Origin of the sequence: Trinickia sp. Y13, from assembly GCF_029522115.1 — a bacterium.
Lineage (GTDB): Bacteria > Pseudomonadota > Gammaproteobacteria > Burkholderiales > Burkholderiaceae > Trinickia.
The window spans coordinates 515,731-631,073 of sequence record NZ_JAKWFK010000001.1 but is presented as its reverse complement, the minus strand read 5'-3'; the positions used below and the strand labels follow the sequence as shown (position 1 = coordinate 631,073).

General features: G+C 63.8%; 100 protein-coding genes, 1 other RNA gene and 1 pseudogene (2 of these 102 only partly in view). 33 read left to right on the top strand and 69 right to left on the bottom strand.

The genetic code is table 11. The features are described from left to right. On the top strand, nucleotides 1-1,420 hold the 3' portion of the coding sequence (locus tag MMB74_RS02745; protein WP_277427045.1) for an efflux transporter outer membrane subunit. 53 nt of this gene lie to the left of the window's left edge; only the last 1,420 of its 1,473 coding nucleotides appear in the window; its start codon lies beyond the left edge, outside the window; it ends in the stop codon at nucleotides 1,418-1,420. Nucleotides 1,421-1,651: 231 nt separating this feature from the next. Then, nucleotides 1,652-3,277 carry a hypothetical protein gene (locus MMB74_RS02740; protein WP_277427044.1) on the top strand — a complete coding sequence of 542 codons (1,626 nt, stop codon included), beginning with the start codon at nucleotides 1,652-1,654 and terminating at the stop codon, nucleotides 3,275-3,277. Nucleotides 3,278-3,314: 37 nt separating this feature from the next. On the opposite strand, the gene MMB74_RS02735 is transcribed toward MMB74_RS02740, so the two are convergent. The 4 genes from MMB74_RS02735 to MMB74_RS02720 form a co-directional block, all read right to left on the bottom strand. Next, nucleotides 3,315-4,133 (bottom strand): ABC transporter permease subunit, encoded by an 819-nt coding sequence (locus tag MMB74_RS02735; protein WP_277427130.1) that lies wholly within the window; start codon nucleotides 4,131-4,133, stop codon nucleotides 3,315-3,317. Continuing rightward, nucleotides 4,133-5,062 carry an ABC transporter permease subunit gene (locus MMB74_RS02730; RefSeq protein ID WP_277427043.1) on the bottom strand — a complete coding sequence of 310 codons (930 nt, stop codon included), beginning with the start codon at nucleotides 5,060-5,062 and terminating at the stop codon, nucleotides 4,133-4,135. Before MMB74_RS02730 ends, MMB74_RS02735 begins: the two co-directional genes overlap by 1 nt. Continuing rightward, nucleotides 5,059-6,222, bottom strand: a complete 1,164-nt coding sequence (gene potA, locus MMB74_RS02725) for a polyamine ABC transporter ATP-binding protein (RefSeq protein WP_277427042.1) — start codon at nucleotides 6,220-6,222, stop codon at nucleotides 5,059-5,061. The genes MMB74_RS02730 and potA overlap by 4 nt, the downstream gene beginning before the upstream one ends. Nucleotides 6,223-6,314: 92 nt before the next feature. After that, entirely contained in the window at nucleotides 6,315-7,412 is a 1,098-nt protein-coding gene (locus MMB74_RS02720; protein ID WP_277427041.1) for a polyamine ABC transporter substrate-binding protein, read from the bottom strand. A 379-nt stretch (nucleotides 7,413-7,791) separates the two neighbouring features. Here MMB74_RS02720 and MMB74_RS02715 point away from each other — a divergent pair, with 379 nt between their 5' ends. Beyond that, nucleotides 7,792-7,995: a DUF1289 domain-containing protein gene (locus tag MMB74_RS02715; RefSeq protein ID WP_277427040.1), complete on the top strand. Its 204-nt coding sequence runs from the start codon at nucleotides 7,792-7,794 to the stop codon at nucleotides 7,993-7,995. Nucleotides 7,996-8,064: 69 nt separating this feature from the next. On the opposite strand, the gene MMB74_RS02710 is transcribed toward MMB74_RS02715, so the two are convergent. Together MMB74_RS02710 and MMB74_RS02705 are read right to left on the bottom strand one after the other, a co-directional pair. Then, complete coding sequence (locus MMB74_RS02710; protein WP_277427039.1) at nucleotides 8,065-8,760, bottom strand: OmpW family outer membrane protein; 696 nt, start codon at nucleotides 8,758-8,760, stop codon at nucleotides 8,065-8,067. Nucleotides 8,761-8,992: 232 nt separating this feature from the next. Continuing rightward, nucleotides 8,993-10,432 (bottom strand): aldehyde dehydrogenase family protein, encoded by a 1,440-nt coding sequence (locus MMB74_RS02705; RefSeq protein ID WP_277427038.1) that lies wholly within the window; start codon nucleotides 10,430-10,432, stop codon nucleotides 8,993-8,995. Between the two features lie 236 nt (nucleotides 10,433-10,668). On the opposite strand from MMB74_RS02705, the gene MMB74_RS02700 reads away from it, so the two are divergent. Continuing rightward, entirely contained in the window at nucleotides 10,669-11,235 is a 567-nt protein-coding gene (locus tag MMB74_RS02700) for a hypothetical protein (RefSeq protein ID WP_277427037.1), read from the top strand. A gap of 49 nt (nucleotides 11,236-11,284) precedes the next feature. Here the strand turns inward: MMB74_RS02700 and MMB74_RS02695 are convergent, their stop codons facing one another. Together MMB74_RS02695 and MMB74_RS02690 are read right to left on the bottom strand one after the other, a co-directional pair. Next, nucleotides 11,285-12,877, bottom strand: coding sequence for an ABC-F family ATPase (locus MMB74_RS02695; RefSeq protein ID WP_277427036.1), 1,593 nt, complete (start codon nucleotides 12,875-12,877; stop codon nucleotides 11,285-11,287). A 123-nt stretch (nucleotides 12,878-13,000) separates the two neighbouring features. After that, nucleotides 13,001-15,286 (bottom strand): AsmA family protein, encoded by a 2,286-nt coding sequence (locus MMB74_RS02690; protein ID WP_277427035.1) that lies wholly within the window; start codon nucleotides 15,284-15,286, stop codon nucleotides 13,001-13,003. A gap of 225 nt (nucleotides 15,287-15,511) precedes the next feature. Here MMB74_RS02690 and MMB74_RS02685 point away from each other — a divergent pair, with 225 nt between their 5' ends. Together MMB74_RS02685 and fetB are read left to right on the top strand one after the other, a co-directional pair. Further along, complete coding sequence (locus MMB74_RS02685; RefSeq protein WP_277427034.1) at nucleotides 15,512-16,204, top strand: ATP-binding cassette domain-containing protein; 693 nt, start codon at nucleotides 15,512-15,514, stop codon at nucleotides 16,202-16,204. Continuing rightward, a complete protein-coding gene (gene fetB, locus MMB74_RS02680) occupies nucleotides 16,201-17,010 on the top strand; it encodes an iron export ABC transporter permease subunit FetB (RefSeq protein ID WP_277427033.1) in 810 nt (269 codons plus the stop codon). Before MMB74_RS02685 ends, fetB begins: the two co-directional genes overlap by 4 nt. 29 nt (nucleotides 17,011-17,039) lie before the next feature. On the opposite strand, the gene MMB74_RS02675 is transcribed toward fetB, so the two are convergent. Further along, nucleotides 17,040-17,600 carry a DUF6013 family protein gene (locus MMB74_RS02675; RefSeq protein ID WP_277427129.1) on the bottom strand — a complete coding sequence of 187 codons (561 nt, stop codon included), beginning with the start codon at nucleotides 17,598-17,600 and terminating at the stop codon, nucleotides 17,040-17,042. Nucleotides 17,601-17,830: 230 nt separating this feature from the next. On the opposite strand from MMB74_RS02675, the gene serB reads away from it, so the two are divergent. Beyond that, on the top strand, nucleotides 17,831-18,670 hold the full coding sequence (gene serB / locus MMB74_RS02670; protein WP_277427032.1) for a phosphoserine phosphatase SerB: 840 nt from the start codon (nucleotides 17,831-17,833) through the stop codon (nucleotides 18,668-18,670). An 88-nt stretch (nucleotides 18,671-18,758) separates the two neighbouring features. Here serB and MMB74_RS02665 read toward each other — a convergent pair whose 3' ends face one another. From MMB74_RS02665 to MMB74_RS02625, 9 genes are all read right to left on the bottom strand, one after another. Further along, nucleotides 18,759-19,946 carry a cystathionine beta-lyase gene (locus MMB74_RS02665; RefSeq protein WP_277427031.1) on the bottom strand — a complete coding sequence of 396 codons (1,188 nt, stop codon included), beginning with the start codon at nucleotides 19,944-19,946 and terminating at the stop codon, nucleotides 18,759-18,761. 2 nt (nucleotides 19,947-19,948) lie between these two features. Beyond that, nucleotides 19,949-20,632: a hypothetical protein gene (locus tag MMB74_RS02660; RefSeq protein WP_277427030.1), complete on the bottom strand. Its 684-nt coding sequence runs from the start codon at nucleotides 20,630-20,632 to the stop codon at nucleotides 19,949-19,951. A 58-nt stretch (nucleotides 20,633-20,690) separates the two neighbouring features. Then, nucleotides 20,691-22,094, bottom strand: a complete 1,404-nt coding sequence (gene rimO, locus MMB74_RS02655; protein ID WP_277427029.1) for a 30S ribosomal protein S12 methylthiotransferase RimO — start codon at nucleotides 22,092-22,094, stop codon at nucleotides 20,691-20,693. Nucleotides 22,095-22,385: 291 nt separating this feature from the next. Next, nucleotides 22,386-22,955: a polyhydroxyalkanoate synthesis repressor PhaR gene (gene phaR, locus MMB74_RS02650; protein ID WP_277427028.1), complete on the bottom strand. Its 570-nt coding sequence runs from the start codon at nucleotides 22,953-22,955 to the stop codon at nucleotides 22,386-22,388. A 147-nt stretch (nucleotides 22,956-23,102) separates the two neighbouring features. Beyond that, nucleotides 23,103-23,843, bottom strand: a complete 741-nt coding sequence (locus MMB74_RS02645) for a 3-ketoacyl-ACP reductase (protein WP_277427027.1) — start codon at nucleotides 23,841-23,843, stop codon at nucleotides 23,103-23,105. A 99-nt stretch (nucleotides 23,844-23,942) separates the two neighbouring features. Next, nucleotides 23,943-25,124, bottom strand: coding sequence for an acetyl-CoA C-acetyltransferase (locus tag MMB74_RS02640; RefSeq protein WP_277427026.1), 1,182 nt, complete (start codon nucleotides 25,122-25,124; stop codon nucleotides 23,943-23,945). Between the two features lie 87 nt (nucleotides 25,125-25,211). Then, nucleotides 25,212-27,068: a class I poly(R)-hydroxyalkanoic acid synthase gene (phaC, locus tag MMB74_RS02635; protein ID WP_277427128.1), complete on the bottom strand. Its 1,857-nt coding sequence runs from the start codon at nucleotides 27,066-27,068 to the stop codon at nucleotides 25,212-25,214. 413 nt (nucleotides 27,069-27,481) lie between these two features. Further along, a complete protein-coding gene (pgeF, locus tag MMB74_RS02630) occupies nucleotides 27,482-28,294 on the bottom strand; it encodes a peptidoglycan editing factor PgeF (RefSeq protein ID WP_277427127.1) in 813 nt (270 codons plus the stop codon). A 172-nt stretch (nucleotides 28,295-28,466) separates the two neighbouring features. Further along, a complete protein-coding gene (locus MMB74_RS02625) occupies nucleotides 28,467-29,666 on the bottom strand; it encodes an RluA family pseudouridine synthase (protein ID WP_277427025.1) in 1,200 nt (399 codons plus the stop codon). A 47-nt stretch (nucleotides 29,667-29,713) separates the two neighbouring features. Between MMB74_RS02625 and MMB74_RS02620 the strand changes: the two genes are divergently transcribed. Then, nucleotides 29,714-30,583, top strand: coding sequence for an outer membrane protein assembly factor BamD (locus MMB74_RS02620; RefSeq protein ID WP_277427024.1), 870 nt, complete (start codon nucleotides 29,714-29,716; stop codon nucleotides 30,581-30,583). Between the two features lie 194 nt (nucleotides 30,584-30,777). Here MMB74_RS02620 and MMB74_RS02615 read toward each other — a convergent pair whose 3' ends face one another. The 3 genes from MMB74_RS02615 to MMB74_RS02605 all read right to left on the bottom strand — a co-directional run bounded on the left by MMB74_RS02615 (nucleotide 30,778) and on the right by MMB74_RS02605 (nucleotide 34,270). After that, complete coding sequence (locus MMB74_RS02615; protein ID WP_277427126.1) at nucleotides 30,778-33,051, bottom strand: ATP-dependent DNA helicase; 2,274 nt, start codon at nucleotides 33,049-33,051, stop codon at nucleotides 30,778-30,780. A gap of 103 nt (nucleotides 33,052-33,154) precedes the next feature. Then, nucleotides 33,155-33,370, bottom strand: coding sequence for a DUF465 domain-containing protein (locus MMB74_RS02610; RefSeq protein ID WP_277427023.1), 216 nt, complete (start codon nucleotides 33,368-33,370; stop codon nucleotides 33,155-33,157). Between the two features lie 84 nt (nucleotides 33,371-33,454). Next, the gene (locus MMB74_RS02605; RefSeq protein ID WP_277427022.1) at nucleotides 33,455-34,270 is read right to left on the bottom strand and encodes a colicin transporter; all 816 of its coding nucleotides are present in this window, start codon (nucleotides 34,268-34,270) and stop codon (nucleotides 33,455-33,457) included. Nucleotides 34,271-34,408: 138 nt separating this feature from the next. Between MMB74_RS02605 and MMB74_RS02600 the strand changes: the two genes are divergently transcribed. Further along, complete coding sequence (locus tag MMB74_RS02600; protein ID WP_277427021.1) at nucleotides 34,409-36,739, top strand: Tex family protein; 2,331 nt, start codon at nucleotides 34,409-34,411, stop codon at nucleotides 36,737-36,739. Nucleotides 36,740-36,927: 188 nt separating this feature from the next. Here MMB74_RS02600 and MMB74_RS02595 read toward each other — a convergent pair whose 3' ends face one another. The 17 genes from MMB74_RS02595 to ndk form a co-directional block, all read right to left on the bottom strand. Next, nucleotides 36,928-38,820, bottom strand: coding sequence for a potassium transporter Kup (locus MMB74_RS02595; protein WP_277427020.1), 1,893 nt, complete (start codon nucleotides 38,818-38,820; stop codon nucleotides 36,928-36,930). A gap of 161 nt (nucleotides 38,821-38,981) precedes the next feature. Then, complete coding sequence (locus MMB74_RS02590) at nucleotides 38,982-39,554, bottom strand: phosphoribosyltransferase (RefSeq protein ID WP_277427019.1); 573 nt, start codon at nucleotides 39,552-39,554, stop codon at nucleotides 38,982-38,984. Nucleotides 39,555-39,557: 3 nt separating this feature from the next. Next, nucleotides 39,558-40,904, bottom strand: coding sequence for an adenylosuccinate synthase (locus tag MMB74_RS02585; RefSeq protein ID WP_277427018.1), 1,347 nt, complete (start codon nucleotides 40,902-40,904; stop codon nucleotides 39,558-39,560). Nucleotides 40,905-41,030: 126 nt separating this feature from the next. Further along, nucleotides 41,031-42,197, bottom strand: a complete 1,167-nt coding sequence (locus MMB74_RS02580; RefSeq protein ID WP_277427017.1) for an ATP phosphoribosyltransferase regulatory subunit — start codon at nucleotides 42,195-42,197, stop codon at nucleotides 41,031-41,033. 96 nt (nucleotides 42,198-42,293) lie between these two features. After that, entirely contained in the window at nucleotides 42,294-42,485 is a 192-nt protein-coding gene (locus tag MMB74_RS02575; RefSeq protein ID WP_277427016.1) for a DUF2065 domain-containing protein, read from the bottom strand. Nucleotides 42,486-42,526: 41 nt separating this feature from the next. Further along, on the bottom strand, nucleotides 42,527-43,435 hold the full coding sequence (locus tag MMB74_RS02570) for a protease modulator HflC (RefSeq protein ID WP_277427015.1): 909 nt from the start codon (nucleotides 43,433-43,435) through the stop codon (nucleotides 42,527-42,529). 12 nt (nucleotides 43,436-43,447) lie between these two features. Beyond that, nucleotides 43,448-44,794, bottom strand: a complete 1,347-nt coding sequence (gene hflK / locus MMB74_RS02565) for an FtsH protease activity modulator HflK (protein WP_277427014.1) — start codon at nucleotides 44,792-44,794, stop codon at nucleotides 43,448-43,450. A gap of 32 nt (nucleotides 44,795-44,826) precedes the next feature. Then, nucleotides 44,827-46,023 carry a GTPase HflX gene (gene hflX / locus MMB74_RS02560; RefSeq protein ID WP_277427013.1) on the bottom strand — a complete coding sequence of 399 codons (1,197 nt, stop codon included), beginning with the start codon at nucleotides 46,021-46,023 and terminating at the stop codon, nucleotides 44,827-44,829. Between the two features lie 77 nt (nucleotides 46,024-46,100). Beyond that, the gene (hfq, locus tag MMB74_RS02555; RefSeq protein WP_102608263.1) at nucleotides 46,101-46,337 is read right to left on the bottom strand and encodes an RNA chaperone Hfq; all 237 of its coding nucleotides are present in this window, start codon (nucleotides 46,335-46,337) and stop codon (nucleotides 46,101-46,103) included. Nucleotides 46,338-46,480: 143 nt separating this feature from the next. Continuing rightward, nucleotides 46,481-47,818, bottom strand: a complete 1,338-nt coding sequence (gene der / locus MMB74_RS02550; RefSeq protein WP_277427012.1) for a ribosome biogenesis GTPase Der — start codon at nucleotides 47,816-47,818, stop codon at nucleotides 46,481-46,483. A 308-nt stretch (nucleotides 47,819-48,126) separates the two neighbouring features. Next, nucleotides 48,127-49,272 (bottom strand): outer membrane protein assembly factor BamB, encoded by a 1,146-nt coding sequence (bamB, locus tag MMB74_RS02545; protein WP_277427011.1) that lies wholly within the window; start codon nucleotides 49,270-49,272, stop codon nucleotides 48,127-48,129. A 63-nt stretch (nucleotides 49,273-49,335) separates the two neighbouring features. After that, a complete protein-coding gene (locus MMB74_RS02540; protein WP_277427010.1) occupies nucleotides 49,336-49,965 on the bottom strand; it encodes a tetratricopeptide repeat protein in 630 nt (209 codons plus the stop codon). 57 nt (nucleotides 49,966-50,022) lie between these two features. Further along, entirely contained in the window at nucleotides 50,023-51,363 is a 1,341-nt protein-coding gene (hisS, locus tag MMB74_RS02535) for a histidine--tRNA ligase (protein WP_277427009.1), read from the bottom strand. A 17-nt stretch (nucleotides 51,364-51,380) separates the two neighbouring features. After that, complete coding sequence (ispG, locus tag MMB74_RS02530; RefSeq protein WP_277427008.1) at nucleotides 51,381-52,673, bottom strand: flavodoxin-dependent (E)-4-hydroxy-3-methylbut-2-enyl-diphosphate synthase; 1,293 nt, start codon at nucleotides 52,671-52,673, stop codon at nucleotides 51,381-51,383. A 120-nt stretch (nucleotides 52,674-52,793) separates the two neighbouring features. Further along, nucleotides 52,794-53,942 (bottom strand): RodZ domain-containing protein, encoded by a 1,149-nt coding sequence (locus MMB74_RS02525; RefSeq protein ID WP_277427007.1) that lies wholly within the window; start codon nucleotides 53,940-53,942, stop codon nucleotides 52,794-52,796. A 179-nt stretch (nucleotides 53,943-54,121) separates the two neighbouring features. After that, nucleotides 54,122-55,303 carry a 23S rRNA (adenine(2503)-C(2))-methyltransferase RlmN gene (gene rlmN, locus MMB74_RS02520; protein WP_277427006.1) on the bottom strand — a complete coding sequence of 394 codons (1,182 nt, stop codon included), beginning with the start codon at nucleotides 55,301-55,303 and terminating at the stop codon, nucleotides 54,122-54,124. Between the two features lie 117 nt (nucleotides 55,304-55,420). Continuing rightward, nucleotides 55,421-55,846 carry a nucleoside-diphosphate kinase gene (gene ndk, locus MMB74_RS02515; protein WP_277427005.1) on the bottom strand — a complete coding sequence of 142 codons (426 nt, stop codon included), beginning with the start codon at nucleotides 55,844-55,846 and terminating at the stop codon, nucleotides 55,421-55,423. A 234-nt stretch (nucleotides 55,847-56,080) separates the two neighbouring features. Here ndk and MMB74_RS02510 point away from each other — a divergent pair, with 234 nt between their 5' ends. After that, complete coding sequence (locus MMB74_RS02510; protein ID WP_277427004.1) at nucleotides 56,081-56,779, top strand: Bax inhibitor-1/YccA family protein; 699 nt, start codon at nucleotides 56,081-56,083, stop codon at nucleotides 56,777-56,779. Nucleotides 56,780-57,834: 1,055 nt separating this feature from the next. Here the strand turns inward: MMB74_RS02510 and rlmD are convergent. Continuing rightward, entirely contained in the window at nucleotides 57,835-59,238 is a 1,404-nt protein-coding gene (gene rlmD, locus MMB74_RS02505) for a 23S rRNA (uracil(1939)-C(5))-methyltransferase RlmD (RefSeq protein WP_277427003.1), read from the bottom strand. A 72-nt stretch (nucleotides 59,239-59,310) separates the two neighbouring features. Here rlmD and MMB74_RS02500 point away from each other — a divergent pair, with 72 nt between their 5' ends. Then, nucleotides 59,311-60,165 carry an endonuclease/exonuclease/phosphatase family protein gene (locus MMB74_RS02500; RefSeq protein ID WP_277427002.1) on the top strand — a complete coding sequence of 285 codons (855 nt, stop codon included), beginning with the start codon at nucleotides 59,311-59,313 and terminating at the stop codon, nucleotides 60,163-60,165. 77 nt (nucleotides 60,166-60,242) lie between these two features. Here the strand turns inward: MMB74_RS02500 and MMB74_RS02495 are convergent, their stop codons facing one another. Genes MMB74_RS02495 through surE form a run of 5 tightly spaced genes read right to left on the bottom strand, consistent with a single transcriptional unit; the run spans nucleotide 60,243 to nucleotide 64,749 of the window. Continuing rightward, nucleotides 60,243-61,046 (bottom strand): 3'-5' exonuclease, encoded by an 804-nt coding sequence (locus tag MMB74_RS02495; protein WP_277427001.1) that lies wholly within the window; start codon nucleotides 61,044-61,046, stop codon nucleotides 60,243-60,245. Between the two features lie 45 nt (nucleotides 61,047-61,091). Beyond that, nucleotides 61,092-62,180, bottom strand: coding sequence for an RNA polymerase sigma factor RpoS (gene rpoS / locus MMB74_RS02490; RefSeq protein WP_277427000.1), 1,089 nt, complete (start codon nucleotides 62,178-62,180; stop codon nucleotides 61,092-61,094). 12 nt (nucleotides 62,181-62,192) lie between these two features. Beyond that, nucleotides 62,193-63,155: a peptidoglycan DD-metalloendopeptidase family protein gene (locus tag MMB74_RS02485; protein WP_277426999.1), complete on the bottom strand. Its 963-nt coding sequence runs from the start codon at nucleotides 63,153-63,155 to the stop codon at nucleotides 62,193-62,195. Between the two features lie 5 nt (nucleotides 63,156-63,160). Beyond that, the gene (locus tag MMB74_RS02480; protein ID WP_277426998.1) at nucleotides 63,161-63,994 is read right to left on the bottom strand and encodes a protein-L-isoaspartate(D-aspartate) O-methyltransferase; all 834 of its coding nucleotides are present in this window, start codon (nucleotides 63,992-63,994) and stop codon (nucleotides 63,161-63,163) included. Beyond that, nucleotides 63,991-64,749 carry a 5'/3'-nucleotidase SurE gene (gene surE / locus MMB74_RS02475; protein WP_277426997.1) on the bottom strand — a complete coding sequence of 253 codons (759 nt, stop codon included), beginning with the start codon at nucleotides 64,747-64,749 and terminating at the stop codon, nucleotides 63,991-63,993. Before surE ends, MMB74_RS02480 begins: the two co-directional genes overlap by 4 nt. Nucleotides 64,750-64,889: 140 nt before the next feature. On the opposite strand from surE, the gene MMB74_RS02470 reads away from it, so the two are divergent. Then, nucleotides 64,890-65,864, top strand: a complete 975-nt coding sequence (locus tag MMB74_RS02470) for an NADPH:quinone oxidoreductase family protein (RefSeq protein WP_277426996.1) — start codon at nucleotides 64,890-64,892, stop codon at nucleotides 65,862-65,864. Between the two features lie 62 nt (nucleotides 65,865-65,926). Here MMB74_RS02470 and MMB74_RS02465 read toward each other — a convergent pair whose 3' ends face one another. From MMB74_RS02465 to ffs, 5 genes are all read right to left on the bottom strand, one after another. Continuing rightward, nucleotides 65,927-67,132, bottom strand: a complete 1,206-nt coding sequence (locus MMB74_RS02465) for a CaiB/BaiF CoA-transferase family protein (RefSeq protein ID WP_277426995.1) — start codon at nucleotides 67,130-67,132, stop codon at nucleotides 65,927-65,929. Nucleotides 67,133-67,223: 91 nt separating this feature from the next. Then, nucleotides 67,224-67,820, bottom strand: a complete 597-nt coding sequence (recR, locus tag MMB74_RS02460; protein ID WP_277426994.1) for a recombination mediator RecR — start codon at nucleotides 67,818-67,820, stop codon at nucleotides 67,224-67,226. Nucleotides 67,821-67,923: 103 nt separating this feature from the next. Continuing rightward, nucleotides 67,924-68,250 carry a YbaB/EbfC family nucleoid-associated protein gene (locus MMB74_RS02455; protein ID WP_277426993.1) on the bottom strand — a complete coding sequence of 109 codons (327 nt, stop codon included), beginning with the start codon at nucleotides 68,248-68,250 and terminating at the stop codon, nucleotides 67,924-67,926. A gap of 125 nt (nucleotides 68,251-68,375) precedes the next feature. Next, nucleotides 68,376-70,979: a DNA polymerase III subunit gamma/tau gene (locus MMB74_RS02450; protein ID WP_277426992.1), complete on the bottom strand. Its 2,604-nt coding sequence runs from the start codon at nucleotides 70,977-70,979 to the stop codon at nucleotides 68,376-68,378. Nucleotides 70,980-71,267: 288 nt separating this feature from the next. Then, nucleotides 71,268-71,366: signal recognition particle sRNA small type (gene ffs, locus MMB74_RS02445), an RNA gene on the bottom strand. Between the two features lie 328 nt (nucleotides 71,367-71,694). Between ffs and trxA the strand changes: the two genes are divergently transcribed. From trxA to MMB74_RS02415, 6 genes are all read left to right on the top strand, one after another. Continuing rightward, a complete protein-coding gene (gene trxA / locus MMB74_RS02440) occupies nucleotides 71,695-72,021 on the top strand; it encodes a thioredoxin TrxA (protein WP_102647006.1) in 327 nt (108 codons plus the stop codon). 190 nt (nucleotides 72,022-72,211) lie between these two features. Continuing rightward, complete coding sequence (rho, locus tag MMB74_RS02435; RefSeq protein WP_277426991.1) at nucleotides 72,212-73,474, top strand: transcription termination factor Rho; 1,263 nt, start codon at nucleotides 72,212-72,214, stop codon at nucleotides 73,472-73,474. 61 nt (nucleotides 73,475-73,535) lie between these two features. Then, complete coding sequence (locus tag MMB74_RS02430; protein ID WP_277426990.1) at nucleotides 73,536-74,366, top strand: M90 family metallopeptidase; 831 nt, start codon at nucleotides 73,536-73,538, stop codon at nucleotides 74,364-74,366. A gap of 165 nt (nucleotides 74,367-74,531) precedes the next feature. Further along, a complete protein-coding gene (locus MMB74_RS02425) occupies nucleotides 74,532-74,795 on the top strand; it encodes a type B 50S ribosomal protein L31 (RefSeq protein ID WP_277426989.1) in 264 nt (87 codons plus the stop codon). Between the two features lie 201 nt (nucleotides 74,796-74,996). Then, entirely contained in the window at nucleotides 74,997-76,751 is a 1,755-nt protein-coding gene (locus MMB74_RS02420) for a glycosyltransferase family 39 protein (protein ID WP_277426988.1), read from the top strand. An 18-nt stretch (nucleotides 76,752-76,769) separates the two neighbouring features. Next, entirely contained in the window at nucleotides 76,770-78,146 is a 1,377-nt protein-coding gene (locus MMB74_RS02415; protein ID WP_277426987.1) for an MATE family efflux transporter, read from the top strand. A gap of 25 nt (nucleotides 78,147-78,171) precedes the next feature. Here MMB74_RS02415 and MMB74_RS02410 read toward each other — a convergent pair whose 3' ends face one another. From MMB74_RS02410 to MMB74_RS02395, 4 genes and pseudogenes are all read right to left on the bottom strand, one after another. Then, nucleotides 78,172-78,531 (bottom strand): carboxymuconolactone decarboxylase family protein, encoded by a 360-nt coding sequence (locus tag MMB74_RS02410; RefSeq protein WP_277427125.1) that lies wholly within the window; start codon nucleotides 78,529-78,531, stop codon nucleotides 78,172-78,174. Beyond that, a pseudogene (locus tag MMB74_RS02405) lies at nucleotides 78,504-79,027 on the bottom strand (MerR family transcriptional regulator). The gene MMB74_RS02410 and the pseudogene MMB74_RS02405 overlap by 28 nt, the downstream one beginning before the upstream one ends. Before the next feature lie 132 nt (nucleotides 79,028-79,159). Next, the gene (gene clpB / locus MMB74_RS02400) at nucleotides 79,160-81,757 is read right to left on the bottom strand and encodes an ATP-dependent chaperone ClpB (protein WP_277426986.1); all 2,598 of its coding nucleotides are present in this window, start codon (nucleotides 81,755-81,757) and stop codon (nucleotides 79,160-79,162) included. Nucleotides 81,758-81,905: 148 nt separating this feature from the next. Continuing rightward, nucleotides 81,906-82,400: an Rrf2 family transcriptional regulator gene (locus MMB74_RS02395; protein ID WP_277426985.1), complete on the bottom strand. Its 495-nt coding sequence runs from the start codon at nucleotides 82,398-82,400 to the stop codon at nucleotides 81,906-81,908. A 233-nt stretch (nucleotides 82,401-82,633) separates the two neighbouring features. On the opposite strand from MMB74_RS02395, the gene MMB74_RS02390 reads away from it, so the two are divergent. After that, nucleotides 82,634-83,215, top strand: coding sequence for a group III truncated hemoglobin (locus tag MMB74_RS02390; RefSeq protein ID WP_277426984.1), 582 nt, complete (start codon nucleotides 82,634-82,636; stop codon nucleotides 83,213-83,215). Nucleotides 83,216-83,237: 22 nt separating this feature from the next. Here MMB74_RS02390 and moaE read toward each other — a convergent pair whose 3' ends face one another. From moaE to MMB74_RS02360, 6 genes are all read right to left on the bottom strand, one after another. After that, nucleotides 83,238-83,720, bottom strand: coding sequence for a molybdopterin synthase catalytic subunit MoaE (gene moaE / locus MMB74_RS02385; RefSeq protein WP_277426983.1), 483 nt, complete (start codon nucleotides 83,718-83,720; stop codon nucleotides 83,238-83,240). A gap of 39 nt (nucleotides 83,721-83,759) precedes the next feature. Then, nucleotides 83,760-84,017 (bottom strand): molybdopterin converting factor subunit 1, encoded by a 258-nt coding sequence (gene moaD / locus MMB74_RS02380; RefSeq protein WP_277426982.1) that lies wholly within the window; start codon nucleotides 84,015-84,017, stop codon nucleotides 83,760-83,762. Nucleotides 84,018-84,054: 37 nt separating this feature from the next. Beyond that, entirely contained in the window at nucleotides 84,055-85,320 is a 1,266-nt protein-coding gene (gene glp, locus MMB74_RS02375) for a gephyrin-like molybdotransferase Glp (protein WP_277426981.1), read from the bottom strand. Between the two features lie 115 nt (nucleotides 85,321-85,435). Then, nucleotides 85,436-86,887, bottom strand: a complete 1,452-nt coding sequence (thrC, locus tag MMB74_RS02370; RefSeq protein ID WP_277426980.1) for a threonine synthase — start codon at nucleotides 86,885-86,887, stop codon at nucleotides 85,436-85,438. Between the two features lie 34 nt (nucleotides 86,888-86,921). Next, on the bottom strand, nucleotides 86,922-88,247 hold the full coding sequence (locus MMB74_RS02365) for a homoserine dehydrogenase (RefSeq protein ID WP_277426979.1): 1,326 nt from the start codon (nucleotides 88,245-88,247) through the stop codon (nucleotides 86,922-86,924). 81 nt (nucleotides 88,248-88,328) lie between these two features. Beyond that, entirely contained in the window at nucleotides 88,329-89,576 is a 1,248-nt protein-coding gene (locus MMB74_RS02360) for a pyridoxal phosphate-dependent aminotransferase (RefSeq protein WP_277426978.1), read from the bottom strand. A 347-nt stretch (nucleotides 89,577-89,923) separates the two neighbouring features. On the opposite strand from MMB74_RS02360, the gene MMB74_RS02355 reads away from it, so the two are divergent. The 11 genes from MMB74_RS02355 to MMB74_RS02305 all read left to right on the top strand — a co-directional run bounded on the left by MMB74_RS02355 (nucleotide 89,924) and on the right by MMB74_RS02305 (nucleotide 101,912). Further along, entirely contained in the window at nucleotides 89,924-90,298 is a 375-nt protein-coding gene (locus MMB74_RS02355; protein ID WP_277426977.1) for an Mth938-like domain-containing protein, read from the top strand. Nucleotides 90,299-90,540: 242 nt separating this feature from the next. After that, nucleotides 90,541-92,169: a glycosyltransferase family 39 protein gene (locus MMB74_RS02350; RefSeq protein ID WP_277427124.1), complete on the top strand. Its 1,629-nt coding sequence runs from the start codon at nucleotides 90,541-90,543 to the stop codon at nucleotides 92,167-92,169. A 50-nt stretch (nucleotides 92,170-92,219) separates the two neighbouring features. Next, a complete protein-coding gene (locus MMB74_RS02345) occupies nucleotides 92,220-92,591 on the top strand; it encodes an SMR family transporter (RefSeq protein ID WP_277426976.1) in 372 nt (123 codons plus the stop codon). Between the two features lie 121 nt (nucleotides 92,592-92,712). Beyond that, nucleotides 92,713-93,867, top strand: coding sequence for a DegT/DnrJ/EryC1/StrS aminotransferase family protein (locus tag MMB74_RS02340; RefSeq protein WP_277426975.1), 1,155 nt, complete (start codon nucleotides 92,713-92,715; stop codon nucleotides 93,865-93,867). Nucleotides 93,868-93,873: 6 nt separating this feature from the next. Further along, on the top strand, nucleotides 93,874-94,923 hold the full coding sequence (locus MMB74_RS02335; RefSeq protein WP_277426974.1) for a glycosyltransferase: 1,050 nt from the start codon (nucleotides 93,874-93,876) through the stop codon (nucleotides 94,921-94,923). Further along, complete coding sequence (locus MMB74_RS02330) at nucleotides 94,920-95,867, top strand: formyltransferase (RefSeq protein WP_277426973.1); 948 nt, start codon at nucleotides 94,920-94,922, stop codon at nucleotides 95,865-95,867. The genes MMB74_RS02335 and MMB74_RS02330 overlap by 4 nt, the downstream gene beginning before the upstream one ends. Further along, the gene (locus MMB74_RS02325) at nucleotides 95,864-96,940 is read left to right on the top strand and encodes a bifunctional UDP-4-keto-pentose/UDP-xylose synthase (RefSeq protein ID WP_277426972.1); all 1,077 of its coding nucleotides are present in this window, start codon (nucleotides 95,864-95,866) and stop codon (nucleotides 96,938-96,940) included. Before MMB74_RS02330 ends, MMB74_RS02325 begins: the two co-directional genes overlap by 4 nt. Nucleotides 96,941-96,982: 42 nt before the next feature. Beyond that, the gene (locus MMB74_RS02320; protein WP_277426971.1) at nucleotides 96,983-97,879 is read left to right on the top strand and encodes a polysaccharide deacetylase family protein; all 897 of its coding nucleotides are present in this window, start codon (nucleotides 96,983-96,985) and stop codon (nucleotides 97,877-97,879) included. A gap of 95 nt (nucleotides 97,880-97,974) precedes the next feature. Further along, the gene (locus MMB74_RS02315; protein WP_277426970.1) at nucleotides 97,975-98,436 is read left to right on the top strand and encodes a peroxiredoxin; all 462 of its coding nucleotides are present in this window, start codon (nucleotides 97,975-97,977) and stop codon (nucleotides 98,434-98,436) included. 332 nt (nucleotides 98,437-98,768) lie between these two features. Further along, the gene (locus tag MMB74_RS02310; protein ID WP_277426969.1) at nucleotides 98,769-100,577 is read left to right on the top strand and encodes a PhoH family protein; all 1,809 of its coding nucleotides are present in this window, start codon (nucleotides 98,769-98,771) and stop codon (nucleotides 100,575-100,577) included. A 324-nt stretch (nucleotides 100,578-100,901) separates the two neighbouring features. Next, on the top strand, nucleotides 100,902-101,912 hold the full coding sequence (locus MMB74_RS02305) for a C40 family peptidase (protein WP_277426968.1): 1,011 nt from the start codon (nucleotides 100,902-100,904) through the stop codon (nucleotides 101,910-101,912). A 144-nt stretch (nucleotides 101,913-102,056) separates the two neighbouring features. Here MMB74_RS02305 and MMB74_RS02300 read toward each other — a convergent pair whose 3' ends face one another. The 8 genes from MMB74_RS02300 to MMB74_RS02265 all read right to left on the bottom strand — a co-directional run bounded on the left by MMB74_RS02300 (nucleotide 102,057) and on the right by MMB74_RS02265 (nucleotide 109,079). After that, nucleotides 102,057-103,067: an inorganic phosphate transporter gene (locus MMB74_RS02300; protein ID WP_277426967.1), complete on the bottom strand. Its 1,011-nt coding sequence runs from the start codon at nucleotides 103,065-103,067 to the stop codon at nucleotides 102,057-102,059. A gap of 18 nt (nucleotides 103,068-103,085) precedes the next feature. After that, on the bottom strand, nucleotides 103,086-103,712 hold the full coding sequence (locus tag MMB74_RS02295; protein WP_277426966.1) for a DUF47 domain-containing protein: 627 nt from the start codon (nucleotides 103,710-103,712) through the stop codon (nucleotides 103,086-103,088). Between the two features lie 223 nt (nucleotides 103,713-103,935). Next, nucleotides 103,936-106,371, bottom strand: coding sequence for a replicative DNA helicase (gene dnaB / locus MMB74_RS02290; protein WP_277426965.1), 2,436 nt, complete (start codon nucleotides 106,369-106,371; stop codon nucleotides 103,936-103,938). A gap of 157 nt (nucleotides 106,372-106,528) precedes the next feature. Next, nucleotides 106,529-106,981 (bottom strand): 50S ribosomal protein L9, encoded by a 453-nt coding sequence (gene rplI, locus MMB74_RS02285; protein ID WP_277426964.1) that lies wholly within the window; start codon nucleotides 106,979-106,981, stop codon nucleotides 106,529-106,531. A gap of 27 nt (nucleotides 106,982-107,008) precedes the next feature. Next, on the bottom strand, nucleotides 107,009-107,284 hold the full coding sequence (gene rpsR / locus MMB74_RS02280) for a 30S ribosomal protein S18 (protein WP_277426963.1): 276 nt from the start codon (nucleotides 107,282-107,284) through the stop codon (nucleotides 107,009-107,011). A 2-nt stretch (nucleotides 107,285-107,286) separates the two neighbouring features. Further along, on the bottom strand, nucleotides 107,287-107,586 hold the full coding sequence (gene priB, locus MMB74_RS02275) for a primosomal replication protein N (RefSeq protein WP_277426962.1): 300 nt from the start codon (nucleotides 107,584-107,586) through the stop codon (nucleotides 107,287-107,289). Nucleotides 107,587-107,633: 47 nt separating this feature from the next. Then, complete coding sequence (gene rpsF, locus MMB74_RS02270) at nucleotides 107,634-108,011, bottom strand: 30S ribosomal protein S6 (RefSeq protein ID WP_277426961.1); 378 nt, start codon at nucleotides 108,009-108,011, stop codon at nucleotides 107,634-107,636. A 156-nt stretch (nucleotides 108,012-108,167) separates the two neighbouring features. Then, the gene (locus tag MMB74_RS02265) at nucleotides 108,168-109,079 is read right to left on the bottom strand and encodes a LysR family transcriptional regulator (protein WP_277426960.1); all 912 of its coding nucleotides are present in this window, start codon (nucleotides 109,077-109,079) and stop codon (nucleotides 108,168-108,170) included. 237 nt (nucleotides 109,080-109,316) lie between these two features. Between MMB74_RS02265 and gcl the strand changes: the two genes are divergently transcribed. The 3 genes from gcl (at nucleotide 109,317) to MMB74_RS02250 (ending at nucleotide 113,017) form a co-directional block, all read left to right on the top strand. After that, on the top strand, nucleotides 109,317-111,092 hold the full coding sequence (gene gcl / locus MMB74_RS02260; protein ID WP_277426959.1) for a glyoxylate carboligase: 1,776 nt from the start codon (nucleotides 109,317-109,319) through the stop codon (nucleotides 111,090-111,092). 134 nt (nucleotides 111,093-111,226) lie between these two features. After that, nucleotides 111,227-112,021, top strand: coding sequence for a hydroxypyruvate isomerase (gene hyi, locus MMB74_RS02255; protein ID WP_277426958.1), 795 nt, complete (start codon nucleotides 111,227-111,229; stop codon nucleotides 112,019-112,021). Between the two features lie 78 nt (nucleotides 112,022-112,099). Beyond that, nucleotides 112,100-113,017 carry a 2-hydroxy-3-oxopropionate reductase gene (locus tag MMB74_RS02250; protein ID WP_277426957.1) on the top strand — a complete coding sequence of 306 codons (918 nt, stop codon included), beginning with the start codon at nucleotides 112,100-112,102 and terminating at the stop codon, nucleotides 113,015-113,017. 387 nt (nucleotides 113,018-113,404) lie between these two features. Here MMB74_RS02250 and MMB74_RS02245 read toward each other — a convergent pair whose 3' ends face one another. Beyond that, nucleotides 113,405-114,436 carry an asparaginase gene (locus tag MMB74_RS02245; RefSeq protein WP_277426956.1) on the bottom strand — a complete coding sequence of 344 codons (1,032 nt, stop codon included), beginning with the start codon at nucleotides 114,434-114,436 and terminating at the stop codon, nucleotides 113,405-113,407. Nucleotides 114,437-114,528: 92 nt separating this feature from the next. Then, nucleotides 114,529-115,343, bottom strand: partial view of a CysB family HTH-type transcriptional regulator gene (locus tag MMB74_RS02240; protein WP_277426955.1) — the 3' portion only. Its footprint extends 112 nt past the window's final position; the window shows 815 of its 927 coding nt (coding positions 113-927); its start codon lies beyond the right edge, outside the window; its stop codon occupies nucleotides 114,529-114,531.

Below are 115,343 nucleotides of genomic sequence, written 5' to 3'. Positions count from 1 at the left end.
GCTCGCGGCAGTCCTTGCTTTGACCGCCTGCTCCCTCGGGCCGAACGGCGAGCCGCCCGCCATGCCCTCGCCGGCGCACTACGGACAAACCGCGTTGCCCGCGCAAACGGCCGTTGCCGGGGGCGTCGCGCAGCAGTTCGAGGCCGGCGCGCACCCCGTGCCGCAGTGGTGGAGACTGTATCGCTCCCCGCAATTGGACGCCCTCGTCGATGAAGGCTTGAAGAACAGCCCGACGCTGGCGGCAACCGAGCGAACCCTTGCCGGCGCGCACGAGCAGTTGCGCGCACAAATCGGCTCGTCGCTGCTGCCGACCGTCGATGCGGGTGCGCAAGCGACGCGCGAGCGCGCGCTCGGCATTCCCGAAGCCGGCCCGCCGACGGTGCGCTATAACGTCTTCGTCGGCCAGATCCAAGCGCACTACACCTTCGATCTATTCGGCGCCGTTCGCTATGCCAATGCGGCGCTTCATGCGCGCGTCGACGTCCAAGCGTTCGAGCTCGACGCCGCTCGGCGGGCGCTGGCGGCCAACATCGTCACGACGGCGATCACCGCGGCGGCGCTGAGCGACCAGATCGAGGCCACGCAGCGGTTGATCGCGCTCGCACAGCAAACGGCGCGCGAGGACGCACGGCGCTATGCCTTGGGCGCGGCGCCCCACGTGCAAGCGTTGACCTCAGAGCAAAATGCGGCCGCACTCGCGGCCAGCTTGCCCGGGATGCTGCAACAGCGCCAAACCGCGTTACACGCATTGGCGGTGCTGATCGGCCGCACGCCCGACGCAGCGCCGAGCGTCCCCTCGCTCTCGGCAATCGCGTTGCCCGAGCGCGTGCCCGTTGTCGTGCCGTCTGAGCTTTTGCATGCGCGCCCCGACATCGCCGCGGCCGAAGCGTCGCTCAAAGCGGCGGCGGCCGAAGTCGGCGTTGCGACGGCGCAGTTGTTCCCGAGCCTGTCGTTGACGGCATCGATGGGACAAGGCGGGTTCAGTTGGCCGACGGCGCTATCGGGCGCCGGGGCGCTATGGAGCATCGGCGGATCGCTGAGCCAGCCGCTGTTTCATGGCGGAGCGCTGCTGGCGCAACGGCGCGCGGCGATCGACTTTTACGAGGCTTCGGCCGATCAGTACAAAGCGACGGTGTTATCGGCATTCCAGAATGTCGCCGATACGTTGGCCGCGCTCGAACACGATGCGCAGGCGGCGAGCGCCACCGAACAACAAACGCAAGCGGCGCGACGAGCATTCGACGAAACGGCGGCGCGGGGACGCTTAGGCGCAGTTGCGCCGACAGCCGTGCAAGCTAGCGAGCAGCAATATCGCAACGCCGAGCTCGGCGCGATTCGTGCGACGGGACAACGATTGATCGATACGGCGGCGTTGTTCCAGGCGATGGGAGAGTCGCCTGAGCGGAGCATTCCTCAATAGTAGGAAATGCACGCGTGCTTCGGCGCATTTGCTCGATCGTGCTGGCAACGGCACGCTAAACTGACACGACGTCTTGCGCCGGCGACGACTTATCCGTTTCATGCCCGAATGCATCCTTGGTGCGAAAAAACCGGCTCACGGGGCTTTTATCGAGTACGGGACCTCGAAGGCAGCAGACGACCGGTGTCCCCATTCCCACCACGCGATCGGTGGCCTCATTCGAGGTAGCGAATGCCAGAGCCGCAGTCACAGCCATACCTTACCCGCCCAAAGACCCCCACGGGGACAAGAAAGCGCGCCGCGTCCGATGCTCTCGGGGAGGAGCCTCTTCAAAAGCGCCTCGACCAGAACCGACCGGTGTCGCCGCCGCTGGCAACGCGGCAAGGCCGGTATGTTAAAAACACACCACTGGATCAAACGCCATCTGCGCTGCCACCGGTAGCGGAACAACAGGCCACGGATGGCACGGCGGCCGCCAACGGCCAGCAGGCGCCGGCCACCGAGGCGCCTTCGACCTCGGCATCGGAAACATCCACGGCCACGACCACCCCCGCGCCGCCCCCCGCCATTCGACACCAAGACGTGCCGCCGCTGCAAACCTGGGACAACGTCTCAGCCGAACACGGCAAGGCATTGATAACTGCCAAGCAGATTATCGCGGATGTACGGACACAGCTTCGTTTCAGAAGCGCAAATCAAGAGTGGAACTTCGCCCGCTCCGAAGGCCAGCGTGACGAGGTGACCAAAAGAGTGCAGTTTCTGTATCAGTGTGCCAGTTTCTACGTGCAAGACGAGTTGCGGCGCTATATCGCTCGACATGAGCCGGCGCAACGAGCCGCCTGGGTCGACTCCCGGCTCGCGACTTATGCCACACAGCTTGAAGAAAAAAAGGAGCCCCAAGCAGATTCCTTGAAACAGGAATTTCGGCGTGCATTGACAGCAGCGCTGGGACCGGCGGTGAGCGAAGCGAGCGCAGCGGAGGCTTCGAACGTGGCCGTCAAATCGGCAATGGACGACCTTCGCAGCCAAGTGATGAACAGAAAGCCAAGGCTGCGCGCCCTCGCAGCCCAAGCGATCGAAGCGGGAAACTGCGACCAAATGGCCGCGCTCACGTTCATGCTTGCCCGTGAACGATTCGAGCGGGACTATCTCGTTCAGTTGGTCAGCGTTCCGGGTCATATCTTTTGCCGCGTCGGCAAACGGCATTGGCGAGACGAACACTTTATCGTCATCGACCCTTGGCCTCGCGATGCATACCCCATCCTCGCCGGGCACCATTTGGGATACCGCCACGTCATGACGTTGCAACGCAGCAAACCTGGCCTACACGCTTGCGTATCGAATGACAAGCAAGAGCGCTACGCGAGATTCCGCGAAAGCATGCGGTGGGCGTTCGCCCATTACGAGGCCAACACGTGGGTTCATCAGAAGCCAAGCGACTGGTACTGGACGGGCAATTCCTTGCATAACTGCTTGTATCCGACGCCCGCAGATCAGTCGACGATCGTGACATATTATGTCAACCCAGCCACTACAGAGGAAGAAGAACGAGCGCAGGCTGTCTATGAAACGATGCAATCGTTGCTGCAGGCGGTAGACGAGCAGCAAACGCCGACTGATGATGCAACGCTGCAAGCGTTGCTGCGGGAGATTGAAGGGCAGCAGGCGCCGGCTCCTGATGCTGCGCTGCAAGCGTTGCTCCAAGGGATGGAAGCGCCGTCGCCCCGACGAGTGGCGGCGGGACACCAACCGCCGGCGAACCAGCCACAGCGGGGCGAACAACAACGAGGCTGGTTCGACGGGTTGGGACAACTGTACCCCCTCGGTTCGCCACCGTACGGTTTTGACAACTTTTGATTCCCGCCAAAACCGGGGCGGCCCATGCCAAGCGCCCTTACACGCTGCCTGCCAACCGCTTCTTCTCTGCCCTCAGCATGAAGTAATTGATCGCGATGACGCCGATGGTGACCACCCCGATAAACAAGGTCGCCAGCGCGTTCATCTCGGGGTTGAGCCCCAGCCGCACGCGCGAGAATACAACGAGGGGTAGCGTGGTCGAACCCGGCCCGGACAAGAACGCCGACAGCACGAGATCGTCGATCGACAGCGTAAACGACAGCAACCACCCCGACATCAGCGCTTGCGAAATCAACGGCAGCGTAATGGCGAAGAACACCTTGAACGGCGTCGCCCCCAGGTCCAGCGCGGCCTCCTCGAGCGACGGATTCAATTCGCGCACGCGCGACTGCACGATGATCGCGACATACGACATGCACAGCATGACGTGACCGATCCAAATCGTCACGAATCCTCGCCCTTCGGGCCATCCAAGCCACTTGCCCATTTCGATGAAAAGCAGCAGCAACGAAATGCCTTGGATGACTTCGGGAATCACCAGCGGCGCATTGATCATCCCCGAAAACAGCGCGAAGCCGCGAAAACGACCCATCCGTGCGAGCACGAAGCCCGCCCACGTGCCGATGAATACCGATGCACACGCCGTCAATAGCGCGATGCGCAGCGAAAGCCAAAACGCGGCAATGAGTTCGTCGTCCTGCGCGAGCGCGGCGTACCAGCGCAGCGAAAAATGCGTCCAAACCGTCACGAGTTGCGATTCGTTGAACGAATAGACGATCAAGCTCAGGATCGGGATATACAGAAACGCAAAACCGATCCCGAGCGCGGTCAGTTGCAAAGTGCGGTTCGGTTTGATCATCGCCGCGCTTCCAGTTGTTTGGCCTGAAAGTGCTGGAACATCGCCATCGGCACGAGCAACAGCAAGACCATCGCACAGGTGACCGCGGAGGCCATCGGCCAGTCGGCATTGTTGAAGAACTCGTTCCACATGACGCGGCCGATCATCAACGTATTCGCGCCCCCAAGCAGTTCGGGGATCACGTACTCGCCCACCGCAGGAATGAATACGAGCAGGCACCCGGCGATGATGCCGTTCTTCGATAGCGGCAAGGTGATCTGCACGAAGGCTTTCCACGGCTTGGCGCCGAGATCGTAGGCCGCTTCGAGCAGCGTCAAGTCCATTTTCACGAGGTGCGCGTAAAGCGGCATCACGAGAAACGGCAAGTAGGAATAGACCATCCCGATATAAACGGCCGCATTCGTCCGGTACAGCTCGATGGGCGTATGAATCAACCCGATCGTCATGAGGAAATTGTTGAGCAAGCCATTGTTCTTGAGGATGCCGATCCATGCATAGACGCGAATCAAGAACGACGTCCAGAACGGCAGCATCACCGCCATCATCAAGAGGTTGCGCGATTGCGGATTCGAGCGCGCGATGTAGTACGCCATCGGGTAGCCGAGCAGCAGGCAGATCAGCGTCGTGACGGCCGCGACGACGACCGAATTGACGTAAGTGGCGAAGTACAGACTATCGGTAAAGAGGAACGCATAATGCGCCACGTTCAGCGAAATCTGGACAACCCCATCTTTGAACGCAACGAGTTCGGTGTACGGCGGGATGCCGAGCTGCAACTCTGCGAAGCTGATCTTGACGACGAGCAAGAACGGCACGAAGAAGAACATCAGCAACCAGAGGAACGGCCCCGCGACGACGGCCGTGCCGCCCGTCAACTTCAGCTTGCGAGCGGGCCAGGTCGAGAGTGCGAGCACACGCGTCTTCATGCCGTCAGCACCACGCCGGCCGATGCGCTCCAGCGCACATAGATCTCATCGCCCCACGTGGGCGAATCGATTTCCGTCAAGGCAAGGCTCGACACATTGGCGACGACCGTCTTGCCCGAGTCGAGTTCCACGTGATAGAGCGAGTACCCGCCCATATACGCAATGTTGGAAACCGTGCCGCGCCCCCAGTTGAACGCGCCTTCGGGCGGCTTTCGCGTCAGCGCGATGCGCTCGGGGCGGACCGAAATCGTCACCGGCATGCCGAGCGGCCCGGTGATGCCGTGATTGACGTACAGCCGGCAAGGCAACTGCGCTGTCTCGACGAACACATGATCGGGCTCGTCTTCGACGACGTGCCCGTCGAAGAGATTGGTGGAGCCGATGAACTCCGCCGAGAAACGCGAGTTCGGATATTCATAGACCTCATGCGGCGTGCCAAGCTGCACGATCTGGCCTTCGCTCATCACCGCGAGGCGGTCGGCCATCGTCATCGCCTCCTCCTGATCGTGCGTCACCATGATGCAAGTGACACCCACCCGATCGAGAATGTTCACGAGCTCGATCTGCGTGCGCTGGCGGATCTGCTTATCGAGCGCCGACATCGGCTCGTCCAGCAGCAGCAGCTTCGGCCGCTTCACGAGCGAGCGCGCAAGCGCCACGCGTTGCTGCTGACCGCCCGAGAGCTGGTGCGGCTTACGTTTGGCGAACCGCCCCATTTGCACGAGATCGAGCGCATCGGCCACCCGCGCCTTCAATTCGGCCTTTGCCACGCCTTCTTGCTTGAGTCCGAATGCGACGTTCGACTCGACGCTCATGTGCGGAAACAGCGCGTACGACTGGAACATCATGTTGACCGGCCGGCGATACGGCGGCATGAGTGCCAAATCTTCCCCGTCGATCAAAATCTTGCCCGAGGTGACCGATTCCAGCCCTGCGAGCATTCGCAGCAGCGTGGACTTGCCGCAACCCGAGCTGCCGAGCAATGCGAACAGTTCGCCTTTCTCTACCGACAGATCGACATTCTTGACCGCGACGGTTTCGCCGAACTTCTTGACGACGTCGACGATCTGCACGAAGTTGTCGACCGATGCATCGCCGGCCGGCTTTGCTGCTGCGGGTCGCGCGCCGGCAGGCGGCTGTGAGCTCGACTGATCGCTCATGATGTCCTGCTTGACTCCACTCGTTTGATGTACAAAGCCCCCGGCAACGTCTCCGGGGGCTTGATGATTACATGCCGCGCGCGGCGATGAGGTTATCGGCCCGACTTGAATTCAGTCCAAAGCCGCGTCTGCAGCCGTTGAATTTCCGGTGGCAGCGGCTTGAGCAAGAAGAGCGTCTTGACGACGTCGGCCGGCGGATAGACGGCGGGATCGTTGGCGATCTTGGGATCGACGTACTTCTTCGCTTCCGCGTTCGCGCTCGGATAGAACACGGCGTTCGTGATCGCTGCATGAACCTGCGGCGTCTCGATGTAGTTGATCCACTCGAGGGCCGCTTCCTTGTGCGCGGCGTCTTTCGGAATCGCCATCACGTCGAACCAGATGGGCGCGCCGCCCTTCGGCACGTAGTACTCGATCTTGTACGGCTTCTTCGCTTCGAGCGCGCGATGCTTGGCGATCACGACGTCGCCCGACCAGCCGTAAGCGAAGCAAATGTCGCCTCCGACCATATCGTTGATGTAGCCCGACGAGTTGAACTGCGTGATGTACGGGCGGATTTTTTTCAGCATCGCGAGCGCGGCCTGATAATCGGCCGGATTCGTGCTCACCGGGTCCTTGCCGATGTAGTGCAGCGCCGCGGCAAAGACCTGATCGGGCGCATCGAGCACCGACACGCCGCAGGCTTTGAGCTTCGAAATATTCTCGGGCTTGAATAGCACATCCCAATTGTCCAGGGGGACGTTCTTGCCGAGGATTTGCTGGACCTTCGTCACGTTGTAGCCGAGGCCCGTCGTGCCCCAAGCCCAAGGCACAACGTACTTGTTGCCCGGATCGGCGCCTGCGACGAGGGCCATCAGTTGCGGGTCGAGGTATTTGAGGTTTGGCAGCTTCGACTTGTCCAAGGGAGCGAAGATGCCCGCGGCGATTTGCTTGCCTGCGTAATTGCTCGTGGGGACGACGATGTCGTAGCCCGAATTACCGGTCAGAAGCTTGGCTTGCAGCGTGTCGTCGCTGTCGTAGTTGTCGTAGCGGACTTTGACGCCGGACTGTTTCTCGAAGTTGGGGATCGTGTCCTTGGCGATGTAATCGGACCAGTTGTAGACGTTCAGTTGCGTATCTTTGGCCGACGCCGCCCACGGCGCCGCGCACAAAAAGAGTGCAGCCAGTGCGCCCATTGCCTGTTTTTTCATCCCGTTCTCCCATGCGGACCGGTTCGCCGGCCTCAACCCCGCCATGCCGCCACGCCATGCGCGCGGCTCCCGTGAAAAACCCGAAAGCTACCATCAATCATTGGCGCGCGACATAAAAATGCGAGCGGATCGGACCGGTTGTCGCACAAACGGCACAGCCTTACCGAGAACACCTCACGCACGCTTGCCGCGGACTCTCGCGCAACGACAAATCGGGCGCAATTTTATCGGGTTATCGCCCCATGTCTACCGGAATAAAACCTGCCTCGGCCTTTCGGATAGCCTGCATCCGCGCGTCCCCCTTGCGCGCAGGGTGATTGTCCAAGCGGCGACCGCCTCGGATACCATACGGGTAGCTCCGTTTTCGAGACCGTTTTCGATGGCTTCCAACCTCCACGCCCTACCCGACAGCCCGTGCATCGGGGTGTGCTCCACGTTGTTCGACGAAATCTGCAAAGGATGCGGGCGCACGGCCATGGAGGTCTCCAATTGGGTCTTCATGAGCGATGTCGAAAAGCGCGCAGTGTGGGAGCGTATCGAGCGCGAAGGCACGGCGATGCGGTTTCGCAACGACAAGGACTGAGGGCGCGTTGCGCCAATGAAAAACGCCGGACTTGCCGGCGTTGGAGATACGCGGCGCTTCGCGCGGCGGTCAGAACTTCATGCCAATGCCCACGCCCACGACCAACGGGTCGATATGCAGCGTCCCGAGCGAGCTGCCGCCAAGCGAGGCGCCCGTCTTCATCCAGATCTTTTTGATATCGGCGTTCACATAAAGCTTCTTCGTGATCTGCACGTCGACGCCCGCTTGCACTGCCGGTCCGAAGCTGTGATTGTCGATCGAAATCGATTGGCCGCCGGCGTTGAGCCCGTTGTTGTAGAACAGCGTGTAGTTGAAGCCGGCGCCCACGTACGGCCTGATGCGTCCCTGATGGTTGAAATGATATTGCAGCAAGAGCGTCGGAGGCAGGACGCCCACGCCGCCCAGATTGCCGAGGCTGGACGTCACCTGATGGCGCGAGGTGGCTAGGATCAGCTCCACGCCGAGGTAGTCGCGGATCATGTAGGTGAAGTCGAGCTCAGGCACGATCGCGTTGTTCACCCCGACGTTCAGCGCCGAGAGCGTCTCATTCGTGCGCACTGCCGGCTCGATGCTGATGGCGCGCAGCCGCACGAGCCAATCGCCGGCGTGCAATGCGCCGCTACCGGCGTCGGACGCCACCGTGGCCGGCGCATCGACCGGCGAAGACGCATCCGCGGCGAAAACGTCCGTCGCCGCGAACGACGCGCCAATCATGCAGGCCAGCACTGTGCAACGCTTGATGAGGGTGAGACCTTCGGTTTGCATATCAACTCCCTGTCGTCTAAACCCCTACATGATTTGGGGTTAAACATCGAGGGAATTTGACCCTAGTCAAGTCAGGGCTAACGCTAAGCTGCGGCGACCGGTCGCACCGTCATGCGGCCCCTTCCTCACGCGTGGCAAGTTGCGTCCCAGCTGCGCATCGCCGAGCAGCGAGGCGCAGGGGGCGAGCAATATCGTCATCGGCCGGCGGTCCGGCCCAAGTGCAACACATCGATTACTTTGTCGCCTTGTCCGCCGGAAATTGCATCGACTTGTATTCGAGATACTCCTCGAACCCGTAAACACCGTTTTCCCGACCGTATCCCGATTGCTTGAAACCGCCGAATGGCGCTTCCATGTTCCATGCTCCGCCGTTGATATCGACCTGCCCCGTGCGAATTCGCCGTGCAACGCGCGCGGCGCGCTCGTCGCTGCCTGCCCATACGGCGCCCCCAAGGCCATACGGCGTATCGTTGGCGATGCGGATCGCTTCTTCCTCGTCCGCGTACGTGAGGATCGAGAGTACCGGCCCAAAAATTTCCTCTTGCGCGATCGTCGCCTTCGGATGCACGCGACCAAACACGGTCGGCTTGACGAAATAGCCCTTGGAGAGCCCGTCCGGCATCTGCGCGCCACCCGTCACGAGTTCGGCGCCCTGCGCGATGCCGCGTTCGATGTAATCGCGCACGCGTTTCAATTGCGCCGCGGAGGCCAGCGGCCCCAAGCGCGTGCTTTCATCGCGCGGATCGCCCACCACGTACGTCTGGGCGGCCGCCTTCGCCAGATCGCGCGCTTGTTCGTAGCGCGCTACGGGTACGATCAGCCGCGTATGGGCCGAACAGGTTTGCCCCGAATTGAGACAGCACGCGGCCACGGTGCCCTTCACCGCAGCCTCGAAATCGGCATCGTCGAGCACGATCGACGCCGACTTGCCGCCCAACTCCAATGCCACGCGCTTGACGCTGGCCGCGGCGAGTTCGGCCACGCGCTTGCCCGCGCGTGTCGAACCCGTGAACGAGACCATATCGACGAACGGATGGCTCGCGATGATTTCGCCGACGACAGGACCGTAGCCACTGACCAGATTGAACACGCCGTCCGGCAACCCCGCCTCGTGGATCGCTTGCGCAAGCATGAAAGCGTTCAGCGGTGCGACTTCCGAGGGTTTGAGCACCACGGTGCAACCGGCCGCGAGCGCCGCAGCGACCTTCAACGTGATTTGGTTGAGCGGATAATTCCACGGCGTGATCGCGGCCACGACGCCGACCGGCTCGCGCACGACGAGCGAATTGCCGACCCGTGCTTCGAATTGGAACTGTCGCGCGAGCTTGGCGTATGCCTTCCAGTTGTAGACAGGACTGCCCACCTGAATCGCGCGCGACAGCTTCAGCGGCATGCCCACTTCGCCGCAGATCGTGGCGGCTAGCTCCTCGGTGCGCGCCTTCAGATTCGCCGCGATCTTTTCGAGGTATTCGGCGCGCTGCGATGCGCTCGTCGCCGCCCAGCCGTCGAAGGCGAGCTTTGCCGCTTCGACGGCCGCTTCGGCGTCGGCCGCCAACCCTTCGGGGATGCGGCCCATGACGGCTTCCGTGCCGGAGTCGATGACGTCTATCGTGCCCGTGCCCGAAGGCGCGAGCCATTTTCCGCCAATGTACAGGTGATCGTAGGTCTTCATGCGAGTTCTCGCCGATTGGGTTTTCGACTCGCCTATTCTACGCGGCAGGGCGAAGCGCGCGCGGCCCCGCGAGCCGCTGCCGATCCCAAGATTCGCGCCTTGCCGGCGTGGATTGCGCTACAAGCACTGGTTCGGCTCAACGGAATCTTGACGCTCGCACTACGCCTATGACAGATTGGATGTTCCGACCGTCAAAGCGTCGAATTTCGATCTCAGCGATACCCTGGGACGCAACGATGAAATCGTACAGAGCGCGATACGCCGAATTCAAAGACGAGGTCGACACCGCGATGGGTCGCACGCGCGGAAGATGGGCGCGATTTAAAACATTCTTTCTTCGGAACAGTTTCAGCGCCGAGCGCAAACGCGCGATAGAGAATGCCGAAAGTGCCTGGAATGCGCTTAAGGAGCGAATCGAGGCAAATGCGGCGAGACTCTATCAACGGCACAACATTATTGGCAGCACCGGTGCCGAGGGCCAGCGACCGACCGTCTATTACCGCAGCAACAGCGGAACGTTCGGGCATATCACGCAGGAACACGCGCTCGCGGAGAATGTCGGCCGCGAACCGGCAAAGCGGCACCCTCTATACAATTTCGGCAACACAGGGCCCGGCGGCGCGCTGGAGGAGCGGCTGGGCACATCCGTATTCCACCAGTCGCGCAACCCTTTCGTTCCAGTGAAGGACGACGAAGAGCGTGAAGTGCTGAGTCAGGCGCATCGCGACTTCAGGCATATCAAAGCACTTTCTCTGCAGCACGCGCGCCGGTACACGGCCAAACGTCTCGCGCTCGCGCTCTAACGAGCGGCTCGCCCGCCTCCGGCACGATCGATCGCCGCAAACATCCCTTTTACTGCACGCCTTGGCTCGCGAGAAACTCCTCGTAATTGCCGCCGAAGTCGTACAACGTGCCGTCCGTGCGCACCTCGATGATCCGATTGGCCAGGCCGCTCACGAATTCGCGGTCATGCGAGACGAAAATAAGCGTGCCGTCGTATTTGTCGAGCGCAATCTGCAGCGACTCGATCGACTCCATGTCCATGTGGTTCGTCGGCTCGTCCATGAGCAGCACGTTGTGTCGGCCCAGCATGAGCTTGCCCCAAATCATCCGCCCTTTCTCGCCGCCCGAGAGGACCTTGACGGACTTCTTGATGTCGTCGGCGTTGAACAGTAACCGCCCCAACGTGCCGCGCACCATTTGTTCGTCGTCGCCGTCTTTGCGGTAATCGTCGATCCACTCCGTCAGCGTGACATCGTTCGGGAACTCTTCGTACGTGTCCTGCGGCATGTAACCGACATTCGCATTTTCGGCCCATTTGATCGAGCCGCCGTCGAGCGCAAAATTGCCGTGAAGCGCACGCAGCAAGGTGGTTTTGCCCGCTCCGTTTTCGCCGATGATCGCAATGCGCTCGCCCGGCTGCACGCTCAAATCGAAGTTCTCGAAGATCGTGCGCTCGTAGCGCTTCGTGATGTGCTCGGCCACCACGGCGATGTTGTGCAACTTCTTTTCGTATTCGAAACGAATGAAGGGGTTCTGACGCGACGACGGCTTGAATTCCTCGATCTTGATCTTGTCGATTTGCTTCAAGCGGCTCGTGGCCTGACGGGCTTTCGATTTGTTCGCCGAGAAGCGGCGCACGAAATCTTGCAGATCGGAGATGCGCTCCTTGGCCTTCGCGTTGGCCGCGGCTTGACGTTCGCGCGCCTGCGTCGACGCGAGCATGTAGTCGTCGTAGTTGCCCGGGTAGATCTTGAGCGTGCCGTAATCCATGTCCGCCATGTGCGTGCAGACCTGGTTCAGGAAGTGCCGGTCGTGGGAGATGATGATCATCGTCGAGTTGTACTCGTTGAGGATATCTTCCAGCCAGCGGATCGAGTTGATGTCGAGATTGTTGGTCGGCTCGTCGAGCAACAGCACGTCGGGGTTCGAGAACAGCGCCTGAGCGAGCAGCACGCGCAGCTTCCAGCCCGGCGCGATGTTGCTCATCGGGCCATTGTGATCTTCGATGGCGATGCCGATGCCGAGCAACAACTCGCCCGCGCGCGCCTCGGCCGTATAGCCGCCGTACTCGGCGAACTTGGCCTCGAGCTCGGCCGCATGCATGTAGTCGTCGTCGGTCGCCTCTAAGTTCGCATAAATCGCATCGCGCTCGGTCATCGCGGCCCACATTTCCGTGTGGCCCATCATGACGACGTCGAGCACGCGCATGTCTTCATAAGCGAATTGGTCTTGGCGCAACTTGCCGAGGCGAACGTTCGGCTCGAGCATGACCGTGCCGGAGCTCGGCTCCAGATCGCCGCCCAGAATCTTCATGAACGTCGACTTGCCGCAGCCGTTCGCGCCGATGAGACCGTAGCGGTTACCTTCGCCGAACTTGACCGAGATGTTCTCGAACAAGGGCTTCGGCCCGAATTGCATGGTGATATTGGCGGTAGACAGCACAGCGCGTCCCTTTGAATGGTGATCGGCGAAAAACCGTGTATTTTAGCAAGCTTTCGCCGACTTCACCGGCTCGCGCCATCGACACGCCGGCCAAACACGGCCCGCCCCCGTGCGCGGGAAGGCTCAATGCGCCGGCCCCGGCCGTGCACCCGGCGGCGGCGCGTGCGGCGGTTGGCGCATTTGCGCGAGCAGCGCAGCGCACGGCGTCGGCTCCGAACGGCTCGGCGCGATCAATGGAATCAACGCCGCAAGCGGATTGAGCAGCCCGAGCCCGACCGCCGCGCCGGCCCGCAACGCGATCGCGGTTTTGCTGACACCGACGTCCGGATGCTTGAACGTGCCTTTCACATACAGCGGCGAGCGCAGCGTAATGATGCGAAACCCTTTCGTATGAGGATGGATCGTCAGGTCCATCGTCTCGTCGCGCAAATTGATCTTGCCGCTCATGCCGATCACGGCGTCGGTCGTGTCGAGCGCAAACGTGCGCGTATCGAGTACGCCATCGGTCGCGGCGAAGTCGGCCGCCATGCAGTTGATGTCGATATCGCGCGTGCCGAACAGCTTTTCATAGACGACGTTGGCGACGTTCAGTCCCGCCGCCTCCATGATCAAGAGGCTCACCTTGCCTTGCGTGACGAGCGCTTTCGCCTCGCCGTTCAAGGTCGCGGCAAGCGCGGCCGGCGAGTTGCCGGTCGCCGACAGTTGCGCGTCGCCGTTGACTTCGCCCAACGCCGATTGCATCGGCTTCTGCGTCGAGAACAGTTGCTTGAGCTTCAGATGCCGCGCCGATAACTGCATGCGCGCGTGCAGCGGCTCCTTCGCACCGTCCAAATCGAAATCCGATGCCAACGTACCGCCCGCCACCCCGAAGCGCAGCGGATGGAACGACAGGACGCCGTCCTTCATCACGACGTGCGCATCGACGTCCGTAATCGGCAACGAGGGACGCTTGACGATGCGTTGCCCCTTGAAAACGACGTCGGCATCGATGGCCTTCCAGCGATCCGTGTGAAACGGCTCCACCGGAATCGCCCGATTCGCCGGCTGTTTGACGGCCTCGCCGCGCCGCGCCTTACTCGCATTGGAGTCGGCGCCGATAATCGGACCCAAATCGGAGAATTGCAGCAGTTTCGACGACACGTGTCCCGTCAACGACGGACGCGGCGCACGCGATTGGTACGTCAGCGTTCCTTCGATGTCGCTGCTGCCGACGCGGCCCGTGAAGCCGCTATAGGTGAATACATTCGCGCCGGTTTGCAGGCGCCCGACGAGATGCCCATCGGTTGCATACGGAGGGGTTTGCGGTAGCGTGACGCCCAAAATCGAATAAAGATGCGAGAGGCTTTGGCCTTGCAGCCACAACCGCAGATCGAGCGCCGCTAGATGCACCGGGTCGGTCAGCGTGCCGACGAGCGCAAGGCGCGTATCGCCGATTTTCACATCCGCTTGCAGCGGAAACGGCCGCTGTGCGTTGCGCAGCGCTAGCACGTTGCCCAATTTACCCGAACCGGAGATGTCGGTCTTGCGATAGTTGCCCTTGGCCTGCCAGGCAAGCGTGTAGATGAGCGGCGCGCCGCCGCGGGCAGTCGCGCCGGAAGCCGTCGATTCGGCCGATGCCGGTGAAGCGCCTTGCGCCCGCGCAGCGCCCGAAGCCGGTAGCGTGCCCGCTGTGGCGGCAGCGCTCGATGCGCTAGGCGTGCTCGCCGCACTCGCCGCGCTCTGCTCCTGCGCGGCGAGCCGGCGCGCGCCGCTTTGGCCGATGACTGCGCCGGCCGACCCGCGCGATGCATTCTCCTGCTGTTTCAACGCATCGCCGATCGGCAGCGGTTTGCCAAGCGTGTCGACGTCGACGTGCATGTCCACTTGCTTGATCTGGTCGGACAACGCAATGTGCGCTTGCGCGAACCCGAGATCGGCCAGACGCAACGTCCAGCGCGAGGGCCCTTTCGACTTGGGCAAATCGAACGACCAGTTCTCGCGTCCGTCCTCGAGCCGCTCGAGATCGATCGACGGATTGACGAGGTCGATCGAGGGGACCGAGATAACGCGCCCCAACAGCGGCAGCACCTCGACATCGAAGCTGATCTTCGCCAGCTTGGCGAATGCGGGCGAGGCGGCCCAGGACGGGTTGCCCACCGTCACGTCATAGGCGGAGAATCTCGGCCAGGGCACCCAGGCGCGCCAACCGTGTTCGCTCACCGGGCGCTGCCAGTTCAGGCGCAAATCGCCATTGATGGCGAAGGGCCGTCCGATCGCCTGCGAGACTTTGTCGTCCACCCAGGGGCGTGCTCGATTCCAGTCGAACGTGACGACGAACACGGCGACCGCCGCGCACAGCGCGAGCGCTACGACGACGATCCAGGCCAGGATTTTGCCGGTGGTGCGAGCGACGGTAGACGGATGCGCCATGCGGATCTCTGGGATGAGTGTTCGTGTAGCCGCAACGTAACAGGCCGCCTTTTGCGGCGTGCCGAGCCCTTCTGACTCCATCGAGCAGCAATACTCATGCCGCTCGCCATGCTAACCTCGCCGCTGCGCGGGCGCCGGCAGCGATCGCGTTTCTCGCGCTATGCTCGGCAGCGGCCAGCAGGCAGACCTCCTGCGCCGCGTTGTCTTGTCGACGAGTCTTGACCGATGACCGCTCCCATCCTGTTAGAAGCCCGCGGCGTCGTACGCCGCGACGCGCATACGGCCAGCACACTGCTTGCGCACACCGATTTTTTGCTCGCCGCAAACGAGCGCGTCGTGATCTCGGGCCCTTCCGGCGCCGGCAAAAGCGTGTTCCTGCGCGCGCTGGCCCTGCTCGATCCGCTCGATGGCGGCGAAGTGCTATGGCACGGGCGCGGGATCGAGCGCCGCGAGATCCCGCGCTTTCGACGCTGCGTCGCCTACGTCCGTCAGCGCCCGGCCTTGATCGACGGCACGGTCGAAGACAATCTGCGCTACCCCTACTCGCTCGACGCCTACCGAGACGCGCGCTTCGACCGCGAACGCGCCTCTCGGCTCGCCCGCGCGGCAGGCCGAGGCGCGCACTTTCTCGATAAGCGAGCGAGCGAGATGTCGGGCGGCGAAGCACAAGTGACCGCGCTCGTTCGCGTGCTTCAACTCGACCCGGAAGTGTTGCTGCTCGACGAGCCTACCGCTTCGCTCGACCCCGAAACGGTGCTGGCGATCGAAACGCTCGTCGAGCTTTGGTTCGCAACCGATCGCACAGCGCGTGCGTGCATCTGGGTTTCGCACGATCCGGCGCAAGCGGCCCGTGTCGGGCGACGCCAACTCACGCTTTGTGCGGGCCGTCTCGCCGAGCGTCAGGAGAATCTCGCTTGAGCCCGGTCTTGCACACACTGAGTCTGGCCGACGTCGGCATTGCGTCGCTGCTCATCGTCGTTAATGGCGCGCTTTCCGTCGCACTCTCGCTTGGCCTAGGGCGTCAGTTGGCACTGGCCGCGGTGCGCACCGTGGTGCAATTGCTTGCGATCGGCTACGTGCTGGGCTGGGTGTTCGCGGTCGATCGCTGGTATCTGGTCCTTGGGCTGATGGCGATCATGACCGTCATCGCCGGTTTCGCAGGCGCGGCGCGCGGCGCCCATACCTATCGCGGGCAACGGCTCGACAGCCTCGCATCGATCTGGATCAGCGCGTGGCTCGTGACAGCCGTCGGCCTCCTCGCCGTCATGCGGATTCATCCGTGGTACCAACCGCAATACGCGATCCCGATATTGGGCATGATCCTGGGCAATACGCTGACCGGCGTATCGCTTGCGATCGAGCGCATGACCGAGGAACTGACGGCACGGCGCGATCGCGTCGAAATGGCGCTGGCATTGGGCGCCACACGCTGGGAGGCCGCACGCGGCCCCGCGCGCCAAGCAGCTCGTGCGGGCATGATACCGACGCTGAATCAGATGGCCGTGGTGGGCGTGGTCAGCTTGCCGGGCATGATGACCGGCCAGGTGCTCGCCGGGCAGTCGCCGCTGCAAGCCGTGCGCTATCAGATCGTCATCATGTTCCTGATCGCCGCCGCGTCCGCCTTGGGCACGGTCGCGGCGGTACTGTTCACGTATCGGCGGCTATTTAGCGCCGACCATCGATTCAACGCGGCGGAGCTCGTCGAGCGCACCCGCGCCCGGTGATCGCGCCAACGCTGGCGCGCCAGCCAGCCCTAGCGTTTGGCCGAAACCGTGACCTGCGACCCGTCGCTGAGCGTTACGGTCTTTGCGCTGCCGTTCGTCGACATCGTAAAGCGCACGATCTGGCTCAACGTTTGAATGCCGGGGCATTGGATCGTCTTGCCGCCCACTTTCGCATTGGTCTTGCCGTGCGGCGTGCTGGCTTGGACACTGAGCTGCACATTCGCCGTGCCGTTCTCGGCCACGATGGGCGCTAGCCGAATGCGCACCGCTCGCTGCGCGGAACCGTTGGCATCGAGCGAAAACGAACTGTACTTCGGACATCGCTCGGGTACCGCGACAGCGCCGCCGGGCGGCGCCGTCATCCAGGTGTAATCGTCCGTTTGGCCCGAGCGGATGGTGCGCGTCTCCTGCGCGTTGCCATAGGTCTTCGAAGCGATTTTGACGGTGTACTGAATCGGCCCATCGGCCGGCGTCTTCGATGTCACTGTAATCGGCGGCGCCGCCTGCGCCGGCACGACAAAACCTGCCGCCGCGCATGCGGCGACCGAAACCAAAACGGCTACCGGCTTCAAACGAACCCTCATGCTCATCTCCTGGCTGGGCGCGCGCTTGGCTTTGGCCGCGCGCGTGGACTCGTCAACGACGCTCAATCAGTCTAATCCCAACTCGCGCGAAAGACTGCGTTCTCGGCTCGGGAGTTGCCCCGCTTGCGCCCGGCATCGTTATGGCGTTCCGTCGAAAGCGCTGCGCGACCGGCTACAATAGCCGGATTTTCCGCCCGCGGCGGCGGCCGGTTTCCTCCAGCGCATCGTCATCTTCCATGAACCTCGTCGTACAAAGCCCCGAGCCGCTCGCGGCCGCCCATGTCAAGCCGCTCGTCGCGCTCTCTCGCGGCGCCCAAGTGCATTCGATCGACGCCCGTGCGGTGCGCATCGACGACGCAGACCCGCAGCAACGGCTCGACGTCGAATCGTACTGCGCGACCCACGCGCTCGATTACGCCTACGTGCCACCAGGCCGCTCGCTCAAAGATTTTGGGTTGATCGCGATGGACATGGACTCCACGCTGATCACGATCGAATGCATCGACGAAATAGCCGATTTCTGCGGGCTCAAGGCCGAGGTCTCGGCCATCACGGAAGCGTCGATGCGCGGCGAGATCAAGAACTTCAACGAAAGCTTGACCGCCCGAGTCGCGCTGCTCAAGGGGCTCGACGCCTCGGCGCTCGAACACGTGTTCACGGAGCGGCTGCGTTTGTCGTCCGGCGCGCAAGCGATGCTGGCAGGCGCCAAAGCGGCCGGCTTGAGCACATTGCTCGTTTCAGGCGGCTTCACGTTCTTCACCGAGCGGCTCAAAGCGCAGCTCGGGCTCGACTTCGCGCACGCCAATACGCTCGAGATCGTCGACGGCAAGCTGACCGGCAAAGTGACGGGCGAGATCGTCAATGCAAGCGTCAAAGCGCGGACCGTGCGCGAAACCTGCGCGAAGCTCGGCATCCCGACGTCTCGCGCGATCGCGCTCGGGGACGGCTCGAACGACTTGGAGATGATGGCGCAGGTCGGCCTCTCGGTGGCCTTTCGCGCGAAGCCCGTCGTGCGCGCGGCGGCCAACGTGGCGTTCAATCACGTCGGCCTGGACGGGCTGCTGCGCTTGTTTTGAGCGTCGGCGCGCTGGCGCTTCCTACCGAGGATGGCGTGATGCACGCCAAGGCCGAGCGCGAACGAGGCTCGCGCTCGATGCTGGCGTGTTAACCGAGCGCGGCCACCATGGCGCGTTCGATATCGGCGCGCAAATCGGCTTCTTCCTCGAGCCCGACATAAAAACGCACCAGCGTGCCGCGATGCGGCCATTGCGACGCCGAGCGCATCGACGCCACGTCGTAGGGCATCGCCAAGCTATGCGCGCCGCCCCAGCTCCAGCCGATGGCGAAGAGTTCGAGCGCCTCGACGAAGGCATCGATCTGCGTAGGGCCGTAGCGTTCGTCGAACACGACGGAAAACAGCCCTCCCGCGCCCGAAAAATCGCGCATGAAAGAGGCGTGGCCTGGGCAATCTTCTAGCGCGGGATGCAACACCGCTGCGATTTCCGGCCTCGTTTTAAGCCAATGGGCAAGCGCCAGCGCGCTGCGATCGTGCGCCTCGAATCGCGCCTTCATGCTCGGCAGGCTGCGCAGGACGAGCGAACAATCGTCGACCGACACCCCGATTCCCATCCGCATGCGCGCGCGCTTGAGCTCGAGATGAAGTTCGTCGCTGGCGGTGATCGTCGCGCCCATCAGCACGTCGCTGCCACCCGACTGGTACTTCGTGAGCGCTTGCACGGAGATGTCGACGCCATGCTCGAGCGGCCGGAACGCAAGGCCGGCCGAGTACGTGTTGTCGATCGCGGTCACGACGTTGCGCGCCCGCGCCGCGGCCGCGATGGCCGGTACATCGGGCACTTCCATCGTCACCGACCCCGGCGCCTCGATCCAGATGAGGCGCGTATTCGGGCGAATCATGTCGGCGATACCGGCGCCGATCATCGGATCGTAGTAGCGCACCGATAGGCCGAAGTCATGCGCAAGCCAATTGCCGTGCTCGCGATTGGGCGAATAGACGTTATCGGGAATCAAAACATCGTCGCCGGCTTTGACGATGCCGAAGTACACATTCGAAATCGCAGCCAGGCCCGAGGGCTGCAGCAGCGCGTGTTTGCCGCCCTCGATCTGCGCCAGACGCTGCGTGAGCGCAGCCGAAGTGGGCGTGGCATGCAACCCGTAGCGCCACTGCGCGTCATTGCGCCAATCGGCGCCGCGCACGGCGGCCAAATCGGGGAAAACGACGGTCGAGGCGCGCATCACCGGTGTCGAGAACGACTCGAAACCAGGAGCGAGTTCGAGATCGGGATGCACGATACGCGTTTGGCGTGCGCGAGAGGAAGCGGAGTCGGTCATGGTCACGGTGTCGATGAGGGGCCCGCAAGCGGGCGGAGATCGAACGGTTGTGGATCGGAATCGTCGAGGTTCATGCGCTCTCCGGCGAGGGAGCCGTCGGCCGCGAAGCGCCCGACCCAGTTGCCGGTGATCGAAGTGCCGTCGGTCGATTCTTCGATTTCTAGGACATCGCCTTCACGGTCGCCGGCGACGAGCACGACCTGGCCCGTATCGGCGAACTGATATTCGCCGTGCACGCCAGAAGGTTCGTCGGTCTTCTTGCCAAGACGCAAGACGATGCGGCGGGCGCCCAACCTCCCGCCGTAGCGCGGAAATCGTGCGAATTCGGGATTCGGTGCCAGCGGAGCAGGCATGCGCGGCACCGTTTCGGCTGCCGCATCGGCGGATTGCTGCGCCATGGCCCCCGCGGCGTCGGCCGATTGTTTCGAAACCGTTTCCGCGGCATCCGAGGCGCCTTGCCCCACCCAGGCAGCCGCGTCGGAGCGCCGCTGCGCCACCCAAGCGGCTGCGTGCTGGGCCTGCTGCGCGACGGCGCTGGCCGCCTGAGTCGGCGGCCGTTGCGCCCAAGAGGGAACGGGCACGAGAACGATCGGCACCACCGCCCCGAGCCACATCGCGATCGCGCACCCTGCCCGCTTGCGCGCCGCGCTTTGTTCTCGAGATTGCCTATCGAACCACACGATCATCCGTTCGCACCCTCGCTTAGAAATTCGCACCGGCAACTTCAGCTGCCATCGCCTGCCGTCAGACTTCGCCCCATAGGTCGTGGCCGTCGGCGCCCGTGATTCTGACCGAGACGAAATCGCCCGCCTTGTAGCGCTTGGACGCCTTTGTCGCGGGAGCGACATAGACGACACCGTCGATCTCGGGCGCATCGGCCGCCGTCCGGCCGATACCGCCGTCGGCATTGACTTCGTCGACGAGCACTTTGAGCGTTTTGCCGACTTTGCGTTTCATCCGCCGCGACGAGACTTCCTCGGCCACTTCCATGAAGCGCGCGCGCCGGGCCTCGCGCACCTCGTCGGGCAACGCACCGTCGAGTTCGTTGGCGGTCGCCCCTTCCACGGGCGAGTACGCGAAGCAACCGACACGATCGAGTTCCGCCGCGCGAACGAACTCGAGCAGCGTTTCGAATTGAGCTTCCGTCTCACCGGGGAACCCGGCGATGAAGGTGCTGCGGATCGTCAACTCGGGGCACATGCGGCGCCAAGCGGCGACGCGCTCGAGCGTGCGCTCCGCGTTGGCAGGCCGCTTCATGCGCTTGAGCACTTCGGGATCGGCGTGCTGGAACGGCACGTCCAGATACGGCAGCACGTGCCCCTTGAGCGCGCCTTCGGCCATCATCGGGATGATTTCATCGACGTGCGGATACGGATAGACATAGTGCAGCCGCACCCAAGCATCGTACTGCGCGGCCAGCTCGCCTAACGCGCCGACGAGTTCGGTCATGCGCGTCTTGAGCGGCCGCCCGTTCCAGAAACCCGTACGGAACTTCACGTCGACGCCATAGGCGCTCGTGTCTTGAGAAATGACGAGCAGTTCCTTGACGCCCGACTTGAACAAATTCTCGGCCTCGAGCATCACTTCGGCTACCGGCCGCGAAACCAGATCGCCGCGCATCGACGGGATGATGCAGAACGTGCAGCGATGATTGCAGCCTTCGGAAATCTTCAGGTACGCATAATGGCGCGGCGTGAGCTTGATGCCGGCCGCGGGCACGAGATCGACGAATGGATCGTGAGGTTTGGGCAAATGGCTATGCACGTGCTGCATCACTTCGCCCACCGCATGCGGCCCCGTCACGGCGAGCACCTTCGGGTGCACTTGCTCGATGAGCCCCTCGCCGCTCGCGCTCTTCTTCGCGCCGAGGCAGCCCGTCACGATGACCTTGCCGTTTTCGGTGAGCGCCTCGCCGATGGCGTCCAAGCTCTCCTGGACCGCTTCATCGATGAAACCGCAGGTATTGACGACGACGAGATCGGCGCCGTCGTAGGTGCCCGAGATCGCGTAGCCCTCGGCGCGCAGTTGCGTGATGATTTGCTCGGAATCGACCAGCGCCTTCGGGCAGCCGAGGGATACGAAGCCGACCTTAGGTGCGGCCGGCTGAGGTGCGGCGGTCGAGGCGGGGGAAGCGGGCGTGTGCGGCATGAGGTGATCCGGGCAATGGCGACGACTACGGGACAGATCGCGCGAACGGCACCGACACCGACGCTGACACACGACGCCCAAAATAGCCGCGTATTGTACCGCGAGGCCCGGCCCGGCTGCACGATCGCTGCCCGAGCCTAGCGGGACGCACCTTCCCGATCAGCCGTTTTACGACGAAGCCCCAATGACGACCGCCCTTTGCCGATGCAAGGACGGCTCACCCCAGATACAGCATCGGTCCGCGGCCCGCACGCGCGTTGCGGATTCGCGCCGCAGCGACGCACTCCAGCACTACTTCTTCTCCGGCTCGGAACCCGGGCCAGGTTTGTTGAACGTGAACGAACTGAACATCGTCTTGGCCTGGTTCTGCATCTGCTCTTGCATTTGCACGAACATGTTTTTCGATTGCTCGATGTAGCTCGTCATCATGCCTTGCATCATCGGCGCTTGCATGTTCATGAACTGCGACCAGACCTCGGGGTTGAGCGCATTGCCTTCGTAGAGATTCTTCGACTGCTCGGCCAACTTGTTCTGAATCTCGATGAACGCTTGAATGTTCTTTTCCAAGTAGGTGCCCATCATGCCTTGCATCGCGTGACCGTAGAAACGGATGATCTGCGAGAGCATGGACGAGGAGAACATCGGCATTCCGCCGCTCTCTTCTTCGAGGATGATTTGCAGCAAGATGCTGCGCGTCAGGTCCTCGTTGGTCTTCGCATCGATGACCTTGAAGTCCTCCTGATCGAGCACGAGCTGCTTGACGTCGCTCAGCGTGATGTAGGTGCTCGTCTCCGTGTCGTAAAGCCGACGGTTCGGATACTTTTTGATGAATCGCTCGGCTGTTTTCTTTGTAGTCGACATGAAATGCCTTTTATGAACGCAACGCAGCGCAATAACGGCGCTCCTTAAGCCCACCGCGTCTCCCGCAGCGAACCGGACCCCCGAAACCCATACACTTTAACGCGTTTTGCGCCGGCAGCCGTCCGAATCGCCGCCGGCGCGTACGCTTTAGCCCATATGCAAGCCGCCGTTCAGCGAGAAGTCGGCTCCCGTGGCGAACCCCGATTCGTCCGACGCCAGCCACGCGACGATCGACGCGATTTCGTCGGGCGAGCCTAGACGCCGAACCGGGATCGTGGCGATGATCTTCTCGAGCACATCCGCGCGGATCGATTTGACCATGTCCGTGCCGATGTAGCCCGGCGACACCGTGTTCACCGTCACGCCCTTGGTTGCCACTTCCTGCGCCAGCGCCATGGTGAAACCGTGGATACCGGCCTTGGCCGTGGAATAGTTCGTTTGGCCGAACTGACCCTTTTGGCCGTTCACCGACGAGATGTTGATGACGCGGCCGAAACCGCGCTCGACCATGCCGTCGATCACTTGCTTGGTGACGTTGAACAAGCTCGTCAAGTTCGTATCGATGACGGCCGTCCAATCCTCATGCGTCATTTTGCGGAACACGACGTCGCGCGTGATGCCGGCGTTGTTGACGAGCACGTCGATTTCGCCGACTTCGGCCTTGACCTTGTCGAACGCGTCCTTCGTGGATTCCCAATCGCCGACGTTGCCTTCGGAGGCGATGAAATCGTAGCCGAGCGCTTTCTGTTGCTCGAGCCAAGTGACGCGCCGCGGCGAATTGGGCCCGCAGCCGGCGACCACCTTGAAGCCCTGCTTATGCAGGCGCTGGCAAATACTGGTGCCGATGCCGCCCATACCGCCCGTTACGTACGCAATACGCTGTGTCATGAATCACGCTCCATTCCTGATTTTTCGCGGGGCGCCTCGCGGCGCCCCTCGTGTTTGTCGCCGTGGCCCCTCGGCCCAAGCGGCGACGCTTGCGCGCTCTTAGACGCGCTCGACGGCCAGCGCTACGCCCATCCCCCCGCCAATGCAAAGCGAGGCCAAGCCACGCTTCGCATCGCGCTTTTGCATCTCATGCAGCAGCGTCACGAGAATGCGGCAACCCGAGGCGCCGATCGGATGGCCGATCGCGATTGCGCCGCCGTTCACGTTGATCTTGGACGTGTCCCAGCCCATTTGCTTGTGGACGGCCAGCGCCTGAGCCGCGAACGCTTCGTTGATCTCCATCAGATCGAGGTCGCCCACGGACCACCCCGCGCGCTCGAGGCAACGGCGCGAGGCCGGCACCGGACCCATGCCCATGACTTTGGGGTCCACGCCGGCGCTCGCGTACGCCTTGATCCGCGCAAGCGGCGTCAAGCCCAACGCCTCGGCTTTCTTGGCGGACATGACGAGCACGGCGGCGGCGCCGTCGTTCAGGCCCGATGCGTTGGCCGCCGTGACCGTGCCTTCCTTCGAAAACGCCGGCTTCAAGCCTGCGAGCGACTCGGCCGTCACGCCGTGGCGAACGAATTCGTCGGAGGCAAAGCGCAGCGGCTCGCCTTTACGCTGCGGAATCTCGATCGGGACGATTTCATCGTCGAAGCGCCCTGCCTTCTGCGCCGCCTCGGCCTTGTTCTGCGACAGGGCCGCGAACTTGTCCTGCTCTTCGCGCGTGATGCCGTATTCCTTGGCCACGTTCTCCGCCGTGACGCCCATGTGGTACTGGTTGTAGACGTCCCACAAGCCGTCGACGATCATCGTGTCGACGAGCTTGGCGTCGCCCATGCGGAAGCCGTCGCGCGAGCCCGGCAGCACGTGCGGCGCCGCGCTCATGTTTTCCTGGCCGCCCGCGACGACGATGTCGGCATCGCCCGCGATGACGGCATTCGCCGCCAGCATCACGGCTTTCAAGCCCGAACCGCACACCTTGTTGATGGTCATGGCAGGCACCGCGCTCGGCAAACCCGCCTTGATCAGGGCTTGACGCGCCGGATTCTGGCCCGAGCCGGCCGCGAGCACTTGCCCCAGGATGACTTCGCTTACTTGCTCGGGCTTGACGCCCGCGCGCTCGAGCACCGCGCGCACGACGGCCGCGCCCAACTCTGGCGCGGCAATTTTCGCGAGCGAACCGCCGAACTTGCCGACCGCGGTGCGAGCAGCCGATACGATCACTACGTCAGTCATTTGAGACTCCTTGCATGAGGCGGCCTTAACCCATAAGGCCACGCATCGTAGTTAAAAACCTTCGAACGTCCCCGATCGATCGCCGGATCAATCACGCTCCAATACATACCGCCCGGGCGCCGGCTCGATGACCGGATATTCGGCCGATCCGAGCTGCGCGCGAGCCTTCACTTTCTTGCCGCCGTACTGGTCGAGCCACGCCACCCATTCCGGCCACCAGCTGCCGGGCTTTTCGACCGCGCCCTCGAACCAATCGTCCGGGTTCTCGGGCAGCGCCCTTTCGTTGCCCTCGTGACACCAGAAGCTGCGCTTGCCCTTGGCCGGCGGGTTGATGACGCCTGCGATATGTCCCGAAGCGCCGAGCACGAAACGCTGCGGCCCCGTCAGCAAAGGCGCCGAAGCATACGCGGTGCGCCACGGCACGATGTGGTCGTCACGCGAGCCGTAGATGAAGGTCGGCACGTCGATGCGCGACAAATCGAGCGCCTCGCCGCACACCGTGACGGCGCCGGGCTCGCGCAAACGGTTCTCGAGGTACGTGTTGCGCAGGTACCAGACATACATCGGCCCGGGCAGGTTCGTCGAATCGCTGTTCCAATACAGCAAGTCGAACGGAGCGGGCGTGCGGCCTTTGAGATAGTTGTCGACGACGTAGTTCCAGACCAAATCGTTAGGCCGCAAAAACGAGAATGCGTTCGCGAATTCCACGCCGCGCATGAGTCCCGGCGGCGCGCCGTTCAGGCCGCCGATCGCCTGCTCGCGCATGCGCACGTGGGGTTCGTCGACGAAGACGTCGAGCACGCCCGTATCGGAGAAATCGAGCATCGCGGTGAGCAGCGTCATCGATGCGGCCGGATGCTCGCCACGCGCCGCCAACACCGCGAGCGCCGTCGCGATCATCGTGCCGCCGATGCAAAAGCCGAACGTATTGATTTGCTCGCGCCCGCTGATGCGCTTGACCGCATCGATCGCGGCCAGCACGCCGTCGGTCATGTAATCGTCCCAGGTCTTGCCGGCGAGCGATGCGTCGACGTTGCGCCACGAGATCATGAACACTTGATGGCCGCATTCGAGCGCATGCGCGACGAACGAGCTTTCGGGCTGCAAATCGAGAATGTAAAACTTGTTGATGCATGGCGGGACCATCAGCAGCGGCCGCTCGAACACGCTCGGCGTGCGCGGCTTGTACTGGATCAACTGCATCAACTCGTTTTCGTAGACGACCGCGCCCTCGGTCGAGCCGATGTTCTTGCCGACGATGAAGCGCGATTCGTCGCTCTGCGAAATCTTGCCGCGCCGCATGTCGGCAAGCAGATTCATCACCCCTTGCCGCAAGCTCTCGCCATGGCTTTCGAGCAATGTCTTCTGCGCCTCGGGATTGAGCGCGAGAAAGTTGCTGGGCGAGGCGGCGGCCGTCCACTGCTGCACGGCGAAACGAATGCGCTCGCGCGTCTTCGCATCGGTGTCGAGAGCGTCGGCGAGCGCCTGCAAATAACGCGCGTTGAGCAAGTACCACGCCGCTATATAAGCGAAAGCCGGCGTCGCTTTCCAGGCGTCGGCGCTAAAGCGCCTGTCGGGCAGCTCGGGCGGCGGCTTGTCGGCCGCGCTCGCCTGCTGCAAGAGCGCGAGGCAATCGCGCGAGTAGTCGGCCTGCAGCTGGCTCAATCGTTCGGGCGGAATCGACGCTGCGGGCAAATGCATGCCCCCCAGCGCCTGCTGCGCATCGGCCATCATCGCGGGCAATCCCATCGCGGGAAACCCGCCCGCCGGCATCGGCGGCATGGCAAATGGAAACGAAAAGGGAAACGGCGAGGCGCCCGCGCTGCCGTTCGCCGCCTGCTGGGCCGTCCCCGGCATTTGGGCTGCCTGAGCGGCGGCAGGCCATTTGCTCGGATCGGCGAACGAACGCCATGCGCCCATCCATGCCTCGAACATCCGCTGCATGTCCGCATTGCCGGCTTGCGCTTGCTGCTCGCGGCTCTGAGGCGTTTCGGTGTGAGAAGAAGTCGATCGACGTTTTGATGCAGTCATACCCGCTTTGGCCGTGAGTCTAGGAAGACTGAATGAGAGGCGGGCGCCGAGCGCACATGGGCGAACCCTTGCGACCCTCGCTGCGCTCACCCTTGCGAGCGGTCATTCTTGCTCCCCGCCACGAGGCGTGTCAATGCTTTGGACCGATTTTGCCGCAGCGCGATAGCTTTTTTATTATCGTTTTCCCGATGTCGATCGATCGCGCGCGAGCCAAGCGCCGCCGGGCGTACGAGCCATATCACAAAGCCGATGGCAGGCGCACCTGGGCATTCACGTAGGCGCCCGACAGCGCCGTTCTTGTGCGCCGCAGGGTCGCACCGGGCCGTTCACTGCGCAAGCCAAATCAACGCCGCCATGCGTCCCGTCACCCGATCGCGGCGATACGAGTAGAAGCGCTCGGGCTCGGACACCGTGCACGCCTGCCCGCCTGTCACGCGCGTGACACCTAGCCGCGCTAGGCGTTGGCGCGCGAGGGCGTAGAGATCCGCCCGATGCTTGCCGGGCGCATGCGGATGGGGGACGAAAGCGTGCGCCGTGCCATCGCGCTCGGCAGGCTGCGCTGCGGCGAGGAACGCGTCGCGCACTTCATCGCCCACTTCGAACGCGTTCGGACCGATCGCCGGCCCCAGATAAGCGTGCAGATCGGCGGCTTCGCCTTGCGCGAGCGCTGCGACGCGCTGCGCCGTCTTCTCGATAATGCCGGCCGCGAGGCCGCGCCATCCCGCGTGAGCCGCTCCGACCGCCCGGCCTTCGCCGTCGCAAAGCAAAACGGGTAAGCAATCGGCCACCATGACCACGCAGGCGATGCCCGAGGTCGCGGTCACGCTCGCATCGGCGCGGGCATCGAGCGGTGCGTCCGCGGCATCGACCACCGTAGCGCCGTGCACTTGCTCGAGCCAGGCGGCGCGCACGCCCGCGAACGAAAGCAAGCGCGCGCGGTTCTCATGGACGTGCGCGGGATCGTCGCCCGTATGCAGCCCGAGATTCAAGCCGCCCGACGTTTCGCGCCCCGCCACGCGGCGGCCGTAAGGGGGCAGGCTGACGCCGCCGGCGCGGGTGGTGACGAGCGCACGCACCCGCGGCGAAACGCGCCAAGGCGGGTACAGGCAATCGGCTTCGGTCAAGGCAGGTTCCGTCATCAAGGCTTCGTCATCCTCGTGCGCAGTCATGGGGTCGTTCGGTGATCGTGTGTTGCTCGTTGCTCGTTGCTCGTTGCTCGTTGCTCGTTGCTCGTTGCTCGTTGCTCGTTGCTTGTTGCTTGTTGCCCGATAAGCGCGCGCCCGCTCCTATCCGAAGCACGCCGCCGCACGCTCATTCGATGTCGGCATCGTCTTCCGGCTCATCCTCGTATCCGCTTTCGAATCCTTCATACGCATCGTCATCATCCGCCTCGTCGGCCTCGAGGGCCGCGCCATCTTGCCCGAATCCCAACGCCTCGATCAGCACGGTCATATCCTCGGGCAAATCGGCGCGCCAGCGCATCGCGCGCCCCGAGCTCGGATGCACGAGACCGAGTCGCCACGCATGCAGCGCTTGTCTTGAGAAACCGCCCGGCAGCGGCGCGCTCGAGCGACGCCCGCGCGCATTGCCGTAGACCGGGTCGCCCAGCAGCGGATGCCCGGCGTGGGCGCAGTGGACACGAATCTGATGCGTGCGCCCCGTCTCCAAGTCGCAATGGATGGCGCTGATGGTCTGTTGATTCCAGACCGTTCGATCGACGAGGCGAAACCGCGTACGCGCGCGCTTGCCCGTGGCCCCGGCGACGACGGCCATGCGCGTGCGCTCGCGCGGATCGCGTCCGATGGGGGCGTCGATGATCCCTTCCTCGGGCATGGCGCCCCACACGAGCGCGACGTAGCGGCGCTTCACCGTGCGCGCCTGCAACTGACGCACGAGATCGGTCTGCGCCTCGAGCGTGCGTGCCACCACCATGAGCCCCGACGTCTCCTTGTCCAGCCGATGAACGATGCCGGCCCGCGGCAATCCCGCCGCGTCGGGGTAGCGATGCAGCAAGCCATTGAGGATCGTGCCGCTCCAGTTTCCCGCGGCGGGGTGCACGACGAGCCCAGCAGGCTTGTCGATGACGACCAGCGCGTCGTCTTCGTACACGATGCGAAGCGGCACGGGCTCGGGGGTGAACGCAAGCTGCTCGGGCAGCAGATCGGGCGTGAGCTCGATGCGCGCGCCAAGCGGCACGGCCTGCCGCACTTTGGCCGGCGCGCCGTTCAGCAGCACCCGCCCCGCTTCGGTCCAGCTCTGCAAGCGGCTGCGAGAAAATTCGGGAAACACTTTGGCAAGCACTTTGTCCAGGCGCTCGCCCGCGAGCGCATCCGGCACGAGCGCCACGCGAGGCGACGGCGCGCTCGCTTGCTGCGAAGCGCCGGCGCGCCCGATCGAACGACCCGGGCCGGTATCGTCTGCTCGCGCGTCGGCGGGGCCGGCGCTTCGGCTATAATCGTCGCTTCTATCGATAGGGCCGAGCATGTTGCCGGAAGCACGTGTGCGGGTCATTGAAACTGGATCACTGAGTGAGACTGATTGCTAGGATGCATGGAGAAATGCGGCGAGCCCTCAACACCATGATGCGCACGGCCTCGTGCGCAGCGAGCCGCGCGGCTAAGCGTGCGCTTCAATCCGCTTCGGCCGGCCTGGCCCTCGCCGCTGCCGCGGTGCTCGTGGCCGGTTGCCACGGCCTGCCGCAAAAGACCGACGAGACGGCCGCCTGGCCAAACAACAAATTATACTCGGAGGCCCAAGACGCTTTGAGCGGCGGCGATTGGGGCAAGTGCGCCAAGTATTTCGAAGCGCTCGAGGGTCGCGATCCGTTCGGGCACTTTGCGCAACAAGCGCAGATCAACGTCGCCTATTGCGACTGGAAAGACAGCGAAACGGCCGCCGCCGATCAGGCAGTCGACCGCTTCATCGCGCTGCACCCGGATCACCCCGATATCGCCTACGCGTACTATCTGAAGGGCATGATCCACTTCAACGACGATTTGGGTCTGTTCGGCCGCTTTTCCGGTCAGGACATGAGCGAGCGCGATCCGAAGTCGCTGCGCGAGTCGTACGATGCATTCAAGATCGTGGTCGACAAATACCCGAAAAGCAAATACGCGCCCGATGCGGCGGCGCGCATGCGCTATATCGTCAACGCGCTCGCCTCGTACGAGGTGCATGCGGCCGATTACTACTATCGCCGCGGCGCCTACGTGGCCGCCATCAATCGTGCGCAGTTGGCGATCAAGGAGTACAAGAACGCGCCCGCGATCGAAGATGCGCTTCATCTCATGATCTTGTCGTACACGAAGCTGAACGAAACGAAGCTCGCCGACGATACGCGCCGCGTGCTCGCGGGCACGTTCCCCGACAGTCCGTACATCACGGGCCACGCTCGCCCGGGTACGCAAAAGTCGTGGTGGCAGTTCTAACGCCTAGCTGAGCGTACGCTCGGCGTTTTTGCGGCGAAAAAACAAAACCGGCCTCTAGGGCATAACTCTAGGGCCGGTTTTGTTTTGGTCGGCTGTGCCGCGACGTTCACACCGGGCGAGCGGTAAGGGGGCCGCAGCTTCCGCTGTGCACTACCCAACCTGCGTCACGCACGGCAGAACCGGACGGCACGCTTTTATGCGTCTTGCGCGTTCTGTTGCTCCGTCTGCGCAAAGAACTCCCGCACGACATCGATTTCGCGGGTGCGCTTGAACGGCGGTAGGCTCTGCCAGATACGGCGGCCGTACGGCTTATCGACGAGCCGGGTATCGCAAATCATCAATACGCCGCGATCCGTTTCCGCTCGGATCAAACGCCCCGCGCCCTGCTTCAACGTGATCACCGCTTGCGGCAATTGGTGAACGGCAAACGGACTCAGGCCCTTCTTTGTCAACGCATCGAGCCGCGCCGACAGCACGGGATCGTCAGGCGGCGCAAAAGGCAGCTTATCGATGACGACGAGCGACAATGCGTCGCCGCGCACATCGACGCCTTCCCAAAAGCTCTGGCTGCCCACGAGAATCGCATTGCCGTAGGCGCGGAAGCGATCGAGCAACTCCGTGCGGCTCGCATCGCCCTGTGTCAAAAGCGGCATCGACCAGCCGCGCGCTTCGATGACATCGCGCAACTTCCCAGCGATGCGGTCGACGGCTCGCAGCGTCGTGCATAGAAAGAACACGCCGCCGCCCGCGGCTTCGATCGCCGGGAGCGCCGCTTCGAAAACGGCATCGGTGAATGAGGGAGAAGACGGTTGAGGCAAGTTGCGCGGCACATAAAGCAACGCTTGCGTGCCATAGTCGAACGGACTCGGCAGCGTCATCGAGCGGCGCGCGTCGAGCCCCATCTGCGCGGCGTAATGCGTGAAGTCGCCACGCACGGACAGCGTCGCCGACGTAAAGATCCACGCGCGAGGCACGCCTGCCCGCTGCTTGGCGAAGATCGGCGCAACGGAAAGCGGCGTTTCATGCAGTTGCACGGAGTGCGAGAACACCTCCACCCATCGGATGCGCTCGTCCACATCGCCCTTCGCAGCGCCCTCGCCCGTCGCCGGCGAACCGGTTCGTTGCGATGCCGCGTTCGCATCGTCTTCGCCCGCGGGCAGGGCTGTCCATCGACCGAGCTGATCTTGCAGTTCGCGTGCGCGGCGCAGGCAGGCGCCCAACGATTCCGCACGTTCGGCTTGACCAGCGAGCGCCGTTGCCAGCGCCTCCAGCGCGCCCTCCAACGCATCGAGCGCGCCGTAGAGGGCGTGGTCCTCGCCAAGCTGGGCAGCGGACACGCGCAGCGTATCGTCCTTGAACGCAAGCCGTACGTCGCGAGCCGCTCGCTCGAGTCCCGCCCCGAGCTTGACCCATTCGACCGCATCTCGCGCATGCGCGAGTCCTTCGGCAACCGTGTCGCGCGCAAGTTCGAGCAACTGCGCCGTCGATAGCGTTTCGCCGAAAAATAGGGTCGCCGTCTCCGGCAACTGATGGGCTTCGTCGAAGATCACGGTATTGGCCGTCGGCAGCAATTCGGCCATGCCCGTATCGCGCAGCATGATGTCCGCGAAAAACAGGTGGTGATTGACGACCACGATATCCGCTTGCTGCGCTTCGCGGCGCGCCTGCATCACGAAGCATTCTTTGTAGTGCGGGCACTCCTGGCCGAGGCAGTTCTCCCGGGTAGAAGTCACCATCGGCCAAACGGAAGACGTCTCAGGGACGCTCGCGAGTTCCGCCTTGTCTCCCGTGCGCGTGATCTTGGCGAACCGCACGATATCTTGCAGATACGCGGTGTCCTGCCGCGACGGCAACCTGCCGTTATCGGCGGTGCGCTGCAGATAGTAATGACACAGGTAGTTCGCGCGCCCCTTGAGCATGGCCACCGACACCGGCACCGCGAGTGCGTCGCGCACGGTCGGAATGTCGCGCTGGAAAAGCTGATCCTGAAGGTGCTTGGTGCCCGTCGAGACGATGACTTTGCCGCCCCATAGCATGGCGGGCACGAGGTAAGCGAAGGTCTTGCCGGTGCCGGTGCCCGCTTCGACGATCAAGGTGTTTTCGCCGGCAGCGCCTTCGTCCTCTGTGCCGGACGCGGGCGTATCGCCACCGGGCTCGGTCCGCGCATCGGCATCGGCGCGCAAGCGGCGCGCCGGACGGCGCTGTGCTTCGAACATCGCGGGCTCGGGCATGGCGCGACCCGACGCCTCCATGGCTGCGGCCACCGCGCATGCCATTTCGATCTGCGACGCACGCGGCCGATAGCCCTCGATGGTGCGCGCGAGCAGCCCGTCGCCGGCAAAGATGGCATCGAGTTCGGCGCGCCGGCGCGGCGCGAGCGCGACAGCCAACGCGTGCGGCTTACGCACCTGCGGCGCCGGTTGCGCGGCGTGATCGTTAGCCCCCTCGGGCAAGGTCGGCGCCGGCATGCGCGGCGCGTCGGAAGAGGCATCGAGCGGTGAATTCAAGGCAAGCATTTCCCTGCAATGACCGGCGCAGAGCGCGCGGCGCAAACGCCTGCCCGCTCGCCGCTTACGCGTGCCTGTCCGGTTCGAGCTGCAATTGCAGCAACAAGATGTCGTCTTTGACTTTGAGCTTGCGCTTTTTCAGGCGACGCAGCTCGAGGTCGGTAATATCCGACGAGTCCGCCAATTTGTCGATCATGCGATCGAGTTCGCTATGCTCCGACTGCAACTGCAAGATGCGGTCGCGTAGCATGTCCGGTTGGATCGCCTGATGGCCGCGCATGGTCGCCTCCTCGGTTCGGTAGGCGGGAAGCCGCCCATGCAGCCGCCACGCCTGAGGTTGCCGTCCAGCAAAAACCCACTTGCGTCAGTCGCTTTCTTTCTCCTGCTGCAAGCGCTTTTGCTGTTCCTGCTGCTGCATCTGCTGCTCCTGCTTTTCCTGTGCCTTCTGCGCAGCCTGCTTCTGACGGGCTTCGACATCCGCCTTGTGCTGCTGTGCATCGACTTGCTTTTGCGAGAAGTGCTGCGCACGTTCGGCGCGCTCCTTCGCATCCTGCGCCGCGTTGCGCCGGGCCTCGTCGAGCTTGCGCTGGAAATCGGCCTGCTTCCGATCGTATGCCGCTTGATCGGCGGCCCGTTGCGGCGCCTCGGCATTGCGTCGCGCTTCGTCCAGCGCATGCTGGCGCTGCTTGTCCTCGTACGCTTGCTCGTTGCGGGCGGCGCTCGACGCACGCTGCGGGGCTTGCGCGGCATCGCGTTCGCGCCGCAGCGCGTCTTGCTCGTCGCGTTGCCGCGCATGCACGGAACGGCGCTCCTCGTCCAGCGCCAGTTGCTCGGCCCGGATCTTCGCGCGCACCTCGCGCATCTTGTCGCGCGCCCGGTTGATGCACGCGTTGACGAAGAATTTGCTATAGCAGTCATGCACGGCAACGCCGTACGCGTACTCGTTCTCGGCCGTGCGATCGTCGAGCGCTTGCTGACGCGAGCTGAAATCGGGCGCGCCCGCCGACGCCGCATCGCTCGCGATCGGTGCAGGCGCGGGTTGCCCTTCCGGCACGGCTTGCGCGCGCGCGGGCATGGACATGCAAAACGGCACGGCAGATGCCGCCGCGGCCAATACGGCGGCACGCAGGGCGACTGACAAACGGGTGGTTGGCAACGTCGTAGGCGGGGATCGGAACATGGTCGAAATTCTAACACCCGCGCTCGGGCGCCCGAGCATTTGTGGCAAAATGCGCCGCTTCAGCAACCCGGCCCCGGGCCAGCGTTCCGGCTTGCGCCGTGCGCGCCGCAGGGGGCCCAGCAGGCACACGCATCTTCTATGACGGACTCCGTAGCTCTTAAGATCGTACAGCGCATCGCCACCGAATTGACCGTACAGCCGCGCCAGGTCGCCGCGGCCGTGCAACTGCTCGACGAAGGCGCAACCGTGCCGTTCATTGCCCGCTACCGCAAGGAAGTCACCGGCAATCTGGACGACACGCAGTTGCGTCATCTCGAAGAGCGCCTGCTGTATCTGCGCGAAATGGAAGAGCGGCGCGCGACGATCCTCGCGAGTATCGAGGAGCAAGGCAAGCTGACCGACGAGTTGCGCACCGCGATCGAAACCGCGGATAGCAAGCAAGCGCTCGAGGATCTCTACCTGCCCTACAAGCCCAAGCGCCGCACTCGCGCCCAAATCGCGCGCGAGGCGGGGCTCGAACCGCTGGCGCAAGCGCTGCTCGCCGATCCGCGCCTGGATCCTCAAACCGAAGCGGCGGCCTATGTGGACGCCGAAAAAGGCGTCGCCGACGTCAAAGCGGCGCTCGACGGCGCGCGCGACATCCTGTCCGAGCAATTCGGCGAAACGGCGGAACTGCTCGGCAAATTGCGCGACTACCTGACCGAGCGCGGCGTCGTTTCGTCGTCGGTCGTCGAGGGCAAGGAGAACGAGGAAGGCGAGAAATTCCGCGACTACTACGATTACGCGGAGACCTTGAAGACCGTGCCTTCGCACCGCGCACTGGCCCTCTTCCGCGGTCGCAATGCCGGCGTGCTGATGATCAAGCTCGGCCTCGGAGAAGAGCTCGACGCACAAGTGCCGCATCCGTGCGAAGCGATGATCGCGCGCCATGCCGGCATCTCGAATCAAAATCGTCCGGCCGACAAATGGCTCTCCGATGTCTGCCGCTGGTGCTGGCGCGTCAAGGTGCAGCCTCATCTCGAAAACGAATTGCTCACGCAGCTGCGCGAGACGGCCGAGCATGAGGCGATCCGAGTCTTCGCCCGCAACCTGAAGGATTTGCTGCTCGCCGCGCCGGCGGGTCCCAAGGCTGTCATCGGCCTCGATCCGGGCTTGCGCACGGGCGTCAAAGTGGCGGTGGTCGATCGCACGGGCAAGGTACTCGCCACCGATACGATCTACCCGCACGAGCCGCGCCGGGACTGGGATGGCTCCATCGCGAAACTCGCGCGGCTGGCGGCGCAAACGCAGGCGGAACTGATCAGCATCGGCAACGGCACCGCCTCGCGCGAAACGGACAAGCTGGCGAGCGAGCTGATCGCGCGGCATCCGGAACTCAAGTTGCAAAAGATCGTCGTCTCCGAAGCCGGCGCGTCGGTTTATTCGGCATCGGAACTCGCTGCGAAAGAATTCCCCGACCTCGATGTTTCGTTGCGCGGCGCCGTTTCGATCGCGCGCCGACTGCAAGACCCGCTGGCCGAGCTCGTCAAAATCGAGCCCAAGGCAATCGGAGTCGGCCAGTATCAGCACGACGTCAATCAGCGCGAACTCGCGCGTTCGCTCGACGCCGTGGTGGAAGACTGCGTGAACGCGGTGGGCGTGGATGCCAATACGGCGTCGGTCGCGCTGCTCGCTCGCGTATCGGGGTTGAACAGCACGCTCGCACGCAACATCGTGGAATATCGCGACGCCAACGGGCCGTTCCCCTCGCGCGAGCATCTGCGCAAAGTCCCGCGCCTGGGCGACAAGACCTTCGAGCAAGCCGCCGGCTTCCTACGCATCAACGGTGGAGAGAACCCGCTCGACCGGTCGTCGGTGCACCCGGAAGCCTACCCCGTGGTCGAGCGCATGCTGGCGAAGATCCGCAAGCAGATCGGCGATGTGCTCGGCAAGCGCGAAGCGCTCGCGGGTTTGTCGCCCACCGAGTTCGTCGACGATCGCTTCGGTCTGCCAACGGTCCGTGACATCCTTGCTGAATTGGAAAAGCCCGGCCGCGATCCTCGTCCGGAATTCAAGACGGCGACGTTCCGCGAAGGCGTCGAGAAAATTTCGGACCTCGCGCCGGCAATGGTGCTGGAAGGCGTCGTCACCAACGTCGCAGCGTTCGGTGCGTTCGTCGATATCGGCGTGCATCAAGACGGGCTCGTGCACGTCTCAGCGTTATCGACGAAGTTCATCAAGGATCCGCATGAAGTCGTGAAGGCGGGCCAAGTCGTGAAGGTCAAAGTGCTGGATGTCGACGTGAAGCGCCAGCGCATTGCGCTGACGATGCGTCTGGACGACGACGCGGCACCGGCATCGCGCAGCGGCCCGCGCGATGAGCGCGGCGCAAGCCGCCCGAATGGCCCCGGCCGCGGCCCGCAACGCGCGCGCGAGCCGGAGCCGGGCGGCGCAATGGCCGCCGCCTTCGCCAAGCTCAAGCAGCGCTGAGCGGTTCGGCGCACCCTGCGCTTGGGGTAGCCGCCGTCGTACCGCGGCGGCTACCCGAGCAAGCGTCGTCAACGGTTGAAATCGAAGCCGCAAAAAAGCCCGCGCCTGTGAACGAATCGCGCACAGACGCGGGCTTTTATTTTTTCAACTCTATCCGGCTGCACCGCCCGATACGATTCCCACGACGATCAAATTTCGATCTTCGTGCCGAGTTCTACGACCCGATTCGCGGGAATGCGGAAGAAATCCGTAGGCTTCGCCGCGTTTTGATGCATCCACGCGAACACGCGCTCCCGCAAGATGGACATGCCCGGCAGTTGTGTCGGCACGACCGTCTCGCGGGCGAGGAAGAACGACGTATCCATGAGCTCGAATTGCATACCATAGCCGCGTTCGAGTTCGAAGAGCACCGCCTTGACGTCGGGCGTTTCGTTGAAACCGTAAGCGGCCCTGACGAGATACAAACCGCCGCCGACGTCTTTGAGCGTGATGCGATCGTTCTCTTTGACGTAGGGGATATCGCGGGTCAGGAACGTCAAAAAGATGGTCCGCTCGTGCAACACCTTGTTGTGTTTGAGGTTGTGCAGCAAGCTGACGGGTACGAGCGAATCGCTGCCGGTCAGATAGATGGCCGTGCCGGACACGCGATGAGGCGGATGCGCGAGCAACCCCTGGACGAACGGGGCCAGCGGGATACCATCGGCCGCGGTGCGCTCCTTCACGAGCATGCGCCCCTTGTACCACGTCATCAGCAAGAAAAAGAGCATGGCGCCAATGCCGAGCGGCAGCCAACCGCCCTCGGCCACCTTGAGCAGGTTCGCCCCGAAAAACGCGAGGTCCACCGCCGTGAACGCCGCGATGATGATCGCGACCAGCGCCTTGTTCCAATTCCAAACCTTGACCATGACGACGCAGGCAAGCACCGTCGTGATCACCATCGTGGTGGTGACGGCGATGCCGTATGCGGCGGCCAAGCTATCCGAACTCTTGAAGCCGACCACGACGCACAGAATGATGAACAACAACAACCAGTTCACGACAGGCACATAGATTTGGCCAATCGCCAGTTCCGATGTGTGAAGCACCTTCATGCGCGGCACGTAGCCGAGCTGAATCGCTTGGCTCGTCAGCGAATACGCGCCGGAAATCACCGCCTGAGACGCGATCACCGTCGCGACCGTGGACAAAACGACCAACGGCAGGAGCGCCCACTGTGGCGCCATCAAGAAAAACGGGTTCGCGATCGCCTTCGGGTCTTGCATCAGCAATGCACCTTGACCGAAGTAGTTGAGCACCAGCGCCGGCATGACCAGCAAATACCATGCGAGGCGAATCGGGCGTGCGCCAAAGTGGCCCATATCGGCATAGAGCGCTTCGGCGCCCGTCAGCACGAGGAATACGGAACCGAGCACCACATACGCCTGCAGCATGTGCGCATGCATGAACGACAACGCGTAATACGGATTGAGCGCCGCGATGACCTGCGGCGCGCGGGCAATATGGTTGACCCCGAGCAATGCGAGCGTGGCGAACCACACGAGCATGATGGGGCCGAATAGTTTCCCGACGAGCGAGGTGCCGTGCCGCTGAATCCAAAACAGCGCAACGAGAATCACCATCGTGATGGGCAAAACGAGATGAGACAGATGCGGCGTGGCGATCTCGAGGCCTTCGACCGCGGAAATCACCGAGATGGCGGGCGTGATCACGGCGTCGCCATAGAACATGCATGCGCCAAAGATGCCGAGCATCATCAACACGCCCGTCACGCGCGACTTCGAGGAAAACGGCCGCAACGACAGCGCCATCAAGGCGAGCACGCCGCCCTCGCCGTTGTTGTCGGCGCGCATCACGAACAGCACATACTTGATCGACACAACGACGACGATCGCCCAGAACAGCAGCGAGATCACGCCGAGAATCGAATGATCGGTCAGCGCAATCCCGTGCGCGGGACTGAACGCTTCCTTGAGCGCATACAGCGGGCTCGTGCCGATGTCACCGAATACGACGCCAATGGCCGCCAGGGCAAGCGCCGGCAAGGAGTGCTGACGAAGGTTGTCGTGGTTGTTTTGTGTCATAAACGCAAGCGATTCGTACCGGATCAGCCGGCACCGAGCGCTATTCTAGCGGTGCATCGAGGGCGGATACACATAAAAAGAGCGGGGTCGACCGACTCCGCTCTATCGTCGATGCGCTCGTAGTGGCAACACCCAAATAAACGCAACTTGCGTGCCGCAGGTCAATCCTGGGCGACGCCACGTTTGATCCACGCGCCCAAATTGTGCGGCCGGACGGTGTCCCACTCCTCGAACGGCTGGTGAATCCAAGGGTTCGTGGGCAAAGATTGGACGAAATAGTCGGGCTTGACCTTGGAACAGCCCTTGTACCAAAGCACGGCGGAGCGCACCGCGGCGACGGCCGGATAGCGCTCTTTCAAGTGCTGCTGAACCCGCGCCAGCGTGACGCCCGAATCGACGAGATCGTCGACGAGCAGCACGTTGCCCGATAGATCGCCACGCGTCATCGTGATGTATTGCGCGATATCGAGTTCGCCCTGTTGCGTCCCGGCCGCCTCGCGATACGAACTCGTCGCGAGGATCGCAAGCGGCAAGTCGTAAATGCGCGAAAGCTGATCGCCAACGCGCAAACCGCCTCGCGCCAAGCAAAGGATTTGGTCGAACTTCCAGCCCGATTCATGCACCGTGAGCGCAAGCAACTCGATGAGCCGGTGGTATTCGTCCCAGCTCACCCAGAGATTCTTGTCGTCGTTGCGCGGATCGGTCATGGCGATCATCGTCATGTTCTGCGTCATCCTTCAAGCCTTGAACGGATGGCGCAGCAAGATCGTTTCGTCGCGATCGGGGCCCGTGGAGATCATATCGATCGGTATGCCTGCCACCTCTTGCACACGCGAGAGATAGGCCTGCGCGTTGGCCGGAAGCTGGCTCCACTGCGTGATGCCGATCGTGCTTTCCTTCCAGCCCGCGAACGTCTCGTAGACGGGTTCGCAGCGCGCAACCTCGGCCGCCCCGCGCGGAAGCAGATCCACGCTCTTGCCGTCGATCTTGTAGCCGACGCACAGATTCACTTCATCGAGGCCATCGAGCACGTCGAGCTTCGTGATGCACAGGCCCGACACGCCGTTGATTTGAATCGAACGGCGCAGCGCCGCGGCATCGAGCCACCCCGTGCGGCGCGGCCGGCCCGTGACGGAGCCGAACTCCTTGCCGACGTTCGCGAGGGTGACCCCGATTGCAGCTTGCCGCTGCGGGTTATCGGCGTCATACAGTTCGCTCGGGAAGGGGCCCGAGCCAACACGCGTGCAGTACGCCTTGGTGATACCGAGGACGTAATGCAGCTTTTGCGGCCCGACGCCGGCGCCCGCCGATGCGGCCCCCGCGACGCAGTTGCTCGACGTCACGAAGGGATACGTGCCGTGATCGACGTCGAGCAAAGTGCCCTGTGCACCCTCGAACAGCAGGTTGCGGCCGGCAGCGTTCTCGTCGTACAGGCGTCGCGATACGTCCGCCACCATCGGCGCCAGGCGCTCGGCGTAGCCGAGCATCGTATCGAGCGTTTGTTGGAAGTCGACGGCCGATGCCCCCAGATATTGGGTCAGCACGAAATTATGGAAATCGAGGACTTCGCGCAAGCGCTCCGAGAACGCAGCCGGCGCGAATAGATCTTGCACGCGCAACGCGCGGCGGCCGACCTTGTCTTCGTAAGCCGGCCCGATCCCGCGCCCCGTCGTGCCGATCTTGCCCGCACCGCGACGCGCCTCGCGCGCCTGGTCGATCGCAATGTGGTAAGGCAGGATCAGCGTGGTCGCTTCGGAAATGAACAGGCGCTTGCGCACGTCGACGCCAGCAGCTTCGAGTTCTTCGATTTCCTTGAACAACGCTTCGGGCGAGAGCACGACGCCATTGCCGATGTAGCAAGCGACGCCCGCGCGCATGATGCCCGACGGAATGAGGCGCAAGATCGTTTTCTTGCCACCGATGATGAGCGTATGGCCGGCATTGTGACCGCCCTGGAAACGCACGACGCCTTGCGCGTGGTCCGTCAGCCAGTCGACGATCTTGCCTTTGCCTTCATCACCCCACTGGGTCCCGACGACGACGACGTTGCGCCCCGGGGCCGCGTTCACTGCACTGGCAGACATGTTGTTTCGTTAGCTGGTTAAAAACGTATTCTACCCATGTTCGCCGAAGCGTCCGAATTTTTCCGTTTCGCTTCAACAGCATGGACCATTCGCACGCCCTGCCCGGGCATGCTTCGATCGCCTGGATCAACCGCCCGCTTGCAACGGGCGCGCCTCGACCAGCCAAGCGCCTTCGCGCTCGACGAGCACGCGGTCGAAGGCGAACTCGTCGAGTGCGTGATCGTGCCCCGGCAACGCTTGGATCACGACTTCGCCGGCATCGCGCAGCGCGGCGACGCGCTCGCGCAACACATCGTCGTGCTTCCACGGCGCGAGGATCGCACTGCTGCGGGCCTCGATCGGCGAGATTCGCGCGATCTCGCGCAAGTCGAGCGAGAAGCCCGTGGCCGGCCGCGCGCGCCCGTAGGCTTGACCGACGTGATCGTAACGCCCCCCGCGCGCGAGCGCGTTCGGCACGCCATCGACGTATGCAGAGAACATCACGCCGCTGTGATAGGCGTAGCCCCGAAGGTCGGCCAGGTCGATCGCCGCCTGCGCCCCTTCGACGTGCGTCGCGAGGAACGTCAAATCGTCGAGCGCGCGCGTGATGGCCGGCCATTGCGGCAACTGTCGGCGCGCGAGTTCGAGCACCGAAGCGTCGCCATACAGCGATGGCAGCGCGCGCAGCGCGTCGCGTACCGTCGGATTCAAGTCTTGCGTGAGCTCCGCGATACGCGGTACATCCTTGCCCGCGAGCGCCTCGTAAAGCGTTTCGCCGCGCTCGGCGGCAAGCGGGTCGCGCTCGAACAATTCGAGCAGCACGCCCGCATGACACAAATCGAGCCGGACATCGGCAATCCCGGCCAAGCGCAGCACGTCCAACATCAGTTGCTGAACTTCGAGATCGGCTTCGAGGCCCGCGTGACCGTATATTTCGGCGCCGATCTGAATTTGCTCGCGCGTCGCGTGCAACCCGCGCGGCCTCGTGTGCAACACGCTACCGGCATAGCACAGCCGCGTCACGCCTTGGCGGTTGAGCAAGTGCGCGTCGATGCGCGCCACTTGCGGCGTGGTATCGGCGCGCAGCCCTAGCGTTCGTCCCGACAATTGATCGACGAGCTTGAAGGTGCGCAAGTTCAAGTCGGTGCCGCCGCCGGTCAGCAACGATTCGAGATACTCGAGCAGCGGCGGCATCACCATCTCATACCCGTACGTGCGAAAACGATCGAGCAGCGCGCGCCGCAGTTCTTCGATTTTGCGCGCCTCGGAGGGCAGCACGTCGGCGATATTTTCGGGAAGCAGCCAGGTCGACATCGGTTCTGTCCTACAACGTTAATGGGCCGCACAACGCGCAGCCGAAAGCGGGTCAAGCAAAGCGCGAAGCGCCAAGGGCGATCGTCATCGTAGCGTTCAGGTGGCGGCGACGAGCAACAACAAGCCAAGCGCCATGACGATCAGGCCACCGATGCGGATATGATGCGCCGGCCGTTCCGCTATTCTACGAAACGTGTCGCGCCACGCTTTCGGAAAGACGAACGGGAACATGCCCTCGATGATGAGCATCAGTGCGATCGCGAGCAGTAACGAACCGGCCATGTCCATGGGGATGACGGCGCCGCCGATCCAACGGCGGCGCCCCTGAATCAGTGTTTGCGTGACGCCGAGGCGGCCGGATTGGGTGAGACGGCGTTCCCGTCGGGGTGACGCATGAAGCGGAAAAATTCGCTGTCGGGATCGACGACGATCACGTCGCCCGCCTTGAACACGCTTCGATAGGCCTGCAGGCTTTCGTAGAACTGATAGAAGCCCGGATCGCGGCCGAATGCGTCGGCTGCAATGCCGGCCGCTTTGGCGTCGCCTTCGCCCTTGATCGCCTGCGCGGCCGCGTTGGCATCGGCCAGCACGGCTTGGCGCTGGCGCTCCGCGTCCGCCTTGATTTCCGCCGCCTGCGCCGCACTCTGGGCGCGCACGTCGCTTGCCACCTGCTCCCTCGCGGCCGCCATGCGCTTATAAACCGCGTCCGCGCTCGCTTGCGGCAAGTCGATGCGCAAGAGTTGCAGATCGACGATCTCGATCCCGAGCGCGCCAGCGGCGCCGACCGCCGCCGCTTGCGCTTCTTGCACGACTTGCCCTTGGTTCGCGATCACGTCGCTAAGCGAACGCTTGCCGAGCGCTGCGCCCAACGCGGCTCGCAATTGCGCGGCCAGACGCTCGTTCGCGCTTTGCTGGTCGCCGTCGGTCTCGTTGAAGAGCTTAAGGGGGTCGGTCACGCGGTACTTGAGCGCGGGCAGGACGAGCAGGTCGCTTTTGTCTGACGTAACGTAACGGTCGGGGTCGGTCGGCACGAGCGTGCGCACGCGCGTATCGACCACCATTGCCGCTTGGAGCGGCGCAGGCAGCTTCACGTGCAAGCCGGGGCCGACGATAGCCGGGTTCTTGCCGCCGCGCGAATAGACCACGGCGACGTGCCGCTGGTCCACCACGAGCAACGTCGACGAGCCGAGGAACAGCACGGCCACGACTACGATGACGAGCGCAATAATGCGATTCATATGGAGCGCTCCCTATTGCTGCTGTAGATCGTCTTCGCGCGAGCGGCTACGTAGCGCATCGCGGGAACGCACTGCTTCGCTAGCCGCCGCGGCCTGACTGGCCGCGCTCGGAGCGGCTGCCGGCGGCTGCGGCGACGCCGCCGGCGCGGCATTCGCGGCCGAGGCAGGGGCCGGTGCGGTCGGCTCGGGCGCTGCGCGCCGGTTCGACTCGAGGAGCTTGTCCAGCGACAAATTCAGTGTGTTATTGGCACCCTTGCCGCCGACGAACACCTTGGTGGTGTTCGAGTAGATCTCGCGCATGGTGTCCAGATACATCCGCTCGCGCACGAGCGCGGGCGCTTTCGCGTATTGGGCGTAGACCTCTTTGAAGCGTTCCGCATCGCCCTGCGCCTGCGCGACGACGCGCTCCGAATACGCCTTCGCATCGTCGATCGTGCGCTGCGCTTGTGCCTTCGCCCCGGGCAAAATCTGGCCGGCGTACGCCTGTGCCTCGCTTTTCGCGCGCGAGCGCTCCTGCTCTGCCCGCACGGCATCGGCGTACGCGCTCTGCACCGCTGCGGGCGGCTCGATGGATTGAATCGTCACCCCCGCCACGGCAAGACCCGTGCGATACCTGTCGAGCGCGCTTTGAATCGCTTGCGCAAGCGGCTCGCGAATCGCATCGCGATTGCCGTCGAGCAGACTCGCGGTGCTGCGCGCGCCGACGATCTCTCGCACGGCCGATTGCGCCGCCTGCGTGACGCTCAGATCGGGATCGGCGGCGCGAAATAGATAATCGGTAGCCGATTTCACCTGGTACTGGACCGCCACGCGTACGTCGAGGATATCGCCGTCGCGCGTCATGACGGACGCATCCCTCATGCTGGAGTCGCTCATCGGATTGCCGCGCCCGATTTCGACCGACCGCACTTGCGCGACGTTGACGATCTCGTGGGTTTCGAACGGATAAGGCAGCCGCAAATGCACGCCGGGCTCCGCCGTTGAGCGATATTTGCCGAATTGCAGCACGACGCCCGTATGGCCGTCCTGGACGACGAACACCCCGCTGCCGATGTAGATAGCCACGAGAACGCCGATGACGATGCCAACGCCGATACGCGCCGCGCGCCCGTTGTCCGGGCGGCGATCGCCGGGACCGGAACCCTGCCCTTTGCCGCCGAACAAGCGTGACAGGCGGCGATTGAAGTCACGCCACATTTCGTCGAGATCGGGCGGGCCATTGTCGTCGCCGGGCCCGCGCTTCGGTTCGTTCGGACGTTGCCGATTACCGTTGCCGTCGCTGCGCCCCCAACGAGGGTCGCTGATCGAAAGAATGGCGCGCGCACGCAGCCAGAAACTCCGCTCGTTGTATTCGTTCACCTGTGTTCTTTCGCTCGAGTTGGGAGAGCCGGTCAATGCAAATCGGAGCGCCATGGCCGCGCGCCCGACGCAGACGCGTCGAAGTCTTCGCGCCCATGCCCCGGCGGTGCTTCTTCCGGCTGCGCTCGCCCGCTATCTGGGAGATGTTCTGAGGTGGCGATTTCGGCAATGGCGGCGCGCAGCGTATCTAAACCTTGCCCCGTGCGCGCGCTCAAAAAGACGCGCGAAATATTACCATACTCGTCTCGCTCGACCGCTTCGCCACGGGCCGTCAATTCCGGCACCGCGTCTATCTTGTTGAAGACGAGAATTTGCCGCACCGTATGCGCGCCGATCTCCTGTAGGACTTCATTGACTTGATCGATTTGGTCGAGCCGCACGGCGCTCGATGCATCGACGACATGCAGCAGCAAATCGGCGTGAATCGTCTCCTCGAGGGTCGCGCGAAATGCCGCAACCAGTTGGTGCGGCAACTCGCGAATGAAACCAACCGTATCGGAAATGATCACTTGCCCCGCCTCGTCGCCCAGGTACAGGCGGCGCGATGTCGTATCGAGCGTCGCGAACAGTTGATCGGCCGCATAGGCTTGCGCTTTCGTCAGCGCATTGAACAGCGTCGATTTGCCGGCGTTGGTATAGCCGACGAGCGAGACGGACATGGCGCGATTGCGGGCGCGCTGCCGCCGCTGCGTGCCGTGCTGGCGCCGCAGCTTGTCGAGCCGCACTTTGAGCATCTTGATCCGCTCGCCGATCAGGCGGCGGTCGGTTTCGAGCTGCGTTTCGCCCGGCCCGCGCAGGCCGATACCGCCTTTTTGGCGCTCCAAGTGAGTCCAAGCGCGCACGAGCCGCGTGGCCATGTACTGCAATTGCGCCAATTCCACTTGCAACTTGCCTTCATGGCTGCGCGCGCGCTGCGCAAAGATGTCGAGAATCAGACTCGTGCGATCGACGACGCGCCGGTTAAGCGCCCGCTCCAAATTGCGCTGCTGCGCCGGAGCCAATGCGTGGTTGAAGATAACGATCTCCACCTCGTTGGCCTCGCATGCGAGGCGCAACTCCTCGGCTTTGCCGCTGCCAAGAAACAAGGCGGCATCGGGGCTGGAACGGCGCCCTGTCAGCGTCACGGCGGGATGGGCGCCCGCGCTTTGCGCGAGCAAGCTGAGTTCTTCGAGGCTGGCTTCGAAGTCGATCTTGCCGAAATCGATGCCGACTAGCGCTGCGTTGATCAAATTGATGAGCGTCTAAATGAGAAGCGGCCGGCACAGCGCGCCGATGAGTCGGCGCCGTGCCGGCCGCTAGGATGAATTTAGGCCGTTTCCGAATCAGGGTGGAAGTTGACCGGACGGGCCGGCACCACGGTCGAAATGGCGTGCTTGTAAACCATCTGGGTCACAGTGTTACGGAGCAACACGACGTACTGGTCGAACGATTCGATGTTCCCTTGCAGCTTGATGCCGTTGACCAAATAGATGGAAACCGGCACGTGCTCTTTGCGCAGTGCGTTCAGAAACGGGTCTTGTAACAATTGCCCTTTGTTGCTCATAGCAAACTCCGTCGTTTTTTTGCAGGTTGGATCCAGATTGGGACGAAGAAAAAGAAATCCGCCACCAATCGCTACACTATAGCCGATTTTCGTTGCCGCACGGGGCTGCTAGGCCATCCGGCCGACCCCGCCGCACACGGGAATCAGCCCTTGTCCGCGTACGGATTCGTCGACGAGCGAAACTCTATGCGCAATGGAGTTCCGGTCAGCGAGAAAGTTTCTCGGAAACGGTTTTCGAGATAGCGCTTGTAGGTTTCCGTGACCGCGTCGAGCGCGTTGCCGTGGATGACGATGATCGGCGGATTTTGGCCGCCCTGGTGGGCGTAGCGCAGTTTCGGGCGCACGGGGCCGCGACGGCGCGGCTGCTGGAATTCCACGGCCTCGATCAGCGCGCGCGTGAGCTTGGGCGTAGGCAGCTTGGCCATCGCGGCGGCGTAGGCGGCGTCGACCGAACGCATGAGCGGGCCAATCCCCGTCTTCTCGGTGGCCGAAATAAAGTGGAATTTCGCGAACTCGAGAAATTTGAGCTTGCGCGTCATGTCCGCTTTGGTACGTTCGCGCACGTGGGGATCAAGCCCATCCCACTTGTTCACGCCCACGACCAGCGCACGCCCTTGCTCGACCACGAACCCGGCGATGTGCGCGTCCTGTTCCGAGATATCCTGGCGCGCGTCGAGCAGCAGTATGACGACGTTGGCATCGGCGATCGATTGCAGGGTCTTGACCACCGAGAATTTCTCGATCGCTTCGAACACTTTGCCGCGACGACGCAGGCCGGCCGTATCGATGAGCGTGTACTTCTTCCCCTGGCGTTCGAAATCGACATAGATCGAATCGCGCGTCGTGCCCGGCATGTCGAAGGCGATGACGCGGTCCTCGCCGATGAGCGTATTCACGAGCGTGGATTTGCCGACGTTGGGCCGGCCGACGATCGCGATCTTGATGCCACGCCCCTCGCTCGGCTCCGGCTCTTCTTCAGGATGCCCGGCATAGGCGACGTCGAGCGCGTCGTTGATCATTTCCGTGACGCCGTCGCCGTGCGCAGCCGAAATCGCTCGCGGATCGCCGAGACCGAGCTCGTAGAAATCGGACGCCACTGCCGTATATTTCATGCCCTCCGCCTTGTTGACGACGAGCATGATCGGCCGCCCGGTCTTGCGCAGGTAATCGGCGATTGCCTTGTCCTGCGGGGCCAGTCCGTTGCGGCCATCGACGATGAAGACGACGACGTCCGATTCCTCCACCGCCTGGCGCGTCTGCAGCGCCATGGCGTGCAGGATGCCGTCCTTCGCAACCGGCTCGAAACCGCCCGTATCGACGACCAGGTAAGGCCGCTCGCCGACGCGCCCTTCGCCATAATGGCGATCGCGTGTCAAACCGGGCAGATCGGCGACGAGCGCATCGCGCGAACGCGTGAGGCGGTTGAACAGCGTGGATTTCCCCACATTGGGGCGCCCGACGAGGGCTATAACGGGTTTCATCTGATGTTGCCTAAATGGAGCTCGCGCCACGGCATTGGCTCGTCAAAGCGACAAGCCGCGGGAGCATCCGGGTTTCAATGCGCAGCAGCAAGCGATGCGAGCAGGCACGGCGCGCCGGTGACCGTACGCGCTGCCGGCCGCACGAGCGGATGTGCGCGATGGCCGCTTAAAATCATCACGATACAACGGGGGTAAAACCGCCGCATATCGATTCGCCGGCCGCGCACTCGCGCGCCGGCACGTGAAACAGCCGCGGCCGGCTGAGCCGGCCCGCGGTCGCTAATGGCTATTGGACGAGACAGCCGCGCTCAGCGCGACACGAACGCGTACAGGTCGCCGTCGTGCGTTTGCACGATGAGGGTGTTGTCCACCGCTACGGGCGCGGCCGTGATCGCACTGCCGTCCGTCTTCGTGCGGGCGAGGAGCGAGCCGTCATCGCGCGAGAGGAAGTGGACGTAGCCCTGATAATCGCCGACCACGACGTTCGGCCCCAGCAAGTACGGCGCGCTCAGGTCGCGATTTTTGAGCTTATCGTTCTTCCAAAGCGGATTGCCCGTCGTCACATCGAACGCATGCAGCACCGACCAGTCGTCGGGTGCGACCACCGCTCTGTTGTCTTCGGCCAAGCCGCTGACGCCCGAAAACGGCTTCTCCCACACGGGCTGGCCGTTGTTCGCATCGAAACAGCTCACGCGGCCTTGGAACGTGACCGCGCACGCTTGCGCGCCGACCAGTGTGGGCGCGCCCGTCACGTCGTTGATGCGCTCGACTTCGGTCACACCCTTCGGGAACGACACGGGCGCCTGCCAGTAGTCATCTCCGGTCTTCAAATTGATGGCGGCGAGCGAGCCGCCGGGGAAGCCAGCCAGCACGGCCACCTGCCCGGCGAAGGTCATCCCGGCCGAGACGCGCAGATTCAGCGGAACCGCCCGATTGCGATACTGCCAGCGCAATTCGCCGGTAGACGCGTTGAACGCGCTGATTTGACCGTCGATCGTGCGTACGATCACATAGCCGTTGCCCACGAGCGGCGGCGAAACGATCTCGCCTGGCACCGAAGTCTTCCAAAGCAGCTTGCCGTCCGAACCGACGACCTCGACGCCGCCTTTTTCCGCGCCGACCGCCGTGTACGTGCCGTCGCTGCCCACCCCGGCCGTCAAATCCGTATGCAGCTTGGCACGCCAAATGTCTTGCCCGGTCTTGCCGTCGATCTTCGCGACGGTGCCGTTCGAGCCGGCCGCATAAACGGCGTCGCCGACGACGACCGGCGAGAAGAAGTAACGCCCCGCCTTGCCGACGCTTGCCTTCCAGGCCCGCTCGACGTTGAAGACAGGCTTGAACTCGGTGAGCGGCACCGGATTGCGGCGATCGTCCTTGGTGGACGAGCAAGCCGTCATCGCGAGGACGGTCATCGCGCAAGCGATGGGCACGGCGATACGTTTCAGCAAATTCATCGGTGAGCGAAGCTTCGTCAAAAGTTGTTCAGGTTGAGCCGGCTGGGTCGGTGCGGACGCGGCTTAGCCGCCGAGCGCATCGAGCTTGAATTGGATGAGCTGCCGGGCCGAGGTATCGCTCTTGCCGAGCGACGCCAGCGCGAGCTGGTAAGCGCCGCGCGCGTCGGCCCGTTTTCCCGCGGCCGCGAGCAGATCGCCGCGGCGGTCCGCCACTGCGCCCTGGAAGCCTTCGGGGGGGGTGCCGGCGAGCAACGCGAGACCGGCATCGTATGCCTTCTCGTCCAAGAGGAGCGCCGCAAGGCGCAGCTTCGCGACTTCTTTGTACTCGTCGTCCTTGGCGTGGTCGACTGCCCATTGCAGTTGCGCTTTCGCGCCGGCCGCATCGCCCGCCTCGTAGAGCGCCTTGGCGGCTGCCAGCGCCGTCATTTGGCCGTACGCCGTGCCGCCATAGCGCGACTCCATATCTCCGGCGTCGCGCGCGACGGCCGCTTTGTCCTTCGACGACACCGCTTGCTGCACTTGCTCGTAAAGCACGGCGGCTTGCGTGGCCTGACGGCGCTGCCAGAAATTCCAACCGTTCCATGCCGCCGCCGCGACCAGCGCCGCGAGAACGATCCAGGTGGTCGCATCGCCCCATTGCGCCCACCATGCCTTGAAACTCTCAATCGATTCTTGTTCGTCGTGATAACTCATCGCTAAGCGATTCCTTCTTGTCTCGCGCCGATCTGGTCATGAGCGGCAATAGTTGCGTCAGTCGTCACCGTCTTCGGCGGTTGCAACCATCGCATTGATTAGAAATTCGGTCAAGTTTTCGACCGGCACGCTCCGCTGCTCGCTCTTTTCGCCCGCGCCCGCCGCCTCGCGCAGCGGCTTGACGCCGACTGTCCCGCTCGCCACTTCGTCCTCGCCGAGAACCACCGCGAAGGCCGCACCGCTCGCGTCGGCACGCTTCATTTGCGATTTGAAGCTCGCCTGCGCGCCATCGGCGCTGCAATGCAGGATGACGTCGAGCCCCGTGTCGCGCAGCCGCTCCGCGATGATGAACGCCTGGTCGCGCGCGCGCTCGCCCTGATGGACGACGTACACGTCGCAGCCCTCCTCCTGCGGCACGAGCGACTCCTCCTTGAGCAACTCGAGAATGCGCTCGACGCCCATCGCCCAGCCGCACGCAGCCGTCGGCTTGCCGCCCAACTGCTCGATGAGCGGATCGTAGCGGCCGCCGGCGGCGACCGTGCCTTGCGCGCCGAGCTTATCGGTCACCCACTCGAACACCGTCAAGTTGTAGTAATCGAGGCCGCGCACGAGGCGCGGATTGATCGAGAACGGGATGTTGTTGGCCTTGAGCAGACGTTGCAGGCCCTCGAAGTGCGCGCGGGAAGCGTCGCCAAGGAAATCGATGAGCTTGGGCGCGTTCTTGGCGATTTCCTGCAACGCAGGGTTCTTCGTGTCCAGCACCCGCAGCGGGTTCGTGTAGAGCCGGCGCTTGGCGTCCTCGTCGAGCGCGTCGACGTGCTTTTCGAGATAGGCGATCAGTTCGACGCGATGCGCCGCACGCTCGTCGGCCAGACCAAGCGAGTTGATCTCGAGCCGAATGCCCGTGAGCCCAAGATCGTCCCACAACCGCTGACACATCAAGATGATTTCGGCGTCGGCATCGGGACCGCCGAAGCCGAGCGCCTCGACGCCGACTTGATGAAACTGGCGATAGCGCCCGCGCTGGGGACGCTCGTGGCGGAACATGGGGCCGATGTACCAGAGCCGCTTCGGACCGTCATAGAGCAAGTTGTGCTCGATGGCCGAGCGCACGACGGCCGCGGTGTTTTCGGGACGCAGCGTCAAATGCTCGCCGTTCAGCGAATCGACGAAGCTGTACATCTCCTTCTCGACGATGTCGGTAACTTCGCCGATCCCGCGCGTGAACAGTTGCGTGTGTTCCACGATCGGTGTGCGGATATTTTGATAGCCGTATGCGCGCAGCATCGACTTGACGGTCGCTTCGAAGAAGTCCCACAACACGGCATCCTGCGGCAGGATGTCGTTCATGCCTTTGACGCCCGCAAGCTTTTCGAGCTTTCTCTTCTGTTCTGTCATCGTCTTCGGTCTATTGCTTAGTTAGCGACGCTCGTGCGGCCATAACGGCGCTCGACGTAATCGCTCACGATTTGCTGAAATTCCTCGGCGATGCGCTCGCCGCGCAGCGTTTTGACTTTTTCGCCGTCGATGAAAACCGGCGCTGCGGGATTTTCCCCCGAACCCGGCAGACTGATGCCGATATTGGCCTGTTTGGATTCGCCGGGGCCGTTCACGATGCAACCCATCACCGCCACGTGCATCTTCTCGACGCCAGGGTATTGATCGCGCCACACAGGCATTTGCGCACGCAGGTAGCTCTGGATTTGAGATGCCAATTCCTGAAACAGCGTGCTCGTCGTGCGACCGCAGCCGGGGCAGGCGATGACCATCGGCGTGAACGAACGCAAGCCCATCGTTTGCAAGATTTCCTGGCCGACGACGACTTCGCCCGTCCGCGAGGCGCCGGGTTCCGGCGTGAGCGAGATGCGGATCGTATCGCCGATGCCTTCTTGCAGCAGCACACTGAGGGCCGCCGTGGACGCGACGATGCCTTTCGAACCCATCCCGGCCTCGGTCAGCCCCAGGTGCAGCGCAAATTTGCAACGGCGTGCGAGCTCTCGATACACGGCGATCAAATCTTGGACGCCACTCACCTTGCACGACAGGATGATCTTGCTGCGCGCCAAACCGAGCTCGACCGCGCGTTCAGCGGAACCGATCGCCGATTGGATCAACGCCTCGTACATGACGCTCTGCGCTTCCCACGGCTCGCTGCGCGCAGCGTTTTCGTCCATCATGCGCGCGAGCAAATCTTGATCGAGACTGCCCCAATTCACCCCGATACGCACCGGCTTGTCGTAACGGATCGCCGCCTCGATCATCTGAGCGAATTGCGTATCGCGTTTCGCGCCCTGACCGACGTTGCCGGGATTGATGCGGTACTTCGACAGCGCCTCGGCGCAGGCCGGGTAATCGCGCAGCAACAGGTGGCCGTTGTAGTGGAAATCGCCCACGAGCGGCACGGCAACTCCCATGCGATCGAGTTGCTCGCGGATCGCCGGGACGGCTTGCGCTGCCTCGGGCGTGTTCACCGTGATGCGAACGAGCTCGGAACCCGCTTGCGCCAGTTCCTTCACTTGGATGGCCGTGCCGATGGCGTCGGCCGTGTCCGTGTTCGTCATCGATTGAATGCGCACGGGGGCGTCGCCGCCAATGGTCACGAGCTGACCGCCCCAGCGAACGTCGACCGCATGCGAGGCGCGCCGCTTCGCGGGACCGCCGAAAACCGGCTCGGAAGAACAAATTTGACTGCTGCTGTCGGTAGCCATCGAAAGACCCTTGAGTCCTAGTTGTGCTGCGCGCGCGGCGCTGACCGCCTCTGCGCGCCCGAATAAATAAACCGCGGCGCGCCCGCCGCGGCTGTCGATCGTCAAGCGATCGTCAAACCGTCAAGGCAACGTGAAGTGTGCGACGTTGCCCTTATCGGGGCCGAATTTTGCCGCATCGACCTTCTGCCCGTCGAACGTCATCGAATCCAACCCGGCGCGGTTACCCGCGGTGATCTTGAACGGCGGCAGGCCCGAGAGTTCTTTGGTGTCGCCCGCGTGCACGAGCCCGGAGAACACTTCCTTGCCGTTCTTGTCGCGCACGCTGAACCAGCTGTCTTGCGTCACTTTGACCGCGATCGTTGCCGCACCCGGCACGGGCGCCAGCGCCGCGGCCTGAGAGGCCGGCAGCGGCGCCTGAGCCGCCGACTCGGCCGCACCGCCGCTCGCCGGTTGGGCTTGTTGCTGCGCAGGCGCAGCGGCCGACGATGCCGAGGCCGCCGATACCACCGGCGCCGCCTGAGCCACGACCGGCTCAGAGGCCGTGTCCGTCGTCTCGAGCCGCGTGATCGTGGCACCGCTTGCCTGTGCCTCGGAAACGGGCGCGACACCAGAGGCAGCGGCCGGCTGCTCGCCGACCGAGCCCGCCGCCGTCACGGCCGTGCCAGGCGCCACGGCGCTCGACGCCGGGCCGCCGGGATTGGACGCCATCCCGCCCGCGGTCGCCTTCAGGCGCGCGAGCCATGTGGACGAATCGCCGCCCTGACGCCACATTGCCAGTGCAATGAGAACGATCACGCCGGCCGCAACGCCCCACCACCACGACCGATGCTTCGGCGTGCCGCCGAGCGACACGGAAACCCGTCCACGCGGCAAATCGGCGCCCCTCGACGCGGGCATCGACAAATCCGGCTCGGGTTCGCCTTTGACGCGTCGCAGCGCCTGCGCGAACGGCTCGGGATCGGTGCCAAGCATCTTGGCATAGCTGCGAATGACGCCCAGCGCGAACGTCGTGCCGGGCAGCTGGCTGATGTCGCCCGCCTCGAGTGCACGCATCTTGTTCGGCGCGACTTTCAAGCGCGCGGACACGTCGTCGACGGACCAGCCTTTCGCTTCCCGCAACTGCGCCAGACGGGCGCCGACCGCCGCCAGCGAATCGAGCGGCGCAAACGTCGCGCCGGGCGCCGTCTGCGGTAAGGCGCTACCCCCCGCGCCCGAACGTTCCGCGCTCGTCTGCATGCCTTGTGATTGCGGATGCTGCGGCTCACTCATCCCTGATCCTCGCGTCGATTCTCTTTGTCCACTCCGCGCCCGGCCAATCCGACTCATTGGCGTCGATGCGCGAACCGTCAATCTATTCACTACGTAGGCGCGCGCCCCGTTTCCTGCCACGCGGCGCTAGCCGCGGCGCGCCCGCTTTTCGCTTTTGTACCGCACCGGCCTCGCGCCCGTCAGCGCACGGGCCGCACCTCGATCACCTTGCCCGTTCGGCCATCGCCCGCTTGGGCGCTTGCGCCTTGGCCGCCACGCCCCATCCGTTCGGCGACGCGCGTCCGGTCTTTCACGGCGCCCGCGAGCTGGCCGCACGCGGCATCGATGTCGTCGCCGCGCGTCTTGCGCACCGTCGTGACAATGCCCGCGTCGATGAGGATTTGCGCGAACCGCTTGATCCGCTCCGGCTTCGAGCGAAAGAGGCCGGATTCCGGGAACGGGTTGAACGGGATCAAGTTGAACTTGCAAGGCACATCGGCCGTCAGCGCAAGCAACTCGCGTGCGTGGGCGTCGCTGTCGTTCACGCCGTCCAGCATGCAGTACTCGAACGTGACGAAATCGCGCGGCGCCACTTCGAGATAACGCGAGCAGGCGGCCATCAGCTCGCGCAGAGGATACTTCTTGTTCAGCGGCACCAGCATGTCGCGCAATGCGTCGTTCGGCGCATGCAACGATACTGCCAGCGCGACGGGCAAATCGGCGCCGAGCCGGTCCATCATCGGCACCACGCCAGAGGTCGACACGGTAACCCGGCGCCGCGAGAGGCCATAGGCGTTATCGTCGAGCATCAGGCGCAGCGCGGGGACGAGCGCGTCGTAATTGAGCAACGGCTCGCCCATGCCCATCATCACGACGTTCGTGATGACGCGCTCGCCCTTGCTGTCCGGCGCGTGCGGGCGCCCAAGGGCGGCGCGCAACGCGAACTCGGCCATGCGCAACTGGCCGATGATCTCGCCCGTCGTCAAATTGCGCGAAAAACCCTGCTTGCCCGTGGAGCAAAACCGGCAGTTGACGGCGCACCCGGCCTGCGACGATACGCAGAGCGTGCCGCGCGTTTCTTCCGGGATGAACACGGTTTCCACGGCATTGCCGTTGCCGACGTCGACGAGCCACTTGCGCGTGCCGTCGTTCGACACATGATCGCTCACCACGGGCGGCATGACGATGGCCGCGCGGTCTTTGAGCTTCGTGCGCAACGACTTCGCGAGATCGGTCATGCCGTCGAAATCCGCGGCGTTGTACTGGTGAATCCAGCGCTGCAGTTGCTTGGCGCGAAACGGCTTCTCGCCCAGGCTATCGCAATATGCGACCAGGCCTGCGGCGTCGAAGTCGAGAAGATTGACGGTAGTACTGCTCGTCATGTCGGATCCTGCTGTTTCAATGCGGCTTGCCTATCGCCGCCGAACGAAAGCGGCGGCGATAGGCGCGCCAAGCGCGCCAAGCGCCGATTCGCGGGCTCGATTCGCCTAGCCCGGCGATCAGCGCGAGTAGACGTTGATTTCCGGGAAGAAGAATGCAACTTCCACGGCCGCCGTTTCGGCTGCGTCGGAGCCATGCACGGCATTGGCATCGATGCTGTCGGCGAAATCGGCGCGGATCGTGCCTTTCTCGGCCTTTTTCGGATCGGTCGCGCCCATCAGGTCGCGATTCTTCAGAATGGCGTTCTCGCCTTCGAGCACCTGGATCATGACCGGGCCCGAAATCATGAATTCGACGAGGTCCTTGAAGAACGGACGCGCGGCATGCACGGCGTAGAACTTTTCCGCATCGGCACGCGAGAGCTGAGCCATGCGCGCCGCGACGATCTTCAGGCCCGCGTTTTCGAAGCGGCTGTAGATCTGGCCAATCACGTTTTTCGCCACTGCATCGGGCTTGATAATCGACAGGGTACGCTCGATCGCCATAAAAACTCCAAAAAATTAAGGGGTTACGGATTCTAACGAATCTGCAATTGTAGCATGTTCCAGTGTATGATTGCGATCAAACCCTTACGCCTCGGAAAGGTGGCGCAAAATACCCGGCAGCGCTTGAAACTCGCGCGCACCGCACCGATCTTAGGAACGGGTAAGCCAGATGCCCGGCTCGTCGCCGAGCATCGAACGGCCCAGTTCGAATGCGTTTTTACGCAAGGAGAAAGCATGAACGAATATCCGTACAACGTCGCCCGCGGCGGCGCCGTCGGTTCGGCCGCCCTTCGCAACCGGGTGCTACGGAATACCTATTGGTTGCTCGCGCTGTCGATGGTCCCGACCGTCATCGGCGCATGGCTCGGCGTTGCAACCGGCTTCTCGCTGTTTGCCGCCACGAGCCCCGTGATGAGCATGTTCGCGTTCCTCGCGATCGCGTTCGGCTTCATGTTCGCGATCGAGCGGACGAAGGAAAGCTCCGTCGGCGTGCTCGTGCTGCTCGGCTTCACGTTCTTCATGGGCCTGATGCTCTCGCGCATCCTGACGATCATTCTGCACTTTTCGAACGGTGCCTCGCTCATCATGCTCGCGTTCGGCGGCACGGCCGTCATATTCGCGGCCATGGCCACGATCGCCACGGTCAGCAAGCGCGATTTCTCGGGTCTCGGGCAGTGGCTGTTCATGGGTGTGATCGTGATCATCCTCGCGAGCATCGCCAACATGTTCCTGCACCTGCCGGCGCTCATGCTGACCGTCTCCGTGCTGGCCATCGTGATCTTTTCGGCCTACATGCTGTTCGACGTTCAGCGTGTCGTGAACGGCGGCGAAACGAATTACATTTCGGCCACGCTGTCGATCTATCTCGATCTTTACAACGTTTTCGTCAATCTGCTGTCGCTGCTCGGCATTTTTGGCGGCAATCGGAACTGATCGGTCGCGGCGGCCACGCCGCGGGCGCCTGCCCATCGGCAAACGCTCGCCCGCCGCCCCGTCGTAAGAGTGAGCCCCCGTGCGCCTCTCGCGCCCGGGGGCTTATTATTTGCAATATGGCATTCGTACCCGCTCCAACCGACCGCCGCGCCGCACCGACGCGAATCTAGAGCCGACTTCCAGGTTGGCGGGAAATATCGGGATAGCTAAGATGGGCGGCTCGTCAACGCATCGGCATTTGAATCCGTGCGTTGTTCACGCCACGCGTTGCCCCAGCCTGATAGATTTCCTTGCCCGCCGCGTCCCCTGTCATAGCTCTCCTTCATCGTCTTTCGAGCCCCGCCACCGGGCGATGCGGCAAGCGATACGCTGTGCGGCAGCGCTATGCGGCCGCCGCTGCAACCTTCATTCTCGTTCTGTTGCTGCACGCGCTAGCGTGGTGGCGCCTCACTGCCGCGGCGCCTGAACCGGCCGCCGGGGATGCATCGCCGCGCCGCCCAGCGCTCGTCGTCGCATTGCTGCCATCGCTCCCTGTGCCCCACTCGTCCGCTAGTCATGCAGCGCCAGGCAACTTGGTAGCGCTATCGAGGCCGCCAATCCGCTCGGACCAGGGTGCGCGAGCGGGCGGGCCGGGGGTTCCGTCGACATCTGTCGCAGTTCGCCACGCGCAGCGATGGATTTCGCCGCAAGCCGATACGCTCGATCGCACGGTGGATCCGCAAAGGGCTCTCGAGAGTATTGGCAGAACGGAATCGTTCTCCTATCGCAGCAACGCCGAGCGCGCCGCGGCGACGGCTGGCTCGACTCACTCCGCTTCGGCGCCTGCGCAGAGCGAATTGGCGCGGGAAACGGCAAAGGCGGCCTACGTCGATTGCCGCCGAGCCCATGCGAATATGGGCTTGCTTGCTTTGCCGATGCTTGCCTACGAGAGGCTGAGCGCTTCGGGCTGTCGATGGTAGCGACGGCTGCGCTTGACGCTACGGTTTGCCGCTGTCGCTCGCCGTCACGGTTAGCGGTTAGGGCTAACCACTGCGGCTTACCGTTGCCGTTCGCCGTTACCCGCGCTCGAACAACGCGATCGATTCGACATGCGACGTATGCGGGAACATATTGACGACGCCCGCGCCCTTCAAGCGATACCCCGCTTCATGCACGAGCAAGCCGGCGTCACGCGCGAGCGTCGCTGGGTTGCACGACACATAGACGATCCGTCCCGGCAGCGATCCCGCCCCGCTTTGGGCGATCTCGGCGAGCGCCTTTGCGATAGCGAGTGCACCTTCTCGCGGCGGGTCGACGAGGAATTTGTCGAACGGCCCGAGCGTGCGCAGATCGTCGGCCGTCACCTCGAACAGATTGCGGCAAGCGAACGACGTATGACCCTCGACGCCATTGACTTTCGCGTTGGCCAGCGCGCGCGACGTCAGCGCCTCGCTGCCTTCGATGCCGACGACTTCGCGCGCCAACCGCGCAAGCGGCAGCGTAAAGTTGCCCAAGCCGCAAAATAGATCGAGCACGCGTTCCGACGGGGCCGGCGCGAGCAGTCGCAGAGCCCGACCGACGAGCACGCGGTTGATCGCATGATTGACCTGGGTGAAATCGGTCGGCTTGAACGGCATGCGAATGTTGAATTCGGGCAACGTGTAATCGAGTTCGACCTCTTTCGGGTAGAACGGCACGGCCGTGTCCGGTCCCTTCGGCTGAACCCAGAACTGCACGCCGTATGCATCCGCGAACGCACGCACCTGCGCCTCGTCTTCGGCTGTCATCGGTTCGAGCACGCGAAGCACGAGCGCCGTCACCGTGGAGCCCACCGCCAACTCGATTTGCGGCAAGCGATCGCGGATCGACAGGCCTTCGACGAGCCGGCGCAGCGGCACGAGCATCGCCGAAACATGAGGCGGAAGCACTTCGCAGCTCGTCATGTCGGCAACATAGCTACTCTTTCTTTCGTGGAACCCGACGAGGACGCCGCCTTTTTTCGCGACATGGCGCACGGTCAACCGCGCGCGGTAACGGTAGCCCCATGACGGCCCGTGGATGGGCCGGAACACGGTCTCGGGCCGGACCTTCGCCAAGTGCCAAAGGTTATCCTCGAGCACGCGCTGCTTGATCGCGACCTGCGCGCGCTCGTCCAGATGCTGCATCGAGCAGCCGCCGCACGTGCCGAAGAACTTGCATTGCGGCGCGGTGCGCATGGGGCTTGCTCGTAAGACGTCGACCACTTGCGCCTGCTCGAAGCTTGCCTTCTTGCGATAGCTCGAGTAAGTCACGCGCTCGCCCGGCAGCGCGCCTTCGACGAAAATGACCTTTCCGGGCTCGCCGCCCTCGGTTGTCAAACGGCCGACGCCACGCGCCTCCATATCGAGCGAGTCGATTTCGATAATAGGGGCTCGAACGGGTTCGGCGGGCGAAGCGCCGCTCTCGCTGCGACGCGCTTTACTACGAGGAAATTCGGACACCTGCGGCTTCCTGGCGGACATGGGACGAAAGGCGAGATTGTAGACGAACGGCGCAACGCAACGGAGGCGACTGTGAAGCTCGTGAGTTGGAATGTGCAATGGGGACGCGATGCCCACGGCCGCGTCGATCTGCAGCGCACTGTCGAACAAGCCCAGCATCTGGCCGATTTCGACGTGATCTGCATGCAGGAAATCACGCGCGGGTTCGGCGTTCTGCCCGGCGGGCCCGGCACCGACCAATTCGCCGAACTGGAGCACGCGCTTTCGGGTTACACCGTGCTCGATGCGATCGGGGCGGACCTGCCGTCGCTCGACGGCTCGCCGCAGCGGCGCCAGTTCGGCAATGCGCTGGCGACCCGATTGCCGGTTTCGCTGGTCATACGCCACTCACTGCCGTGGCCGGCCGATGCCGCCGCTCCCTCGATGCAACGCGTCGCGCTCGAGGCCGTCGTCGAAACGAATGGCGGCGCGCTGCGCATTATCGTCACTCATCTCGAATTTTATTCGCTGAAGCAACGCCTTGCGCAAGTGGACGAACTGCGGCGCTTGCAACAAGAGGCAGCCGATCATGCCGCGCATCCGGCCGCGGCCGAAAACGCTACCGGCCCGTTCGCACCGACGTCGCGGCCTGTCAGCGCGATCGTCTGCGGAGATTTCAATAGCGCGTTCGGCTCGCAGGCGTACCAACGGTTTATCGCACCGCTAGCGGACGCGCCCGGGTTCATCGATGCATGGACCGCGCTGCATCCGGGCCGAACGCCACCGCCCACCGCAGGCGTCTACGACACCCAGCAATGGAGCGAGGGCCCCATGGCCTGCGATTTCGTGTTCGTCACGGAGGACCTGCGCACTCGGCTGCGAAGTTGCGAGATCGATAGCGCGACGCAAGCATCGGATCACCAGCCGATCGTGCTGGAGTTGGATTGAGGCCGCGATGCGCCTGCAGTGGCTCGAGCGCGACGGAACCGCGAACCGCGAACGCCAGGCGACGGCTCGACGCTGCGTCAGTTCGGCGCGGCGCTGCCGCCGGTCGCTTCGCCGAAAGCGGCTAGATATTGCGCCCAATGCGGTGCACTTTCTTGTCCGAGGGACTGTTTGACGAAAGCAATCTCGTCCGCGTACTCATCGGGAGAAAAAGCGCCGCGCATCAGTTGAAAGCGGCAGTAGAGCAAGTAGGTGTTGACGACATCCGTTTCGCAATAATTACGGATTTCTTCGATACGCCCTTCGCGGAACGCCGTCCACACCTGCCCCCCGTCCATCCCGAGCTTGCCGGGAAAACCGCAGAGCTTCGCAAGCGAATCGAGCGGCGCATTGGCGCGCGCCTGGTACATGGCGAGCACATCCATCAGGTCGGTATGACGCGAGTGATACCGGCTGATGTAGTTATTCCACTTGAAGTCGCGATCGTCTTCGCCCAGGTCCCAATATCGGGAGGCGGAAATGCCATGCAGTAACGCCCGATAGTGCAAGACGGGCAAGTCGAAGCCGCCGCCGTTCCACGAGACGAGCTGCGGCGTGTACTTTTCGATGACGCGATAAAACGATTGGATGAGCGCGGCTTCGCCGTCATCGACGGTGCCTAGCGAGCGCACGCGAAACCCAGAACGATCGCGGAAGACGCACGAAATCGCCGCCACGCGTTGCAAGTAGTGCGGCAGGAAGTCGCTCCCGGTTTTTTCACGACGCGCTGCGAAAGCGTATTCGGCCACTTCGGCGTCGGTCATCGAGCCGGGCAGATCGTCTAGACGACGAATGCCGGGGACATCGGGAATCGTCTCGATGTCGAAAACGAGAATCGGGATCATGAACCAGGATTCGTTCCGCAGAGGAAACGCGCCAGCGCCGTCACGCTAAAGGACCGCGTCCTTACGCACACCGTTGGAGGCGAAAAAGCGTTTCAGGCGCACGAGCGCCTCTTGTTGGATTTGCCTCACTCGTTCGCGCGTGAGACCCATTTCGTCGGCCAACTCCTCGAGCGTCGCCGGCTCGATATGGTTCAGGCCGAAGCGCCGCTCGATGACATGCCGATGCTTGTCGGACAAACGCGACAGCCATGCACGCGTCAAGGTTTCCAGTTCGCGGTGCTGCACCTCGGCATCGGGCGATTGGCTTTGATCGTCCGATAGCAGATCCAATAGGCTGCTGGCCGGATCCAAATCGAGCGGCGCATCAAGCGATGCCGTGTGCTCATTGAGTGCCAGAATATCGGTCACTTCGTCGGTGGTTTTACCGGTCAGATACGCGATATCGTCGATACTGGCGTCGCGCCGCTCCACCGGCTCGCCCGAATTCATCGAATTCTTTTCCAGATGGCGCTTGGCGCGCAGCACCTGGTTGAGCTCGCGAATGACGTGGACGGGCAACCGCACGGTGCGGGCCTGATTCATGATCGCCCGCTCGATGCTTTGACGGATCCACCAAGTCGCATAGGTCGAAAAGCGAAAACCGCGCGTGGGGTCGAATTTCTCGATCGCGTGCATGAGGCCGAGGTTGCCCTCTTCGATCAGATCGAGCAGCGGCACGCCGCGATTGAGGTAACCCTTGGCAATGCTGACGACGAGGCGCAGGTTGCGCTCGATCATCACTTGCCGGGCCTCGAACTCGCCGGCCTTGGCCAAACGCGAATAGCGCTGTTCTTCCTCCACCGTCAGTAACGGCTTCACGCTGATGCGGTTCAAATAATGCTGAATCGTGTCGGCAGTCAGCTCCGCCTGCAAGAGCGCCCGGAAATCATCGGGATCGGGCGCAGGCTCCGCCGCTTCTTCTCGCCCCTCGCCCTCCTCGCCGTCTCCGGACGCCGCCTCGGACTCGAACTCGGTTTCGGACTCCGCGGACTCTTCGTCGGGCTCGTGCGTCGAAGCGCCGGCATCAGGCACCCGGTCCTGAGTGACGAGCGTGTCCGTTTCGGCTTGCTGCTTGCGGCGCTTCGATGTCGGCATGGTCGTATCGCTTTATTGCGGCGGCAAGTATGTCTTCGGATCGACAGGTTTGCCCTGCCGGCGGATCTCAAAGTGCAGCATCACGCGGTCGGAATCGCTGTTGCCCATCTCGGCGATCTTCTGCCCCTTCGTCACCGCGTCCCCCTCTTTTACCATCAAAGCGCGGTTGTGTGCATAGGCGGTGAGATACGTCGCGTTGTGTTTGATGATAATGAGATTGCCGTAACCGCGCAGCCCATTTCCCGCATACACGACGCGCCCGTCCGCAGCCGCCTTCACCGCCTCGCCCGGCGTGCCGCCGATGTTCAGCCCTTTGTTGCGGTTGTCGTCGAAGGTGTTGAGAACGTTATTGTGCGGCGAGACGGGCCAAGAGAACGTTATGTTGCCATCGTTCGTGGCCGATGCCGCCGGCGCGCTCGCCGCCGGCTGCGGTGGAATGGTGGTTGCCGTCGAGCCGGGGCCCGTGCCGTAGATCGGCGGCGCCGACGCGTTCGCCGTGGCCGAGGACGTGGCCGGAGCGCCTGCCGTCGACGGCGCCAGCGGCGCGCCTTGGACAGTTCCGCCATTGGTCACGGGCGCCGTGGCCACACCCGGCGTCACCGCCGCGGTGTTCGCGCCCGGAGGTGCGACGCGCAGCAGCTGATCGACCTCGATTTGGTTCGGATTCCCTAGATTATTCCACGCCGCGATATCGCGGTAGTTCTGCCCGTTTTCGAGTGCGATCCGATACAGCGTGTCGCCGGGCTTCACTCGGTAATACCCGGGCGGCGGCGGCCCGAGCGGCACGGCCGGCTGCGACGCGCCGAGAGCCGCCGCGCCCGTGGACAGCGGGCTCGAACGATCGACGACCGGCGCCTGATCGAGCCGCGTCGCGCATGCGGCGAGCGTCGTGAGGGCAAGCGCACAGACGACGCGCTGAGCGGCGGTCGATCGCGCCTGTTCGTTGTTTGTTTGCATCGCGCGCAACGTAAACATCGGTGTCAAATCACTCCGGATTTCAAGGGGACAAAGAAAACACGATCGAGGCGGGACTCCCGCCACTGGTTAGGCGCCACCCGCTCGACGAGCGTCAGAACCTGAGCCGGCCCGCTCTGCGAACCGACCGGCGCAACAAGTCTGCCACCCACTGCCAACTGATCGAGCAGCGCCTGCGGCACATCGAGGCCTGCCGCCGCGATCACGATCGCGTCGAACGGCGCCACGCTGGGCAATCCCATCCGGCCGTCGCCGTAATGCAACCTAATGTTCGGCACCCGCAGCGGCCGCAGATTGAGCTTGGCCCGCTCGTAAAGCGGCTTGATCCGTTCGATCGAATAGACGTCGCGCGCAATGCGGGCCAACACGGCTGCCTGGTACCCGCAGCCGGTGCCGATTTCGAGGACGCGCTCGAGCGGACGGCCCACAGCGGCAAGTTCGAGCATGCGTGCGACGACCGAGGGCTTCGAGATGGTCTGGTGATGACCGATCGGTAGCGCGGCATCCTCGTACGCCTGCGTTGCGAGCCCTGGATCCACGAACATATGACGCGGCACGGCCGCCAGCGCATCGAGCACCCGCGCATCGGCAATGCCATTGCCGCGCAGGCGTTCGACCATTCGCTCGCGCACGCGTTCCGAAGTCAGCGCCAGCGCGCTCGCAAGCGGCACGTTGGGCGCGCCCATTTTGTCGGCGCCATGCGACGCATGCGTGTCAATTCGGCGCGAAGCCGGCTCGCGCGCGGCCAGCGGTTCACGCGTGCGTTCCGTGGCAGGGCGCGGCTTGCGCTCGAGATCGGCCAGCCCGAGCGGAAAGCGCTTGGCGCGTTCGCCTGTCATGAATCGCGACGCCCGGCGCGCGCCCACTCGCGCGTGGAGGCCATCATTTGCGTATGCGTGAGGTCGAGCTGCAGCGGCGTAATCGATACCCGGCCGTTGGCCAGCGCATGGAAATCGGTGCCCTCGGTCGCATCGAGCGCCTCGCCCGAGGGGCCGATCCAGTAGATCGGCTCGCCGCGCGGATTCGTTTGGCGAATCACGGGCTGCGACGGATGCCGCTTGCCGAGCCGCGTCACCTCCCAATCGCCCAATTCCTCGTAAGGCAGGTTCGGAATATTGACGTTCAGCAGCGGGTGCTCAGGCAGCGGGTGCGCCAAAAAGTGGCGAACGATATCGGCCGCAACGCGTGCCGCATCGTCGAGATGCACCCAGTCCTTCTCGACGAGGGAAAACGCGATGGACGGCACGCCGAACATGACGCCCTCCGTGGCCGCTGCGACCGTGCCCGAGTAGAGCGTGTCCTCACCGACATTCTGGCCATTGTTGATGCCCGACACGACCAGATCCGGCTTGTGATCGAGCATGCCCGTCAACGCGATGTGGACCGAATCGGTCGGGGTGCCGTTGACGTAATAGAAGCCGTTGCCCGAGCGCCAAACCGACAGCGGCCGCGCGAGCGTCAGCGAGTTCGACGCGCCGCTGCAGTTTTGCTCGGGCGCCATGACCGTGACCTCGCCGAGCGGCTTGAGCGCATGATAGAGCGCCGCCAGCCCAGGCGCGAGATAACCGTCGTCGTTGCTCAATAGGATTCGCATGCGGCGATTGTAACCGAGGAGCGGGAGCACCTCTACGCTCACGCGAGCGGTCGGGGCCGCGATTTGCTCGTCTCGAAAAGGCACGCTCGTTCGAGTTGATCTACACTGCGTCGACGCGCCCTCCTGCCAAGGATCATCCGATGCGAGCCATTCGCTGCAACCGTCACGGACCGCCTGAAACGCTCCAACTCGAGACGCTGCCGGACCTGCGGCCCGGTCCCGGCGAAGTCGTCGTGGATGTCGAAGCAGCAAGTGTGAACTTTCCCGATGTGCTCGTCATCGAGAACAAATATCAGTTCAAGCCGCCGCTGCCGTTCACGCCGGGCTCCGAGGTGGCCGGGCGGGTGCGGGCCGTGGGCGAAGGCGTGCAGCGCCTGCGCGTGGGCATGCCCGTGGCCGCCTTCACGCGCGTCGGCGGCTTCGCCGAGCAGGCGATCGCTGCGGCCGACGCATGCATGCCGTTGCCCGACGGAGTCGACTTCGCCACTGCGGCGGCTTTCACCCTGGCCTACGGCACCTCGCACCACGCCCTCGTCGATCGTGCCGCGCTGCGCGCCGGTGAAACGCTGCTCGTGCTCGGCGCAGCCGGCGGGGTCGGATTGGCCGCCGTGGAAATCGGCAAGGCGATCGGTGCGCGCGTAATTGCCGCCGCGTCCAGCGACGAGAAGCTCGGGCTCGCCCGCGAGCACGGCGCCGACGCCACGATCTGCTACGGCCGCGAAGATTTGCGCGAGCGTATCGCCGCGCTGACCGACGGCAACGGTCCGGATGTGATCTACGATCCGGTCGGCGGCGCGCTCGCCGAGCCGGCATTTCGCAGCATCGGCTGGCGCGGACGATACCTCGTCGTCGGTTTCGCGAGCGGGGACATTCCGAAGCTGCCGCTGAACCTCGCGCTGCTCAAAGGCGCGAGCATCGTCGGCGTCTTCTGGGGAGAGTTCGCCAAGCGCGAACCGCAACACCATGCGCAGGCGTTCGCCGAACTCTTACGCTGGCTGAACGATGGCAAGTTGCGGCCGCACATCAGCGCGCGCTATCGGCTCGAGGACACGCCGCGGGCGTTGGCGGTGATGGCGCAGCGGCGCGTGACGGGCAAAATCGTCATTACGCCGTAGGCGCATGCGCCGCGCCCGACCGACCCGGACGAACGCAGCCGCCCGGGCGCCGCATGCGGACCTTAGACGACCTTGCGCTCGCGCAAGCCCCGGATCGCCGCGGCGTCGTAGCCGAGCGAGCCGAGCACCTCGTCGGTATGCTCTCCCAACGCCGGCCCGAGCCAGCGGGTGCCGCCGGGCGTCTCCGATAGCTTGGGCGTCACGTTCGGCAACGCTATGTCGAGCCCGTCTTGCCACTTGAAGTGCTCGATCATCTTGCGCGCCGCGAATTGCGGATCGGCGAACATGTCGGCCGCGCTATATATACGTCCCACCGGCACATCGGCGGCGTTGAGCACCTCGAGCGCTTCGTCGATCGTGCGATCGGCCAGCCAAGCCCCGATCGCATCGTCGATCTCGCGTGTGCGCGGCACGCGCCCGTCGTTGTGCGCCAGCGCGGGGTCCTCTGCCAAATCGGGGCGCTCGATCGCCAGCATCAAACGCTTGAAGATCGGGTCGCTGTTGCCGCCGATCACCAAGCTGCCGTCCTTGCACGGATACGTATTGGACGGCACGATGCCGGGCAACGAAGCGCCGGTGCGCTCGCGCACGGCGCCATAAACGCCGTACTCCGGCACGATGCTCTCCATCATGTTGAAGACGGCTTCATAGAGCGCAACATCGACGACCTGCCCTTTTCCGCCGTTCGCTTGCCGATGGTGAAGCGCCATGAGCGCGCCGATCACCGCATGCAGGGCCGCGATCGAATCGCCTATCGAGATGCCGATGCGCGGCGGCGGCAACTCAGGATAGCCGGTGATATGGCGCAGCCCGCCCATCGCCTCGGCGATCGAGCCGAAGCCGGGCCGATCGCGATAGGGCCCGGTTTGCCCGTACCCCGACAAACGCACCATGACGAGGCCGGGGTTGCCGGCGCTCAGCGCGTCATAGCCGAGGCCGAGCTTTTCGAGCAGGCCCGGACGGAAGTTTTCGACGACGATGTCCGCTTCGCGCGCAAGTTGTAGCAGTATCTCCTTGCCCTCCGGCGCTTTGAGGTTCAGCGTCATCGATTTCTTGTTGCGCGCCTGCACGGCCCACCACAATGAGGTTCCGCCCGCCTCGGGATACAGCATGCGCCACTTGCGCAGCGGATCGCCGCCATTCGGATCCTCGATTTTGATGACTTCGGCACCGAACTCGCCGAGCAAGCGCGAAGCAAACGGCCCCGCGATCAGCGTGCCGAGTTCGAGCACCTTGACGCCCGCGAGCGGGCCGGTCGATGCGCTCATGTCGATCTTCTCCTCAATCCAAGAATGTGGGACGAAGGGTAGGCGGCGCCGCGCTGCGTAGCAGGACAGCGCGGCTTACTACCGCGATGGGCTACAGCGAGCGTCGATCCAGCACCGCGCGAGCAATGGTGCCCGCATCGACGTATTCGAGCTCGCCGCCCACCGGGACGCCGCGCGCGAGGCGCGTCACCGTCAGCGCCCGCGCTTTGAGCGTTTGCGCGAGATAGTGAGCCGTAGCCTCGCCTTCGTTCGTAAAGTTGGTCGCGAGCACGACTTCCTTGACGACGCCGTCCGAGGCTCGCTTGACCAGACGGTCGAAGTGGATCTCCTTCGGGCCGATTCCATCGAGCGGGCTCAAACGCCCCATCAGCACGAAATAGAGGCCGCGGTAGGTCAACGTCTGCTCGAGCATGATCTGATCGGCAGGGGTCTCGACGACGCACAGCAGCGTCGGATCCCGCGACTCGTCGCTGCAGACGTCGCAAACGCGCGCCTCGGTGAACGTGTTGCACTTTTCGCAATGGCGCAAATGCTCGGTCGCGAACAGCAGCGAGCGGCCGAGGCGCTCGGCCCCTTCCCGATCGTGTTGCATCAGGTGATAGGCCATGCGCTGCGCGGACTTCGGTCCGACGCCAGGCAGTGCGCGCAGCGCTTCGACGAGCGCAACGAGAGCGGAAGGCTGTTTCATATCAGTCGTCAGTACGCGCCGCACCAAAAAGACGCCCGTGCAAGCAGCGAGGCCGCGAAGGGATTTCCTCCAAGCGCTCGCGGGCGCCGGCTGCGCCCAAGCGTCAGAACGGCAGTTTGAACCCGGGTGGCAACGGCAAACCTGACGTCATGCCGCTCATCTTTTCTTGCGCCGTCGCTTCGGCCTTGCGCACGGCATCGTTGAAAGCGGCCGCAACGAGATCTTCGAGCATATCCTTGTCGTCGGCGAGCAGGCTCGGGTCGATCGACACGCGGCGCACGTCGTTCTTACAGGTCATCGTCACTTTCACGAGGCCGGCGCCGGACTGGCCCTCGACCTCGATCTGCGCCAACTGTTCCTGCATCTTCTTCATGTTTTCCTGCATCTGCTGGGCCTGCTTCATGAGCCCGGCGAGTTGGCCTTTCATCATGGTTATGCTCCTTCGATCGTGGTGTCGTTACTTGCGGCCCTCGCGTCGATGCGACGCCGCCAATGAGTGGTTGGGAAGCGAAGTATCTGGTTAGCCGCGGCGCGCCGCTTCGCGCGGACGGCGGCTCAATGCGCGCCGGCTCCCGCCTCGGCGTCGGGTGCGAGCGGCTTGACCGAGCCCGGCACGATGCTCGCGCCGAAGTCGCGAATCAACGACTGGACGAACGGATCGGCGCCGATCTCGCGCTCCGCCTCACGTTGCCGCTCGGCGCGAGCTGCCGCGTCCAGCACGGCCGCCGTGCGGCGCGCGGGACCGACCGTGACGCGCACTTCGAGGGGTTTGCCGAGCGTCTCGGCAAGCGCCGTCTTAAGCTTCGCCACCTGAGCGGCGTCGGCATACTGCGGCACTGGAACGCTCAGCGACAGCGTGTCGCCGGCCAGTTCAGTCAATTCGCTATTGAAGGCCAACTGATGCGCCACGCCCGTCAAGCCAAGACTGCTCGCCAGAGCCGGCCAGTCGCCCGTGAAGCCGATGGCATCGAGCGCCAGCGGCGGCGGCAGCTTGCTCAAATCGACGGATGGCGTCGTCGGTGCGGCGGGTGCGTCCAAGCGCGCGTCGAGCCGGACGTCGTCGGGACCGGCGCCGAATGCGGGAGTGAAGCCATCGTCGGGCATCCCGGAGAAATAATCGTCCTCCGATGAGGGCGGCGGGTAGTCGCCCATCGGGGGCATGTCGTCCCATGGCGCTGGGGCCAAAGCCGATGCGGGCGGATGCGCGCTCGGCTGCGGCTGTGTTTCGACTCGGCGCGGACGCGGCGTAGGCACGACGACGGGCGCACGCGGCGCCGCGCTTTTGGCTGGTACAACCGCGGCCGGTTTGGCAGCCGTTTTGCCGCGGTCGGTGGACACGCGCAGGCCGGCATTGCGCAGCACGTCGAGCGCTGCGCTCGCGCCGCCTCCTCGCGTGCGCGTTTGGTCGTCCAGCGGCGGCGCGGCTTGCGTGGCCGCCTCGCGCGGATCTTCTGTGCGTGACGGTTCGATGCTGGTTGCCCGTGCCTGCGTTGCCTCGCGCCGACCTTGTGCGCTGGGCGGTTCGATGTCGGTTGCCTGAGCTCGCGCCGCCTCGCGCGGACCTTGCGTATTGGGCGGCTCGACGTCATTGGCCTCTGCCTGCGTCGCCTCGCGCGAAGGTTGCGGGCGTGGCGGCGTGTCGATGTCTGGCGCGGCATCGAGCGTATCGTGACCGTCGGCGCCGCTCGGCGTGAGCACGCGAGCGCCGAGCCGTGCATCGCCAGCAGGCGGTTCGGCAGCTTGCGACGACCGCGTATCCGCGCCGGCGCTGGCCGCGTGCGCACTCGGCGCGCTGCGATGCGCCGGTGCGGCCAGCTCTTCGCCGGCATCGCGCGAAGCGGCGGGATCGAGGCTCGTCTCCACCGGCGCACGAGCCGCGGACGGCTCCGGCAACCGACGCGCCGAGGCGCGGACATCCGGGACCGGCGGCATGGTGCGGGCCGCGGGCGCGGCGGCCACGGCTTGCGCCGCCCCGGCCGCATTCGCCTGCGCAGTCGCGGCGGCGCGGCGGCTCGGCCCGGCGGGCGACGCGCCCGCGCTCTTGGACAACGGCCCCGCTCCCGATCCGGGCGGCAGCGCCGGCTCGAAAGCGAGCATGCGCAACAGCGTCATCGTGAAGCCCGCGTACTCGTCCGGCGCGAGCCCAAGCTCGGCGCGTCCGAGTGTCGCAATCTGATAGAACAATTGAACCTGTTCCGGCGTTAGCGCCTGCGCAAAACGCCGCAGGTCGGCCGCGTCGGGCCATTCGTCGAGAACCGACGCCGGCGCGAACTGAGCCCAGGCCACACGATGCAGCAAACTCGCCAAATCTTGCAGCGCGGCGGAAAACGACAAGCTGCGCAACGCCATTTCGTCGGCCACCGACAGGACGAGCGAGCCGTCGCCGGCCACGATCGCATCGAGCAGTCGAATCAGATAGCTCTGATCGAGCGCGCCCAGCATGCCGCGCACCGCTTCCTCGCTGACTTGATTGGCCGAATAGGCGATGGCCTGATCGGTCAACGAAAGCGCGTCGCGCATGCTGCCCTCGGCCGCCCGCGCGAGCAAACGCAGCGCTTGCGGCTCGAACGCGATCTGCTCGGCCGCGAGAATCTTTTCCAGATGACTCACGATGTGCCCGGCCGGCATCTGCTTCAAATTGAATTGAAGACAGCGCGAGAGCACCGTCACCGGGATCTTTTGCGGATCGGTGGTTGCGAGGATGAACTTGATGTGCGGCGGCGGCTCTTCCAGCGTCTTGAGCATCGCGTTGAACGCGTGGTTCGTCAGCATGTGCACTTCGTCGATCATATAGACCTTGAAGCGCGCATCGACGGGCGCGTACACCGCGCGCTCGAGCAGCGCGGCCATCTCGTCCACGCCGCGATTGCTCGCTGCATCCATTTCGACGTAATCGACGAACCGCCCTTCGTCGATCTCACGGCACGCGCGGCAGACGCCGCACGGCGTAGCCGTGATACCCGTCTCGCAATTGAGCGCCTTGGCGAAAATGCGCGACAGCGTGGTTTTGCCGACGCCGCGCGTTCCAGTGAACAGATAGGCGTGGTGCAGGCGCGCGCCGTCGAGCGCGTGCGTGAGCGCGCGCACGACGTGTTCCTGGCCGACGAGCGAGGCGAAATCCCTCGGTCGCCACTTGCGTGCGAGAACTTGATAGGTCATCGCGAAATTGTATCAGCAACACCGCGGCGTCAATGCAACCCCGTGCGCGGCTCCAAGCAAGCGAAGGCGCGAGCGACGACACGAAACGGGCGCGACGCCGCTCGAGCGCACAGACGACCTTTCGATGGCGAGACGCTCGATGAAAAGAAAGGAGAAACGGCAAGGCCCGCACGGCAAAACAGCGGCGAGGAAAGCACGGTGAAAATTTCGGAAACGAGGTGCTGCGAAGACACAGAAGAGATACAGCGAAGAAGCGAAGCGAGGAGAAGCGAAGCGAGGAGAAGCGAAGGTGACGAGCCCGACCCTCGGCACTGGTGGAAAACGGCTGTGGCTGCTTCGTTCCCGACCTGACCAGGTTGACCGCCCCTCCATGCGAGGAGGCCCGTCACGAAGCATTCTATCACCGAGTGCCCCCGCGCGCGACTGCCGAGCGCGGATTTCTTTCCGAGCGCCGGCCAGCAGGCGCGCGCGATGGCGCTCTCGTGGGCGCTATCGCTTTGCACGAGGCATAGCAATTTGGGCTAATATGACAAACAGACGACCCGCAAGCGAGCCCAGCGCATCGGCCGGCTCGCGCGCTTTCCTGCAAAACGAGCGCCGTATGCACTGCCGGGCAAGTTCGACAGCTCGCTCGCGCTCGGAACGATTTCCCGTTTTGGTGTATCGTTGCGAGCAATTTCAGACGCGGGCCTCGAACCCGAAGAGGTACTTTTACATGAGCGAACAAATCAAGCACATCAGCGACGCATCGTTCGAACAGGATGTCGTGAAATCCGACAAGCCAGTGCTCCTCGATTTTTGGGCCGAGTGGTGCGGCCCGTGCAAAATGATTGCCCCGATCCTGGACGAAGTCGCCAAGGATTACGGCGACCGTCTGCAGATCGCGAAGATCAACGTGGACGAGCACCAATCGACGCCGGCCAAGTTCGGCGTGCGCGGCATCCCCACGCTGATCCTGTTCAAGAACGGCGCGGTGGCTGCGCAGAAGGTCGGCGCATTGTCGAAGTCGCAATTGACGGCATTCCTCGACAGTCACCTGTGATCGGCGCGGGCCGGGCCTGTTGCAACTGGACAACAAGCCCGGCCCGCGGCAGCGCGTCCGTCTGGACAGCTGCCCGCGTATGCTATGCTAGAACCATAAGACTTCAAGACGTATAAGTCTCTGAGCGGTTCCGCTCAACTCTCCTCCCATATTTCTTTTCGTCGCATCTTCTCCCCGGCGGGATCTCCGTATGCATTTATCCGAGCTTAAGTCTCTGCACGTGTCTCAATTGATCGAGATGGCGAATGGCCTCGAGATCGAAAGCGCGAACCGTTTGCGCAAGCAAGAACTGATGTTCGCCATCCTGAAAAAGCGCGCCAAGACCGGCGAGACTATTTTCGGCGACGGCACGCTCGAAGTGCTGCCCGACGGCTTCGGCTTTCTGCGTTCGCCAGAAATGTCCTACCTCGCAAGTACGGACGACATCTACATCAGCCCCTCGCAAATCCGGCGCTTCAATTTGCACACCGGCGACACGATCGAAGGCGAAGTGCGTACGCCGAAGGACGGCGAGCGCTATTTCGCGCTGGTCAAGGTCGACAAGGTCAATGGCCAGCCGCCCGAGGCCTCGAAACATAAGATCATGTTCGAGAACCTCACGCCGCTGCACCCGAACAAGCCGCTCCTGCTCGAGCGCGAAATGCGCGGCGAGGAAAACGTCACGGGCCGCATCATCGACATGATCGCCCCCATCGGCAAGGGCCAGCGCGGCCTGCTCGTGGCGTCGCCGAAGTCCGGCAAAACGGTCATGCTTCAGCACATCGCGCATGCGATCAAGCAGAACCACCCCGACGTCGTTCTGTTCGTGCTGCTGATCGACGAGCGCCCCGAGGAAGTGACGGAAATGCAGCGCTCGGTGGCCGGCGAAGTCATCGCATCGACCTTCGACGAACCGGCCACACGCCACGTTCAGGTGGCCGAAATGGTCATCGAGAAGGCCAAGCGCCTCGTCGAGATGAAACACGACGTCGTCATTCTGCTCGATTCGATCACGCGTCTGGCTCGCGCGTACAACACCGTCATCCCCGCATCGGGCAAGGTGCTTACCGGCGGTGTCGACGCCAATGCGCTGCAACGCCCCAAGCGCTTCTTCGGCGCGGCTCGCAACATCGAGGAAGGCGGTTCGCTGACCATCATCGGCACGGCGCTCATCGAAACGGGCAGCCGCATGGACGACGTCATCTACGAGGAGTTCAAGGGCACGGGCAACATGGAAGTGCATCTCGAACGGCGCCTCGCTGAAAAGCGCGTGTACCCGTCGATCAACCTGAACAAATCGGGCACGCGCCGCGAAGAGCTGTTGATCAAGCCCGAGATTCTTCAAAAGGTCTGGGTGCTGCGCAAATTCATCCACGACATGGATGAAGTCGAAGCGATGGAGTTCTTGCTCGAGAAGGTTCGCCAGACGAAGAGCAACTCCGAGTTCTTCGATATGATGCGCCGCGGCGGATAACGGCAACCGCCGCCCGCTATTGCCGTGAGGGCGGCGCCCATCGGCCCTTGCCTGTCTCTCGATGCTCACCAAGCTTACGCACTGGCTCGATGCGCGCCGTCGCGAGCGCGCACTGCGTGAGCACGCCATCGACGACGAACTATGGCAAGCCACGCTGAAGGGCTTGCCTTTTCTCAGCTACCTGAGCCCCGCCGATTGCGTTCGGTTGCGTGAAACGACGAGCCTGTTCATCGCGCAGAAAGAATTCTCGACGGCCCACGGTCTCGAGCTGACCGACGAAATCGTCGTCGGCATCGCCGCCCAGGCATGCCTGCCCGTGTTGAACCTGAGCCTCGATCTCTATCGGGGCTGGGTAGGCGTGATCGTCTACCCCGGCGAGTTCGTGATTCGCAAAACCGTGGAAGACGAAGATGGCGTCGTCCACGAGGTCGAGCACGACGCAAGCGGCGAGGCATGGGAAGGCGGGCCAGTCGTCCTTTCGTGGGAGGACGCACAACTAACGGACGGACGCGATGCCTACAACGTCGTCATCCACGAGTTCGCCCACAAAATCGACATGTTGAGCGGCGCAGCGGACGGCCATCCCCCGCTCTTTAGGCGCTGGCATGCACCATTGGACGCCCAACGCTGGGCGGATGTGTTCGACCATGCCTACGACCGTTTTTGCGCGGACGTCGATGCGGTCCCGCGCCGCCGCTGGGCGCGCTTCGAGCGCGAATCGCTGATCGACCCGTACGCGGCGGACCACCCCTCCGAGTTCTTCGCAGTCTGCAGCGAAGCGCTGTTCGTCCAGCCGCAGGCGTTCGAAACCCAATACCCGGAGCTTTACCGCTTGCTCGCGCGTTACTACCGCCAGGATCCCGCGGGCACCGGCATTCTCGCCCAGGCCTGAGCGCAGGCGAAAATTCGTCAACCAACTGATTTTCTGGCATAATCGCCGTTTTTCGACCTTAGGCAAGTGGCTCGCGCCTTGGGCGTGCCGTGCGTTGGCTCCTCGGGGCCATATATTGCCGGCGCCACAGCGTGGGTTGGCTACCGCCCGACCAAAGGAAACACCATGAAACAAGGCATTCACCCCGATTACCGCGAAGTCGTTTTCCACGATCTGTCGAACGGCTTCATGTTCGTGACGCGCTCCACGATTCAAACGCGTGAAACGGTCGAGCACAACGGCAAGACCTACCCGCTCGCTAAGATCGAAGTCTCGTCGGAATCGCATCCGTTCTACACGGGTCAGCAAAAGATCATGGACACGGCTGGCCGCGTCGAAAAGTTCAACAAGAAGTTCGGTGCTCGCGCAGCCGGCAAGGCCGCGAAGTAAGCACTCGCCGAAATACGCATCCGGCCTCGGGCGGATGCAACCTCAAGGGCAGCGATGGCTGCCCTTTTTCATTGCTGCAGCGATCGCGCACGCGCACCGCATGGCAGGCGGCGCGCGGCGCGACTACAATGCCGGATCGCGCGCCCAGAGGCGAGCGCCCCATCAGCATGACAACCGCCGTTCGAAATCCGCTCCGCCTGCATGAGACCTGTCGTCCGCCTCACCGCCTCCGCCACGCGCGCCCTTCCGCGCTGGCTGTTGCTCACGCTTTGCATCGTCTATGCAGCCTTTGGCCTGTTCGGCCGGGATCCGTGGAAAAACGAGGACGCCGCGGGTTTCGGAGTCATGTGGACGATGGCTGGCGGCAACGCGCACGACTGGCTTTTACCGAACCTCGTCGGCAAATTCATCACCGATGACGGCCCGCTCGGCTATTGGCTCGGCGCGGCCTGCATCCGCGCGCTCGGGCCGTGGATAGACGCGGCCGATGCCTCGCGGCTTGCGACGGGCGTGCTGTTTTGCGCGGCCTGCGCGTTCGTCTGGTACGCCGCCTATTTGCTTGGCCGTCGCGCCGAGGTTCAACCGTTCAAGTACGCGTTCGGCGGCGAACCGGAGCCGCGCGACTACGGGCGCACGCTTGCCGACGGCGCGCTCTTGATTCTCGTCGCCTGCTTCGGCCTCGCCGAGCGCGGGCACGAAACGACGCCGCAGCTATCGCAGTTCGTCGGCACCGCCATGCTCGTCTACGGGATCGTACGCGGGATCGACAAGCCGCTGCAAGGGGCGCTCTGGTGGGCGAGCGCAATCGGCGTCCTGGCTTTGTCGGGCAACCCGCTACTCGTGGTCGCGCTCGTTGCGAGCACCGTCGTCATGTTCTGCGTCGTGTCCGAGATGCGCTCGCCTTGGCTGCCGCTCGTGGGGTTGCCGATCGCCGTGGCGCTGTCGCTGGCTTGGCCGCTCGCGATCTTGCACGCCTATCCGGACGATGCGCGCTGGTTCCTCCAGCAATGGGTCAACGGCAGCATCAATCGATTCACCGCGCCGTCGGGGCACGTCTGGCTGTACGCGTTCAAGAACCTGCCGCTGTTCACCTGGCCCGCGTGGCCGCTCGCGTTGTGGGCCTGGGTCAGCTGGGGCGGCGTGCGCCGCAAGCCGCACGTCGCGATTCCCGTGTTCGTCGCCATTCCGCTGCTCGTTCTTGCGGTCTTGCAAAGCCACCAAACGAACCGGCTCTATATTCTGCTGCTGCCGCCGCTCGCGACGCTGGCCGCGTTCGCGCTGCCCACGCTCAAGCGCGGCGCGATCAATGCGTTCGATTGGTTCGCCGTTCTGAGCTTCTCCATTCTCAGCATCTTCGTCTGGCTGGTCTGGCTCGCCGCGCAAACCGGCTTCCCGCACCCGCTCGCCCGTAATCTTTCCCGCCTCGTGCCCGGGTTCGAGCCGCAGTTCAACGTTCTATCGTTCCTGTGCGCCATCGTCGCGACCGTTTCATGGCTGGCGCTCGTTCGTTGGCGCATCGCCCGTCATCCGAAGGTGCTTTGGCGCAGCGTCATCCTCTCGAGCGCGGGCACCACGCTGATGTGGGTATTGCTGATGACGCTATGGCTGCCGATGGTCAACTACAGCAGGACTTATCGCGACGTGGCATTGCAAATCGCCGAGCACCTTCCCGACGATTACGTCTGTATTTCCCCGGTCCGGCTTGGCGATGCGCAGTTGGCTTCTTTTTCCTATTTCGCCGATATGCAGTTTTCGTTCAACGAGGACTGCGACGTGCTGCTGCGGCAAGACAGCGCCGATTTCAGCGCGCCCAGCCCCATGCTGAACTATGCATGGAAGCTCGTGTGGGAAGGCCGGCGCGCAGCGGACCGCGACGAACGCTTCCGGCTATATGTGCGCGTCGATCGCCCAGCGCCAAAGATCGCACGGCATCGACACCCCACTCGCAAACGCTGACGTCAACGCCTGCGCGCCATGTTCGCTGATATGCGCAAAATCGCCGGCCTTGCGTGGCCGGTGCTGATCGGACAACTCGCCATCATCGCGTTCGGCGTGATGGACACGGTGATGGTCGGCCGATATTCAGCAGTCGATCTGGCCGCGCTCGGTCTCGGCTCGTCCGTGTACATCTCGGTGTTCGTCGGCTTGACGGGCGTCGTGCTCGCGCTCCAGCCGATTTGCGGGCAACTCTACGGCGCGCGGCGCTACACGCAGATTGGCGAAGAAGTGCGCCAAGGCTTTTGGCTGGCAGCAGGCTTGGCGCTCGTCGGCTTTTTCGTCATGTTCTTCCCGGGACCGTTGCTCGCGATCTCTCGCGTGCCGCCGGCGCTATACGAGCGCACGGAAAGCTATTTGCGCATCGCGGCGCTCGGCTTGCCCGCGAGCCTCGCCTTTCGCGTCTACACCTCGCTCGCGAACGGCATTGGCAAACCGCGCCTCGTCATGATCCTGCAAGTGTGCGCGCTGCTCGTCAAAATCCCGCTCAATCTGTGGTTCATTTTCGGCGGACTTGGCCTGCCGGCGCTCGGCGGCCCCGGCTGCGCCCTCGCCAGCACCGTCATCAACTGGGCGTTCGCCGCATTGGGCCTCACGCTGCTCGCCCGGCTCGACTTGTTCACGCCCTTCGAAATTTTCAAGCACTTTTGCTGGCCCGAGCGCCGCAAGCAAATTGCGCTGCTCAAACTCGGCGTACCGATGGGCTTGTCGTATCTGATCGAGGTCACGTCTTACACGTTCATGGCCTTGTTCATTGCCCGCTTCGGCACCACGACGTTGGCGGGCCATCAGATCACCGGCAATTTCGGCGCCGTTCTCTATATGACGCCGATGTCGATCGGCATCGCGACCTCGACGCTCGTCGCGCAAGCGCTCGGCGGCCAGCGCCACGAAGCCGCGCGAACGCTGGCGCTGCACGGCATCGTAATGGCTTGTGCGATCGGCCTCGGATATGCCGTGATCGCCTTCGCGCTGCGGCCGGCGATCCTCGCCGGCTATACGACCAACGCCGCGGTGATTGCAGCCGCGATGCCGTTGTTGCCGATCATGCTCGTCTATCACATCTTCGATACGTTCCAGACGGTGACGGCCTTCGTCTTGCGCGCCTATAAGGTCGCAGTCGGTCCGACCGTCATCTATGCGATCGCGCTTTGGGGCGTGGGGCTTGGCGGCGGTTACTGGCTCGGGTTCGATGTGGGCGGCCTCGTGCCGCACTGGCTCACGGGCGCGCGCGGCTTTTGGGCCGCCAGCGCCGCGAGCTTGGCCGTGGCCGGCGGCGGCTTGTTCGCGCATTGGCGCCTCGTCAGCGAACGCCAGGCGCGCGCGGCCCAAGGCGAGCATATCGACGTCGTTTGACCGAAGCCGCGCGAGAATCGCGCGCTCAAGCCGACTCGGTGCATGCGAGCGCATCTGCATCGCGCGCCACGAACACTTCACGTGCGGCGAAAAGCGCATTCAAGGCTGCCGGAAAACCCGCATACACGGCCGTCTGCATGAATACTTCCACGATCTCCTCGCGCGTGCAGCCGACGTTGAGCGCGCCTTCGATGTGGACTTTCAATTGCGGCTGCGCATTGCCGAGTGCGGCCAGCGCGGCGATCGTCGCGATCTCGCGGGCCTTTAGGTCGAGCGCAGGCCGGCTGTAGATGTCGCCGAACGGAAACTCGATCAAGTAGCGCGCGAAATCAGGTGCGATCGGCGCAAGCGCTTCGATCACGCGCTCGCCCGCCTCGCCGTCGATTTCTTTGAGCTTGTCCTATCCCCGTGCGTAGCGGTCGTTGTTTGCGTTCTCGTTTGCGTGGTGGGTGGTTTTGTTGGCCATGGTCGATCCTTTGACGGTTGAGGGTTCGCTTTGACATCCGTCATGTCGGAGCTCTGCACCATCGCGTCGTAGACAAGAATTTTGTCCTCGATCGCCGCAAGGTTCGCCTGCCACTGCTGCAACGCCTCGACCACCGCTTTGCGATGTTCGATCAAGAGCGCGCGCCTTTCGGCCGCCGTCCGGTTTCCCTTGGTTCGCAGCGCGGCGAATGCCTGCATCTGCGCGATCGGCATTCCCGTCGCCCTCAGACGCATCACGAATCGCAGCCATTCGATATCGGCCGGCCGTAGAGGCGATGCCCTGCTTGCGAGCGCGACACCGGCCGAATCAGTCCGGCTTGCTCGTAATATCGCAGCGTATGCGTCGTGACGCCCAGCGCTTCGGCCATGCGGCCAATGGTCAGTGCTTCCGACATGACACCCCCAACGTTAAGACTTCGAGCGCACTCGAAGTCCCGCCTTTGCGCGGTTGACCGACAAAAAAGGCCGAGCGGGTAACCGCTCGGCCTCATGAGGCTAACACCGGGCCGCTGCCCCGGCCAAGCGCGTCAATGCACGACGCGCTCGAAGACGAACTTGCCGCCTTCGACATCGACAGGGATCACGTCCTTCGGCCCGAAGCGCCCCGCAAGAATGAGCTTGGCGACCGGGTTCTCGATTTCCTGCTGAATCGCCCGCTTGAGCGGCCGCGCCCCAAACAGAGGGTCGTAGCCAACCTTCGCGATCTGCTCGAGCGCACCGTCGGAGACGATCAGTTCCATATCGAGCTTGGTCAGCCGGTCGCGCAGATGCTGCAACTGAATCTTTGCGATCGATTCGATATTGCTGCGATCGAGCGCGTGGAACACGACGACTTCGTCGATCCGGTTCAGGAACTCGGGGCGGAAATGCTGCTTGACCTCGACCCAAACGGCGTCACGCACCGCTTCTTGCGGCTCGCCCGACATCGACTGGATCATTTGCGAGCCCAGGTTCGACGTCATGACGATCACCGTGTTCTTGAAGTCGACCGTGCGGCCCTGCCCATCGGTCATGCGTCCGTCGTCGAGCACTTGCAGCAGCACGTTGAAGACGTCCGGGTGCGCCTTCTCCACCTCGTCGAGCAAGATCACGCTATAGGGCTTGCGGCGCACGGCTTCGGTCAAGTAGCCGCCCTCCTCGTAGCCGATGTAGCCCGGCGGCGCACCGATCAACCGTGCGACGCTGTGCTTTTCCATGAACTCGCTCATATCGATTCGAATCAGGTGCTCTTCGGAATCGAACAAGAACGCGGCCAGCGCCTTGCAGAGCTCGGTCTTACCCACCCCCGTCGGCCCGAGGAACAGGAACGAGCCGTAGGGGCGGTTCGGATCGGCCAGCCCGGCGCGCGAGCGCCGAATGGCGTCGGCCACGGCGCTGATCGCTTCGTCCTGACCGACCACGCGCTCGTGCAGCTTGCCTTCGATCTGCAACAGCTTCTCGCGCTCGCCCTGCATCATCCGCGAAACCGGGATGCCCGTGGCGCGCGAGACGACTTCTGCGATCTCTTCCGCACCGACCTGCGTGCGCAACAGACGACGATGCGTGGGGTCGTGCTGCTCCTTCGCCTCGGCCTGCGTCACTTGCTTCAGACGCGACTCAAGCTCGGGCAGCTTGCCGTATTGGAGTTCGGCCACCTTCTCGAGCTTGCCTTCGCGTTGCTGACGTGCGATCTCGGCACGCGTTTTCTCGATTTCCTCTTTCAGTTGGGCGCTGCCCTGCACGGCCGCCTTCTCGGCCGTCCAAATCTCATCGAGATCGGAGTACTCGCGGTTCAGACGTTCGATTTCCTCTTCGATCAATTGCAACCGCTTTTGCGACGCCTCGTCCTTTTCCTTCTTCACGGCCTCGCGCTCGATCTTCAGTTGGATCAAGCGCCGGTCGAGCCGGTCCATTTCTTCCGGCTTGGAGTCGATTTCCATCTTGATCTTCGAGGCGGCCTCGTCGATCAAATCGATCGCCTTGTCCGGCAGGAAGCGATCGGTGATGTAACGATGCGACAGCTCGGCCGCGGCCACGATCGCAGGATCCGTGATTTCGACGCCGTGGTGCAGTTCGTATTTCTCCTGCAACCCGCGCAAGATGGCGATCGTCGCCTCGACCGACGGCTCGTCGACCAATACCTTTTGGAAGCGCCGCTCGAGCGCAGCGTCCTTTTCGATGTACTTGCGGTATTCATCGAGCGTCGTCGCGCCAATGCAATGCAGCTCGCCGCGCGCCAGCGCAGGCTTGAGCATGTTGCCCGCGTCCATCGCGCCTTCGGCCTTGCCTGCGCCGACCATCGTGTGGATTTCGTCGATGAAGACGATCGTCTGGCCTTCGTCGCGCGCAATGTCTTGCAGCACCGCCTTGAGCCGCTCTTCGAACTCGCCGCGATATTTGGCGCCCGCGAGCAAGCCCGCCATGTCGAGCGACAGGACGCGCTTGCTCTTGAGCGATTCGGGCACTTCGCCGTTGACGATCCGTTGCGCGAGCCCTTCGACGATCGCCGTCTTACCCACGCCCGGCTCGCCGATCAGCACGGGGTTGTTCTTCGTGCGCCGCTGCAAGATTTGGATCGAGCGGCGGATCTCGTCGTCGCGGCCGATCACCGGATCGAGCTTGCCGGCGCGCGCACGCTCGGTCAAATCGATCGTGTACTTCTTGAGCGCCTCGCGCTGGCTTTCAGCATCGGCGCTATGCACCTGCGCTCCGCCGCGCACAGCCGCGATCGCCGCTTCGAGCGACTTACGCGTGAGGCCGTACTGGCGCGCGAGCCGTCCCGCTTCGCCCTTGTCGTCGGCGACCGCGAGCAGGAACATTTCGCTCGCGATATAGGTGTCGTTCAGCTGCTGCGCCTCTTTGTCGGCCTGGTTCAGCAAGCCGTTGAGCTCCCGGCTGATCTGCACGTTGCCGTCGGTGCCCTGCACTTGCGGCAAGCGTGAAACCGCTTCGTTCAGCGCCGTTTGCAGCGCCTGCACATGCACGCCCGCGCGCGAAAGCAGCGAGCGGGCCGAACCGTCCTGTTGCGCAACGAGGGCCGCGAGCACGTGCAGCGGCTCGATGTACTGGTTGCCTCGCCCGACGGCAAGGCTCTGGGCATCGGCGAGCGCTTCTTGGAATTTGGTGGTGAGCTTGTCGATTCTCATGAAGAGACCTCCAATTTTTAACTATCACCAAAATGAGGCGCTCTCGGCTCGTTTCAAGCGGATTTTTCACGCGCCGGCGCACAAAAATGCCGCACCCTGGGCGTAGCGCTCGCTCGGAGGGGCCTGCGCGATCGCCACGGGGCCAGCGCTAGCGGGCCGTGATCGGCACCACAGGCCGGGCGGCGCCGCTGGCGGACAGCGGGCGCAGGCCGAGCAGATCGGCCAGCGGCGCCGCCGGGCTCGCAAGCTCGCGTAGCGTGTACCGGTCGAGCTCCGCAAGGAATGCGCCGCGGGCGGATTCGAATACGTGCTTGAGGCGGCACTGCGGCTCGATGACGCAGCTGCGCGGCTCGGCGCCCTCGCGCGCAAAGCACCCGACGATCGCGAAATCGCCTTCCGTGGCACGCACGACCTGGCCGATCGTCAGCGCAAGCGAGCGCTGGTTCAGGCGCAGCCCGCCGTTGCGTCCCCGCACGGTGTCGATCCAGCCGAGTTCGCCAAGCCGTTGCACCACCTTCATCAAGTGGTTCTTAGAAATCCCGTATGCATCGGAGATGTCTTGAATCGTGCTCAGCCCCTCTTCGCGCACGGCCAGGAACAGCAGCACGCGCAGGGCATAGTCGGTGTAGTCGGTCAGTCTCATCGGCAGGCAATCGATCGAACGTGGCTCGGCGCACGCTTGCGCGACGGCTGTGAACCGCCCGCAAGACCGCACCGCGCGAAGGGTTGTATAGAAGGCGGCTTGACCATAACATGCATCGGGCGCGCAGGTCTGCTGGCTGCTGCCACCCCTAGCGGATTACTGTAATTTAGTCGGCCTGGCGCGCAGTTTTCGACAAATTCTGTCCCAATCCCAGCGCCCGACCCTGCATTTCGATGTCCACTTCTACTCAAAACGGTTCCGGGATGCCGCCGGAGCGCTATCCAGCGCCGACCGAGGCGAACATTCGCGAACTCGTCTACGCGTTCTACGATCGCGTGCGCGCCGATGCGCTGCTCGGTCCCGTCTTCGACGCCGTGCTCGAAGGCCGTTGGGACACGCACTTGCCAAAGATGTGCGCGTTCTGGGGCAGCCTCGTGCTCGGCGACAAGCGCTACCGCGGCAACGTCCAACAGGCGCATCAACCGCTCGAAGGCGTCGAGCCTCGCCACTTCAGCCGCTGGCTCCATCTGTTCCTCGACACCGTCTGCGAGCGTTACGAGCCGGCTGCGGCCGTGCGCTTCATGGAGCCTGCGCTGCGGATCGCACAAAGCCTGCAGCTAAGCCGCTTCGGCTGGGACTATGTCATTCCGGCGGAACAACAGGCGCTGCTCGAGCGGATCGCACCGAGGCGGCACGCTGCCGACGCTGCGCCTAACGCTGATGCGCCCGGCGAGCCGGGCCGCCGCGCAGAGCCGCTCCCGGCGAAGCGCGTCGGCCGGTCCCCACCGGGCTCGGACGCCGACGGCGGCGAGTAACCCGGGGGCCGTCCGTCGTCCGTTACTCGTCGCTCGGCGTCACGTTCGTCGAGGTCAGCCCCCATCGGGCTAACGCCGCGTCATCGGAGACGCGGGCATCTACCCACCGCTCGCCGCTTGGCGTCGTCTCCTTCTTCCAGAACGGCGCTTGCGTCTTCAGGTAATCCATCACGAACGAGCAGACGTCGAACGCATCGTGCCGATGCGCCGATGTGGCCGCGGCCAGGACGATCTGATCGCGCGGATACAGCTTGCCCACCCGGTGCACGATCAGCACTTGAGCCCCCGGCCAGCGGCGCTTGGCGTCTTCGACGATCGCTTCGAGCGCTTTTTCGGTCATGCCCGGGTAATGCTCGAGTTCCATCGCAGAGACGTCTTCGCCGTCGTTCAAATCGCGCACCGTCCCGACGAACGCGACGACGGCACCGACTTGCGCATTTTCGGCCCGCAGGGCGGCGATTTCGGCCGACAGGTCGAAATCCTCGGTTTGCACGCGAACGGTCATGATGGCCTCGGCTCCAGTCGATTCGGGTAACGCACGCGCTCAGCCGCCCGTAACAGGCGGGAAAAAGGCGACTTCGCAGCCATCCGTGAGGCGCGTCCCTGCGTCGGTCATGGTGTGGTTGCAAGCCATGCGCAGCGCCCGCCCCTCGGCGAGCGTCTCTGCCCACGCCCCGCCGCGCGCACGCAGCCAGGCCCGCACATCACCGACGGTGGCGATGCCATCGGGCACCTCCACCGTTTCCTGCGACGTGCCGAGCGCTTCGCGCACGCTCGCAAAGTACCTCAACTCTAGTTTCATGTCCGCTTACCGGTTGAGTGGGCGATCGATTCGGCGTTCAGTCGAGCAATTCGGAAAAAGGAAGGAACCGAACCGTCTCGCCGGCGCTGATCGCGTGATTGGGGGGATTGTCGATGAGCCCGTCGCCCCAGACCGTAGAGGTGAGCACCGCCGAACTCTGGTTCGCAAATAGATCGAGCCCGCCCGCCGCATTGACGCGTGCGCGCAGAAATTCGTTGCGGCGATCGCCCTTGGCCTGCGTGAAATCGGCTCGCAACGACCACGCGCGCGGCGCGACTTCGCGCATCCCCGATAGGCGCAGCAGAAACGGGCGGACGAACAACAGAAACGTCACGAAACTCGATACGGGATTGCCGGGCAGACCGATGAAATGCGTTTCGGCGGCGCCTTCGATCGGTGCGCCGTGCGGCGGCTTGCGCACCGCGCCGAACGCAAGCGGCTTGCCGGGCTTCATTGCAATCTGCCAGAGCGCGAGACGGCCCAACGATTCGACGGCCGGTTTCACGTGGTCTTCTTCCCCGACCGAGACGCCGCCCGAGGTCAGAATCAGATCATGATCGCGCGCCGCAGCGGTCAAGGCCCCGCGCGTCGCATCCAGCCGATCGGGGACGATACCCAAGTCGGTCACATCGCAGTTCAAGCGCGTGAGCAAAGCGACGAGCGTAAACCGGTTCGAGTTGTAGATGCCGCCTGGCGCGAGCGGCTCGCCTGGCATCGTCAACTCGTCGCCGGTGAAGAACACCGCGACTTTCAAGCGCCGCGTCACGTCGAGCCTCGCGCAACCGACCGATGCCGCGAGCCCGAGCGCCTGCGGGGAAAGCCGAGTGCCGGCCGGAAGGATCACCGCGCCGCGGCGGATGTCCGCGCCTTGCGCCGTGATCCACTCGCCGACTTTGGGGGTGTGGAGGATCGAGACGACGCCGCCGTCCGCTTCCGCCTGTTCTTGCATGACGACGGCGTCGGCGCCGGGCGGCACCGGCGCGCCCGTAAAGATACGGGCAGCCGTCCCCTCGGCCAGCGGCTGCGGCGATTGGCCCGCGGCCACGCGTTGAGAGATGGGCAAGCGCCGCTCGCCGTGTGTCAGGTCTGCCACGCGCACCGCGTACCCGTCCATCGAGCTCGTGTGCACCGGCGGGACGTCGAGCGTCGATACGATATCCGCGGCAAGCACGCGCCCGAGCCCATCGCGCGTCGAGACCGATTCGGTTTCGGCAACGGGAGCGGCGGCCGCCAATAGCGCAGACAACGCTTCAGCAGTGGATAACAGGGGGGCGCGGTAAGCAGATGGGTTGGGCGTCGACATCGGCAAGCGATTCTCGCTGCGAAAACCCTCATTGTAGCGAGGCGGCGCCAAACCGGCATGCGTGGGCACGGGAAGGCCCGTGGCGGGCGGTTTTATGTCCGCCCGCCGCCCGCGTTCAGTCGAGCGCGCGCTCGGCGATGAAAGCCTTGACGCGCTCCGCCTCGGCCGGCAGCACCTCGAAGCGTTGCGGCAGCGCTTCGAGCCCGTCGAACGCCGGCGGACGCTGAGGATCGCGCCCGAGCGCTTCGCGGATCGACTCGCCGAACTTGATCGGCTGCGCCGTTTCGAGCACGACCATCGGCACGCCCACGTCCAAATGCTCGCGTGCGACTTTCAGGCCGTCGGCCGTGTGCGTGTCGATGACCTGTCCATAACGCGCGAACACGTCGCGGATCGTCGCAATGCGATCGTCGTGCGTGCTGCGCCCCGACACGAAACCGAACTCGCGCACGCGGGCGAAATCGCCGCTGGCGGCCAGATCGAACCCGCCCTTTTCTTCGACGTCGCGAAAGAGCTGCAGCACGCGCGCCGGATCGCGGCCGAGCAAATCGAACACGAAGCGCTCGAAATTGGACGCTTTCGAGATGTCCATGCTAGGACTGCTCGTATGGTAGGTCTGCGCCGCGGCGCGCACGCGATAAGCGCCCGTGCGGAAGAATTCGTCGAGCACGTCGTTCTCGTTGGTGGCGACGACGAGCTTTTCGATCGGCAGCCCCATCATGCGGGCGATGTGTCCCGCGCAGACATTGCCGAAGTTGCCCGAGGGCACCGTGAACGACACGCGCGCGTCGTTCGAGCGCGTCGCCGCGAAGTAGCCCTTGAAGTAGTACACGACCTGCGCGACGACGCGCGCCCAGTTGATCGAGTTGACCGTGCCGATCCGATGCTGCGCCTTGAAGGCGTGATCGTTCGAGACGGCCTTGACGATATCCTGGCAGTCGTCGAACACGCCTTCGATTGCCAAGTTGAAGATGTTCGGCTCTTGCAAGCTGTACATCTGCGCCGTTTGAAACGCGCTCATCTTGCGGTGCGGCGACAGCATGAAGACGCGAATGCCGGCCTTGCCGCGCATCGCATACTCGGCCGCGCTGCCCGTGTCGCCCGACGTCGCACCGAGGATATTGAGGGTTTGCCCATGCTTGGCGAGCGCGTACTCGAACAAGTTGCCGAGCAACTGCATCGCCATATCTTTGAATGCGAGCGTCGGCCCGTTCGACAACGCGAGCAGCGATAGCGGCGCGCCACCCTCGACGCCGAGCGCGGTGAGCGGCGTAATGTCGCTCGCATTTTCGCCGGCGCGCACGTTGCTATAGACATCGGCGCGATAAGTGCGGCGCGTGAGCTCATGCAGATCGGCTGCGGGAATATCGTCGCAGAACTTGCCGAGCACCTCGAAGGCCAAGTCGGCATAAGCAAGCGTGCGCCAACGTGCAAGCTCGTCGGCCGTCACGCGCGGATACGCGGCCGGCAGATAGAGGCCGCCGTCTTTGGCGAGCCCCGTGAGCAAGATATCGGAGAACGTATGGCGCTCGCCGATGCCGGCGCCTCGCGTCGAGATGTAGTTCATAGTCGGCTTCGTGACTTCGATTTCGGTGAGTGGCTCAGCATTCCGCTTCCATTCGCAGCTTCGTCACGCTCGACACGACGGTCGAAAGCGCTTCGATGCGCGCGATCGCCGCGTCGACGTTCTTCTCGAGCGTGGTGTGCGTGATGATGACGACGTCGGTCTCGCCGTTGTCGGCGATCTGCTCCGATTCCTTTTGCAGTAGCGCGTCGATGGAAATCCCCGCGTCGGCCAAGATGCGCGTGATATCGGCCAGCACGCCCGTGACGTCGGCCACGCGCAGGCGCAGATAGTAGCCGCTCGTCACTTCGTCGATCGGCAGCACGGTGGTATCGGACACGCTCTGCGGTTGGAACGCGAGATGCGGCACGCGATGGCCCGGATCGGCCGTATCGAGGCGCGTCACGTCGACCAGATCGGCGACCACGGCCGAAGCCGTCGGCTCCGCGCCCGCGCCCTTGCCGTAGTAGAGCGTGGCGCCCACGGCGTCGCCATGCACCTCGACGGCGTTCATCGCACCCTCGACATTGGCGAGCAAACGCTTGGCCGAGATCAGCGTGGGATGCACGCGCAACTCGATGCCCCGATCGGTGCGGCGCGTGATGCCGAGCAGCTTGATGCGGTAGCCGAGGTCCTCGGCGTATTTGATGTCGATCGACGCGAGCTTGCTGATGCCCTCGATATGGGCGCGGTCGAATTGCATCGGGATGCCGAAAGCGATCGCGCTCATGATCGTGAGCTTGTGCGCGGCATCCACGCCTTCGACGTCGAAGGTCGGATCGGCTTCGGCATAGCCAAGCGCCTGCGCGCCCTTGAGCGCCGTCGCGAAATCGAGCCCGCGCTCACGCATCTCCGACAAGATGTAATTGGTCGTGCCGTTGATGATGCCCGTGATCGACTGGATGCGGTTGGCCGTCAAGCCTTCGCGCAGCGCCTTGATGATCGGAATGCCGCCGGCCACGGCCGCCTCGAACGCCACCATCACGCCCTTGGCCCGCGCCGCCTCGAAGATCTCGGTGCCGTGCACGGCGAGCAGCGCCTTGTTCGCCGTCACCACGTGCTTGCCCTGCGCAATGGCGCGCAGCACCAGTTCGCGCGCGATGCCGGTGCCGCCGATCATTTCGGCGACGATCGCGATGGACGGATCGTCGACCACGGCCGCGAAGTCGCTGCCCACCTCGACGCTCTTCGCGCAATCGCCGAGCACGGCCAGGGCCTTCGCCGGATTGCGCACGGCAATGCGGGACACCTCGATCCCGCGGCCCGCGCGGCGTTTGATCTCTTCCTGGTTGCGGCGCAGCACCGTGAAGGTGCCGCTGCCTACCGTGCCGAAGCCCAACAAGCCAACTTTGATCGATTCCATGCAGCGTGTTCTAGTTAGATAAATCGTTGAAAGGCAAGCGCGGCGCGCCGGGAGCCGCGTGCGGCTCGGCCCGTGCCGCGATCAGCCGCCGTGGCGTTTGCGATAGCCTTCGAGGAAGCGTCCGATCCGATTGATCGAATCGGTCAAATCATCCACGTTCGGCAGGAACACGACCCGGAAATGATCGGGCCGCGGCCAATTGAAGCCCGTCCCCTGCACGAGCAATACGCGTTCTTCGAGTAGCAGGTCGAGGATGAATTGCTGATCGTCCTTGATCGGGTAGACCTCGGGGTCGAGCCGCGGAAACATGTACAGCGCCGCTTCGGGCTTGACGCAGCTCACGCCGGGAATGGCGTTGAGCATCTCGTAGGCGACCTGCCGCTGTTTGTAGAGCCGCCCGCCCGGGGCGATCAGATCGTTGATGCTTTGATAGCCCCCGAGCGCCGTTTGAATGGCATATTGCCCCGGCACGTTCGGGCACAGCCGCATGGAAGCGAGGATGCCGAGCCCCTCGAAGTAATCCTTGCCATGGCGGCGGTTCTCGCCGGTCAAGCCCGAGACGTACATCCAGCCGGCGCGATAGCCGCACGAGCGGTAGCTCTTGGATAAGCTGTTGAACGTCACGGTCAGCACGTCGTCGGACAGCGCGGCAAGCGACGTATGCTTCTTGCCGTCGTAGACGATCTTGTCGTAGACCTCGTCCGCAAAGACGACCAAGCCGTGCTGGCGGGCGATCTCGAGCAGGTCGAGCAAGAGTTCGTCGGAATACAGCGCGCCCGTGGGGTTGTTCGGATTGATGACGACGAGCGCGCGCGTGCGCGGCGTGATCTTCGAGCGCAAGTCGTCCAGATCGGGCATCCAGCCGTTCGATTCGTCGCATAAATAGTGCACCGGCGTGCCGCCCGACAGGCTGACCGCCGCGGTCCAGAGCGGGTAGTCGGGCGCCGGCAGCAGGACTTCGTCGCCATCGTTGAGCAGCGCCTGCATGGCCATCACGATGAGCTCGGAGGCGCCGTTGCCGATGTAGATGTCGTCCAATTCGACGCCCAGCACGCCTTTTTGCTGCGAGTAATGCATGATCGCCTTGCGCGCGGCGAACACGCCCTTCGAATCGGAATACCCCGCGGAAGCCGGCAGATTGCGGATCACGTCTTGAATGATCTCGTCGGGCGCATCGAAGCCGAACGGCGCCAGATTGCCGATGTTCAGCTTGATGATGCGATGCCCGTCCTCCTCGAGACGCTTCGCGTGCTCGAGCACGGGGCCGCGAATGTCGTAACAGACGTTGAGCAGTTTGTTCGATTTCAGAATCGGTTTCACGGCGGGCACTATTTCCTGGGGAGAGCCGAAATACGGGGAGCGGTGGCCGAGCAAGCGGCGCTCGGCGCGATCAAGCGCGTCGCGCCCGGCCAGCGTTGAGTGTGCCGGTCGAACCTGCGCAGCAGACCGTCCTGAACGGCGGCGCTTTTGGCGCGCGCAGGGGCGGTGAGTGGAGTTCGCTCGCGCGGATGCACGATGCCGGCCGCCGCGGGGCGGCTAAAAAGCTATAATTTAGCGGATTTCGGCCGACTTTCGCAATGCACAATCGTCGCGAGAGGCCCCTTTCGGGCATGCGGCCGAGCCAAGATGCGGTTGCGGCCGGCCATGCCGCACCCGGCGGAACTACGGAAACCGATTTGAAATTACACCAGGACTCCAGCGGCGCGCTCAACACCGTGACCGGTTACGGCGCCCATTACGTCGACGTCAATCTCGTGCGTCACGAAAGCAGCATCTTGCTGCTGCCCGATACGCCGGTCATCGATTGGCCCGTGTCGTCGTTCGACGCGCTCGACCCGGCGCATTTCGAACTGCTGCTCGACCAAGCGCCCGAGGTCGTCGTGTTCGGCAGCGGCGCGCGGCTGCGCTTTCCGCACCCGCGGCTCACGGCATCGCTCAGCACCCGCCGCATCGGCGTCGAGACGATGGACTTCATGGCCGCTTGCCGTACGTACAACATTCTGATGGCCGAAGGCCGGCGCGTCGCCGCGGCATTGCTCATCGAACGATGAGCGCTCGGTCGCGCCGCGTTGTTTCTCCGTGCTGTGCGCGAGCAAATCCCGCCCACGCGGCGGGGTACCGTTTGAGCATAGCGTTCGCTGCGCACTCCGTTCGATCCACCTAGATAGACACTGATACCGAACCCATGTCGTTTCAACGCTCTCCTCGCGCCGTCGGCGCCGCTCGAAGCGCCGGCGCGCCGCAGGCGGACGGCGCCGCGACACCTTGGCCCGTCAGCGGCATCGCGATCGCCATGCTCGTCTTTGTGCTCGCGCTCGTCTGGTTCGTCCCGCTGGGATGGCGGCATCTCGTACCGAGCGACGAAGGCCGCTACGCCGAAATGGCGCGCGAAATGTTCCTCACGGGCGATTGGATCACGCCGCGCTACAACGGCTACAAATACTTCGAGAAGCCGCCGCTCCAAACTTGGATGAACGCGCTCACGTTCGCCTGGTTCGGCATCGGCGCCTGGCAAGCCCGGCTCTATACGGCCTTGACCGGCTTCGCCGGCATCCTGCTGGCCGGTTATACGGGCGCTCGCGTGTTCAACGCGACGGCCGGCTTCGCCGCCGCGCTCGTGCTCGCGGGCGCACCCTATTGGGAGTTGATGGGACACTTCAACACCCTCGACATGGGCCTGTCCTTTTGGATGGAGCTCACGCTGTGCTCGATGCTGCTCGCGCAGCGCCCCGGTGCGGCGCCGAGCGCGGCGCGGCGCTGGATGTGGGTATGCTGGGCCGCGATGGCCCTCGCGGTGCTATCCAAGGGGCTCGTGGGCATCATCCTGCCGGGCGCGGTGCTCGTGCTCTACTCGCTGATCGTGCGCGATTGGGCGCTGTGGAAACGGCTCTATCTACCGAGCGGGCTCGTCGTCTTCTTCGCGATCGCAACGCCCTGGTTCGTGCTCGTTCAGCAGCGCAACCCCGAGTTCCTGAATTTCTTCTTCATCGTCCAGCAGTTCGATCGCTACCTGACGCCCGCGCAGAACCGCCCCGGTCCCGTCTATTACTTCGTGGCGGTCTTGCTGATCGGTTTCCTGCCGTGGCTTTCGGTAGCCTGGCAAAGCGTGCGCCATGCGCTCGCGCAGCCGCGCCAGCCGAACGGATTTGCGCCCGGCAAGCTGCTCATCGTGTGGTCCGGCTTCATCTTCCTGTTCTTCAGCGCCTCGCACTCCAAGCTGGTCTCGTACGTGCTGCCGATCGCCCCGGCGCTCGCCTTCGTCATCGGCGCGTATCTGCCGCGCCTCTCGCGCCAAGCGTGGCGCAGGCACCTGCTCGGTTATTTAGCACTGCTCGTCGCTGCGGCCGTGGGCGCCGTCTTCCTCGCCCGCTTCGGCGACGCACGCACCCCGAACGCACTCTACCGCGAGTTTCGCGTATGGGTGTTCGCGGCGATCGGCGTTGCGCTGGTCCTCACGTTGGCCGCCTTGGCCGTGCTGCGGCGCGCCGAGCGCGGCGTGTTGGCTTCGGCCGTCGCCTTCGCCGCGGGCTGGATCATGCTCTGCACGATCGGCGGGACGGGCCACGACGTGTTCGGCCGGCAAAGCTCAGGAGCTCTGCTCGCGCCGGCCGTCAAAGCCGCCCTCGCCCGGGTGCCGGCCGGCACGCCTTTCTATTCGGTCGGCTACTTGGACCACACACTGCCGTTTTACGTCGACCACACGACGATCATGGTCGCCAACCCCGACGAACTGAGCTTCGGCGTGTCCCAAGAGCCGTCCAAATGGGTGCCGACCGTCGATGCATGGATTGCCCGCTGGACGGGCGACCCGCATGCGCTGGCTGTCATGCGGCCGGAACTCTACGACCAATTGGCCGCCAAGCACGTGCCGATGCGCGTGATCGCGCGCGACACGCGGCGCGTCGTCGTGGAAAAACCGTGAAAACCGCAAACGCACCCTTACGCCCACCGAGTCCAACCGTCCGAGCATCGATGAATCCGATTTCGCTTTTTTGCATCCTATTGGGCGTCGCACTGAACGCCTGCGCACAATTGCTGCTCAAGGCCGGCGTCAACGCCGTTGGACACTTCGATTTCACCCGTGCGAACATTCTGCCGATCGGACTGAAGCTCGCGATGCAGTGGCCGATCATCGGCGGTCTTGCGTGCTACGTCGTCAGCGTCGTCGTCTGGATCGTCGGCCTCTCGCGCGTCGACGTGTCGATCGCCTATCCGATGCTCTCGCTCGGCTACGTGGTCAACGCGGTGGCGGCGTGGTACTTGTTCGGCGAAGCGTTGAGCCTGCAACGGCTGATCGGCATCGGCATCATTCTGATCGGCGTGCTCGTGCTTGCGCGCAGTTGAGCTGCCCCATGGTCGAGCGCCCGGCCGCAACCGGCGCGCTTCGGATGCACATCGACGATAAAAAAAGGCGGCGCCCCGAGCGCCGCCACGAACTCAACAATTTCGTACTCGAGCGAAGCCCATGACTCTAGACTCTCTTGCCTTCCTGCCTTTCGTGCGCCCCGAAATCGACGAGGAGACGATCGCGGGCGTCGTCGACGTGCTGCGCTCCGGCTGGATCACGACCGGGCCGCAGAACCAAGCGTTCGAGCAGGCGCTGTCGGCGTATTGCGGAGGCCGTCCGGTGCGCACGTTCAACTCCGGCACGGCGACGCTCGAAATCGGGCTGCGCATCGCGGGCGTGGGCGCAGGCGACGAAGTGATCACGACCCCGGCATCGTGGGTCGCGACGGCGAACGTGATCTTGGAAGTGGGGGCGACGCCCGTCTTCGTCGACATCGACCCCATCACGCGCAACATCGATCTGAATTTGTTAGAAAAGGCGATCACGCCGCGCACGAAGGCGATCATTCCCGTCTTTCTCGGCGGCTTGCCCGTCGATATGGACCGGCTCTACGACATTGCGCGCGCCTACCGGCTGCGCGTGATCGAGGACGCGGCTCAAGCATTCGGCGCAACCTGGCGCGGCGAGCGGATCGGCAAGCTGGGCGACATCGTTTCCTTCAGTTTTCATGCGAACAAGAATCTGACCTCGATCGAGGGCGGCGCACTCGTGCTCAACGACGAGCACGAAGCCGAACTCGCACGCAAATACCGGCTGCAGGGCATCACCCGCACGGGATACGACGGCATGGACTGCGATCTGCTCGGGGGCAAGTACAATCTGACCGACGTGGCGGCGCGCGTGGGCCTTGGCCAACTCGCGCAGATCGAACGGTTCACGGCCCAGCGCAAGAAGCTGGCGCGCGCCTATTTCGCGGGGTTCGAAGGCGGTGCGGCAGCGAAGATCGGCATGGGCTTGCCCCCGGCCGACTTCGAGAACGGCAACTGGCACATGTTCCAAGTCACGCTGCCGCTCGAGCGCCTGACGATCGATCGCGCCGCGTTCATGCAAAAGCTGCATGACGAGTACCGGATCGGCTCCGGCGTGCATTACCCGGCAATTCACCTGTTCACGCTGTACCGCGCGCGCGGTTTCGCGCCCGGCATGTTTCCGCATGCCGAGCGCTTCGGCGCGACGACGGTCACGCTGCCGATGTTCACGCTGATGACCGAGCGTGACGTGGCGCGCGTGTGCGGCGCCGTCAACGAGATCTGCGAACAATTTGGGAAATAAGCGGACATGAGCTATACGGAACACCGTTCGGCACACCCTGAAGTCTCGGTCGTCATCCCCGTCTACAACGAGGAGGCCGGGCTGCGCGCGCTGTTTGCGCGTCTGTATCCGGCGCTCGATGCGCTCGGCACGACCTACGAAGTCATCTTCATCAACGACGGCAGCCGCGACAAATCGGCCGCGATGCTCGCCGAGCAGTTTCGGGCGCGCCCCGACACGACGCGCGTCGTGCTGCTCAACGGCAACTACGGGCAGCATATGGCGATCCTCGCCGGCTTCGAGGAGTCGCGCGGCGATATCGTCCTCACGCTCGACGCCGATTTGCAGAACCCACCCGAAGAGATCGGCAAGCTGGTCGCCAAGATGCGCGAAGGGTACGACTATGTCGGCTCGATCCGCATCCAGCGCCAGGACACGCTCTGGCGGCGCAAAGCGTCGCGCGCGATGAACCGCCTGCGCGAGCGCATCACGCATATCAAAATGACGGATCAGGGTTGCATGCTGCGCGCCTACAACCGGCAAATCATCGATACGATCAATCGATGCGGCGAGGTCAACACGTTCATCCCCGCCCTCGCCTACACCTTCGCGCAAAACCCGATCGAAGTCGAAGTCGCCCACGAAGAGCGCTTCGCGGGCGAATCGAAGTACTCGCTCTATAGCTTGATCCGGCTCAACTTCGATCTCGTGACGGGCTTCTCGGTCGTGCCGCTGCAATGGCTTTCGTTCATTGGCGTAATCTTGTCGATGGGATCGGCCGGTTTGTTTCTGCTGCTCGTCATTCGGCGCTTCGTCATCGGCGCGGAGGTTCAGGGTGTGTTCACACTGTTCGCCATCACGTTCTTCATGCTCGGCGTCATCATCTTCGCGTTGGGGCTGCTCGGCGAGTACATCGGCCGCATTTATCAGCAAGTCCGCGCACGGCCTCGCTATCTCGTGCAAACGGTGCTCGAAGCGCGTCCCGGCGATGCGCCCCCCATCCCCGCGAGAAACGTAGAAGCGGCGCGCGACGTAGGGACGGCTCGGCCCGCGCCGAGCGAGGAGCGAGACCGATGAAGCCGCGCGCCGTTGTCTTCGCGTACCACAACGTCGGCGTGCGCTGCTTGCGCGTGCTGCTTGCGCGCGGCGTGGACATCGCGCTCGTCGTCACCCACGAGGACAACCCGGCGGAGCGCATCTGGTTCGGCAGCGTTGCGCAAGTGGCCGCCGAGCACGGCATCGAGACCATCACGCCCGCCGATCCCACGAGCGCGACGTTGCGCGAGGCGCTCGCCCGGTCCCGGCCCGATTTCATCTTCTCGTTCTACTACCGCCACATGCTGCCGGCGGACCTGCTTGCGCTCGCGCCGCGTGGCGCCTACAACATGCACGGCTCGCTCTTGCCCAAGTACCGAGGCCGCGTGCCGACGAACTGGGCCGTGCTCAACGGCGAAACCGAAACCGGCGCCACGCTGCATGAGATGGCGCCCAAGCCCGATGCCGGAGCGATCGTCGGACAGACGAGCGTGCCGATCCTGCCCGACGATACCGCGCAGGAAGTGTTCGATAAAGTCACGGTCGCGGCCGAGCAAACGCTCTGGCGCGTGCTGCCGGCGCTGCTCGCGGGCGAAGCCCCGCATCTGCCGAACGATCTTGCGCGCGGCAGTTATTTCGGCGGGCGCAAGCCCGAAGACGGTCGTATCGATTGGTCCAAGCCCGCGCAGCAGGTCTACAACCTCGTGCGCGCGGTTGCTCCGCCTTACCCCGGCGCGTTCACCGAGATTGCCGGCGAGCGCTTCGTCATCGCGCGCGCGCGCCTAGCCAGTCTCGAAACGATCGCCAACGCCCGTTTGGCCGATTTGCCCCCGGGTCTGCACGTAAGCGATAATGCATGTTTCGGCGTATGCGGCGATGCGCGTGCGATCGCCATTTTCGAACTGCGGCATCAGCGCGACGGGCAAGAAACCGTCGTCACCCCCGCCCAGTTCGCCCAGCTCACTTACCGTTCCAGTCATTCATGAATCCCGCCAAAACCGAACGTTCCGCTAAGAAAGTCCTGATTCTCGGCGTCAATGGCTTCATCGGCCACCATTTGTCCAAGCGCATCCTCGAGACGACCGACTGGGAAGTGTTCGGCATGGATATGCAGACGGACAGGCTGGGCGATTTGACGAAGCACGAGCGGATGCACTTCTTCGAAGGCGACATCACGATCAACAAGGAGTGGGTGGAGTATCACGTGAAGAAGTGCGACGTGATCCTGCCGCTCGTCGCGATCGCAACGCCGGCTACCTACGTGCAACAGCCGCTGCGCGTGTTCGAGCTCGATTTCGAAGCGAACTTGCCGATCGTGCGTTCGGCCGTCAAGTACCGCAAGCACCTCGTGTTTCCGTCGACGTCCGAGGTCTACGGCATGTGCGCCGACGACGAGTTCGATCCCGAGGCATCGGCGCTCACCTATGGCCCGATCAACAAACCGCGATGGATCTACGCCTGCTCGAAGCAGTTGATGGACCGCGTGATCTGGGGCTATGGCATGCAAGAGGGCCTCAATTTCACGCTGTTCCGCCCGTTCAACTGGATCGGGCCGGGCCTCGATTCGATCTACACGCCGAAGGAAGGCAGCTCGCGCGTGGTGACGCAGTTCTTGGGGCATATCGTGCGCGGCGAGAACATCAGCCTCGTCGATGGCGGCTCGCAAAAGCGCGCGTTCACGGATATCGACGACGGCATCGGCGCGCTGATGAAGATCATCGAGAACAAAGACGGCATCGCCTCGGGCAAGATCTACAACATCGGCAATCCCAAGAACAACTTCTCGGTGCGCGAGCTGGCCCATAAGATGTTGGCGCTCGCCGCCGAATATACCGAGTACGCGGAGTCGGCCAAGGGCGTGCAACTCGTCGAAACGTCGTCGGGCGCTTACTACGGCAAGGGTTATCAAGACGTCCAGAATCGCGTGCCGAAGATCGACAATACGATGGCCGAACTCGGCTGGGCGCCCACGGCCACCTTCGACGACGCCCTGCGCAAAATCTTCGAAGCGTATCGCGGCCACGTTGCCGACGCCCGCGCGCTCGTCGAGCAGCAGTAAGCTCGCCGCGGCCGCGCCGACGCAACATTTCGAGGTCCGTCTTTGCCCCGCATCGTTCTGAAAATCGACGTCGACACGCTGCGCGGCACGCGCGAAGGCGTGCCCAATCTCGCGCGCATGCTCGACCGCTTCAAGGCGCGCGCGACTTTTCTGTTCAGCCTCGGCCCCGACCACACGGGCTGGGCGCTGCGCAGAGTGCTGCGGCCCGGGTTCCTGAAGAAGGTCTCGCGCACGTCCGTGCTCGAGCATTACGGCGTGAAGCAGCTCATGTACGGCGTGCTGCTGCCCGGCCCCGACATCGGCCGGCGCGCCGTGGCCGATATGCGCGCGATTCACGAAGCGGGCTTCGAATGCGGGATTCACACGTGGGACCATGTCTACTGGCAGGATAACGTCCGCTCGCGCGGGCGCGACTGGACCGTCGGCCAGATGCAAAAAAGCTTCACTCGGTTCGCCGATATTTTCGGCGCGCCGCCGGCTACGCACGGATCGGCCGGCTGGCAAATGAACGAGCACGCTTTCGAACAGATCGATGCTTGGGGCATGGCGTACTCGTCCGATGGGCGGGGCCACTCGCCGTATCGTCCCGTCGTCCATGGCAAAACGCTTCGGCACGTGCAACTGCCCACCACGCTACCCACGCTGGACGAACTGCTGGGCATCGACGGATGCGACGAAACGAACGTTGCCGAGCGCTTGCTCGCCACCACGGCCCGCAACGCTCACGATCAAGTGTTCACGCTGCATGCCGAGCTCGAAGGACAAAAGCTCGCCCCCGTCTTCGAGCGATTGCTTGCCGGCTGGCAAGCTCAAGGTCATACCTTTGCGACGATGGGCGATTACCATGCTGCGCTGGACCGTAGCCTGCTGCCATCGTACCCTGTCACCTGGGGCGCGATTCCGGGCCGTTCGGGCGAGCTGATCGTCCAGCCGGACTGATCGCCGGCCGCTTGGCGCCGCATAGGCGGGTTGCGCGGCCGTGCGGCCCGCGTCGAACCACTCGACAATTCGCGCGATAAAAACAGGAGAACCACGTGCCTATTGCAGTCGACCAACTCATCCCCGATTTTTCGGCTCCCGCGACCGGCGGCGAGATCACCCTGTCCGGCCTGCGTGGTAAAAAGCTGGTGCTGTATTTCTACCCGAAGGACAACACGCCCGGGTGCACGACGGAGGGGCTGCAGTTTCGCGACCTCTACCCGCAATTTCAGAAGGCAGGCGCGGAGATCGTCGGGGTATCGCGCGACAGCCTGCGCTCGCACGAAAACTTCAAGGCAAAACTCGAACTGCCGTTCCCGCTGATCTCGGACACCGACGAATCGCTGTGCTCGCTGTTCGGCGTCATCAAAATGAAAAAGATGTATGGCAAAGAAGTTCGCGGCATCGAGCGCTCCACCTTCTTGATCGACGCTCAGGGCGTGCTCAGGCGCGAATGGCGGGGGGTGAAGGTGCCCGGGCACGTCGATGAAACGCTCGAGGCTGTACAAGCACTTTGACGCGCGTTATATTGCGTTGCAATGAGTTCCCGTTCACTTCGTCTTGTCCGCAGCCGCGCCGGCGTCGTCGCCATGGCAGACGTTTTACGCGCCAGGCGCCGCGCGACGCTCGCAATCGAGCCGCTTGCTCCATCGCAACAGGAGCGGCGGCTTTTTTGTTTTTCGGCGGCCAGAGGCTGTTCGGCCGCCGGCCTTTGCTAAGGAGCTGATCGAAATCTAGGCGAACCGGCGAACCGAAACCTGAAACGCGCCGCTAGCAGGCCGGCCCGGGACCGCGGGCAGCTTTTCGCACGGCGGCGCACGAGATGCGACCCGATTCTTAGAGGGAAACCATGCCTTTGCCTACCCCGCCCAACAAACTCGGCAGTCTTTTGCCGCCCGACGAATTCAAGGCCAAAGCCAGGCCGGCGCGCACCGCCAAAAAACCAGGGACGATTGGGGAGCAAGCAGAAGCGACCGAGTACGACGCGGTGAGCGGCACCGCTGCGGTCGCCGCCCCGATGGGGCCTGCCGCCAATGCGGGCGCCGCCGTGCGTTCGTTGCCGCCCTCGGCCGCCATCGCCGAGCAAGGGGCCGGCGGTCGCAGCCGCAAGCCGAAGCAAACGGCCGCCCTGCTGCAACCGGCCACGCCTGCCGCCCCTGTGCAAGCACGCACGCAAACGCCCGCTGCCGCAACGCCCGCCGTGCAAGCGCAGGCTGCGCCCGCCGCCAAGCCGCGCAGCCGTAAAGGGGCCGCCGACGAGGTCGAAGTGCGCAAGCTGTTCGTGCTCGACACGAACGTGCTCATGCATGATCCGACCTGCCTGTTCCGTTTCGAGGAACACGACGTCTATCTGCCAATGATGACGCTCGAGGAACTCGATAACCACAAGAAAGGCATGTCCGAAGTCGCGCGCAATGCGCGGCAAGTCAGCCGCACGCTCGATGCGCTCGTCGCCAACGCGGGCCCGATCACCGAGGGGCTGCCGCTTGCTCGCCTTGGCAGCCGCGAGGCGCTAGGCCGCCTCTATTTCCAAACGACGCTCGCCGACATCGAGCCCGTGGAGGGACTGCCTCAGGGCAAGGCCGACAACCAGATACTGGGGGTCGTGCGCGCGCTGCAGCGCGAACGCGAAGATCGGCAGGTCGTACTGGTGTCGAAAGACATCAACATGCGGATCAAAGCGCACGCGCTGGGTCTGCCTGCCGAGGATTACTTCAACGATCAAGTGCTCGAGGACAAGGATCTGCTGTTCTCGGGCGTGCGCGCGCTGCCGCAAGACTTTTGGACCAAACATGCCAAGGGCATGGAAAGTTGGCAGGACAACAAGACCGGCACGACCTACTACCGCGTGACCGGGCCGCTGTGCCCGTCGCTGCTCGTCAACGAATTCCTTTATCTGGAACCGCAGACGGGCGAGCCGCCGTTCCAAGCCATCGTGCGGGAACTGAACGGCAAGACGGCCGTCTTGCAGACGCTGCGCGACTACAGCCACAACAAGAACAACGTCTGGGGCATTACGGCGCGCAACCGCGAGCAGAACTTCGCGTTGAACCTGCTCATGAATCCGGAGATCGACTTCGTGACGCTGCTGGGACAAGCGGGCACCGGCAAGACGCTCGTGGCGCTGGCGGCCGGTCTTGCGCAAGTGCTCGACGAGAAGCGGTACAACGAAATCATCGTCACGCGCGCGACGGTGCCCGTGGGTGAAGACATCGGTTTTCTGCCCGGCACCGAAGAAGAGAAGATGCAGCCGTGGATGGGCGCGTTCGACGATAACCTCGAAGTGCTGCAACGGACCGACGACAGCGCAGGCGAGTGGGGACGTGCCGCCACGCAGGAGCTGATTCGCTCGCGCCTCAAGGTCAAGAGCATGAACTTCATGCGTGGGCGCACCTTCGTCGACAAATACCTGATCATCGACGAAGCGCAGAATCTAACGCCCAAGCAAATGAAGACGCTCGTCACGCGCGCGGGCCCCGGTACGAAGATCGTCTGCCTCGGCAACATCGCACAGATCGATACGCCGTATTTGACCGAAGGCAGTTCGGGACTCACCTACGTGGTCGACCGTTTCAAAGGATGGGCGCACAGCGGCCATGTCACGCTCGCACGCGGCGAGCGCTCGCGGCTGGCCGATTACGCGTCCGACATCTTGTGATCGAGCAATGGGGCGCGATGCGCTGAAGGAGCGATGTCCTCTAGCGAGTTCGTGCCCACGATTCACCTCTAACGCCCGGTTCGCCGGGCGTTTTTTTTCAATACTTCGGTGCAGACCTCAGAGCATGGGCCAGGGGGCGTATCGGGCAGGCAACGCCTGCACGCAAAACCTCAAGTAATTTATGAAGAATTGTTGCCGAACGCCCGCCGGCAGGGCTACTATCGGCCGCAATGGCGCCCGCAAACGTGACGCAAGCTACGCACGGTGACCTGGCGCCCTTTGCAACCAACTTAGCTGGCACCGGCCGCTCCGGTGTCCGAGTGCATGCTGCGATTTTGGGTAGCCCTTCTCGTCGTGCTGTCATTGGCCGCGTGCTCGAGCGCGCCGCCGAAGGTTGCGCGCGCCGGTGGCGCGTCGACGCGCGGCGAGAACGGCCTGCGCACAATGCCGCCAGGGTTGCCCCGATTCGTCGATCACAGCATCGGCCGCGAAGAAATCTCGATTCAAGCGATGAGTCTCGTCGGCGTTCCATATCGCTGGGGCGGCAACACACCCACTAGCGGCTTCGATTGCAGCGGGTTCGTGCGCTACGTCGTTGCCCGAGCAGCCGATGTCGAATTGCCTCGCACGACCGCCGATATGAGCCGCCGCGGCGAATCGATCGAGCCCGACGAGATTGCGCCGGGCGATCTCATTTTCTTCAATACGACGGGCCGGCCGCATTCGCACGTCGGAATCTATGTCGGCAAGCTGCGCTTCGTGAACGCGCCGTCGACGGGAGGCACCGTCCGGCTCGACTATTTGACGAACCCGTACTGGGCGAAACACTTCGATGGCATTCGGCGCGTCGCCGCCCCGCTCGAGCCGCCATCGCCATTCGATGCACCCACCCGTTTGGCGGCGCGGCAATCGTCGCCGGCAGCGAGGTTACCCGTGGAGCCCTCGACCGGGACGGCAGCCGTCGCGGTGCGGGATAGCGCTGCGCCGGGAGCCGCGTCGATCGAGCCTGCCGAAGCGGCCGCACCGGTGGCATCGATCGGAATTGGCGCGCCAATGCACTCGCCGAGCGCCGGCACCGCCGCCGCAAACCAAGCGACCGCGCAAGCCCCAGCCGCAGAGGATGCGATCGATGCGGCCGCTGACGCATTCGAGCCCCCCCCTGCCGCGGCGCAAGCCGAACGACAGGCAAGACGTGCCGGCGCATTGCCGATTCAGCCCGCCCCCCAGGAATCCACCGTTCGAATCATGCGGGCTTCCACCCCGCCGCCTATTCGAACCACACAGAATGCCGCTACCGAGGACCCGATCGCGCAATTCGCGAACAGCGGCGACTGACGCGATACGGTAGATGCGCCAGTGCCATCGCAGATGGCAACGACGGACGCCCCACTCTATAAGCTGGGATGAGTTCGTCCGATACACGAGCGCACAATCGCCGCGGGCCCTCGCCAGTGGATTAAGCTCGCGGCAGCTTTACGCTCACAGCAACCGATGCCCCAGCCACCAGCCGGCTGCCGCCAGCAATGCCGACGCGGGAATGGTCAACACCCAGGCCCAAACGATGCTGCCTGCCACGCCCCAACGCACGGCTGACAGCTTCTGCGTGGCGCCGACTCCGACAATGGCCCCGGTGATCGTATGCGTCGTGGAGACGGGCACGCCCATGGCGGACGCAACGAACAGGGTGATCGCGCCGCCCGCTTCCGCGCAGAAGCCGCCGACCGGTTTGAGCTTCGTGATCTTTTGCCCCATGGTGCGGACGATGCGCCAGCCGCCGAACAGCGTGCCCAGCCCCATCGACATGTAGCACGCACCGATCACCCACACGGGCGGCGCATCCGCCGTGGCCGAGGCGAAGCCGGTCGCGATCAGCAGCATCCAGATGATTCCGATCGTCTTTTGCGCGTCGTTGCCGCCGTGTCCGAGGCTATATAGACCGGCCGAAATCAACTGCAGGCGCCGAAAGCGCCGGTCGACCTTGCTAGGTGGCGTGCGAAAGAAGATCCACGAGACCGCGGTCATGAAGAAAGAACCCAGCACGAAGCCGAGCAGCGGCGAAAGAAAGATGAAGGCGACGGTCTTCATGATGCCGTCGATGTTGAGCGCCCACCATCCCGATTTGGCGAGTGCGGCGCCCACGAGGCCGCCGATCAATGCGTGCGAGGAACTGGACGGGATGCCGAAGCGCCAGGTCAGGATGTTCCAAATGATCGCGCCGAACAGAGCGCCGAATACCACGTAGTGATCGACGATTTTTGGATCGATCGTGCCTTTGCCGACGGTCGAAGCGACCTTCAAGTGGAAGATGAAATAGGCGATGACGTTGCAGGCGGCGGCGAAAGCGACGGCCTGCTGAGGCTTGAGCACGCCGGTGGAGACGACGGTCGCGATTGAATTCGCTGCGTCATGGAAGCCGTTCATGAAGTCGAAGACGAACGCGACGGCGATTAGCGTCGCGAGCACCCATAGGGCGATCTGGATCGATTGCATCGGTTTTGTCCGCTCGCTTTACGCGTTTTCCAGCACGATGCCTTCGATGATGTTCGCGACATCCTCGCACTTGTCGGTAATCGATTCGAGCAACTCGTAGACCGCCTTCAGCTTGATCAACGTCTTGACATCGTCTTCCTCGCGGAAAAGTTTCGACATGGCCGAGCGCAGCACGCGATCCGCTTCCGACTCCAAGCGGTCGATCTCCTCGCACGCCGAGAGAATCTGGCGCGCCTGTCGCATGTCCGACAGCATGTTGACCGCTTGTTGCACGTACTTTGCCGTTTGCGTGCAAATGTGCGCGAGCTGGCTGGCCTCCGACGGCATCACGCGCACGTCGTAGAGAGAGACGGCCGTGGCGACGTCCTCCATCAAATCGAGGATGTCGTCCATCGTCGTGATCAGCTTATGGATTTCGTCGCGATCGAGCGGGGTGATGAACGTCTTGTGCAAGAGGTCGATCGTTTCGTGCGTGAGCTTATCGGCGGCCTTTTCATTGGCCTGCACGCGCTGCTTATGCACTTCGGCTTCGCCGAGGTTATCTACGAGCCGTTCGAGCTCTTCGCTCGCGGAGACGATGCACTTCGCGTGCTCGTTGAAGATTTCAAAGAACTTGCCCTCGGTGGGCATGAAGCGACCGAACATTGAGATCCCGATAGGTGGTCATATTGGGCGCCCCAACGCCGCGGCGGTAGAGACCGCTGGGCCGAAAACGAATCCGCTGCGAAGCGACCCACGCTAGCGCATAGCGATTCTCGGGGCTGACATAAAACTGCAACATTGTACCGGGTCATGCGGGCGCGCCCAACGCCTGGTTGCACCTTCGCACGAGAATGCAACAACCGCGCCCCATACTGGGGCGCTACGTCTACTCGGATCCGTAGAACGACTGCGGGCCGGCAAAGTTGTCGAACTTCGTGTATTGCCCCATGAACGTGAGCCGTACAGGCCCAATAGGACCGTTACGCTGCTTGCCGATGATGATCTCGGCCGTGCCCTTGTCGGGGCTGTCGGGGTTGTACACTTCGTCGCGGTAAATAAAAAGAATGACGTCCGCGTCCTGTTCGATTGCACCGGACTCGCGCAGGTCCGACATCACCGGGCGCTTGTTCGGGCGCTGCTCCAAGCCACGGTTCAACTGCGACAGCGCGATCACGGGCACGTCCAGTTCCTTGGCGAGGCTCTTGAGCGAGCGCGAGATTTCGGAGATTTCCGTGGCCCGGTTCTCTCCGGTCGACGAGCCCGACATCAGCTGCAAGTAATCGACGATGATGAGCCCGAGCTTGCCGCATTGACGCGCCAAGCGTCGCGCTCGCGAGCGCAACTCCATCGGGTTCAAGCCGCCCGTCTCGTCGATGAACAACTGGGCCTCGCTCATTTTTTGCACGGCGTGAGTGAGCTTGGGCCAATCTTCGTCGGTCAAGCGTCCCGTGCGCATTCGATGTTGGTCGAGGCGGCCGACCGAGCCGAGCATCCGCATGACGAGCTGCGTGCCCGGCATTTCCATCGAGAACACGGCGACAGGCAGCCCATATTCGACGGCGACGTATTCGCCGATGTTCATCGAAAAAGCCGTGTTGTGCGTCACGACGTAGTCGTCGGTCACATACAGACGCGACGGATGGGACACCGAGATGCACTGCGTCGGCGCACGCCGCGTCGGCTCGATCGAAACCAGGACCGGCATGTTGCTCGGGCGTAAGTCGCGATCAAAGCGCTCGCCATCGCCATCGAAAAGAAACAGACTCTGCGGTTCCGGGTGGCGGATCGCGCAATGGTAAGCCGTTGCGCCTGCACCGGCCCGGCCGTCGCCGGTCGAGCTCGTCGCCTCTTCCGACACCGAGCACCAGCCGCCGAGCGAGCGCACGAGTTCGCAGACATCGCGCGCGAGCCGCGCGCTTGCCGCGCAATAGCGCACCACGCCCAAGGCGTCGATACGGCCACCGGTGTCCAGCAGCCCACTGAGCAAGTCGCGGCGCGCGGGCCTCGCGGCATCCAAGTACGCGCGCGGAATGAATTTGTCGTGGCTCGTGCAACCCCAAAGCCTGAGGCGCTCGAGCACCTGCTCGATCGGGTCGACTCCAAGCCCTGCGCCCGGCTCACTCGCGTCGCGGCGCTCGACTCCCGCATCATGCGCGCGCCCATCGCCGCACTGGACCGCGGCGGTGGCGCCCGCACCCGCTCGCATACGCTCGAACGCTTCTTGCGTCTTGACGCCGAACCGTACCGAACTTGCGCCCATCGCGCTGTCCCCGAGCAATGCGCCCAGCACCCAAGGATCGATCGGGAGCGCTTGCCCATGGCCGAAATCGCCGCTCGGCACATCGATCGACAAGCGATTTCGATACCGTTTGCGGCTCAGCAATGCACGCAAGTGAGCCGTGTCGACCACGCGCGGCGCTCGCCAGTCACGGCAATGCACGCGCCAAAGGTGTTCGTCGCAGCATTCGGCCGACCGGCCATCCGAAAATCGAACGCGATAAACCTGGCGATCGCCTTGCGGAAAGATGCCCGTCACCCTGGACGGCGCCCCGTCCACCGACGCCAACGCATCGCCGAGCCGCAGCTCGCCCATGCGTTTCCAGCCCGAAAGCGTTTTGACACGCGCATCGAGCGGCTGGGCCTTACCCATCGACGGGCGTCCAGCCACGATGATGAGTTCGCCCCCGTGCATGCCGGAGGTCATCCGGTCGAGATCGACGAAGCCCGTCGGCGTGCCTGTGACGTCGCTGGGATTGGCCGTGTGATAAAGCGTATCGATGCGCTCGACCACCTGCGTGAGCAGCGGGCCGATTTCGAGGAAGCCTTGGGTGCCGCGCGAGCCCTCCTCCGCAATCGAAAACACCTTCGATTCGGCCTCGTCCAACAGTTGCCGGACTTCCTTGCCCTGCGGATTGAACGCGTCGGCGGAAATTTCATCCGCGACGGAGACGAGGCGGCGCAACACCGCCCGATCGCGGACGATTTCGGCGTAGCGCCGAATGTTCGCCGCACTCGGCGTGTTCTGGGCCAGCGCGTTCAAATACGACAGCCCGCCGACATCCTCGGCTTTGCCCGACGTCGTCAGCGCTTCGTACACCGTGACCACGTCGGCAGGCCGCGTCGCGGCGATGAGCCGCCCGATGTGCTCGTAGATGATCCGGTGGTCGTACCGGTAAAAATCGCTCTGGGACAGAAAATCGGCGATGCGGTCCCACGCTGCGTTGTCGAGCAGCAAGCCGCCAAGCACCGATTGCTCGGCCTCGATCGAATGCGGCGGGACTTTCAGCGATTCGAGTTGCGGATCGTTCGACGGTGCGTTCATGGGGAGGCATTATCGCGAAATGGCCGCGGCTTAGCCAGCAGGCAAAACGAGGCCAAAACAAAAAAGGCAGGAACCGGTGTTCCGGCTCCTGCCCTCTTCGACATTCTGAGCCGAACCGGAAACAGCGCCCGGAACGGCCGGTATGGCGTCGCGATGCTTACGCGTGCTCGCCGAGCACCGACACCGTGATGTCGACGACGACATCGGTGTGCAACGACACTTGCACGGGGTGATCGCCCACCATCTTGAGCGGGCCCGCCGGCATGCGCACTTGCGCCTTTTCCGCCTTGAAGCCTTGCTTGGTCAGCGCTTCGGCGATATCGGCATTCGTGACCGAGCCGAACAGACGGCCGTCGACGCCAGCCTTCTGACCGATCTGGACCGTGAGACCAGCCATCTTCTCGCCTTGCGCTTGTGCGGCGGCGAGCTTCTCGGCAGCAGCCTTTTCGAGATCGGCGCGGCGCACTTCGAATTCGGCGACCGCTTCCTTCGTGGCGCGGCGTGCCAGCTTTTGCGGGATCAGGAAGTTACGGGCGTAGCCGTCCTTGACCTTCACCACGTCGCCGAGGTTGCCCACGTTGACGACTTTTTCCAAAAGAATGATTTGCATTCGGATTCTCCTTATCGCGTCGTCTGATTAGGCCTTGTGCAGGTCGGTGTACGGCAACAGCGCGAGGAAGCGCGCGCGCTTGATGGCCGTATCGAGCTGACGTTGATAATGGGCCTTCGTACCCGTCAGACGAGCCGGCGTGATCTTGCCGTTTTCGCCGATGAAGTCCTTCAGCGTATCGAGGTCTTTGTAGTCGATGTACTCGACGCCAGCAGCCGTGAAGCGGCAAAACTTCTTGCGCTTGAACAGCGGGTTTTGTTGCTGACGGCGCTTATCGAATTTCTTACCAGTGGGGCGGGCCATGTTCAGTCCTTTCCAATGTCCTGCAATTCTGTGATGTGAAACACCAAGGTTCTCGCGTTGCGGCTTTTCTTCGCCAAGAAGCCGGTGAAGAGCGTCTCCACGCCCATCTCACACGTTTCGAGCTTCCCGCTCGCGGCGCCCGCAGCCAGCGCGGGCATCGTCAATTCGATTTGCCGCACGACGCCGGCTTCGACGACTTCCCCGCGATGCTGCAGCGTACAGCTTGCGATCGGCACACCTGCCGGCGTATAGCGCAGCGGCTCGCGCTCGATGACGCTGGCCGTGAGTTGCAGCCGGTTCACGGGGGCGAAAAAAACTGAATCCTTGGTGGCTTAAAACGTGAATACCGTTAAGCCTGCGCTTCGGACGGCTGCGACGAGGCGGCCGCCTTCTTGGCTTCTTCGCGCTGCACTTCCTTCATCATCGGCGAAGGGCCCGTTTCGGCCTTCTTCATCTTGACGATGAGGTGACGCAGCACGGCGTCGTTGAACTTGAACGCGTGCTCGAGTTCTTCGAGCGTGGCTTGGTCGCATTCGATGTTCATGCAGACGTAGTGAGCCTTGGCGAGTTTCTCGATCATGTAGGCCAGTTGACGACGGCCCCAGTCTTCGATGCGGTGGATATTGCCGCCGCGCGCACTGATCGTGGACTTGTACCGCTCGATCATCGCGGGCACTTGCTCGCTTTGATCGGGGTGCACGACAAAGACGATTTCGTAATGACGCATACACACTCCTTGTGGATTGAAGCCACCCGGGCGTCAATGACCCGATATGTTGACGAATCGTTGACGATTCGGTGATCGGACCAACCGGTGTGGCAAGTGAGAAGCCGGAGATTGTAACCCAACTGGTCAAAGGATGCAATTTTCGCCTACGAGCGGCTACACTGAGCCGCCCCAATACCCCGGCCGCGCGTACACCTGCCTCAGATGATCGATGAAGAACCGCACTTTGGCCGGCACGTAACGCTGCTGCGGGTACACGGCAAGGATGTCGTACTCGGGCAGCGCGAACTCGTCGAGCACCGTTTCGAGTTCGCCGCGCGCGAGTTGTTCGGCGATCTCCCACGTGGAGCGCCAACCCAGGCCGAGCCCTTCCGACGCCCATCGGTGCAGCAGTTCGCCGTCGTTGCAATCTAGCGTGCCGGTCACGCGCATCGTCACGCGCTTGCCGCCGCGCAAGAAATACCAGCCGCGGTTTTGACCGCCCTGCAGGTTGAAAGCCAAGCAGTTGTGCGCAAGCAAGTCCTCCAACGCACGCGGGCGTCCGTGCCGCGCAAAGTACCCGGGCGTGCCGCAAACGACGCGCCGGTTCGTCGCAAGTTTGACGGCGACGAAGTTCGGATCCACTGCGCCACCGATGCGGATCGACAAATCGTAGCCCTCACGTACGAGGTCGACGACGCGATCGGTCAGATTGAACGACATCTGCAACCCCGGCTTGTCGGCCAAGAAAGCGGGCGCGAGCGGCGCGACATGCTTGCGGCCAAAAGCAGCCGGCGCCGAGACGATCAGATGCCCGCTCACGGCCTGCCGCCCCACGGCCAATTCGTTCTCCGCTTGCTCCCAATCGGTCAGCAACCCTTTGCACCGCTCGAGAAACGCGGCGCCCGCTTCGCTGACCACGAGCCTGCGCGTGGAGCGATACATCAGCTTCACGCCGAGCCGTTTTTCGAGCGCATCGATGCGCCGCCCGAGAATGACTGGGGAGACGCCTTCTTCGAGCGCGGCCGCCGCCAAGCTGCCGGCTTCGGCCACTCGCACGAATGTTTCGATCTGTTTGAAGCGATCCATCGTCAATCCCCTTGCCCATTCGCCACGCCCGCGCGGATCGACTCGGCGCCGGGCGACGGCGGCAATCCCGCCGCGATCCGCGCATCCCCCTGCCCGCTGCCGCGTTCGACGCCATCATTCCATACATTTTGTATTGGATAAAAGAACTTCAAGCGATCTTATCAAACCTTTTTCGTAGTCCTACAGTGCTCCTAACCCGCGACCGAACGCATTGACGAACAGGATGAGGAGATACCCATGCCGAAAATGAGAGCCATCGACGCCGCCGTACTGGTGCTGGAGAAAGAGGGCGTCGAGACTGCGTTCGGCGTGCCCGGCGCCGCGATCAACCCGCTCTACTCGGCGTTGCGCCGCGCAGGCGGCATCAGCCATGTCCTTGCGCGCCACGTCGAAGGCGCCTCGCACATGGCCGAGGGCTACACGCGCGCCGCGCCGGGCAATATCGGCGTATGCATCGGCACGTCGGGCCCCGCCGGCACCGACATGATCACCGGACTTTATTCGGCTTGGGCCGACTCGATTCCTATTCTCGCTATCACAGGCCAAGCACCTCGCGCGCGGCTGTATAAGGAAGACTTCCAGGCGGTCGACATCGAATCGATCGCCAAGCCCGTGACCAAGTGGGCCGTCACGGTGCGCGAAAGCGCGCTCGTGCCGCGCGTGTTCCAGCAAGCGTTCCATCTGATGCGTTCGGGCCGCCCCGGCCCCGTGCTCATCGATTTGCCGATCGACGTGCAACTGGCCGAAATCGAGTTCGACATCGACACGTACGAACCGCTGCCCGTCTACAAGCCCAAGGCCTCGCGCAAGCAAATCGAAGCCGCGCTTGCCTTGCTCGATGCGGCCGAGCGTCCGCTCATCGTGTCGGGCGGTGGCGTGATCAACGCCAACGCCGAAGCGCTGCTCGTTCAATTCGCCGAGACGACGGGCGTGCCGGTCGTGCCGACCCTCATGTCGTGGGGCGCGATCGCCGACGATCATCCGCTGATGGCCGGCATGGTGGGCCTGCAGACGTCGCACCGCTACGGCAACGCGACGATGCTCGCCTCCGATTTCGTCCTCGGCATCGGCAACCGCTGGGCCAATCGACACACGGGCAGTATCGAGGTCTACACCAAGGGCCGCAAATTCGTGCACGTCGATATCGAGCCGACACAAATCGGCCGCGTCTTCGGGCCCGATCTCGGGATCGTCTCCGATGCGAAAGCCGCGTTGGAGCTGTTCGTGGAGGTCGCGCGCGAGTGGAAAGCGGCGGGCAAGCTCAAGGATCGCAGCGCTTGGAGCCAAGCCTGCCGTGAACGCAAGCGCACCATGCAGCGCAAAACGCACTTCGATGAAGTGCCGATCAAGCCGCAACGCGTGTATGAAGAGATGAACAAGGCGTTCGGCCGCGACACGTGCTACGTGAGCACGATCGGGCTGTCGCAAATCGCCGCGGCGCAGTTTCTGCACGTGTACGCGGCGCGCAATTGGATCAACTGCGGGCAAGCCGGTCCGCTCGGTTGGACGATTCCCGCCGCACTCGGCGTGCGGGCGGCGGACCCGAGCCGTCCGATCGTCGCGCTCTCGGGCGATTACGACTTTCAATTCATGATCGAAGAGTTGGCCGCCGGCGCTCAGTTCAAGCTGCCCTACGTCCACGTCGTGGTCAACAACGCGTACTTGGGCCTGATCCGGCAAGCGCAGCGCGGCTTCGACATGGACTACTGCGTGCAACTCTCGTTCGACAACGTCAACGCCCCCGAACTGAACGGCTATGGCGTCGACCATGTCGCGGTGGCCGAGGGCCTCGGTTGCAAAGCGCTGCGTGTGTTCGAACCCGATGAAATCGCCCCCGCCTTGCAAAAGGCGCAAGCGATGGCGGCCGAGTTCCAGGTGCCCGTCGTCGTGGAGGTGATTCTCGAGCGCGTGACGAACATTGCGATGGGCACGGAGATCGACGCCATCAACGAATTCGAGCCGCTCGCCGATTCGAGACAAGACGCGCCGACGGCCATTTCTCTGCTCGATTGAGGCACGAGCCGAGCGCCGTGCTGCCCACCCAATCATCGAACGAGCGGACGATCGCCAAGCAGGCGGCGATCGTCTCGCTCCTGAATTACCGACTGTCCGACTGACCCACTGACCGACCGACGCGCGAGCGCATCATGCCTAAATTTGCTGCCAATCTAACCATGCTGTTCAACGAAGTGCCGTTCCTCGAGCGTTTCGAGGCCGCGGCACGCGCGGGTTTCTCCGCCGTCGAATTTCTGTTCCCCTACCCCTACTCGACGGCCGAACTGGCCGAACGGCTCGAGACGAACCGCTTGCACCTGGTGCTGCACAACCTGCCGGCCGGCAACTGGGAAGCCGGCGAGCGCGGCATCGCGTGCCTGCCCGAGCGCATTGCCGAATTCCGCGACGGCGTGGGCCGCGCGATCGAATACGCGAAGGCGCTGCGCGTGCCGCAACTCAATTGCCTCGTCGGCATCCCGAGCCGCGACGTCAGCGCCGAGCGCGCCCGCGCAACGATCGTCGAGAACCTGCGCTTCGCAGCGACCGCACTCGCAAAGGAACGCATCCGCCTGCTCGTGGAGCCGTGCAATTCGTACGACATCCCGGGCTTCGCGCTGAACCGATCGAGCGAGGCGCTGGACGTCATACGCGAGGCGGCCTCCGACAACCTCTATCTGCAGTACGACATCTACCACATGCAGCGCATGGAGGGCGAACTGGCGGCGACGCTGCAACGGCACCTTCCGCGCATCGCGCACATTCAGCTGGCCGACAACCCGGGCCGGCATGAACCGGGCACCGGAGAGATCAACTACGCGTTCCTCTTCGACTGGCTCGATCGGCTCGGCTATAGCGGCTATATCGGCTGCGAATACAAGCCGCGCACGACGACGCTCGAAGGCCTCACCTGGCTGCGCGAGATCGCCAACGTACGCGACGCGCGGTAGCGCGAGCCTGCGGGCACACCCCGAAACGACTCCCCGCTTTATCTGAATACGACGTATCGCTAAACGGAAGACATCGACATGGCAAAGATCGGTTTCATCGGCCTCGGCATCATGGGCGCGCATATGGCGCGCAATCTACTCAAAGGCGGTCATACGCTGTACGTGAACGGCGCCTATCCAGTGCCCGACGACTTGCGCGAGCGCGCGCATCTCGCGGCCGACTCGACGGCCGTCGCGCGCGAAGCCGACATCGTCATCTCGATGGTGCCAGACACGCCCGACGTCGCGAAGGTCCTGTTCGGAGACGACGGCGTGGCCAAGGGCCTCTCGCGCGGCAAGCTCGTGATCGATATGAGCTCCATCTCCCCGCTCGACACGCGCGAGTTCGCCGAACGCATCAACGCGCTCGGCTGCGACTACCTCGACGCGCCGGTGTCGGGCGGCGAGGTCGGCGCGCGCGAGGCAACGCTCTCGATCATGGTGGGTGGCCCCGAAGCAGCGTTCGAGCGCGCGAAGCCGCTGTTGGAACTCATGGGAAAGAACATCACGCTCGTCGGCGACAACGGCGCAGGCCAGACCTGCAAGGTCGCCAATCAGATCATCGTCGCGCTGAACATCGAAGCCGTGGCCGAGGCGCTCCTGTTCGCGGCGCGCTCGGGCGCGGACCCCGAGCGTGTGCGCCGCGCGCTGATGGGCGGCTTCGCCTCCTCGCGCATTCTCGAAGTTCATGGCGAGCGGATGACCAAGCGTGCGTTCAAGCCAGGGTTCCGGATCGACTTGCACCGCAAGGATCTGAATCTCGCGTTGGACGGCGCGCGCAAACTCGGCATCGCGTTGCCGCACACGGCCAGCGCCCAGCAGTTGTTCAGCGTCTGCGCGGCCCACGACGGCGGCAATTTGGATCATTCGGCGCTGTTGCTCGCGCTCGAAATCATGTCCGGGTTCGAGATCGCCGAAGCGCCGGCGCAAACGCAGAGCGCGGCACTGGCTCGCTGAGGCGACAGGCCAAGCAGGATTGGGCCGTTCGGGAAGCGAAGAACGGCCGGCACGTGGGGCGCTTCCCCTTTCGTGCGCGGTGAGGCCCTGTGAAGCGCATCGTCGATGCGCGGCGCAGGCCACAAGCCGAACCGCAAGCGTCAGGGGAAGCAAAAGCCGCTTTCGGGCTGAGAGCGGCAGTGGGGTCCGCAGCGGCACCCGGCGGCGCCGGGGAAGCCTTGGTCGGTCAGACGTCGTCGTCGGGTGTCCGTCTGTCGGATTGCCAACCATTCGATCTATCGCTATATCGCCATCGCTCGACCGGCGCGCGCTTTCAAGCCGGCGTTTCCCTCGCCGGCCCGCCCGGCGCGGCGCTTGCGCTATCTGCCGCGCCTTGCCCGAGCGGAATCAATACGTATCGAAGATCTGCTGCAGCGCGGCCGGCGCGCTTTCGCCCGCCGCCAGCGCGAGCATCAGCAACACCCGCGCTTTATAAGGGTTGAGCGTGCCGGCGCTCACGAATCCAAGCGCATCGTCCGGCGCCGCGCCGTTGCGCATGACGTGGCCCGAACCGACGCGCGATGCACGCACCACCGCGACGCCGCCTGCGCGCGCCTCGCCAAGCGCAGCTTGAATGGTAGCGTGGATCGAACCGTTGCCGGTCCCGGCGACGACGATGCCGCGCACGCCGGCCGCCACGAGCGCGTCGACGGCCGTGCGCGATGCGCCCGCGTAGCTCGCGACGACTTCGACAGCGGGCCATGACGCGCCGACGACGAATGGCGTCGCGCTCGTATGGGGCCGCAGCGCCGCGCGCTGAAACTCCACGCGGCCGTCTTGCACCCAGCCGAGCGCGCCGATTTCGGGTGAATGAAAGGCGTCGACGGCGTAGGTGCTCGTCTTGGCGACGTCGCGCGCGCAGTGAATACGATTATTGAAGGCGACGAGAACGCCCTGCCCCCGCGCAGCTCGCGAACCGGCGACGGTCACGGCGCCGAGCAAGTTCAGCGGGCCATCGGCGGAAAGGGCCGACGAGGGCCGCATCGCAGCCGTGAGCACGACCGGCTTGTCGGTTTTGACCGTCAAATGCAGCGCGTACGCCGTTTCTTCGAGCGTGTCGGTGCCGTGCGTGACGACGATGCCGTCGATGTCCTCGCGCGCGGCGAGTTCGGCAATGCGCCCACCGAGCGTGGTCCACAACGCGACGTCCAGGTCTTTGCTGTCGATGCTCGCGACCTGCTCGGCCTCGATGCGGGCCACCTGCGAAAGCGCCGGCACGGCGGCCAATAGCCGATCGACGCCGACGACGCCGGCTTGATAGCCCGAGGTCTGAGCGGCATCGGCGGCCGAGCCGGCGATCGTGCCGCCCGTCGCGAGTACGGCGATGCGCGGCAGCGCCGCGGGGGAAGCGGAGGTATGGGTGGTAATCATGGGCGCCATTCTAACCGCGCCGCTAGCGGGAATAAATGCGCTTCGAATGCGCTATGCGGCGACGGCGCGGCGCATCGAAGCGCCACCGCGCTGCCCGGCGCTCATGCCGCCTCGCGCAACTGCCCGGCGATGTCGTTCTCGGAAAGGTGCGGCGCGAACATTTCGATGAAGCGATAGGCGAAAGCGCGCATGAACGCCCCTTTACGCAAGCCCACCCGGGTCGTGCTGCCTTCGAACAAATGCTGCGAGTCGAGCGCGACGAGTTCCGTATCGCGCTTGGGATCGTGGGCCATCGCCGCGACGATCCCCACGCCCATTCCCAGCTCGACATAGGTCTTGATGACGTCGGCGTCGATCGCCGTCAGGACGACGTCGGGCAGGACGCCCGCCCTTGCGAAAGACTCGTCGATATGCGAGCGACCGGTGAAATCGCGATCGTAAGTGATGATGGGGTACTCGGCGACTTCCTCCAAGGAGACGTTGGCGCGCCCAACGAGCGGGTGCCGTTTCGGCACGACGACGACGTGATGCCACGAATAGCATGGAAACGTGGCGATGTCGGCGAAACGATCGAGCGCCTCGGTGGAAATGGCGATGTCCGCTTCCCCGTCGATGAGCATTTGCGCGATTTGCCGCGGGTTGCCCTGACGCAACGCGAGCTGCACCTTAGGAAAAACCTGCGTAAACTCGCGCACGACCTTGGGCAACGCATAGCGCGCTTGCGTGTGCGTCGTGGCGACAACCAGGTGCCCTGTGTCCTCGTCGGCGAATTGCCGAGCGACGCGGCGCATGTTCTCGGCATCGAGCAACATGCGCTCGATCAGCTGATGCACGGCTTTGCCGGGCTCGGTCAAGCCTGTGAGCCGCTTACCTCGGCGCACGAAGATATCGATGCCTAGCTCGTCCTCCAAATCCT

Bases quoted from the DNA above. Each gene is read 5' to 3' on its own strand.
- MMB74_RS02740 (WP_277427044.1), top strand. From the start codon at position 1,652: ATGCCAGAGCCGCAGTCACAGCCATACCTTACCCGCCCAAAGACCCCC.
- MMB74_RS02730 (WP_277427043.1), bottom strand. From the start codon at position 5,062: ATGAAGACGCGTGTGCTCGCACTCTCGACCTGGCCCGCTCGCAAGCTG.
- potA (WP_277427042.1), bottom strand. From the start codon at position 6,222: ATGAGCGATCAGTCGAGCTCACAGCCGCCTGCCGGCGCGCGACCCGCA.
- MMB74_RS02720 (WP_277427041.1), bottom strand. From the start codon at position 7,412: ATGAAAAAACAGGCAATGGGCGCACTGGCTGCACTCTTTTTGTGCGCG.
- MMB74_RS02715 (WP_277427040.1), top strand. From the start codon at position 7,792: ATGGCTTCCAACCTCCACGCCCTACCCGACAGCCCGTGCATCGGGGTG.
- MMB74_RS02710 (WP_277427039.1), bottom strand. From the start codon at position 8,760: ATGCAAACCGAAGGTCTCACCCTCATCAAGCGTTGCACAGTGCTGGCC.
- MMB74_RS02705 (WP_277427038.1), bottom strand. From the start codon at position 10,432: ATGAAGACCTACGATCACCTGTACATTGGCGGAAAATGGCTCGCGCCT.
- MMB74_RS02700 (WP_277427037.1), top strand. From the start codon at position 10,669: ATGAAATCGTACAGAGCGCGATACGCCGAATTCAAAGACGAGGTCGAC.
- MMB74_RS02690 (WP_277427035.1), bottom strand. From the start codon at position 15,286: ATGGCGCATCCGTCTACCGTCGCTCGCACCACCGGCAAAATCCTGGCC.
- MMB74_RS02685 (WP_277427034.1), top strand. From the start codon at position 15,512: ATGACCGCTCCCATCCTGTTAGAAGCCCGCGGCGTCGTACGCCGCGAC.
- MMB74_RS02675 (WP_277427129.1), bottom strand. From the start codon at position 17,600: ATGAGCATGAGGGTTCGTTTGAAGCCGGTAGCCGTTTTGGTTTCGGTC.
- serB (WP_277427032.1), top strand. From the start codon at position 17,831: ATGAACCTCGTCGTACAAAGCCCCGAGCCGCTCGCGGCCGCCCATGTC.
- MMB74_RS02665 (WP_277427031.1), bottom strand. From the start codon at position 19,946: ATGACCGACTCCGCTTCCTCTCGCGCACGCCAAACGCGTATCGTGCAT.
- MMB74_RS02660 (WP_277427030.1), bottom strand. From the start codon at position 20,632: ATGATCGTGTGGTTCGATAGGCAATCTCGAGAACAAAGCGCGGCGCGC.
- rimO (WP_277427029.1), bottom strand. From the start codon at position 22,094: ATGCCGCACACGCCCGCTTCCCCCGCCTCGACCGCCGCACCTCAGCCG.
- phaR (WP_277427028.1), bottom strand. From the start codon at position 22,955: ATGTCGACTACAAAGAAAACAGCCGAGCGATTCATCAAAAAGTATCCG.
- MMB74_RS02645 (WP_277427027.1), bottom strand. From the start codon at position 23,843: ATGACACAGCGTATTGCGTACGTAACGGGCGGTATGGGCGGCATCGGC.
- MMB74_RS02640 (WP_277427026.1), bottom strand. From the start codon at position 25,124: ATGACTGACGTAGTGATCGTATCGGCTGCTCGCACCGCGGTCGGCAAG.
- phaC (WP_277427128.1), bottom strand. From the start codon at position 27,068: ATGCAGCGGATGTTCGAGGCATGGATGGGCGCATGGCGTTCGTTCGCC.
- pgeF (WP_277427127.1), bottom strand. From the start codon at position 28,294: ATGACGGAACCTGCCTTGACCGAAGCCGATTGCCTGTACCCGCCTTGG.
- MMB74_RS02625 (WP_277427025.1), bottom strand. From the start codon at position 29,666: ATGACCCGCACACGTGCTTCCGGCAACATGCTCGGCCCTATCGATAGA.
- MMB74_RS02620 (WP_277427024.1), top strand. From the start codon at position 29,714: ATGCGGCGAGCCCTCAACACCATGATGCGCACGGCCTCGTGCGCAGCG.
- MMB74_RS02615 (WP_277427126.1), bottom strand. From the start codon at position 33,051: ATGCCGGCGCCGACCTTGCCCGAGGGGGCTAACGATCACGCCGCGCAA.
- MMB74_RS02610 (WP_277427023.1), bottom strand. From the start codon at position 33,370: ATGCGCGGCCATCAGGCGATCCAACCGGACATGCTACGCGACCGCATC.
- MMB74_RS02605 (WP_277427022.1), bottom strand. From the start codon at position 34,270: ATGTTCCGATCCCCGCCTACGACGTTGCCAACCACCCGTTTGTCAGTC.
- MMB74_RS02600 (WP_277427021.1), top strand. From the start codon at position 34,409: ATGACGGACTCCGTAGCTCTTAAGATCGTACAGCGCATCGCCACCGAA.
- MMB74_RS02595 (WP_277427020.1), bottom strand. From the start codon at position 38,820: ATGACACAAAACAACCACGACAACCTTCGTCAGCACTCCTTGCCGGCG.
- MMB74_RS02590 (WP_277427019.1), bottom strand. From the start codon at position 39,554: ATGACGCAGAACATGACGATGATCGCCATGACCGATCCGCGCAACGAC.
- MMB74_RS02585 (WP_277427018.1), bottom strand. From the start codon at position 40,904: ATGTCTGCCAGTGCAGTGAACGCGGCCCCGGGGCGCAACGTCGTCGTC.
- MMB74_RS02580 (WP_277427017.1), bottom strand. From the start codon at position 42,197: ATGTCGACCTGGCTGCTTCCCGAAAATATCGCCGACGTGCTGCCCTCC.
- MMB74_RS02575 (WP_277427016.1), bottom strand. From the start codon at position 42,485: ATGGACATGGCCGGTTCGTTACTGCTCGCGATCGCACTGATGCTCATC.
- MMB74_RS02570 (WP_277427015.1), bottom strand. From the start codon at position 43,435: ATGAATCGCATTATTGCGCTCGTCATCGTAGTCGTGGCCGTGCTGTTC.
- hfq (WP_102608263.1), bottom strand. From the start codon at position 46,337: ATGAGCAACAAAGGGCAATTGTTACAAGACCCGTTTCTGAACGCACTG.
- der (WP_277427012.1), bottom strand. From the start codon at position 47,818: ATGAAACCCGTTATAGCCCTCGTCGGGCGCCCCAATGTGGGGAAATCC.
- bamB (WP_277427011.1), bottom strand. From the start codon at position 49,272: ATGAATTTGCTGAAACGTATCGCCGTGCCCATCGCTTGCGCGATGACC.
- MMB74_RS02540 (WP_277427010.1), bottom strand. From the start codon at position 49,965: ATGAGTTATCACGACGAACAAGAATCGATTGAGAGTTTCAAGGCATGG.
- hisS (WP_277427009.1), bottom strand. From the start codon at position 51,363: ATGACAGAACAGAAGAGAAAGCTCGAAAAGCTTGCGGGCGTCAAAGGC.
- ispG (WP_277427008.1), bottom strand. From the start codon at position 52,673: ATGGCTACCGACAGCAGCAGTCAAATTTGTTCTTCCGAGCCGGTTTTC.
- MMB74_RS02525 (WP_277427007.1), bottom strand. From the start codon at position 53,942: ATGAGTGAGCCGCAGCATCCGCAATCACAAGGCATGCAGACGAGCGCG.
- rlmN (WP_277427006.1), bottom strand. From the start codon at position 55,303: ATGACGAGCAGTACTACCGTCAATCTTCTCGACTTCGACGCCGCAGGC.
- ndk (WP_277427005.1), bottom strand. From the start codon at position 55,846: ATGGCGATCGAGCGTACCCTGTCGATTATCAAGCCCGATGCAGTGGCG.
- MMB74_RS02510 (WP_277427004.1), top strand. From the start codon at position 56,081: ATGAACGAATATCCGTACAACGTCGCCCGCGGCGGCGCCGTCGGTTCG.
- MMB74_RS02495 (WP_277427001.1), bottom strand. From the start codon at position 61,046: ATGATCCCGATTCTCGTTTTCGACATCGAGACGATTCCCGATGTCCCC.
- rpoS (WP_277427000.1), bottom strand. From the start codon at position 62,180: ATGCCGACATCGAAGCGCCGCAAGCAGCAAGCCGAAACGGACACGCTC.
- MMB74_RS02485 (WP_277426999.1), bottom strand. From the start codon at position 63,155: ATGTTTACGTTGCGCGCGATGCAAACAAACAACGAACAGGCGCGATCG.
- MMB74_RS02480 (WP_277426998.1), bottom strand. From the start codon at position 63,994: ATGACAGGCGAACGCGCCAAGCGCTTTCCGCTCGGGCTGGCCGATCTC.
- surE (WP_277426997.1), bottom strand. From the start codon at position 64,749: ATGCGAATCCTATTGAGCAACGACGACGGTTATCTCGCGCCTGGGCTG.
- MMB74_RS02470 (WP_277426996.1), top strand. From the start codon at position 64,890: ATGCGAGCCATTCGCTGCAACCGTCACGGACCGCCTGAAACGCTCCAA.
- MMB74_RS02465 (WP_277426995.1), bottom strand. From the start codon at position 67,132: ATGAGCGCATCGACCGGCCCGCTCGCGGGCGTCAAGGTGCTCGAACTC.
- recR (WP_277426994.1), bottom strand. From the start codon at position 67,820: ATGAAACAGCCTTCCGCTCTCGTTGCGCTCGTCGAAGCGCTGCGCGCA.
- MMB74_RS02455 (WP_277426993.1), bottom strand. From the start codon at position 68,250: ATGATGAAAGGCCAACTCGCCGGGCTCATGAAGCAGGCCCAGCAGATG.
- MMB74_RS02450 (WP_277426992.1), bottom strand. From the start codon at position 70,979: ATGACCTATCAAGTTCTCGCACGCAAGTGGCGACCGAGGGATTTCGCC.
- trxA (WP_102647006.1), top strand. From the start codon at position 71,695: ATGAGCGAACAAATCAAGCACATCAGCGACGCATCGTTCGAACAGGAT.
- rho (WP_277426991.1), top strand. From the start codon at position 72,212: ATGCATTTATCCGAGCTTAAGTCTCTGCACGTGTCTCAATTGATCGAG.
- MMB74_RS02430 (WP_277426990.1), top strand. From the start codon at position 73,536: ATGCTCACCAAGCTTACGCACTGGCTCGATGCGCGCCGTCGCGAGCGC.
- MMB74_RS02425 (WP_277426989.1), top strand. From the start codon at position 74,532: ATGAAACAAGGCATTCACCCCGATTACCGCGAAGTCGTTTTCCACGAT.
- MMB74_RS02420 (WP_277426988.1), top strand. From the start codon at position 74,997: ATGAGACCTGTCGTCCGCCTCACCGCCTCCGCCACGCGCGCCCTTCCG.
- MMB74_RS02415 (WP_277426987.1), top strand. From the start codon at position 76,770: ATGTTCGCTGATATGCGCAAAATCGCCGGCCTTGCGTGGCCGGTGCTG.
- clpB (WP_277426986.1), bottom strand. From the start codon at position 81,757: ATGAGAATCGACAAGCTCACCACCAAATTCCAAGAAGCGCTCGCCGAT.
- MMB74_RS02395 (WP_277426985.1), bottom strand. From the start codon at position 82,400: ATGAGACTGACCGACTACACCGACTATGCCCTGCGCGTGCTGCTGTTC.
- MMB74_RS02390 (WP_277426984.1), top strand. From the start codon at position 82,634: ATGTCCACTTCTACTCAAAACGGTTCCGGGATGCCGCCGGAGCGCTAT.
- moaE (WP_277426983.1), bottom strand. From the start codon at position 83,720: ATGACCGTTCGCGTGCAAACCGAGGATTTCGACCTGTCGGCCGAAATC.
- moaD (WP_277426982.1), bottom strand. From the start codon at position 84,017: ATGAAACTAGAGTTGAGGTACTTTGCGAGCGTGCGCGAAGCGCTCGGC.
- glp (WP_277426981.1), bottom strand. From the start codon at position 85,320: ATGTCGACGCCCAACCCATCTGCTTACCGCGCCCCCCTGTTATCCACT.
- thrC (WP_277426980.1), bottom strand. From the start codon at position 86,887: ATGAACTACATCTCGACGCGAGGCGCCGGCATCGGCGAGCGCCATACG.
- MMB74_RS02365 (WP_277426979.1), bottom strand. From the start codon at position 88,247: ATGGAATCGATCAAAGTTGGCTTGTTGGGCTTCGGCACGGTAGGCAGC.
- MMB74_RS02350 (WP_277427124.1), top strand. From the start codon at position 90,541: ATGCTCGTCTTTGTGCTCGCGCTCGTCTGGTTCGTCCCGCTGGGATGG.
- MMB74_RS02345 (WP_277426976.1), top strand. From the start codon at position 92,220: ATGAATCCGATTTCGCTTTTTTGCATCCTATTGGGCGTCGCACTGAAC.
- MMB74_RS02340 (WP_277426975.1), top strand. From the start codon at position 92,713: ATGACTCTAGACTCTCTTGCCTTCCTGCCTTTCGTGCGCCCCGAAATC.
- MMB74_RS02335 (WP_277426974.1), top strand. From the start codon at position 93,874: ATGAGCTATACGGAACACCGTTCGGCACACCCTGAAGTCTCGGTCGTC.
- MMB74_RS02330 (WP_277426973.1), top strand. From the start codon at position 94,920: ATGAAGCCGCGCGCCGTTGTCTTCGCGTACCACAACGTCGGCGTGCGC.
- MMB74_RS02325 (WP_277426972.1), top strand. From the start codon at position 95,864: ATGAATCCCGCCAAAACCGAACGTTCCGCTAAGAAAGTCCTGATTCTC.
- MMB74_RS02310 (WP_277426969.1), top strand. From the start codon at position 98,769: ATGCCTTTGCCTACCCCGCCCAACAAACTCGGCAGTCTTTTGCCGCCC.
- MMB74_RS02305 (WP_277426968.1), top strand. From the start codon at position 100,902: ATGCTGCGATTTTGGGTAGCCCTTCTCGTCGTGCTGTCATTGGCCGCG.
- MMB74_RS02300 (WP_277426967.1), bottom strand. From the start codon at position 103,067: ATGCAATCGATCCAGATCGCCCTATGGGTGCTCGCGACGCTAATCGCC.
- MMB74_RS02295 (WP_277426966.1), bottom strand. From the start codon at position 103,712: ATGTTCGGTCGCTTCATGCCCACCGAGGGCAAGTTCTTTGAAATCTTC.
- dnaB (WP_277426965.1), bottom strand. From the start codon at position 106,371: ATGAACGCACCGTCGAACGATCCGCAACTCGAATCGCTGAAAGTCCCG.
- rplI (WP_277426964.1), bottom strand. From the start codon at position 106,981: ATGCAAATCATTCTTTTGGAAAAAGTCGTCAACGTGGGCAACCTCGGC.
- rpsR (WP_277426963.1), bottom strand. From the start codon at position 107,284: ATGGCCCGCCCCACTGGTAAGAAATTCGATAAGCGCCGTCAGCAACAA.
- rpsF (WP_277426961.1), bottom strand. From the start codon at position 108,011: ATGCGTCATTACGAAATCGTCTTTGTCGTGCACCCCGATCAAAGCGAG.
- MMB74_RS02265 (WP_277426960.1), bottom strand. From the start codon at position 109,079: ATGGATCGCTTCAAACAGATCGAAACATTCGTGCGAGTGGCCGAAGCC.
- gcl (WP_277426959.1), top strand. From the start codon at position 109,317: ATGCCGAAAATGAGAGCCATCGACGCCGCCGTACTGGTGCTGGAGAAA.
- hyi (WP_277426958.1), top strand. From the start codon at position 111,227: ATGCCTAAATTTGCTGCCAATCTAACCATGCTGTTCAACGAAGTGCCG.
- MMB74_RS02250 (WP_277426957.1), top strand. From the start codon at position 112,100: ATGGCAAAGATCGGTTTCATCGGCCTCGGCATCATGGGCGCGCATATG.
- MMB74_RS02245 (WP_277426956.1), bottom strand. From the start codon at position 114,436: ATGGCGCCCATGATTACCACCCATACCTCCGCTTCCCCCGCGGCGCTG.